We start from the raw sequence: 115,343 nt of genomic DNA, 5'->3' as shown, positions 1-115,343 counted from the left end.
AAATTTGTTGACGCCGTAATTTTTTCGATATTGAAACAGGAGCATATGGCAGGGGATTTAGATGGAATTTGAAGTAGAGCAAGTAACATTAACATCCTGACTTATTGGAATAATGGTACACATTTCAGAATCAAAGAAATCGAGAGAGAGTTTTGAAAATGTTTGAGGAAGAAAATCTAATTAAATTGATTATTAAAGACTGAGAGTATTCATAATGAAAAGAATTATGATTATTGGATCTGGCGGTGCAGGTAAATCCACACTTGCCAAGCAACTTGGAGAAGCTTTGCAGCTGCCAGTTCATCATTTAGATGCGTATTTCTGGAAACCAGGCTGGACTCCAACCCCTGATGAGGAGTGGGACTCCGTTCAAGAAAATCTGGTACTAGAAGAGCAATGGATTATTGATGGTAATTATGGGCGAACGCTCGACATAAGAATGAACCGAGCTGACGTTATTATTCTTTTAGATTTCCCGAGATGGATAACCGTCTATAGAGTGATTAAGAGAAGAATTATGTATCATGGCAAGACCAGACCTGACTTGAATGAAGGTTGTCCAGAAAGCTTGGACTTTGAATTTTTAAAATGGGTTTGGACGTTTCGAAAGACCAAAATTCCAGGCATTTTACAAAAGCTTGCGAATTACAATGATAAGCATATTATGATATTAAAGTCACCAAGGGAAGCGAGAAAATTTATAAACGAGGCTAAGGCACTAGGTAAAATAAGTACTATTTGAGGAAGAGAGAAATGTATCTTGCATTGTGCATATCCGTTCTATTAACGTTTTCGTATAAACTTGTGGATGTTCTTATTAAAAAGCGCCTAAAAGGGATGGAAAAACATACAGTATTAGTTTGGGCGGTGTTGATCATTGTCGTTACCCCGTTTTTTAAGGCGGGGTACGTATTTGAAATGCCAACTTCTTATGAAAAAGCCATTCCGATCTTCGGAGCTGTAGCTTTGGTTAATATCGCAGCAGCTCGCTTTTCCGGCTATAATCCTAAAGGGAAATATAATATAACCAATTTCATCGTAACTTATCCAATCATCGAGGAAATTATTTTTCGGGGATTACTATTACCGAACCTAAAGCTAGTTTTCACTTCAGTCGAAGTTATACAGCTCTTTTACATGCCTGTAACAGTTCCAGTTATCATTTCTGCACTTCTCTTCGCAATTTGTCATTTGCAGTATTATAAATTATCAGCTCAATGCATTAGATTTATAGTAATTGCTTTTTTCGGAGGGATTATATTAGGAGCCATCACTGAGTTGACTCAATCGATTTTGTTTGCACTCGTATTACACATAATATTTAATGGATTCTCTGTTATATTTGCAACGAGATATAAGAAGATCAAGCAAGAATGATGACGCGAAGCAGTAAAAGCAAAAAAAGCAAGGCTCACAACATAGACGCCCAACTTAAGAGTAGAGCTATCTTAAGGTGGGCGTCTATGTCAACAGCTTGTCCTCTTTTATGGACCGGGTGGTCGATGACGAGATTATTTGTAAAAATGTGGCTGAGAAATTGTTTAGATTCAAGGATTAATTCTGGATTCCTTAACTACGAAAAAAAGTAGGAGCTATTAACTATGAAACTAGAGAATGAAATGACGCGCGTTTTAGAGCAATTGCAACAAAAAGAGATACTTGGTAGTCATATTGTTGACATTAAACAATTAAGTGGTACGACAGAAGGACGCGTATATAGTCTTGTCGATCAACATAATGGCCAATATATTTTGAAATTCGACCGTTTAGACCAGATTCAACTGGTTCAGTCCTTCTATGAGACGTATAAGGAGATAGCATTATTCCCTAAAGTACTTTATGTCGATCATGAGCAATCATTTATTTTGTATTCCTACATAAGAGGAACAACACATTTTAATAGAGGAATCAAGAGAGCTTGGTTGTCGACGCTTATTAGTAACTTGATTAATCATTATGAGCTGTACCAAAGAGCTGATATTTGGGGCCGGATAGATTTTCCTTGCGAGTCATGGCATCAATTTAATGCTATCAGTATTGAGGAAGCTAAAGATAATATTCAGGATACGTTGCCGATTGAGGACTTTGAGCTAGTAAATTCGCTCGTTAACAAGCTGTTTCATGACGAGAGTACGATTAGCAAGTATTTATTGCATGGAGATACGGGTGTGCATAATTTCGTGTTTGAACAGTCTTCCTTTGCAGGTGTGATTGACCCATCGCCGATAGTTGGTCCGCTGCTATACGATTTTATGTACGCTTTCTGTTCATCACCAGATGATATTGATACAGACACGTTGTTTGCCGCCTATCATTTGTTGCATCATAAACCGGTAACTGATTCAAGGCTTATTGAGGAAGTAGCTGTTCAGCTTTATTGCCGTATTGGCATCTGCCTGCGGCATCATAAGGAAGATTTGCCGCAGTATTTGAAAGCGTGGCAATACTGGAAAGGGCTATTGTAGAGGAAAGCATTGCAGCTGTTGAACAACATAAAAACAAAGCGCCTGCTGCGAACAATAATTAGCTTAAACAGAAGGCAGTTAACCAAGGGGGTTTTAGCTTGAAAAAATCCATCTTGATCGTACTGATTTTATTTTTTCTTGCACCAAGTGCATTTGTATGGGCAGACTGGGCTTCTCGGTTTGTTGTGTACGCAGGAGATATGTATGAAGTAACGGACGAAACGGTTTCACCTGACGATATTGAGAATGAAATTGGTAAAGTAACACGTTATTCGGACAAAGAAGGAACGTATGCTGGGAATTTTTCCAATACATTTCCTAAAGGAACTGCATACTACTCGATCATCAATTTAGACGTGCAAGAAGCAATTGCCATTCTAACCAGTGATGGTACCTATATAAAGGCGGTCAATAAAGGTCACTACAACAATGACTTTGTTGAAATTCGAAGCTGGTTAATACTTATATTAGCTGGAGGCTTTGTAATTTTCGTTATTTCATTGGCAGCCATGAAAAAACGCATAACCTTAACAACTATAATTGTTTTAATCCTGGCTCTAATGCTTGTTGCCGTTTTAGTAGGTATCAAAAACCTGAACATCGGTCAAATTGATCTATTGAATAAGCTGCAGACGAGCATTTTTAAGCGTGTTGACGTAGATAAGCTGTATGAAGAAACGCCTTTTATATTTGAAGCAGGAAAAGAATTGAAGATGCATCATCCGCTACCTTCCGAGGACGATGAAACCAATATAGATGAATTGTACGCCAGTACCCCTTTTATAGAACAAGCACGTGAAGGTGATGGAGGAATTATTAAAAACAGAAACGCGGCCGTATTTCCTTACAGTTTTCAAATTAATTTGTATTCGCAACAGTATTCCTCTGACCTGCAAATTATGGCGAAGGACCGAATTAGAGTAGCGGCGCTTGGCGAGTACGAGTCTGCTTTAGATAAAACGGAATCCTTTTTCGATATTACCTTGCTCGTTGACGATGTCAGCTATGGCACGTACAGGTATAAGACAGGAAGCTGGGGCTTTTCGGACTGGGCGAGCATACCGGCAGGGAAGCTTAAATTAGTTATTACACATCCGAATGCTGAGGAAAATAGTGAAATTGTTGGGTTTGGTGCAATTATGGTTGACTGACCAGTGCCGTATACAAAAATATGAAAGTAGGAATAGTGATGCAAACAAGAAAAGTGCTTCATTACGATGCATTCTCATCAATACCGAACAAAGGCAATCCCGCCGGAATTGTGTTAGAAGCAGACGATTTAAGCGTAGACAGCATGCAGCGTATTGCAAAGACAGTAGGATTTAATGAGACTGTGTTTGTGCTGAAATCGGATATAGCGGACTATAAATTGCGCTATTTTACGCCAGGACATGAAATAAATCTTTGCGGGCATGCAACAGTAGGGTCGATGTATTGTCTTAAATCATTGGGGCTGATCGGGGAAACTCGCAATAATATAACGATTGAAACAAATGTAGGAGTATTGCCTATCCGATTTGAGCAAAGGCATGATGAGCTTTTCGTAACAATGAAACAGGATCAGCCTATGTTTGCTTCCTTTAATGGCTCTGTAAAAAAGCTCGCTGCCAGTCTTGGAATAAGCGAACAAGACATAGATGATTCGCTGCCAATTGTATATGGAAATACTGGCACATGGACTTTGCTGGTGCCTGTCAAGGAAGTAGAAAGCTTTTCAAGAATGAAGCCCCATAACTACCAGTTCCCGGATATTTTAATCGAGCAGCCGAAAACCTCTGTTCACCCGTTTACATTAAAGGCATTTGACAACAAAGCGATGATGCATGCTCGGCATTTTTCGTCTCCTTTTTCAGGAACAGTTGAAGATGCCGTTACAGGCACAGCTTCAGGCGTTATGGGTGCATATTACTTAACTTATTTGGATCATAAAGCGGAGCAAATTGAATTTATCGTTGAACAGGGATTGGAAATTGAGAAGGATGGTCGAGTTTACGTCAACGTAAATCGAACAGAGAGCGGTATGGACGTATACATTTCTGGAACTGGTGTATATGTTAAAGAGATGGATGTCTCATTTGAATAATTTAGCAAATTGAATGCGACAATGAGCATATGACTGAACATATCAACGAGCCTAAATGAAACGATTGATCTGGCATGGTCATTACAACGAAGGATTTTTTTATGAGTCTAAAAAGAGATTTGAAAAAGCTGGACAGCCAACAACCCAAAAGAACAGTAACATGGAATACTTCACAGATTGGGTTCATATACATTTTCTATAAATTGAAAAAAATGTAAAAATAAAAAATCAGTTAACAACCAAGAAGGGGATCATGGTTATGCTTGCAAGCAGAATAATAAGATCCCCCAATCAAATTATAGTTGGCTTCAATATTTTTGGTTATGGCGATGGACCTGTAACCCCTGTAGGGCCAGTATATGGCACATACGGATGAACCCATAACAAATTCATATCCATGTTAACCTTGGCATTGACACCATAATCACCAGACGCTCCAATAAGTCTGGCACTGTTAGTCTGGGCAGAGCCCGTTGCATTCAAAAACTGTATACTAAATGTTTTCGTACCGTCAGCGTGCAGACGGCCAATTCCGGTCACATGGGTACTTGGGATATGGTATTGTACTGATTCACCTGGAGGAATATACACATTTAATCCGATCATAACAGTAGGTAAGTCATTATCGAAAACGCCAACTGCCAGCATATCATAATTTTCTGGCTCGTTAAACCAGGAAATATTCATATTCATCGTAGTATGGTACACACCGGGATATTTTATTAAGAAGTCTGTTCCCCCATTTAGCAACTCGATGATATCACCTGTCTGGAATGAAATATAAGTCATAGTGAATTTTTCGTTATGTTGTATTTCTTCATCAGATTTAGTTGAGTGTAATGAGGCAAATGGCAGCATCTGTGGTCCAGTGGGTCCCGTAGCGCCGGTAGCGCCGGTAGCACCAGTCGGTCCAACAAGTCCAGTGGGTCCCGTAGCCCCCGTAGCACCGGTAGCACCAGTCGGTCCAACAGGTCCAGTGGGTCCCGTAGCGCCTGTAGCGCCTGTAGCACCAGTCGGCCCAACAGGTCCAGTGGGTCCCGTAGCGCCTGTAGCGCCTGTAGCACCAGTCGGCCCAACAGGTCCAGTGGGTCCAGTGGGTCCCGTAGCGCCGGTAGCACCGGTCGGCCCAACAGGTCCAGTGGGTCCCGTAGCGCCGGTAGCGCCTGTAGCACCCGTCGGCCCAACAGGTCCAGTGGGTCCCGTAGCGCCTGTAGCACCGGTAGCACCGGTCGGCCCAACAGGTCCAGTGGGTCCCGTAGCGCCGGTAGCGCCGGTAGCACCGGTCGGCCCAACAGGTCCAGTGGGTCCCGTAGCGCCTGTAGCGCCTGTAGCACCAGTCGGCCCAACAGGTCCAGTGGGTCCCGTAGCGCCTGTAGCGCCTGTAGCACCGGTCGGCCCAACAGGTCCAGTGGGTCCCGTAGCGCCGGTAGCGCCGGTAGCACCCGTCGGCCCAACAGGTCCAGTGGGTCCCGTAGCGCCGGTAGCACCAGTCGGTCCAACAGGTCCAGTGGGTCCCGTAGCGCCCGTAGCACCGGTAGCACCAGTCGGCCCAACAGGTCCAGTGGGTCCCGTAGCGCCGGTAGCACCAGTCGGTCCAACAGGTCCAGTGGGTCCAGTGGGTCCCGTAGCGCCGGTAGCACCAGTCGGCCCAACAGGTCCAGTGGGTCCAGTGGGTCCCGTAGCGCCGGTAGCACCAGTCGGCCCAACAGGTCCAGTGGGTCCCGTAGCGCCGGTAGCGCCGGTAACACCCGTCGGTCCAACAGGTCCAGTGGGTCCCGTAGCGCCGGTAGCGCCGGTAGCACCAGTAGGCCCGACCGGCCCTGTAGCTCCAACATCGCCTGTCACGCCCGTAGCGCCAGTAAGTCCGATTGGTCCAGTAGGCCCGACATTGCCCGTTGCCCCAGTAGGTCCAGTCGTTCCGGTAGGCCCGATAGGCCCAACATCGCCAGTCACCCCAGAAGGGCCTGTTGGTCCAACAAGTCCCATCGGCCCGGTTGGTCCACTGCTGCCTTCAGGTCCCATCGGCCCGATCGGTCCCCTATCCCCCTTGAGTCCCCTTGCTCCTCTTGGCCCTCTCGCGCCTCTTAATCCTCTTGTACCTCTTAATCCTCTTGTACCTCTTAATCCTCTTGCACCTCTTGGTCCCCGTGGTCCTGCTAATGTAATTATGCTTTGTGAAGCATGCACAGCTTTATTCTTATTGGGATGGTTACATTTATTGCTATCCACATATTTTTTTCTATGTGCGCCTTTTCGTAATCTGATAATAGGAGATTTGAACGGACATCGGAGCCTTGTGCTGCACGCAGATTTGCAGCGTGCATGCTTATACGGAGAGGCTAGACAGCATATAATATTTAATCTTTTATTGTTAGTTCTCTTTCGTGAAGAAGCTCGCTTGAAATCCCTCTTTTTCAACTTCACCATCCTCCCGTTTACAACCACTGTATAGATAGCCTATGATGATTAGCCCGTTTTTTCTTGTGCTTCTGCCCATTTGTGCTTCTGCCCATTTGTGCTTCTGACATTTAAACCGGTCTGTCTCTAAACCAAAAAATAATCGGAATGAGACAAATAGTTAGAGTAATATGCTGATCTAGGGTATGAGCTAATCGTCTTGGGTCACCCTTTTTTCAATAACATAAAACGGAATGGAGGCAGCAGAGGATCAGGCAGCAATACCAAGAGCAGGAAAGAAAAATAAATCAATATGATTGGAGGATTGTATATGTCTGATATTAATAATCCGTTCAGTCTGACGGATCCCGAACAAGATACAGGCCCAACCGGCCCAACTGGCCCAACTGGCCCAACCGGCCCGAATGGCCCAACCGGTCCGACAGGGAGTGCAGGTGGGCCGACGGGAGCTGTCGGCCCGACTGGCCCAACAGGAGAACAAGGAAGTAGAGGTGAACAGGGGCATGATGGTTTAAATGGAGACACAGGGCCTACAGGTGCGATAGGGGACACAGGAGACACAGGGCCGACAGGACCAGGGGGACTAAGAGGCCCTCAAGGATTGCAAGGGCCTCCAGGGGATACTGGTCCAGCTGGTTTGACTGGTCCGACAGGCCCTCAAGGTCCGACAGGAAGCCAGGGGAATAGTGGTCCAACAGGTCCTCAAGGTCCATCAGGTCTCCCAGGACAAAATGGAGATTCGGGTCCTCAAGGCCCAACGGGTCCAACCGGAATAGGAGCTACAGGAAGTAACGGCCCAACGGGGCCGTCCGGACTGCCTGGGGCAACGGGTCCAACCGGTCCTTCAGGAGCCAAGGGGGATACAGGGGGAACCGGACCGACAGGCCTGCAGGGGGTTACTGGTCCGACAGGAGCACAGGGTCCAACCGGATCGCCAGGCATTCTTACTACAGCGGCAGATTATGCAATTTTTATCTCCTCGTTTTCAGCTGGTCAATACCCTCACACGGCGATTCCGCTTAGTTCACAATTTAACGTCGGGGGCTTTGTGACCTGGACTAATCCAATTACAGTTGATCAAAATCAGTATTATCAGAATTTCCAATTAAAGAGTGGATATTACTACTTTGTTTCCTATCGTGCTTTGGTCGTAAAAGATGACGAAAATAGTAATGATCCAGGTATTGAAATATTGCAGTCAAGTCTTGATGGAGGCTATATGCCTGACAGTCAGGTTGCCTCTTCTGCTGATCCTGGCAGACCAGTGCTGTTGAGCAATTCCATCATCATTTATTCAGATAATGATAGTGATGCATACGGACTGGCTTTAACATCACCTAATACAACGGCAACATCAAACGGCTTGCATCTTTCCCAGGCATTGGATGCTGCATCAATATCCATTTATGTTGTCGGCAGTGAGCAGCTAAATCAAGACGAGCTAGCTGCAATGAGGCAGAATCTCATTCCGTGGAGGAAGTAAGTATAGTCGCTGCATTAGTCTTCACTTCTTGAAAGGAGGAAAAAATATGTCTGATATAAAAGGACTGACGGATTCTGAGTTTCCGGAAGGCCCAACTGGTCCAACGGGGCCTCCAGGAGCTAGCGGCCCGACTGGTATCACCGGTCCAACTGGTCCAACGGGTGCAACAGGGTTGACGGGACAACAAGGTCCTGCAGCTGCGACTACTGGTCAGACCGGTCCAACGGGTCCGACCGGCCCGACGGGTCCTAAGGGGCCCCAAGGTACAGTTGGCTTGACTGGTCGACATGGGAGTCCTGGGAGTACCGGCCCGATCGGTCCAAAAGGTGCTATCGGCTCGACCGGTCCAACGGGTTCAACCGGACCAACTGGATTTGCAGGTCTGACCGGTACAGTTGGTCCAACAGGTCCATCGGGTCCGGCTGGCTCCACAGGACCAATGGGCCTCAAAGGGGGTACAGGTATAACTGGCCCGACTGGTCCGACCGGCCCGATAGGTTTATCTGGACGTGCGGGTACCACAGGGGCAACCGGTCCGGCTGGGCATGGAGTTACAGGTAGCACCGGCTTGCCTGGCCCTACTGGAGAAAACGGCTTGCTTGGTCCCACTGGCTATGCGGGAGCTACGGGAAGCAGTGGAGATACGGGAAGTACAGGTCCTCAAGGAAGTGTTGGCCCAGCTGGACAGCAAGGGATTGTCGGTGTTTCGGGGCTTTATCATTTGTCTGGAACTTATGCGTATTTAACGGGAACGGTATCAGCTGACTTAGGTTCAGATCATACGATAATTCCACTTCTTCCATACTTTACTTTCGGCGATAAGATAACTTGGGTAAATCCAACAACGATTAATGGAAACCCAGATTATCGCCAGCACTTCAAATTAAAGAGCGGATATTATTATTGTGTAGCCTATAAAGCCATGGTGCGAAACGACTATTTGTCTCAAAATGGCGTGAATGTAAATGCAGATCCTGGTATAGAAATTTTGAACAGCGATCAGCAGAATCTCCCAATTATTGACAGTCAGGTCGCGAGCTCTGGCAAGCCTTACAGACCGGTGCTGTTGCATAACGCTATCATCATCAATTCATATAGTGATGATACGCTATATTCATTAGCGCTCATAAGAGGAGGGATCTCAGCTACAACACAAGGCTTGCAAGGAGTAGGCAATCTGGATCCTGCCTCAATTGTAATATTTGTAATTGGCAAAGATCCACAATCAGATTTCTACAAGGAATCTCAGTTGGGTCCAGTCATTCAGAAGTATTGATCAATCGACCATTCTCCTGCAGGGGAATGGTCTTTGTATTCCTTGGCTTGACAAGTATAGCCAGAGAATTCGCACATTTATGGCTGAGAGGTGCTTTTCCCCCACACACAATCCCCCTAACGCTCATATCGATAAAGAGTAACATATTATTAACAAAGCACTGAGAGGCTCTATTAATCGAGAGTTTCTACGGAGGTGATGTGCTCCGCATGCCGCATTGCGTTTCAACAGGACAAGTTCATCATACACAATGGAGTGCATTAGGATCGGAGCAGACAAATGGTAGTTTATTCGCCTCGGCAAAATCAAAGAGTAAATTTTGTAAAGGAGTTTGATGTTATGTCAACAGAAGATCAAGATCTACAGGTACAGCAGGATGCCGGCCCGACAGGTCCCACAGGGCCAACAGGTCCGAGAGGGTTTACTGGCTTGCAGGGAGGAAATGGAAATAACGGCCCGACCGGTCCAACCGGTCCATCAGGGAGGGGAGCAACAGGCGCAACTGGTCCAACCGGCCCGGCAGGGGGTGGGGGAACAGGAGATAGGGGAGCAACCGGCCCAACCGGAGCAACTGGCTCACCCGGCCCAACCGGAGCAACTGGCTCACCCGGCTCAACCGGAGCAACTGGCTCACCCGGCCCAACCGGAGCAACTGGCTCGCCCGGCCCAACCGGAGCAACTGGCTCACCCGGTCCAACCGGAGCAACTGGCTCACCCGGCCCAACCGGAGCAACTGGCTCACCCGGCCCAACCGGAGCAACTGGCTCATCCGGTCCAACAGGTCCGGCAGGTCCGACTGGATCGTCGAGCGGCTCTACTTCTGGCATGGAATATGCCATTTTAATAAATCCGTATCCAGGACAATCTACTACCGAAGATAGTACACCTATCCCGCTTGTCACTCAGAATAATCTGGGTGATTTCGTAACGTGGACGGATTCGATTACAGTTGAAAGTAATACGTACTACAAATATTTCCAGTTAAAAAGCGGGTATTACTACTCTATTTTCTACCGTGCCTTGGTACGCAATGATAGCACGGATCCTGGCATAGAAATCACACAAAACGATAGTCCACTGTTTGATAGCCAGATTTCATCTCCTGCCGTTGCCGGCAAACCAGTACTATTGAACAATACAATTGTTATACAATCATCAAATGATAATGACAAGTATGCATTGGCCATGTCATATACTGGAACAACAGCATCTTCACAAGGCTTGGGCTCTCGCACTCCACTAGACCCTGCTTCAATTACAATAGTTGTTCTCGGCAGCGCATAATCAGGTATCTTCATAATTTTTCCTTGGGGGAGTACATACTCCCCTCTTTTAATGCTTTTGAAAAGGTGCTGGCTTATGAAGCGGGCATTTAGGTGGATTTTTGCGCATATTTATAGTTCAGAGGTGCCATTCCTCACACATAATCTACGTACTACACATATCGATAAAGTGTAACATTCTATGACTGGCACAGACATTGTGGCTTCATCCGCCTTGGTGAGAACCGAGAGCCAATTCAAGTAAAGGAGTACGGTGTATATGACTATTGAAGACGGGGGTTTACTAGCCCAACAGGATGGCGGTCCGACTGGCCCGACCGGTCCGACGGGGCCGACCGGACATGCTGGAGTTCGTGGTCCGCAAGGAGAGAACGGTCAACTAGGAAGCACAGGAGCAACAGGAGCAACAGGCGATACAGGTCCGCAAGGTCCTACAGGTCCAATGGGACCGACAGGATCACCAGGGCATGAGGGGGCAACGGGAGCAACAGGTCCTACAGGTCAGCAAGGGCGTTCTGGTCCGACAGGCCCAACAGGAAGCATAGGAGATACCGGGCCGACTGGCCCGCAAGGCATGACTGGTAATCCTGGAGAAAATGGAGAGAGCGGTCCGACAGGTCCGACAGGACCGTCAGGAACAGGAGCAACAGGAAGTCCAGGTCCGACAGGACCAACAGGGTTGCCCGGAGCAACGGGTCCAACTGGCGCAGCAGGAGCAACAGGAGCAACAGGCGCACCAGGTCCAACTGGCCTGCCAGGTTTGACGGGTCCAACAGGCTCGCCTGGACAAACAGGCGCACCAGGTCTTCTTACTACTGCAGCAGACTATGCTATGTTAATCGATTCGTATCCAGCTAACCCTCCAACTACTATGGATCATACGCCAATCCCACTAGTTTCGATGTACGGATTTGGAGATTATGTAACGTGGACGGATCCGATTACTGTAGGAAATAATCATTATTATAAATATTTCCAACTAAAGGGTGGTTACTTCTATTATATTTCTTATCGAGCTTTGGTCCGCAGTTATACGAATGTAGATCCTGGCATTGAAATTGTACAAAATGATACAGAATTTTTGCCAGACAGTCAGATTGCCACTCCTGCCATTTCTGGAAAACCGGTGCTGCTGAGCAATTCTATCATTGTATTTTCAGACGATGATAGCATCAAGTTTTCTCTATGCTTGTCATATGGTGGTACCGCAGCAACCTCGCACGGTTTGAACGTTCATACTTCTCTGGATATTGCGACAGTATCGATATATGTTGTCGGAGACGAGTCACTGGTCAAGCATCCGATGAACGGCATGAGGCAAAATCTTTTTCCTGGGAAAATATAAGAATAAGACGTCTGCATCAGCTTTAACTACTTGAAAGGAGGATACAGCTATGTCTGAGAGAAAAAAACTGACAAACCGCGAATTTCCGCAAGATCCAATCGGCCCGACAAGCTCCTCAGGTGCTGACGATGCTATCGGCCCAACAGGCCCGGCAGGTCCAACAGGTCCAACAGGCCCGATAGGTCCAACTGGCTTTCACGGTAACACAGGCCCGACAGGCTTGACAGGCCCAACAGGCAGCCAAGGGGCTACAGGCTTAGTCGGTCTAACAGGTCCGACAGGTCAGCTTGGATTTACAGGAGCGGTCGGTTCAACCGGCCCAATGGGACCAACTGGTGAGATTGGCCCGACAGGAGCAACTGGAGCTAAAGGCATTGTAGGGGCAACGGGCCCAACCGGCCCGAGTGGTCCTACAGGTTTAAAGGGGAGGTCGGGCGATACGGGGCCGATGGGACCGGCTGGACAGGGAGGAACAGGGAGTACTGGATCAACCGGACCAATGGGATCCCCTGGTTCGACGGGTCCTAGTGGTTCCCCGGGTCCAACGGGCATTAGTGGGGCAATGGGAAGCACAGGGCCTTCTGGAATAGCCGGGCCGACGGGCCCGCAAGGACTTACAGGCTCATCAGGTATGATATATCTTTCCGGATCGTATGCCATATTAGTCGATCCAGTAAAAGCTGCGCAAGGCTCTGATCATACGCTCATTCCACTTAGTCCACAGTATAACTTTGGAGATAAGATTAACTGGGTGAATCCGATAACGATAGGCAATAACAGCTATATGCAGCAATTTACTTTAAAAAGCGGCTACTATTACTGCGTAGCTTATCGCGGCTTGGTACGAAATGATAGCGATACAGATCCTGGCTTGGAACTTTTATCTGGTATCCAATTTGGACAGAATACTCCAATATTAGACAGTCAAATCGTGACACCTGGAAGTCCAGGCAAACCGGTACTGTTAAGCAATGCGATCATCATTTATCCGGAAAGTGATGATATTTTATATTCGTTAGCGCTTATCTATGGCGGAACTTCAGTAACATCGGATGGTTTGAACGTTCATCAGGTGTTGGACCTAGCGACGGTTGCAATATTTGTAATTGGAAATGAACCAGCAAACTTTTTACTGGAATCACAGCTAGGCCCTGTCATTCAGGGGTAATAAAATATTACTGTTAATATTGGTAACACATTGAACCATATCTTTCGATGAAAGAATGGTTCTTTTCTATTATTAGGAAAATCATGCTAATATATAGCTGTGTCGATGTATTTTGATGAAGCGGCTCAAACCCGAATTGGCGCATTTGCCTGGTGGGACGTGATCGTATCAGCGATCGTATTGATCGGATTTATTCTGTACGAAGGAAAAAGGAAAAGCATCAAATATTTATTGGTTCCGATTGTTGGAACCTTCACGATAGGTGTTTCAATCGGATTACCTGCTTTTCACAAAGCAAAGGAAGTCTTTCGGCAACCCCTTACTCAACCGAATTTATAATAGGCGACTTAGAGGACGTTCGGCTAGGAATACTGCGAAAGCAGATGGTTTTGGTACAATAACCAGAGAGAGATAAATGTGAATAGTTAAAGGAGAGAATAACGATGGTAAAAGCATTTATATTTGATATGGATGGCGTCATTATTGACAGTGAGCCGCTGCATTTTGCAGTCGATTTGATGATATTGGAGCAATTCGGCCTTAATCTGGAAAAAGAAAAGCTGGAGCAGTATGTTGGAATGACAAACCCTGAAATGTGGAGACTGATCAAGGAACAATATGGTGTAACCAATACCGTTGAAGAGATGATCGAGGCTCAGCTAGCGAGAAAGCTGACGCATTTGGATGAAATTGAACTTGAACCAATCAGTGGAATAAGAGAGCTTCTACTCGAGCTTCGCAACAATAACATTTCAATTGGGCTTGCATCTTCATCGCCTAGAGTATTTATAGAAGCGGTATTGACGAAGTTTAATATTATCGATCAGTTCAGCTGTATTGTAAGCGGCGAGGAAGTGGATAGAGGGAAGCCTGCGCCAGATGTATATTTGGAAGCTGCACGGATGCTTAAGGTGAAGCCAGAGGACTGCGTTGTCCTCGAGGATGCAAAGCATGGGGTTAAAGCAGCCAAAAGTGCAGGCATGCAATGTATCGGATTTGTTAACCCCAACTCGGGTAATCAAGACTTATCGGAGGCTGACTTTGCTGTTACGTCTATCGGCGAGATTTCTGTACATCATTTGTTAAAGGGTGCATTCTAAATGATAGTTGCGCCAACGGAATTTACAGTGCGTGGCATAACCTATTCGATTAGAGTTGCTGTTGCAGAAGATGCAGCTGCGTTGTCTCATCTACGTGTACAGATCGATGGAGAGAGTGAAAATCTGGATAGGGAAAGCGGAGAAGACTATATTGATGCGGAACAATTTGCCCAAATAATCAAGAGGGACAATGATAGTCCGCGACATTTATTTTTAGTGGCGACTGTTGACAAGAGAATTGTTGGATTTTCACGATGCGCAGGAACTCAATTAAAACGGCTGTCCCATAAGGTAGAGTTTGGAGTGTGCGTGCTGAAACAATTTTGGGGCAACGGTATCGGGAAACATTTATTGCAGCAATCAATGTCCTGGGCGGATTCCAGCGGAATCAAAAAAATGGTGCTGTATGTGCTCGAAACAAATGAGAATGCAATTAAACTTTATAAGAAGCTAGGCTTTGAAGTCGAAGGAATATTAAAACAAGATAAGCTGCTGTCCGATGGGAACTATTACAACACTCTCGTCATGAGCAGAATTAACGAATCGTAATGGAGGCGTGTTAGATTTTGCTTGTTAAAATGACTGCTGAAAACATAAACGATTATAGTCAGCCCAATGAAGGCTTTGTCGTGTTCGGACGCATATTGCCGAAGTACGAAAACAGCCAATGGCAGTATACGGAAGAGCTGTTGGCAGAGCCCTACATTAAGCACTATGACGATGAAGAGCTTGATATAAGCTATGTGAACGATCCAGATAAAGCCGTTTATTTGTATTATGAGGGTCAGGCTTGCATCGGACGAATCAAACTGAGTACGAACTGGAACGGTTTTGCTTTGCTTGAGGATATAGCAGTAGCTAAAGATGGGAGACAAAAAGGAATCGGAACCCTATTGATGAACAAAGCGATCGCATGGGCCAAGCAGCAAAAATTGCTAGGGCTAATGCTGGAAACGCAAGATATCAATGTAGCGGCATGCCGATTTTACGCAAAAAATGGTTTTCAAATTGGCGGAGTAGATACGATGCTATATACAAAATTTTTTGCAAATGAGATGGCTGTTTTTTGGTATTACAAGTTTTAATAGAGCTCGCAAGGCTAGTGATGTTTCAGTCTGGAGACTGAGAGGAAGTTCAATCGTGCGACGCTGGGAGCGGCTTTCGTTTCCTTGTAAGATGGTTTACATAAGCAATCACGGTGGATGATTGAAAATTGATGTAACCAGGAGGCACGTCGCAATGGATTTCATTACGAATATTTTAGAGCAAATTAAGGATGCTCCCCCTATATTGCAGTTTGCAGGGATATGGCTTATTTCAGTTATTCCGTTTTTGGAAGCGTATATCGCAGTACCGATCGGGATTGCAGTCGGCTTGCCATTTTGGATGACAATTGCCGTAGCGATCATAGGGAATTGGTTATCAGTGGCTCTTGTAGTACTGGTAAGCGAAAGAGGACAGAAGTGGCTGCAGCGACGCCGCGCGGCCAAGCATAACAGCGGGGCATCGAGCAAGCGAATGCAGCGGGCCAGCGATCTATTCAATAAATATGGCGTACCAGGAGTTGCCTTCATCGGACCTCTGCTTATAGGCAACCACATTGGCGCTTTTATTTCCATCTTGTCTGGCGCGAGCAAGCGCTATGTACTGCTATGGCAAACGATCAGCATCATCGTATGGGCGCTTGGAACGGGAGTTCTTGTTGCGCTTGGCGTCGATTTGATTAACCGGTAGTAGCTGGCACTAAGCATAATTTTGGCATATGAGAGAAGCACGTAAATCGTACGTGTTTTCTCTCATATGCCATTTATTTTTTCCAAAGCTGGAATTGAAGTGTAAAATCCAAAAGGTTTTTGACCCGACTGCCGAGAATTAAAGAATATGCACTAAAGAAGCGGAGGGCGATTAGATGGAAAATATGCTTGAGAAAGAAATTGCGTTCTTGATTGAGATAGACAAGCTCAAAACAATTAATAGAAAGACCAGAATAATCCACGATTCCAGACTGGAAAATGATGCTGAACATTCTTGGCATCTTGCGATGATGGCAGTGGTGCTGCACAAACATGCGAATGAACCCGTTGACTTGTTCAAAGTTATAAAAATGCTGTTGATTCATGATTTAGTGGAGATTGATGCAGGCGATACCTTCGCCTATGATACCAATGGTCAAAGTGACAAATTCGAACGAGAAATACAAGCAGCCAAAAGATTGTTTGGCATGCTGCCTTCAGAGCTTGAACAACAGTTTTTAGAGCTGTGGTTGGAATTTGAGAAGAAGGAGACGAATGAGGCCAAATTTGCTGCCTCCTTAGATCGACTGCAGCCGTTAATTCATAACCATTTAAATCAAGGTGATACCTGGAAAAAATATAATATAAGCAAAGGCCAAGTAATGAATCGTAATAAAGAAATTGCAGAAGGCTCGAAGGCATTATGGGATTACGCGCAGCTTATTATTGAAAGCTCAGTGCAAAAAGGGAATTTGTCTGAATGAAACAATTGGTAATCCATGTTAAAATACTTAGTATCTAACAAGCAAGGCAACTGTAAATACAATGCCATCCAATGGAGAAAATCTACATGCTGAACTATTTTATCGTTATTTTTGTGCTCACCATGATTATACATACATCTGAAACATTATCTTACTCACTGAGATATGCCGGGGTGAAAATAAACAAGATTGCGGTTGCTTTATCGTTAACAGGAATTGTCGTGCTTATTTCAAGAACGGCAAATTTGATACAAGCGCCGCTTACAGGCAACATCGTCGACTACGGCATTGCTGATTCGTCCTTTAATGTGCTGGGCAATTTTAGGGTGCTACTTTTATCAGCAACGATTGGTACATTGCTGGCTATTTTGCTGTTTCCAACCTTCGTCAACATTTGGGGCAGAGTCATTTCAAGGCTGGAGCTTGCAGGCTCATTGCCAAAGCTTATTTCAAGTGTAACAATTGCCCAGCTCAAGAATACAAAATATTATGTCAAAAAGCCTACGTTTAATTTGTCCCAGTATAGATATTTGGGAATATCCAAAAGATTTATTGTGTTAAATATTTTGGTTACCGCCATTTATACAGTAGGTGTACTTTCTTCGCTGTACGCAGCGTATCTGGTGCCAGAATTAAGATTGACGGCCTCGCAATCATCCGGTCTAATAAACGGAATCGCGACAATATTATTAACGATCTTTATTGACCCGCAAATCGGCCTGATTACCGACAAAGCAATGAATAATGAAATATACCGCGATCAGCTTGGAAAAATATACAACGTGCTCATGCTGTCCCGCTTGCTCGGTACGTTGCTGGCACAGGCATTGTTGCTGCCTGCCTCAATGTTAATTGCAACCGTTATTAAATTTATGTGAGAAGGAGTAACAGTCGTTGCTGAACCTTGAGAAAGTTGAAACTATTGTCTTTCATGAGCTTAACGATTATGTATTAAGTGTAAAAAGGCTCATTGCTGCTACAGCAGCAGCAACCTGTATTATTCATAAAGGAGCCCCGTTCATTGACAGAATTAGGCGATAAACTCCCTATAGGCTCCTATCAGTCATTAGGCATAACTGGATGTGCTTGTCTAGTTATCCCGGAGCTTAATGTTGTAGCAGCGAGAATGTATAATCAGACGAAACCTAATCCTGCAGGATACGATTATCTTGCAGATATTAAGACGTTTGGCAATATGGTTTATCATTACGCTCGGCATTTATAAAGTAACGAAGGAAGGTTTTCGAAATGAATATTACGACAATCAACAGAAATGACGTAGAGCTTGCCCTTGTAAGCAGCAGTGAACTGCTTATAACAGATGTGCAGTCAGCGCTCGATCTGATCGCTACTGTAAGCTATGAAACTGGCTGCAATCGCATCATTATCAATAAATCGGCTATTATCGAGGACTTTTTTGACCTGAAAACAAAAATATTGGGAGAGATTACGCAAAAATTTATCAACTACCAAATCAAAATGGCAATCGTCGGCGATTTCTCAGCTTATACGAGTAAAAGCCTAAAGGATTATATTTACGAAAGCAACAGCGGTAAAAACTTTTTCTTTTTGGAAAGTGAAGAGCAGGCTATTGAAAAGCTAAGCTCCATTAGATAGTTGAAGGTTGAAGGAGGTCACAAGGTGACATATATAGTTGAAATTCTCGTAATCGTGTTTGCCGCAATTTCGATTCTTATAGGCAATAAAAAGAAAAGAAAGCTATGGCTGGGCATTGGAATTGGCGCGCTTATTGCAACGGTGGTATTAGGCTTGCCTGATTTTATTGAAGGGTTTCAAAAAGGGTTTAACGCTTAAAGCTTAATACTTGCTCGTTTTCACTTTTGTCACTGTATACGTAGAGCCGCCAGCTTCATTGTTCATAAAAATTTGTACCAGTTCATGATGATGTATTGCGGTTACTTGAACAATTAGGCTAAAAACTTTAGCCCCTCCCGCTGCCGATGCTTTGCGATCCTGTTCGCTAACCGAAGAGCTTGTACCTGTTACATAGGATTCAATATGAACGATTTTGATATCGACAAATTGAGGATATGTTTCATGATATAGATTTTGAAGCGATTGATAGATTACCGGGTGCAGCTGCTGGATTAGCGCCTGCTCTAACAGTTCAATTTTTTCGTCGTTTTGAGCAGCTTGTGCTGATTGTGAAGCTGCTTGGAAAAACAGTATTGTACCTAATGCGATTATTATTATTAGCTTTTTTCTCATTATGATCACCATCTATCATTGTTGCCAAGGTTGTTTTAATTATTCCGGAGGTGCATATTTATGGAAAATGGAAAAATATTGGGTATAGCCTATAATGTAATTCCTGTTGCTGATGTCGAAAAATCAGCAGCATGGTTTATAAAGCATTTCGGATTTAATGTAAGGCATCCGAGACCGGGTTATTTAAGCTTGTTTAGAGGCGATCGACCAATCCTTGATCTGATCCAAAGCGATAACGAAACAAGAGCAGTATTTGAAATAAATAATAAGAAAAGATGGGTAATTACCTTTTTTACAGATAATATTGAAGCGCTGCATGCCTACCTGCAATCGGAAAATGTGAAGGTTGGAAGCATTAGTGATGAAGGCCAATACGGAAAATTTTTCGTATTAGAGGACCCCGATGGCAATTTGTTTGATATCTGGGAGCATAAAGATTGCGAGCTCATTTTCTAGGACGTGTCTGAGAACGACACGCTCTAGAAAAGAAGGAAGGTGATCATGATGCAAATTGAGACGAACAGGCTTTTGATCAGAGAATTTGTACAGCAGGACTTGGAGCAGGTGCATGCATATGCCTCAGATCCTGTCGTAGCAACATATATGATATGGGGGCCAAATTCAATAGAGGAAACAGAAGCATTTATTAGCATGACTCTCAGCATGCAGCAAGAGTATCCACGTAAAAGCTTTGAATTGGCGGTTATTCATAAGCAAGCTAATACGCTTATTGGCGGCTGCGGGATTCATATTGTTCAGCCAGGACAAGGCGAAATTGGCTACTGCTTTCACAAAAATGCGTGGGGACAAGGCTTTGCTACAGAAGCTGCCGCTGCATTACTCGATTTCGGTTTTCATACGCTCGATTTGCATCGTATCTATGCGACTTGTCGACCTGCTAACATCGGCTCTGGACGAGTCATGCAAAAAATCGGAATGAAGTATGAAGGCCATTTGCGGGAGCATATGTGGCACAAAGGAAAGTGGCATGATTCCTATCAATATTCAATCTTGAAGCACGAATATTTAACATAACAAACTGGAGGAAAACATGAGTAAGCCTGAAATGAATGTAGCCGTTGTATGCGGCCCAAATTGTGACATGGAAGTGCAAGCGATTCGCTCCACGCTAGAGTATTTTGGAGCAAGAGTGTTTACGTATTGGGTAGGCAGACCTAATGATTTTATAGCTGTGCTGTCCGGTGATGATCTATATCCGAATACAGATTTGCTTCTGCTATCTTTTCATGGTGAAGACGGGAAGTTTATTATGCCCGAGCTAGGGGAAGAGGTCTACGAGGCTGAAGAGCCGCGCGGTGATTTTGGACCAGAGGAAATTAGACGATTTGCAGCGCTCAAAGGGAAGACGGTAATTGCCAACGGATGTACGCTGGGCACAGAAGAGATGGCTAGCGCATTTTTTGCTGCTGGCTGCAAGTCATTTATTGGACCGGACGATTATCCAGACGGCAATGCAGCGCTTATGTTTGCTATACGATTATGCTATGAGATGATTCAAAATAAGAAGAATATACAGGAAGCCTTTGCGCTCGCTCAGGCGATGGATGAGGAAATGCAGATGTATCGATTGTTTGAGTAAAAAGGCCTCTTACAGGAGTGAATATATGTACAGTCATTACGGAGAGCTCTGTACAGAGTTCTATGATCTAAGCAAGCCGCTTGGCTATTCAACTGGCGATGTCGATTATTATTTAGATAGGCTTTCCAATGTGAAAGGCAAGGTGCTTGAAGTTGGCTGCGGTTCTGGGCGAGTATTAATCCCGTTACTGCAGGCTGGCGTTCAAATTGATGGGATCGATAATTCCTGCGCAATGCTTGAAGCATGCAGAAAAAGATGTGAACAATTAAAGCTCAATCCACTGCTTATCGAAGGTGAGATGCACAGCTTCTCGCTGGATGCCCGATATGAAGCCATTATTATACCCGGAGGATCGTTTCAATTAATTGAGGAGCGGGAGAAGGCAGTTGCAGCGTTAAAGCAATTTAACAAGCATTTGGTTCCAGGCGGTAAATTGATCCTCGATCTTTTTCTTCCAACTGACTTCAATGCCAATGCGATCTCTACCCGAACGTTGGAAACTCCACAACAAGAGGTTCTTGTTCTGGAGGACAGACGAATAGAGGTTAATCTAATTGAGCAAAAAACAGTTTCTCTGCTGAAATATGAAAAGTGGAAGGATGGAGCGCTGCTTCAGTCTGAGCTTCAAAGATTTGCAGTTAGCTGGTACGGGCTTCAAGAGTTTGAACTATTGCTTGAAAAAGCAGGCTTTCATCAAATTAGTCAATCTGCCGATTATACATTTGGGCAGAAGGTAGTAAATGCGAATCAAATGATCACCTTTGAAGCAACAAGCTGAAGCATATTAGATTAGAATCGAGGGATCGTAATGAATAATCCTTTTACAAACAGCTTGTCCTCGGAAGAAGAGCTAAGAGCGATATTGGGCTATCCGAGCGAGGTTGTGAAAAATAAGACGATACATCATCTGGATCAGCACTGCCGTCACTTTATTTTGCTGTCGCCATTATTGTTTATTTCTACGTCGGATGATCAAGGGTTATGTGATGTGTCGCCGCGCGGAGATGCGCCAGGCTTCGTATTCGTAATTGATAATAAGCATTTAGTTATTCCAGAAAGACCCGGTAATCGCAGAATGGACTCGTTGCGCAATATATTGGCTAATCCACGGATCGGGATCATATTTATTATTCCTGGCCTCGAAGAAACATTGCGAATTAATGGAAAAGCCTGCGTAATCAAGGATGAGCATATGTTAGAGCAGATGAAAGTGAAGGATAAGAAGCCGCTTCTTGGAATCGGAGTTGAGGTTGAGGAGTGCTTCATTCATTGTGCCAAAGCCTTCAAGCGTTCTAAGCTATGGGATCATAGCTCCTGGATAGACGCAAATTCTTTACCATCGATCCCGAAAATAGTAGCTGCTCATGTCAATTCGCCCGAATTTACAGAAGAAGTGATCGAGAAGGGCTTACAGGAAAGCTACGAGAAACGGCTTTATTGAAAGTATATAATGAAAGGAGTGATGTGGGATGAAAACAAACCAATTTCTGCATATGTCGGTGATAGTAACGTAGAAAAATTCGGTTTCATATCGGATTTCTCTACAAAATTGAGGAGGACCCGAGATGATTAAATTAGAAAAGATTGATCAAAGTAATTGGGAAGCCTGCATTCGGCTCAAACCTAGAAAAGAACAGGAGCAATATATTGCTTCGAACTTATATTCAATTGCAGAAGTGCAGTTTTTACATGGTTTTGAGGTTAAGGCTATCTATTTGGAAAACGATATGATCGGTTTCGCCATGTATGGCATAGACCAGGATGATGGGAATTACTGGATTTATCGCTTTATGATTGATGCTCAATTTCAAGGGCGAGGCTACGGTTATCTTGCCATGCTGCAAATTATTGATGAGATAAGTAAACGTGCTGACCGTTCTAGCGTATTAAGGCTTGGTTATAACCCTAACAATGAACAAGCAAAAAAAATGTATGCTAAGCTTGGCTTTCAAGAGGAAGGAATTGCTCCATGGGGAGAAATGCTTGCTAGCTATCAGTGGGACTAACACATGATTGGATGGGGATTCAAATTGTCAGTATTTACTGACCTTCTGAATCCTCCTTTTTTGTATACGGAAGAACATTTTGGGCAATCAATGGATATACATGATGGTAAAACAGTACCGATGCATTCATTACCCTTATCTTTCAGATCCCGCATCATGAAAGGAGGAACATATGTCTAAGAAAAGGGCAGCCATTTATATTTGCATCGTTATCATTTTGCTGGTTACATTTCGATTGGAATATAAAACGGTATGGAATCAAGAGCTGTTTGATAGCTGGACTGAGGATCATACCGAGTTTTTATCTGATGAATATTTTAGCGGGCTTGACGAGCTGTATACTCAAGTAAAATTAAAGCATAAAAAGTGGCATTCGATTGATGGGCCGAATAAAATTGCAGCTAAAACGGTTCTAGCCAAAATGATGGAGGATTTAGAAAGTAATCCGGATGCAATCATCAATCATCAAAACTTTAATCGCTATTTCGAGACATTTGATCAGCATGTCAGAAGGCTAAGCGAGCTTACGGAGGAAATACATTTTTTTAGAAATACACTGAACAAGTACAGCGGTGCCCCATCCAGCCTGGACGAAATGATAACCTTGACAGCCCAGCATAAATGGCAGTTGTTTAGCGCAAAATTCCATCGCTATAATGTGGAAGGGATTAACGCTGCCTTAAATGTAAAATTCATTTCAGCAGATGGCAGGTTCGAGGTCGTTTACAATGCTGGTACTGGAGAAATGGTGGATGACCCCGTAAACATGGGGACTTACAATTATGCCCCTGGATCAATCAAGCCTCGGAAATATTTTAAACATTATCTTTTTGATGTTGTGCCTTGGAAGAAGTGGGGGAACGTTGAAGGTGTTTCCTATAAGGACATTACCCGTTTGCAGTCTAGGCATGGAACTGACGAGGAAAAGCATAACACGTTGAAAATAGAAAAGCTTATTGAGGAAAGAACCCTTGAATTAACTCAGAAGACCCATCTGTAGATAGCCCGCAGGCTATCTACAGATGGGTCTTTCTTTGATTCGTAAATTTAGGATATAATTAACAAAATTAGGAGGGAAAGATATGAAAGATGTCTACGGCTTACTCATGTTTGCAGTTGGATTCATCGGTTTAATTTTAACGTATTTTTTAAGCAGTATTGCTGGTCGTGTGGGGAGTCAATTCGGGCTGTATGATGATGAATGGGTGCCGATTGTATTTTATATCATATCAATTTTATTAATGGTATTTGGAGTTGTAAACGATCGCCGGAGGGATAGTTAGAGGGAATAGGCATATTTTACAAAAAATTAAAGGAATCTCTCCTAAAAGAAAGAACTTCTATAGAAACCAGATTCATTTGAGCGTGGACCATTCATTCAGGGAGGGATATTGATGAAGAAGAAAGAGTTTAAAGAGAAATTGTTTGAGCTGTTGAATGAAGGAATAGAGGAGCTGCCAACGGACGAGGTGATTCAGAAGACGAAGCTGCTGCTATTTGAATATGAGAAGAAGCAGAAGCACTCTATTGAAAATAAAGGGAAGCCATGGACAGATGAAGAGTTAAGAGTTGTCCTCTCGTTTGCCCCGACCAAAGAGAATATTTTAAAGCTGGCAAAAGGCTATAAGCGCAGCTATGGAAGCATTGAGCAGATTTTTCGGTGGGCTGTACTGCCAGATAAAGACATTTTCGAAAAAGGCAGAGAGAATGACAGCTTAATTAAGCAAGTAAAGCGAATCTATAAGGAAATGGGCTGGAAGGCATAGCTGAGCATGTAAGTAACATTTACAAGGAGGCTTGATCAGCTATGATCATTCGACAGTATCGCGCCGATGACTTGGACGCGATGTGCAGCCTGATGGCTGACTTGGGGTATCCAACAGAACAGGATGCAATGATGGCAAGGCTTGAGCGAATGCAACAGGATGCCAGTTACCATACCTTTATGGCGGAGCATGATGGTGAAGTAGTTGGAATGGCTGGAGTCCGACTCAGCTTGGCATACGAAATAGATGATATAGTCGTGCAAATTTCTGCATTAGTGATCAAACGGCAATATCAAAACCGAGGATTTGGCAAGCAAATCATTCGCCATGTGGAGCAATGGGCAAAACAGCAGGGCTCTACCCATATTGTGCTCACAAGTGGAATAAAAGCAGAAAGGCAGCAAGCGCATCAATTTTATAAAAATGCAGGCTTTCAAATCACAGGCTATCGCTTTGCCAAAGACTTAAATCATTAGCTTTTTGAACTCGTTTATAAAGGAGCAACAAGTATGTATACGCACAGAAATCTCGAACATATGGACCTGGAAGTCATCTGCACCTTTCCGCAAGCTGCAGATGAGCTTGTCTATATTAGCCCGAAGTTTCAATACCCGTTAACTCCAGATCAAATTTTAGCTTTGCTAAAGGATCGGTTTGAGCCGACAGTTATTTTGGATCGTGCGGCAGATGAAGTAGTCGCTTATGCCAATATTTATGGCTATGACGCAGAGGCACGTACTTGCTGGCTTGGTAATGTTGTTGTATCGCCCCAATATAGAGGACGAGGAGCGTCTCAGTTTCTTTTGGATGTTATGCTTAATAAGGCCAAATCGGTTCTGGGAGCCGAGACAATACGTCTTGCCTGTCATAATACGAATTCAAGAGGCCTGGCTTTCTATGTAAAGTACGGGTTTAAACCTTATGATATCCATATAACAGAACAAGCTGAACGGAAATTAATTGCGATACATATGAGCAAGCAGCTTGTGTAGATGCCATCTTAAATTGAAAGAAGGTCAAGTTGATGAAATTCGCATTAGTATTGTTTAACGGTGTTACCTTCCTTGATTTCGTAGGATTCTACGATGTCATATACCGGTTGAACTTATTTGAACCGTCTAAAGGGACAACCTGGGATATTTGCGGGCTGACAGATGAGGTTACTGATGAGCTGGGAATGAAGGTTAAGGTCAATGTAATTCGTCCTGATTTATCGCAGTACGATTTCGTTTTTATCCCGGGAGGAATGGGAACTAGAAAGCTGCGCGAGGATAAGGAATTCGTAGACTGGATTAAAACTGCCGAAGCTGTTCCTTATAAAGCATCGGTTTGTACAGGTTCGCTATTGTGGGGCGCAGCCGGCTTCCTGAAGAATAAGAAAGCAACGACGCATCCTAATGTTTATGATTTGCTGGAGCCTTACTGCGCAGAGGTCGTTAAAGCGCGCATCGTAAAGGATGGCAACGTGATTACAGCAGGTGGAGTTGCTACTTCAATTGACTTGGGCTTGTATATTATTGAGCTTTTTGCAGGCAAAGAAGCTGTGCCTGTAGTAAAACAGCAGCTCGATTATCCGTATACGACAACAGGAATTGTAGAGCTATGACGTGCAGCATTAAAGCAATTATTTTTGATATGGATAATACGTTGCTGCAGTCCTCTATAGATTTCAAGGCTATGAAGCAGGCAATCTATGCCTTTCTTGTGTCCGAGGGCGTACTTCCGGCACAATTAGATCTTGATCGTCATACATCGTCTACAATCATTAAAGAAGCCGTTCAGACAAAGCTAATGACAGAGCAGCAGCTATCGCAGATGTGGGACATTGCTGAGCAATTTGAAGTGATCGGCATGAAACAAGCCGATCTGGAGCCGGGAGTGCTCGAGCTGCTGGAGGAATTGCAGGGAAGGTATCGGATGGTCATTGTGACAAATAACTCGAATAAAACGGCACAAGCTGCGCTAAAGGACCATAACATCCTTCATTATTTCGATCATGTCGTTGGCAGAGAAAGCATGGGCTCGTTAAAGCCGTCGCCTGATGCCTTTCAATATGTTCTACGGCAGCATCAGGAGCTGTTGCCTGAGGCCTGGGTTTCAGTAGGGGATGCCTGGATAGATGGGGCAGCCTCTATAGCTGCCGGCATTCCATTTATCGCTTACCGGGCTGATCGCAATAAAATGAAGCAGCATCATGTTTTGCCCAAAGTATTTATCGAGGACATTAGAGAGCTAAAGCAATATATTGGATAGCTGGGAGGTTTGTCATGGAAGCCAAACGAATAGCCGCCGAACGAGCAGTGGATGATGTACGGGACGGAATGATAGTCGGCTTGGGCACTGGCTCAACCGCCTATTATGCGATACAAAGGCTCGGTAGGCTGGTTCAGCAAGGCTTGAGCATTCAAGCAATTGCGACATCGCTTCAATCTGAGCAGCTTGCAACGCAATTGGGCATTCCGTTGGTTTCCTTTTCTGAAATGACGGAGCTTGATCTAACGATTGACGGAGCAGATGAGGTTGACTCTGCATTTAATCTGATTAAAGGCGGCGGTGGCGCTTTATTGCGCGAGAAAATTGTAGCTGCTGCCAGCAAGCAGCTTACCATCGTCGTTGACGAGCATAAAGTAGTGCGTCAGCTTGGCAAATTTGCGCTGCCTGTAGAGATCGTAAAATTCGGCTATGAAGCCACGATTCGCAAGCTTTTTCAATTAGGCTGCGAGCCGATATTAAGAGCTCGAGACGGAGAGCTCTATGTAACGGACAATGGAAATTATATTGTAGATTGCAGCTTTAATCAGATTGCTGCACCGGTTGAGCTGCATCGAGAGCTTAATCTGATCCCGGGAGTTGTAGACAACGGGTTGTTTGTAGGAATGACAAAAAAAGTAATCGTGGGATATGACAACGGAGACGTTCAAGTGCTTGAAAGTTAAAGGCTTGGGCAATAAGCAGAACGTATGCCTCAACCTGAAGCTATAGGCTATCTGTGGTTGAGGCGTTTTATGTTCGCTGGATATGGAAATGACTTTGGAGGAGATAGCGTGATGCAGGAAGCAGTCGTGATTGAGCCATACAATGAGCAATGGCCGGTTTTATATGAAGAGCTTCGTCAACGGCTTGTCACGGAAATAGCAGATTCAATAGTGAGAATTGATCATATTGGTTCAACTGCGGTAGCTGGCTTAGCTGCAAAGCCGATTATCGATATTCAAATTTCGGTGCACGATCTGAAGCATACCGAGCAGCTTGAGCATGGCTTAAGCACACTTGGATTTGTATACAGACGAAATAATCCGGATCTTAGCAAAAAATACTTTAGAGAAGCTGCTGGCATGAGAAGAACCCATATTCATGTAAGAGAAGCGGGAAGCTGGTCCGAGCAATTTCATTTGTTATTTCGAGATTATTTGCGGGCTCACAAGGAGGCTTGCAGCGAGTATGAAGAGGTAAAGAAAGAGCTGGCAAAGCAATATACATATGAAAGAGAGCGCTATGTTGAAGGCAAATCAGCGGTTATTTGGCGCATTATGCAAAAGGCAAACAGCTGGAGTCAGGAAATCGGCTGGAAGCCAGAGCCATGCTGTTTATAGTCAAGAAAATGGAGGCTTTAACGATGGGGTACATTGAGGATATTAGAAAATTGGTAGGGAATCAGCCGCTTATTTTGGTAAGACCAAGTGCGGTTATCATTAATTCGCTTGGGCAAATTTTATTGATCCAATATCCGGATCATTCGTGGGGAATACCAGGCGGTTTAATGGAGCTTGGCGAATCGACAGAGGAGTGCCTAAGAAGAGAGGTAAAAGAGGAAATTAACCTTGAGCTTGGCGAGCTTCAGCTTTTTGGTGTGTTTTCTGGCAAGGAGCTTTATACGAAGCTGGTCAATGGGCACGAATATTATAACGTTATTGTCGCTTACATTTGCAACTCATTTGAAGGCGAGCTAGCGCCAGATGGTGTTGAAATAATAGAGGCTCAATTTTTTCATTTGCACGAGATTCCAGAAAGCACACAGCCGTTTATTAAAGACAAGCTAAAGCAGTTTGCCCCTCAGCTCAATCAAATATTGCGTGAATGAACTAATAGAAGTTGTTAAGCAGCAGAACAAGGGCTAGCAATTTTTGTGAAAAAAATTAACAAATGGTCTGCAACGTTTATTAACTATATTGCGTCAGATGATATATCAATTTACTAAGGGGATCATTTGAATGAGAATACTAGCCGCGCTGCTTATTCTTTCACTTTCCTTAGGTGGAATGACAGGATGCACACAAAAACCTGCTGTAACGGCTAATATGTTTGAAGCAGCTATTGAGCCGTTGAGCGAAGTTAAGGCAGGCAGTCCATTTCAAGTACAATCTAACGGTGAGGTTCATGAGATCCAATTGGAATCCGAGCCATACTCGTTTACTGTCGGGTGATTAGTTAATGAAATTAAGTGAAAGAAGGCGTAATGATGAAGGTAGCCAAGTTGTTTGCATGTGCCATATTGATAATGTCTTTATTGGCGGGATGCGCCAAAAGCACGCAGCCAGAGAAGGAGAACGCTGGGCAGGAGGAGCAAACAGGTACGAATACAAATGAGCCTTCTAATCCGCAGGTGCCTGAATCCACTGCTCCGCAGGAGCTTTCTGATTTTGCAGTACGTATTGGCAACAGCTCAATTGCATTGAAGGATAAGGAAAATGAAGTGAACTTGGAAGAGCTTCTCGGAGCTCCGAGCTCGGAAGAAACGACTGTGCTGGGAGAAACTGCAGATACGCTTGCGGGCACTCACGTGAAAACGCAGCAATACGACGGCCTTGAGCTGCAGTTGTTTTCTCCTAAGCAGGATCAAGAGCAGTTTTGGATTCAATCGATCACGATAACCAATGAAAGCTACTCAACCTCAAAAGAAGTAACAATAAACGATTCCTTGGAGCAGCTTATTGCTGCTTACCCTACTATAGAAATGGCCAAAGATGGAAGAACTGATCCAAACAATTGCGCGTATGTTATAGCTGAATCTGTACAGTTTTTAACCTTTGAAGTAGACGACGGTGTAATAAAGGAAATCAAGCTCTACTATGAACTTCAATAATGAAGGGATGGAGCTTGTGAGACTTGTACGAATTTGCACGAAGCCAGAGCTTACTTGCAAGCCTCGTTTGTTGGGAATAGAAATTCCTGACAGACGAGGCTTTTTCATGCATAAAATACGGGTTTGCAACGAAATCTGTCGGTTTTTATCAGAAAATATTGGGATTTTAACATTAAAGTCGTAGATTGCTGCTTGAATTCAAGTTATAATCGAATCACCATCAAGCGTACAGGAGAGATTTTATGGAACATGTTCATGGCTCTTATGACATCATTCTTGTGTTGTTTTCGTACATCGTAGCAGTCGTAGCCTCTTACACTGTACTGGATCTCGTAGAACGAATCAGCACCTCAGCGGGAAGGAGCCGCTGGCTGTGGCTGTTGTTTGGCGCGGTAGCGATGGGGATGGGGATTTGGTCGATGCACTTTGTAGGCATGCTTGCATTTTCTCTACCAGTTTCTGTTGCCTATGATTTGACCCTGGTATTCCTATCCGTATTAGTAGCCATTATAGCCTCATTTATTGCTTTGTATATGGTGGGCAGAAGACAGACCTCGCTCAGCCAAATATTCGGCGGGGGAATATTGCTGGCAGCAGGCATTTCCGCCATGCATTATATCGGAATGGCTGCCATGATTATTGATATTACATACGATCCATTCTGGTTTGCACTGTCGATTGTCATTGCTTTGGTTGCTTCCGTTGCAGCATTATGGCTTTCCTTCTATTTCAGGCAGGGGGCTGTTCGAGGTGGGCACTGGAAGAAAATTGGAAGCGGTTTAATTATGGGAGCCGCTGTAGTTGGCATGCATTATGTAGGAATGGCCGCAGCCCATTTTCATCTGGGTGAGAAAGCAAGATCCGCTTCAGGCATCATACTGGATCAGCAATGGCTGGCTTATCTCATAGCGGGCGGCACCTTGTTTACACTTGGCTTGTCGCTCATAGGAATTTATGTTTCCAACCGTTTTACGCACAAGGACTCAGAGCTAGAGGAAAAAGCGCTGGAAATCCAGCGGAAAAATGAGGAGCTGCGAGAGCTTAACGATCATTTGGAGGAGCTGGTAGAGGAGCGAACGGCCGAGCTTGAGCATGCAAAAAATGAAGCGATTAAAGCGAATATGATCAAGAGCCAGTTTTTGGCGAATATGAGCCATGAGCTGCGTACGCCGCTTAATGCCATAATCGGGTACAGCGAAATGCTGATCGAGGAGGTAGAGGAGCTTAATGAGCCAATCCTGGCCGAAGATTTAAACAAAATTCGCACGGCGGGCAATCATTTGCTGTCGTTAATAAATGATATTCTCGATATTTCAAAGATTGAAGCAGGAAAGATGGATATCTATGTTGAGGAATTTGAGCTGAATGATTTAGTACAAGATATTGAGACAACAGTTAGACCGCTTGTAGAGGGCAATGGAAATTCGTTGGAAATCTACTCTGTTCAAGGCGCAATCACAGCTGATTTGACCAAGCTGCGACAGATTATAATTAATTTGATCAGCAATGCCGGAAAGTTTACACACAATGGATCGGTGGTGCTTAAAGTAGCCAGGCAGTCCATGAATAACGTGGACGGTTATACCTTTTTTGTGCAGGATACCGGAATCGGGATGACGCCGGAACAAATAGAAAGATTGTTTCAGCCTTTTACACAAGCGGATAATTCAACGACTCGCAAATATGGCGGCACTGGCCTTGGACTGGCCATTAGCCAACGCTTCTGTCAGCTTATGGGCGGGGAGATTAAAGTAGAAAGCGAAACAGGCAAAGGCAGTCTATTCTCGTGCTGGATTCCAGCCTCGCCATTGGCTGCAAATGATGCATCAGCCGATCAACAGACGCTGGCGCAGCATGCAGAATATGTTGATCAAGCTGATTCTGTTCATATCCTGCTTATTGATGACGAGCCGTTTAACCATCAATTAATGCAGCGTTATCTTGCGAAGGAAGGCTGGACGCTAGCCTTTGCAGAAAGCGGAACGAAAGGAATTGAGCTCGCAGAGAAGCTCCAGCCGCATGTAATATTGCTTGATATTCTTATGCCTAGCATGGATGGCTGGAATGTGCTCTCTGCATTAAAAAGCAACCCGAAGCTGCAGGATATTCCCGTCGTAATATGGTCAATGACCATCGACAAGCAGCTTGGCTATACGCTAGGTGCATCCGAGTTTTTAACGAAGCCGTTGCAGAAGGATCGATTGCTGCAGGTTATGAACAAATACATCCCGAAGCATGTTGATCATACTGTGCTCGTCATTGAAGATGATGCTGCGACCAACGAGCTGATCGCACGGCTGCTGGAAAAGGAAGGCTATTCGGCAGTGCAGACAGGAAACGGCAAGCTTGCACTGGAATATATGGCAGCCGAAAAAAAGCCGGATCTAATTTTGCTCGATTTGATGATGCCGGAGATGGACGGATTTACCTTCGTGGAGGAGGTACGCAAAGAGGAGGAGTGGCACAATATTCCGATTGTTGTCATTACAGCCAAGTCGATTACGTCTGAGGACAGGGAGAAGCTGAATGGCAATGTTGAATCCATTATTCAAAAAGGCTCTACCGATTATTTAACAGTAATTAAGGAGATCGAGCAGCTAATAGCTACGGCAGTCGAACGGTCTGAATGATCAAGCTTATCTTTTATGCAAGTCCATTTCATTTAACAGGAGAGTGAGACGTTATGGAAGCCATTTTATTGGTCGAGGACAATGAAATGAATCGCGACATGCTATCTCGTCGCTTGTCTCGTAAAGGGTTTCGCGTTATTGCAGCAGAAGATGGTCAGCAAGGGATAGAGCTGGCAGTATCGGAGCGGCCCGATCTTGTATTAATGGATCTCAGTTTACCCGTTGTTGATGGCTGGGAAGCGACGCGCACTTTAAAGCAGTCAGCGGAGACAAAGCATATCCCGGTTATCGTGCTGACTGCACATGCAATGGCAGGAGATGAGCAAAAGGCCCGCGAAGCCGGTTGCGATGATTTTGATACTAAGCCGGTCGATTTCACTAGACTGCTTAACAAAATACAAGCTGCTCTAGCTGGCTGCAGTGAACATCAAGCGTAACGATAATGGAGAGAACAATAATGGACGACACAAGACAACAAGCCAATATTTTAATCGTAGACGATCAGGAATACAACATTAGTTTATTGGAACGCATATTGACGCGAGCAGGCTTTAAACATATTTATACAACGATGGATCCTTATCAAATTCTGCCGTTGCTTGCAGAGGTTAAGCCAGATATTGTTTTGTTGGATCTCCATATGCCTGGCATGGATGGCCTGGAGGTGCTGCAGCTAATTCGCGAGCATATTGGCGAGGAGCAATATTTGCCTGTTTTAATGCTCACCGCTGATGTAACGCATGAAGCCAAGCAGCAGGGCTTGCGGGCAGGTGTTAACGATTTTTTAACGAAGCCATACGACCGAACCGAGGTTATTTTGCGTATTAATAATTTATTGAAAACACGTGAGCTTCATATGCAGCTGCAGCACTATACTGCTACGCTGGAGGAAAAGGTGCGCGAGCGGACTGAGGAGCTAAAGCGTGCACAAATCGAAATTTTGCAGCTGCTTGGTCGGGCAGCGGAATATCGCGATGATATGACCGGACAGCACACGCTGCGGGTTGGCTGGATATCCCAATTGATCGCAAAGCGGCTCGGCTTTACAGAGCATGAATCAGAAATGATTCGCATGGCAGCAGCGCTGCACGATATCGGAAAAATTGGCATTCCTGATGAAATTTTGATGAAGCCGGGCCGGTTTCTGCCCGAGGAATTTGAACGGATGAAGACCCATACGACGATTGGCGCAAGCATTTTGGAGGGCAGCTCGTTTGCGATATTGAAGCTGGCTCAGGTTATTGCTGTTGCACATCATGAAAAATGGGATGGTACTGGCTATCCAGAGGGCTTAAAGGGAGAAGCGATACCGCTAGAGGCGCGAATTGTTGCTCTTGCTGATTTCTATGACGCGTTAACCCATGAACGGCCATATAAAAAAGCATGGAGCCCGGAGGAAACAATAGAAGAAATCAAGCGACAGCGCGGCTTGCATTTTGATCCTCACATTGTAGATGTTTTCATTGATATTTTCGAGCAGCAGGAGTTGACCCTTGCAATGAACTCGCCTGCAGAAAGCCTGCTATAAGCAGGACATGAATAATAGCCTTTAGTTCCAGCCTATGGAGCTAAAGGCTATTATGTTATAGAAAATGAAAAGAGATTCAACTAAATTGTGGGAAATGATGTTAAAATGGGATGAGAAATCGCGGAAGGTGATGATGATGAGCAATAAGCTAACGAAGGCACAGAGCCTTGCAATCGAATATATTACGAACTCTGCCAAAGCTCGAAAAGCAGAAGCTCAGCAAATAATCGAGGAAGTATTGTATATGTCCGATACAGCGCGAGCGCGATTTAATGAAGCGAGCCGGCAAATTTATGCTCACGCCAAAGTAGCTCTGCATTTTCATCCCGACCGACCTATAACAGCAACGAAAACGGTAGCAGATGATTTGCTTGCAGAGGGAATTTATAAAAATCAATTTCAAACGCGCATATCCAACGGCGGCTTGACCGCTTATCCGGGTGGCGCGAGGGATGAATGGGAGAAAGCTATATTTGGCGGCGCCTATCATCAAGCATCAACCGCTGCAAGCGAGCGGCCCAAGTACGGGGCACTTGAGCTTCTGGGCAGCTATGACGGACCAGCTCCCCGCTTTGGCTCTTGTTATGTTGTACTGCATTCAGCTGTATCCAAACGCTGTACCTTTACCTATCTGGACTCCTCGCAAAATCCTAAGGAAAAAGGAACGTTTGCTGAGTTTGACGATGTATTGGCGGCTTTGTGGAAGGATGTATTTTTCCACAATGAAGCACTTGGCAGAAAAGAGTTGACGCCGGAGCTGCTGCTTGAGCAGCTCACTAATCATTTGCCGCTCTCAAGAGCCGCTTGGCTGAATGGTAAACCGAGCCGAAACCTTGATTACTATATTGAAGCCCAGGTTCATGGCGATATTGTACTGCAAGACGACGCAGAGGCTTTAGTTGCCGATCCGTCGTTCCAAGGCACTGCAACAGGGCAAGTGCTGGAGCAGCTATGCTCCAAATATGGGCTCGATCTGTATTGGCACCGAGGCTTGGAATTGCATGTGGACGAGGTTCCTTCCAATTTCCGCGGACCGGCAATGCCAGAGCTAGCCAAAAGAGTTGCACAGAGTGGTAAAATTAATGCGCACTGCATTGGCCTGGCTGCTGCAAGCCTGATGCAATCTCCTGAGCTGTGGAAGGAATATGGAAGCTATGAACAGGTAGTACAGCAATTAAAGTATATGTGGCATATTCTGGTTCGCTTTGGTGAGCCAAAGGATACTATATTTGAAGTCGAAATCGAATAGAAGTAGAGCATGAAAGGAGAGCTCGAGTGAAGCAAAAGCTGATTTTATTTTTAGTTATGTCGATTTTATACGGTGCCGGCATGGCGCTGATGTTAGTGGATATTACAGAGTCATGGTTGAAGTATGCCATAATGTCAGGTCTATTTTTCGGATTAATGACTACAGCTATTCTTTCCTTCATTCAGTGGGCCAATCTCAAGCGAACAGGTCAGTCAACTAGCAGTGTTGTCAAGGTTCACAATACATTGCAGCTGGAAATTGCCGCATCCAAGCAGGAGGCCTTCGGGCTATGCACGCATGCGCTGCAGCAAATCAACAAATGCAGCATAGAGCAAAGCAACTTCAGTCTGGGAATACTGACCGCTTCAGCAGGAATGAACTGGCTCACTTGGGGAGACGAGATCGAGCTTCATATTTTAGAAACAGCTCATAATCGATGCACGATTAGTCTCTCAAGCCGTCCAAAGGTAAAAACTACGCTTATTGATTATGGGAAAAATAGAGAGAATATAAAGCGAATGGTAGACTTTATACTAGCAGCGCCATATCAGGTAATCATTACAGAGGATGAAGGTCATATTTTCAAATCCGTATAGCCTGCAATCGCGCGAAAGGACGCATCAGATGAACGAATATATTGAACGAATTCATCAAGTAACTACCTATATTGAAGCGCATATTTCCGAAAAATTAACATTAGATAAGCTAGCAGCAGTATCCAATTTCTCCAAGTACCATTTCTCGCGAGTGTTTACAGCGGTCGTCGGAATAACGCCAGCTGCTTACATTGTCAATGAGCGTTTAAAGCTGGCAGTTCGTTATTTGCGCGAAACAGATAAGTCTATGCTGGAAATCTCGCTGCTTTGCGGCTATGAAAGTGTCTCGCATTTTAATGCCAGCTTTAAAAAGCAATTCGATATGACGCCAGGAAAGCTTAGAAAAATATTGCATGAAGGTAGAGTTGTACAAGATAGCAAGATTTCGCAATTTATTCGCAATATTACTAAAGAACAATGGAATCCTCCGCGCTATGATCAAAAAGAAGGCAACCACTTTTTGAGGAGGATTTGGAATATGAATATTTCGGTTACACAATTGCCGCCGTTAGAGGTGGCCTATGTCAGGCATGTCGGAAGTTATTTGGAAACGTACCATGCCTGGCAAAAGCTTGGGCAATGGGCGCATGAGCACCAGCTATACCCGCCTGAGCAGTATTTTATCGGCATTTCGCTAGACGACCCTAACACGACAGAAGAGCTCGCCTGCCGCTATGATGCTTGTGTTACACTGCCGGCGCAATTTATCAAGCAAGCGGACGCTGTCGTTCAATTCAAGCAGCTGCCAGGCGGACTTTATGGCAAATACGTCTTCTATGATACACTGGACAAATTCGCTATCGCTTATCAAAGCGTGTTCGGTCAATGGCTGCCAAACAGCGAGTATGAGCCAGACGATCGCGATTGCCTGGAATTTTGCATGAACGATCCATCGATTGATCCTGAAGGAAAAGCGAAGGTTGACTTGTACATTCCGATTAGAAAAAGAGCTTGATCAGCAAGTAATACACAGCTGCGGGGCATAGCCATATTGATGTGGATATGCCCCAGCATTTTATTGCAGGAGGGGAACGCATTGGACATACAAGCAGTTATCTTCGATCTCGATAATACGTTAGTTAATCGGCAGGCCGCCTTCAAGGCGTATTCAGAGCAGTTTATTGACCGCTTTACCGTGAAGACACACCCGTCCGAACGAACCGAACTGATTGAGTATATGCGAGTGGCTGATCGTGATGGTTACCGCAACAAGCGAGAGCTGTACCAGGAGCTGCTCGAGAAGTTCAATATGAAAAGCGGGGTAACGGTAGATCAGCTGTTAAATTATTGGTTTGAGCAATTTTTCAGATGCACGGTTCTGATGGATGGTGCAGAGCATACCTTGCAAAGGCTGAAGGCAAAAGGAATCAAGCTTGGCGTTATTACTAACGGTTCTATCCGAGCACAGCATAGAAAAATTGATCAGACAGGTTTGCGCTCTTATTTTGATGATATTATCGTATCTGATGAGGTCGGCTGCAAAAAGCCCGATCAAGCAATCTTCAAGCTGGCTTTAGAGCGTTTAGGCGTCGAGGCGCAAGCCTGCTTATTTGTAGGCGATCATCCTGTTAATGATATTCAGGGAGCGAGTAAAGCAGGTTTAACGCCAGTTTGGCTGCAAGGCTTTCGTCAATGGGAGCCTTCAGTGGAGGCAGCCCCGCATACAATCAGCCGCTTGGAGGAATGTCTGCAGCTGGTAGAGCAGCTTATGGAGCAGCACCGCTCTGGAGCAAAACCATCTTGAAAAGCGAGCGCTGCCAGCAGCTCATACAGCATGTTTTTCAGCAAACGGGTGGCTTCCAAATAGACGGCTGGCGCTTGCGTTCACCTGTCCATGACGAACAGTCCTTGGCAAATATTAAGCGAAAGCTGGAGGAGCAACATGTATAAAGCTATTCTATTTGATTTAGACAATACGTTATTGAATTATTCATTAAGTGAGCTGCAATGCATGCAGAAAACAGTTGAAGCGCATCGCTTGGTCGAGCATCATGATTGGAGCTGGGAGCAGTTTTGGTCTACCTATTTGCAGCATAACGATCGACATTGGCTTAGCTTCGTTCACAAGCAAGGGCTGGATTCAATCGAGGAGGTGCTGATCAGCTCATTTCGCGATACATTGAACCGCGACGAGCGGCTGCACGGCAAGCTGGCGCAAACGTACTGGGAATATTTCTGCAGCACCTGTATATATGAAGACGGTGCCCCGGAGGTAATTCATGCAGCAAGCGCGAAATATAAATTAGGGATTGTTTCGAATGGAGTCGGCATAGCGCAGCGCGGACGTTTGGCTGCTGGCAGCATAGATCATCTGTTTGACTCGATTGTTGTGTCGGATGAAGCTGGCGTAAGAAAGCCAAGCAAGGATATTTTCACTATATCATTGCAGGAGCTGGGCTTGTCGCGTGATGAGGTGCTTTTTGTTGGCGATTCCCTTAAGGATGACTATGCTGGGGCCAAGAACATCGGAATCGACTTCTGCTACTACAATCGGAGCGGGCAAGCGATCGATGAGCAGCTTCAGCCGCGCTATATTGTCAATCGGATATCAGAGCTGCTGCCAATTATTGAAGCATAAAGGAGGCACAATGACTCCTATTGCAGCCTTTCATCAAGGCATTGATTATTTATTGCAGGGCAGCGCCACGCAGCAGCATGCCTATCACACCTTGCAGGAGCTGCGTATTTTCACGATTTTGCAAGAGTATTCGCCTGTTCTAGTTGGGACCGTTCCGATTGATATTAACATTGACGACAGCGATCTCGATATCATTTGCGAGGTTTACCATTTTACTGATTTTCAGGTTATAGTTGACCATTATTTTAGCAGGATGCGTGGCTACCGTTATACATATAAGCTTGTTGAAGGCGTACCAAGAGCGGTGTGCAGCTTCCATTATAACGATTGGCTTATTCAGCTGTTTGCGCAGCCAGTCGCAGCGGTCCAGCAATACGGGTACAAACATATGGTTGTTGAACACCGCATACTGCAACTGATTGATAGCAGCTTCAGGCAACAAATTAGAGCGCTAAAAGCTTCTGGTGTAAAAACAGAGCCGGCATTTGCCAAGCTGCTGCAGCTGGAGGGTGATCCATATGCAGCGCTGCTGGAATTGTTCGACTGGAGTGATGAGCAGCTTATGCAGCTGCTGGATAAGACGATAGGAAAAGGGGATGATTAGCATACAATTTATTGCGATATTGCTTGAAGTGTCGCTCATCGGGCTATGCATAGCCGGAAGCATGATTTGTCAGAAGCGAGCTTTTCGTGAGGGAGCAACTTTTTTTCGATTAATGCTTATATGGAAAGTCGTCCAAATGGCTATTCCATTGTTTGTGGATAATTGGCTGTACGACAACGTTTCACGAGATAGCGCAATCACAATTGGCCAATGGTTTGTGATCATCTCATGGCTGCAGAAGCTTATAATAATAGCTGCCTTTTACATATTGATCAAGGGAATTTACAAAAGGCTGTCACAGTCACCAGCAAGTGATAATAGTTAGAGATAAGGAGAATCGTTTAATGCTGAAGCAAGTTATTCCTATTCTACGCATATTTGATATTGCGAAAGCAAAAGAGTTCTATGTCGATTACTTAGGGTTTAATATTGACTGGGAGCATCGGTTTGAGCCTGAGCTTCCCTTGTACATGCAGCTTACACTAGGCACAGTCACCATCCATCTATCGGAGCATCATGGCGACTGCACGCCTGGAGCAGCAATCAGAATTGAGATGAGCGGATTACACCAACTGCATCAGCAGTTGACAGCAAAGTCATATCGCTATTTGCGGCCAGGTATAGAAAAGACGCCTTGGGAGCTGGAGGAGATGACGCTTACTGATCCTTTCGGAAACCGTCTTGTTTTTTATGAATCGAGCGCTTCTTAATGCAGACATTGCGTATTTCTGCCCGGCTACTGCGAGGCGTACCCGCGTGCGGCCAATCCAATCTGAGCCGCGATAACAAGCATGCTTGAATCTATATCTGCTATCATTCAGCAGAATAGGAGCAAGCATGCTTTTTTCTATATGAGAGCGACATAATACTTTAATTTCGAGATTTATTGCTCATTCTGTATAGCTTTTATGTTCATATACTGTATAATAATGGAAGTGGTAAAAACTGACTAAAAAAGAAAGAAAGGTTGAAGTATAATGAAACGCACTCTAGTTAAAGCGTTAATTTTTTCTGTTTGCTTAATGATTGTCTATTTTGGACTAAAGGTTGCAGCAGGTATAGTAGCAACCGATAGATATGCCCCCAATATACTTGAATCGTACAATTCTATTGATAAATTGCAGCAAACGGTTGAATTTGGAAGTACGTTAAATAATCCCGTTTATATGATTTCTGAAATTATTGCTGTATTGTTGGCTGGCATAGCCGTATATTTGCTTGTAGCTTTCCTCAAGGCCAAGCTTAAACAGCATTAACAGCTTGACTGGAAGAAAACCGCCTTCCATTGATGGCATTGCTCGAACGGAACTTGATAGAAAAAGAAGCCAGGTGAACTGCAGATGCATAAATATCAATCGGCAGCACTTCTATTATTGCTAGGCTATACGGCATTTCTCACTTATTTGATGCTATTCGGCTTTGGTCGATATCCATATACAGATTACAGCTACAATCTTGTTCCTTTTGCTACAATTAGACACTTTCTGAATATTGATCAATTTAATACGAATACATGGGTAATTAACCTGTTCGGCAATATTGGCGTATTTATTCCGTTTGGCATTTTGCTGCCTGCGGCCTGCTTGAAGCAGGGCTTGAAGGCCTACGGAATATTTTTAATCGCATTAATTGCCTTGGAGCTGGCCCAGCTTATAAGCAAAAGAGGAAGTCTCGATATTGATGATATTCTCCTTAATTCATTGGGATTTTTGATCGGCTATCTTATTTATTGCGCAGGGAGAGCATACATATTTGACAAGGGAGCGAAGCGTAATGATTCAAATTAAGCAGTTGAACGAATTGAGTGTTGATCAGGTTGCAAAAATGTCTGTAAAGCTGTGGCCCTATAATGATTTTCAAGAAATGAGGGAGGAATTCCAGCAGCTTATCTCCTCGGCGAAAGATATCGTTTATGCAGCGCTTGCTGACGATCGCTATATAGGCTTTATTCATATGTCTCTGCGCACCGATTATGTAGAAGGCTCGCAATCTTCACCAGTAGGCTACATTGAGGCGATTTACGTTGAAGAGTCCTTCAGAAAGCAGGGAGTGTCGAGAAGGCTCGTTGAAGCAGGAGAACGTTGGGCGGCCTCGCTCGGCTGCAGTGAAATAGGCTCGGATACAGAGCTCAGCAATGTGGCAAGCCAGCAGTTTCACCAGAAGCTGGGCTTTGCGGAAGCAAACAGAATTGTCTCCTTTATTAAGCCTATAGACAGCAAACAGATGTCAGAAGTAACGACAATATATGTGGTAAGGCATGGGCAGACAGAATGGAATGTCGAGCATAAATTGCAGGGGCATCAAGACTCTCCGCTCACTGCACTGGGCGTTAAGCAGGCCGAGTGGCTTGCAGAAGCGCTTGAGGATGTGCCAATCGATCATATTTATGCAAGCTCAAGCGACAGAGCGCTAAAAACGGCGCAAATCGTGAAGGGGGCACGAACGCTCCCCGTCATAGCAAGCGATGCCTTTAAGGAGATCAGCTTAGGTGTATGGGAAGGCAAAACGCAGGATGAGGCGAAGCAGCTGTTTCCTGAGCAATTTGCATACTTTTGGAATGATCCAGACAAATTTGCAGTGTCCGGCAGCGAAACCTTTCAAGCTGTATCACAACGAGCGATTGACGAGCTTCATCAGTTGATCGATAAGCATCGAGGCGAAACCATACTCATCGTCACCCATACCGTTGTTGTCAAGCTGATTATGGCTCATTTCGAGCAGCGACGGATGGAGGATTTATGGCAGCTTCCATATATTTATCCAGCCTGTCTGTGCAAAATCGAGCTGCGGGGCGATCAGCCGCAAATCGTGCTGCATGGAGACATTGCGCACTATAAAGAAGAAGCTTCTCCTAGCTAGGGCGTGTATGCCTGTTGGAGCAACGAGCTGACAAAGCAATGGCCAGGTGAGCTATAGCTGATAGAGAGGCGGGACTTTCATGTTCTTTTTGGGAATATTGATTGCATTCATTTGTTTCTTGTTTCTAGGCGGATATGCGATTCCTTTAATGATTTTGGTCGTATTTGCAATGGTTTTTGCTACCTACTTTAGAACAAAGAAAATACGCAACGACTTGCTGAGCATCAAGCTAAAGCTGGGGATCGACGATGAGGATACGCTAAACTACAAAATGATGATGGAAGAAAAAGAGTCGGAAAAACGGCAAAATCAGCTGCTGGACAACGAGCATTCCGATACTTCAGATGACGAAAGCGAGCAGCAGCAGCCGATCAAGAAAACTCCAATTGATGAAGAAATTGAAGCCGAGCTGGAGCAATATGCCAAGCAGCATCAAGCAGAGCTATCAAAGGATGAGCCTAAAAAAGTTGATTGAAGGAGGTAATACAATGGAGCAGAAGCCTAATAACGAACAGCTGCGACAGGACCTCGATGATATGAAGCAGCGTATCGAGCAGCTCGAACAGTCGGTAGCAGTATCATCAAGAAGCCGCCAAAAGAAGTTGTCACTTATTACGTTCCTGCTTACCTTTATTCTGACGTTGTGCGGTATTCTATTTCTTGTTGGAATTTGGAACTATCTCTCTGGCCATTAGTCGAGCTTTAAAACTAAAGGAGGATCGTGAAATGAATACAAAGCTAGTAAATTATGCTGCCTGGCTTAGTCTACTAACAATTTTGATCTTTCCAGGCAGACCGGGAGAGACCGGCATGGCAAGCTCTACGTATGGCTTTCCTTTTGCGTTTCTGACAGATTATCATCATGCTCCAAATGGCAAGCAAATTTGGTTCATTAAAGGGGTAAACCTTAACCTTCTTGGCTTTTTTCTGAACATCGTGTTTTTCTATGTTGTCTTGCTCGTCATTACGAGAATGGCTGCAGCTTATGCAGCTAAAAAGCAGCGCAAATCCAGTATCTAGCAGGTGTTATGGCCTAGGCTTGCAAAAACGGCTTCAGGTTTTCACACAACTTGACGGCATGATCCAAATATACAAAGCAGATTATATAAATTTCTTGAGAAAATAAGGCTGTTAATGGCATCAATGGTTTTAATTAGTATGTGAGCAATCTTTTTCATTCCCTTTATAGCCTAATGTTTGTTAAAATGAAATTATGAAGCTAGTTAAAAACATACCGTCACCTAGAAAACCCATCTGTCAAAGGCGAAAGCAAGCAGCAGATGGGTGTTTGCTTTCTGGGGGAAGGATGAAGAAGGAATGTAAAGGAAGTCATGCTATGATACAACGAAAACAAGCCATCATGTTTAGTTTGCTAGGATTGGTAATTGTCTCGGCCGTGGTCGTTCTCTATTGGCTGCCCGATAAAAATCGTTTGAGCCTGGATGATCTTAATCACAACCTCGATGTCGCGGATATAAAGTTTGGCATGCTTGAGGAGGAAGTAATTGAGCTTTGGGGTGCTGGGCAATATTTGCACGGCTTTGGCGGGCATGGTCGTGACTATAAGGAGCAGGGCGTGCAGATCAGCTTTCCAGGTGATGCTGACAATGATTTGTACGGCAGAGTAGGCGGACTTGAGCTGGTTTCAGCTGATCATTCGGTCTATGCGATTAGGGTTGGAGATGAGCAGGAGGCTGCCGCAAAGCAGCTGTTGTCCTACGGATTTGTAGAAAGTGATTTCTCAGAGGATATTTTTGTACAGGGTGAATTTATGATCGCCTTGCACGGCAGTCCTGTTATCGAATTTATCCAGGTCTGGTTTGACGACAAGGATCTTAAGGACAGAAATTATTAAGCACGGTAATTATATGAAGCGAGAAACGGGGGATGCTGATGCAAGCCTGTGAAAAATGCGGCATGCGTTTTAGCTATAAGCAAGTGCTAAAATCAATCTCTTGGTTGTATAAGCCGGTAACTTGCCAACAATGCGGCACAATGAGCCATGTTACAGCAGGATCAAGATTCATTACTGCACTTTCTGCCGTGTGGCCGATGGTGATGCTACAGTTTCTAACAATGGCGACTTGGATTAGACTGCTAATCTTTACAACTTTAGCAGTTCTAAGCTTATTAGCTGTGCCCTATGTAGCTCGGTACCGGAGGGAGCTTGCTCAAGCAGTAAAGGAATTGGAGCAACCGTAACAAGGAGCGAAGACATCATTTGCGAATGCGCTTACACTATGAAATCTAATCGGAGGTTGTTGCTGTGAATTTAGCAGGTAAGGAGCAGGAATATATTAAACGTCTTGCAAAATTTCAGCATGCATCGAATATTAAGCCTATTTTGAAAGGATACTCTGACGATCAGAAGTTTCTTGTGCAGCAAGCGGAGGGCAGCTATGTAGTAAAAATTTTCGATAGCGCGCAAGCTGGTGCCAAATATGCTGAGTTTCGTGCGCTGCAAGCGATGCAGCAATATGATGTAAGCTGCTCCAAAGCGATTGAGCTGGGCGAATGGCAAGATATCTCGAAGGGCTATATGATTTTAAGCTATATTGACGGCGAAGAAGCAACCGATGCCTTGCTGCATTATACGGAGGAGCAGCAGCTACAGATTGGGATAGAAGCGGGCAAAGAGCTGAAAAAGATTCATCGTCATCAAGCAGATCAAGCTATGCCCTCCTGGCATGAGCGCAAGCAAGCCAAGCATCAAGCCTATATGAGAAGCTATGAACAGCTCGGTATGCGGATACCGCATGATGAAAGCATGATCGCCTTTATCGACGAGCATATTCATCTTATGGAGGACAGGCCTAACCTTTTTCAGCATGATGACTATCACCCCGGCAATTTGGTCGTGAAGGACGGCAAGCTTGCAGGAGTAATTGATTTCAATCGATGCGACTGGGGAGATCCGTTTCACGAGTTTCTCAAGGTCGGTTTGTTTAGCGTTGAGGTCAGCGTTCCATTTGCAATTGGGCAAATTCGCGGCTATTTTAATGAGCAATCGCCGCCCGAGTATTTTTGGAGGCTGTACACCCTCTATATCGCGATGAGCTTGATTTCCTCTATTGTATGGATTCAAAAGGTAAAGCCTGAAGAAACCAACGAGATGCTGCAGCGGCTTGTACGAGTTATAGAGGATCATCATAACTTTGCCAGCATTGTACCGCGCTGGTATGTTCATGCTGCTGATGAACAGTAAGCCAGCATCCTGCTGCTGCAACAAAGATTAAACCAAAATATGTAAAACTATTATGATATATGCTAAAATAGTAGAAATGACTAGAAGATAATGCTAAGGAGCGGTTCAATGAAAAAGCTATCTCGCTCACAATTCGAGCAGGCACGCCAGTACTTATATACAGAGGCTCGAGCGCTGGAACGCGCTCTGTTCTGTTATGAATTTGAATCCGGTGGTGAGCAGCAGGTGTTAATGGAGCTAGCTGCTTACCAGAACAGCGATGGCGGCTTTGGCAACGCGCTCGAGCCCGATTTGAGATGCAAGGAATCATCTGCACTGGCGACAACTGTTGCCTTGCAGCATCTTTCACTGCTAACGACTTCTACTGAGAAAGAGGATATGCTGATTCGCAGCTTCGAATATTTCGCTAATAGCTACAAGCCAGACATAAATGGATGGGAAATTATCCCGCAAGAGGCTGATCAGAACCCGCGGGCGATTTGGTGGAATTACTCCCCGCAAACCGAAACCTGGGGGAATCCAAACGCTGAAATTGTTGCTTACTTGCTTCAATATCCACATCTGCTGCCAGAGCAGCTTAAGCAGAAAACGCAGACACTACTGCAGGATGCTATCGAATATTTGCGAACAAGCTGTGCATGCAACGAAATGCATGAGCTATTTTGCTATATTAGGCTATATTCTGTGCTTTCCGATGAGAAGCAGCAAATTATTTCCCGAGAAATGAATCGCTTTGTCGAAAGCTGTGTCGTAAAGGAGCCTGAGCAGCGCAACGGTTATTGTGCTGTGCCGCTTCAGGTCGTCACATCGCCAGACTCCAGCTTTTACAGCAAATATGAGGATGTAATTCCGCAGGATTTGGATCAACTTATCGATTCCATGAACGGGCAAGGCACCTGGGAGCCAAACTGGTCATGGGGAAGATATGAGGAGCAATGGGAAATAGCAAAAAAGGAATGGACAGGATCTATTACTTTGAATAATTTGCGAGTTTTAAAAGCTTTTGAGCGAATTGATTTCGAATAGGTTATTTCGAATGGTCTTAAGGAGGTATTGGTATGTCACAGCCAATTCAAAATAGAGTTCAAGGTGTATTTATTCCAGTAAGCGATATCGAGGCTGCACGCGATTGGTACTGCAAGCTGCTCAATTTGCCGAACGATGGAGAGATTCACTTCGGTCATATTTATGTGCTGCCTATGCAGAATGGAGCGGATATTGTGCTGGACAGTAAAATTTATGCGCCAGATCACGTATTTAAAGTTCCGTCCATGCAACTGAGAACGGATCATATCGAGCGGGCATATCAATATGCTAAAGAGAGCGGCATTGACATTTTAACTGACATTCAGAATAATCAATGGTTCAATATTAAGGATCCAGACGGCAATGTTCTGATGATTTGTCAATAAGATCCGCCTAACATTCTTGCATTTGAGTAGAAAAAGGATGCGATTGCAATTAATTCTATACTCTACTACCCTTATGTTCTTATTACCGGCTATTTGGCGGGTATGAATGTATATATGCTGACGCTCTGGCTCGTATATAATGAGCGTTTGACAGAGCTTAGCACAGTTTTGTGGTGGACAGCACCCATTTTTTTTCTATGCGGCTCAGTATGGTATTTTATTTGCGTCGTTTTTTTGCGAGCCTTCAACAAATACTGCTTTCTATCGCAAACGATTATGTTTATGCTGATTGGCCTGCTGCTCGTGTTTATTACACCACTCGTTGTCGGGGTTGGCAGCATTAATTTGCTCGCTTACTTTACATCTCCTGAGGCCATTCTATTTATGCTCTATTATACGAGCACAACAATTATTTGCTCCTACGGCATATGGCTGAGACAAAGCGGGCGGCGCTCAACAGTCTTTTATCTAATGTCGGCTGTAATTGTGCTGCTGTTTATTTTTTTGGCGAATTTTTAGCAACTATGCGAGTATAGTGCAAGATATGACAAAAAAAGCACCTTTCGTTAGTATTTCGACGGGTTTAAGCGTATTGGTGGTAAAATAGAACTATAGGAATGAGTTTGTTGACCTATGTGAAAGTAACAGGGATAGCGATCATTCCATATGTTTTTTACTTCCTCCAGAGCGTGTCTGAGAATCTGAGGATAGCTAATTATCCGAATTTTTGTTCAGACGCGCTCGAAATACCTTTCCATAACAGCAGGCAACCGCACTTCTTTACAATTCGAGCCTTATGGCTCGCGCCGTTCATAAAGGAGAGCATAAGCATCGCTTATTCATTTATAGCGTGCTTGTGGCTCTCCTTTATGCTATTTGCTAATAAACATAAAATTTCTCAAAATATGCGTTCATGCATAATAAATATGTTAATATTAGAATGATTGCTGTAATGTTTGGAAATTAAGAAGTTTAACTCTACATCATCGCGTTTCAAATTTATAATAAGTTTGTGATGGAGGTGTATCATGATCGTCATGATCAATGGAGCCTTTGGCTCTGGCAAAACATCAGTTGCTTACATGCTGCAGTCAGTACTGAGTAATAGCTTGATTTATGATCCGGAAGAACTAGGTTTTATGCTAAGGAAGCTCATTCCTGAATCCGTTAGGCTAGCTAATGAGCGAACAGATGATTTTCAAGATATGGAGCTATGGAGAATACTGACCGTACAGACCGCGCATGAGATTAAGAAGAAATATAAGATGCATCTGATCATCCCTATGACGATTTATAAGACGGAAAACTTCGAATATATTACAAATGGTTTACGAGAAATTGATGCCGAGCTGCATCATTTTTGTTTGCTCGCTACTGAAGAAACGATTCATAAGCGTCTGCAGAAGCGGGGCGATCCTCCAGGAGGCTGGTCCTATCAGCAAGCGCAAAAGTGTACGCAAGCGCTGCAGAACGGACGCTTTGAGCAGTTTATTGCAACGGATGAATATGCAGTAGATGAGGTCGTGACCCAAATTATGGACAAGCTGGCAATCTATCAGGACTGTTAAACATTTTGACGTTGATCCATCATACAGGAAAGCAGATGATGCTTATGCTGAATACAATTTTACTACTTATTGCTATTGTGCTGCTGTTACGTATTAACTTCAAGCTAGGGAAAGTAGAGCCAAGAGATTATGTTGCGGAGGCGTTGGAGCGAGACCGCCGCAACCGTGAACGGGAAACGACGACTCGCAAAGAGTCGTAGCAAATACATTTTGAGGTAAAAAAATGTAACGAAACTGGATCGCGCATGAGATGAGCAACATTCACATCTATGGCGATTACCAGTTTCGTTACAAAAGTGAATTATACTGGATTTAGCTCCAGTTCGTCTTCTTCTCCTCGATTAAAACTTTCTCGATCGAATTCCCCTTCAGAATCAGCAACCAACAGCGCAGTTACCGTGGTGCCTGTTGCATTTACTGCGGTGCGACCCATATCGATCAGCGCCTCGACAGCGACAACGAGTGCAATCCCTTCAAGCGGCAAGCCAACCGCGGTTAGCACGACCGTAGTAGAGATTGAGGCAGGCCCCGGAACACCGGCCACGCCAATGGAAGATATGATGCTGATTAGTACAATCAGTACATAATCCGTTATCGTTAGCGGAATGCTGTACACCTCGGCTACGAATACGGATACTACCGCCGGCCACACGCCGCCGCAGCCATTGAAGTTCATAGATGCGCCCAGTGGAGCGACGAAGCTGGCTATGGCGGGAGAGACGCGCAATCTTTTCGTAATAACCTCTAAATTTATCGGCAATGTCGCATAGCTGCTGCGTGTTGTGAACGCCACCGCTATTGTCGGATAAGCCTTCTTAAGAAATTTAAGCGGATTAACTTTCGCTACGAACGTAACCAAACCGCCGAATACGAATACGAAATGAAGGATGAGCGCGATATAGCTAACTAAAATAAGCAGCGCCAATGGCTCTAATGTTTCCCAGCCGTATTTGGAGGCCATTACTGCAATAAGCGCATAAACCCCGTAAGGTGTGAAGCGAAGCACGAATTTGACCACTTGGTGCAAAACCTCGGTAGCAGACTGGATGAAGGCTTTAACGGGCTGAACCGAGTCTGGATTTTTCGTGCCGACCTTGACGATGGCGACTGCCAAAAATAAGGCGAAGATCAGCACAGGCACTACTTTGCCCTGAGCTGCTTCATTAATTGGATTGGATGGGACTTGATCCAAAATAACCTGGAAGAAGCTAGGCACACTGCGGGCCTCGTAATTGCTCGGTGGCGATGCTTCAAAGTCTGCGCCCGGATTGAGAGCCAGTGCGACAAGAAGTCCGATAATTGCAGCAACACCGGTCGTACCAAGAAACCAGCCGATCGTTTTTACGCTTAGCTTGCGCAAATATCCGAGATTTGTAATGGAAATAATGCTGTTGATCACCAGCACGAACACGAGCGGGATGACGATCATGCGAATAAAGTTAATATAGATCGAGCCGATGAGGCTAACGCCTTCCGTCTCCAGCTGTAGCTGATTAAACAGCAGTCCTGCTCCCAGCCCAAGTCCAAGCGCCAGCAGCACGCGTGTGCCGAAGCCGATTCGTTTGCGTGCCAGCCAGTAAAGCAAGCCTAGCAAAACGGCTGATATTAGCAACGATAGCCAGTTTGTCTCTAGCGCAGACAATACGTTGTTTTCCATAGTTTTTGCACTCCTTCATAGGGTTGTGGCCAAGTGATTTGCTTAACGAGATAGCAGATTGTACAGCACCTGTGCTGCTTCTGCGCGACTTGTCGTCTCATGCGGCAGCAGCTTGCCATTCGCGCCAGCGAGAACTTCTGCCTCAACTAAATGCGCAATGGCATCCTTCGCATAGCCCGAAATAGTGCCGGCATCCGAAAAATCGGAAAGAGCAGCTGTTCCTGCATGCGTTTCTGGCAGTTCGTCAAGTACAGTTAGCGCACGGTAAAGAAGCGTAAACAGGTCCTGACGAGAAATAGAGCTTTCTGGAGCGAAGCGATTGTCTTCAAAGCCGTTGGCGATGCCCAGTCGCTTTGCTGCTGCAAGATAACCCGTATAATACGTATTGCCGGCATCCGCAAAATTATTTGCACTAGCTTCTTCAGGTGCAATGCCGTAGGCGTTGAGCAGCAGTACAAGGAACTGCCCGCGTGTGATGCTGGAATCAGGGCTGAAGCGATTGTCACCTGTGCCGTTAGCAAGGTCGCGCGCCGCTAGATAGGATATGGCCGAAGCATACCACGCATCCGGCTTGACATCCTCGAAGTCAATTTTGTTGTAGCCAATAATGTATTGTGAAAAATCCGCTGTGCTAAAGGTAACTGCTCCTTGATCAGGCTCATATTGGCCCTTGACGATGTGAAGCTCTCCTGCATCGGTTAAGTGATATACAATAATTGCATGTGAGTCTTCACCCTGCTGCAGCGTATACGGCAATGACACATGCACCTCCGAGCCGTTGAGCGAACTGATCGTTGTTTCTCCAGCATAAACTAGCACATCATATACCGGACGGTCGCCCAGCACATGCTTTCCTTCCTCGGTCAGCTCGGATTGAATCAGGATCAAGCTAATATCGCCCTTATCTTCGTTAGCACTGATAGATTTAAGCGCCACAGTGTTAAAGGTGACCGCGGCGAAGCTGGTACTAACGACCACATCCGCATTACTGCCAGATACCAGCTTATTGAAGGCGTCGCGCGGTATCGTCACTTGAATGCTGTCAGCGCGTTCAGCTTCCTCTACCTTGATTTCCAGCGTAGCCTTGCTTCCTGCAAGCTCTACTTTTTTAGCCTGCTCCAGCAAGCCTGCAACGGCTTTATCGTTGAGAAAGGCAATGGAAAGTCCACTTTCTGCGTCTGCCTTGGCGCTTATTTCGGCGCGTGCCCCATTATTCGTGAGCGTGATGCCGTCCGCAGGCTCGCTATTGCTATTGCCGTTCCCCGTATTGTTGCTGCCGGAGCCACCACCGCCGCCATTCCCGGTAGATGGATAGTATTGCGGCACTGTCACCTCAGTTGCTTCACTGGCAAGCGTAGCAGCAGTCGCCTTGTAGCGAACGAAGTAATTGCCAGGAGAAAGCTCGATAATTTCGTTGCCAGTAACCGAAATATACGAGGCTGCATTAGCCGGGCGATATTCCTGATCAGTGCTTACACCGATAATTTTGCCGTTGTTTTGCAAGCTGGACGTTGGCGCTATGCCCTGCAAACCAGCAGGAGCAGCTACATGTCCCTTTACGGTCAAGCTTACAGCAAGACTTGGATTAAGCATGCTATTCCCGGCTTTATAGGCTCCGTAACGAATTTCATACACACCTGCTTCAAGGCCGGACCATACGTCGTTTGCCAGAGCCGTCTCAGGAACAGGGGCAAACTCTCCTCCGTCCTTGCGATACTCCAAAGCATACTGCGGCTGCTGCTCATGAACGGCTTTCAAGCCAATAATTTTCCCATCATTGTTATCCAGTGAGCTTGCAGGCTCAACGCGAAGCTTGCTTTCGTCTGGCGGAGCTGCTTCCTGATAGCCGCTAATATATAGATTTACAGGCTCGCTGGCAGGATATGGTCTTGCAACAGCCGTGCCATCATTATTGTTGGAGGTGTCGAAGCCCGGCTTGGATGCGTATCGCATCTCATAAACGCCGCGCTCGAGATTGTCGATTGTGTTGCTATTGCTGGCAACGGCGATATATTCAGACGTGCCTTTTAAACGGTATTCCAGCGCTTTATTGGCTATGCCTGTAATTTGACCTTTGCCATCCGGTGTAGAGATAGAGCTGGCTTGCAGGCCCTCAGGCTTCCATTCCAGGCGTGACAATAGCGTGCGCAAGCTGTTTAATCTTAAGCTTTTCGCATTTTCATTATGGTGCGTATCTCGCCAATAGCCCATCAGCTCCACATGTCCCAGCACAGGCGCCCAATTGTTGTGCTCATCATAATTCCGTTTGTCGTAAACGAAAATATACGGCGCTTGCAGCCTGCTGGAGCTTACCTCAGCGTTAGTAATCGGGTTAATGCCGGTAATGCGATTGTTTCGATTCGTATCCTGAGATACAAGATTAGGCAAATAGGTATTGACCAAATCCGTGAAAATATGGGTGATCGCTACATTGCTCGTTCTTGTATGGAGCGCATTGCCGTTCAACGTTTCGCCCCAGGCATAACGAGGATTGCGAGGTATCGTATAGCTGGTTAAGCCGCCGACTCCGCCGTCCAGCTTGAAATCCCAGTTGTATACCTTCCCTACGCCATATTCGTTGGCTACCTGGTTCAAATATTTCACGATGCCCTGGCTGTCTCCGCACCAGGCGCAGCCAATAAAGACTACCGCAGCCTGATCCTGGCTCAAGGCATGCTTCAATTCATCGAGTGTAACAGAATCGATCACAGCTGGCGGATCTTCGGCAGTGAAAATGTCCGGTGCGATTGGATCCTCTGGGTTTCGCGGAGATGACTTAAACTCGTTGTATGATCCAGGAATATATTCCAGATTGCTTAGCACTTTGTGACGGGCGCGTTTTACATTGTCAGCGCCTGTATCAGAAATTTGATCGAACAATTTCTGCAATGCCGCTATGTAATCATTGACACCGCTGCCGCTCTGCAATCCTTCCAGTCCGCCGGCTGCATCAAGCCCTTCGAGAGAGGCAACGATCGGAGAGCCGATATTTCCTTTATTGTATATAAAGAGAAACGGGGCTTCGGCAATGTTGACTGTTTTCGTTCCTTCTCCTCCTGGCGGTGAAATTTGTTCGGTTTCATTTATCGCTGTGGAGGTATATTCTGCCGACAGTGTTCCTGATTTACCGGAAGTATGGTCGTTCAAATTGGTAAGATATCTGGCTCCGAGATCGACATATCGTCTAGTAAAGGACTCGCCGTATGGGCTGTTCGGATCGGCAATGTCAAATTCGAGCTCCGGGCCAGCCAGTTTGGTATCAAACACTCTAATTGAGGTTATGCCGTACGCCTGCGCAACTTCATTGATATAGCCGATTGCCGCTTGAGTTTCAGGCTGCCAGGAGCCGCCAAACAGAATAATGTAATTATCATCGGCAGCTGTTCCAGCATTGCGCAGCAAATAATCAAGCTCATAGTAGGTCAGTGTGTCAAATACATGCTCCTGTCCGGCCAGAGCGGGGAAGCGGGAGCCAAAATAATCGGCAGTGTCAGAGTTCGTCTGATTGCTTGCCGCGTCACTGACCCCACCTGGAATAATAACTGGAAATGCCAAGACGGTAGCCAGCAGCAAGGCGAGCCATGGTCGTAAAAGCTTGTTTCTCTTCATCATAAACACCTCTTCATTAGGATAGAGATAGTAGAATATGCACCTGTACCTGTCCTTGCACGATTGTCTACCCTCCCGGCTTTAGAATGACGTGAACAAAACAGACCAATTAGACAAAAAAAGATCCCATTACGGACAAAGCATTAAGCTTGCGCCGCAATCGGATCTCTGGACATCCAGTGGATCTATTTCATTTGCTTATTCAGGTTGAAATCTACTTCTCTTGCCCTCATCATAAAGCGCCGATTTTTTTCTGTCAACGACTTTTATAAATTTTCTTATTGGAATAGTCGGAATTAAAATAATTAAATAGTATCTAAATCCGATAAAGCCTATCGGAAAATAATAAAAAGCAATTGACTTTTGGAAATGAGCTGCTTTACAATCATGAAAAGGATTGAATCGAAAGCGTTCAAGCTCTGGCTAGAGCGAGTACGCTGTAGCGATTCTTTCTGTCGGACGATCAAGAATAACCAACCTAATCGACTGGATAACCAGAGATTCAATCGGAGCAGGCTCCCAGCAGCCGTTCCTGTTGGATCTTCTTTTTTTGTCTGCACAAATATGATCAATTAGGAGGCATACATTTATGAGCAAGCTTAAAGTTTCAAAGTTTTCATTTATTTTTATTGTTTCTGCGGCAGCGTTTATCGTATTAACCTATGCGGCGGTGTCTGCTAAGGAAGCAAAAATCGCTTCTTCCAATGAACAAGTGAACGCGTCGACTACGGCACAGTCAAATGACAGGCTGGAGGCAGAGGCTGACACACCAGAGGCTGGCGCTGTCGCACTGCAGGAAGAAGCGACAAAGACAGAGGTAGCAGTCGAGACAGCTTCTGATCGTTCGCCTGGAGAAATTGCGAGTCCGAACGATCAGAACGCAGCTGCAACTGAATCCGCGGCAAGCACTAACGATACGATCACACCAGCGGTAATCAGCCAAGCTTCGGCAACTGAGGAACAGAATGAAACAGAGGCTAAAAAAAGTACGAAAACAGCAGCGGGAAATACAGCTTTCTCTGCCTCCTCTGCTGATTCATCGCCAGCCTCCAAGAGCGCAGTACCAACAGCTGCACCAGACGTAAAACAGACTTCAGCTTCTGCGCCTGCTGCGGAAAAAGCAGTGAAGGAGGAAAAAGCGAAGAGCACTGTAACTGAAGAGAAGGCAGCAGTTAAAGAGCCAAAAGCTGACAATAAAGAGACAGGTTCCACTAAAGAAGCTTCCTCAGCGGCAGCTTCTGCCAACAACAAGTCAGAATCAACGGCAGTGCAAGCGCCAGTGAGCACGAAGGCATCTGATGCTGCTCTACCGGCAAGCGAGAGCACTAAATCAGTGGAAACTGCAAGCAGCAGCCAGTCGAAGACAATTAGCATAACAAAGCAGGAGACGGTGAAGCCAGGAACGACTCAATCCGAGACTACTGCTCCTTCTGCTTCTTCAAATCAATCTTCTGCTGGTAGTGGTGCCTCATCGCCAGCGACTTCGGCGCCATCAAGCCCGGCAACTGAGCCTGCTCCTTCTAATGGCGGCAGCTCGAGTGAAGAAAACTGCTAGTATAGGCTGCTGGAGCATATCGTTCTCTAAGCAAAATAGCATATCGCTCTCCCAACAATACGAGCAGCTAAAGGAGGCAACAGCATGTTGCGCAAGTTGAGAATATCGAAATTTACTACTACATTTATTGTTTTGGCGGTTGGATTTACGCTTCTGACCTACGCGGCTGTATCTGCCAAGCAGGGCCAGAAAGTATCTGAGGGTTTGGACTCTGCGAATGCTGAAACCGATTCATTCACGGAAGAGGCAGCTAGCGACAATAGGATTGCTGCTCCTTCTGCATACTCCGTAAGCGAGCGAAAGGAGCAAGAGCTTGTTGGGACGGTAGAGGTTGCCGAAACAAACACTAGCACTGCTGCTGCTCAAACGGCTTCTGCGCAATCCTCATCCTCTACCCTTGATCGTAATAGCGAGAAGGTGGCAGCCGAGACAGAGCCGGACTTGACTGCAACACCTTCTTCCCGATCGCAGGTTGAGAAAAAGAATGCGGCTGCTTCAGTTGATGATAAAGCTTTCTCAACCAAGCAGCAAGCTCAAGCAGTGACCCCTATTGACCAGTCGAACTTAAGCGAAGCCGTGAAGCAGGCAGCAGCTGCGCCGGATGCTGACCTACAGGCATCCTCGAGCTCCAAATCTACTGTTGTGGAAGCCAGCTCAACTCCCAAGTCGACAGCCAATAAGGAGCAGCAAAAAACGGGGGTGACGCTAGCACAGGAGCCGGCGAATAAGTCTCAGCCAGCAAGCTCAGCTACGTTGCAAGCGTCAGACAGACCGAAGGATGAACAAAGTAAAGCAGTGAATTATGTTAGTAGCAGTAAGTCGAAGCCAGTAGCCGTTGCTTCCCCGGAGCAGGCGCAACCACAATCACATCCAAATGAAACACCGGCATCCCCGTCAACCTCAACTCCAGGCTATACATCGCCAACAGCTCCGAGCCCTGCTCCGGAACCGACAGTGGAAGAGGAATTTTGCGAAGAGGAATGCTGACCTTATGTAACTCGTACGGATTGGGGAGAGCTTGTAAATGAACAAAAGCTATAGCCTAAAGCTAACAATCGGTGTTATGCTGCTGATCTTTTTGCTGGTTTATATCATAGACAGCAGAAATGCGGAGAGCATGCATAACCCTTCCCAGCCTGCTGTCGTTTACGGACTGGATGCAAATGGTGAAGAACGAGTGGCAGATTTTACGTTGCACGATTTGGCTGGCAAGCAGGTGTCGCTTTCCAATTATGAAGGACGCATTGTGTATCTGAACTTTTGGGCGACCTGGTGCAAATGGTGTAAAAAGGAGATGCCGGATATTCAAAAGATCCATGAGGAGTACGAGGATAAAGGGGTCACGGTTTTGGCGATAAGTGTAGGGGAGGAAAGCGTTAGAGTGAGCGAATATATTGCAGAGCATCAGTATTCGTTCAAGGTGCTGCTTGACCCCAATCATACATTAGCAGAAGCGTTCGCTATTAAGCCAATACCAGTCTCAATATTTTTGGACAGCAGCGGAGAAGTAGTTTACCGGAAGCTCGGCTATATGAAGGAAGAAGAGATGAAGGGAGTCATTGATGGGCTGCTGTCGTCAAGCGGCACCTGAATATCGCTGCAATAATTAGGGCGTAACTCAAGCGCGCTAAGTGTCTCATTTCACTTCCTTTCGCCCCCTGCTGCTGTGAAAATTTTAAATTAGCTGTGTCGCTGAACAAGCCAGCCCTTGCAATTTCGAGGGTCTGGCTTTTTTCATTTCATGAAGCTTATGCTTTAATGTTATGATAGAGTTGTTTGAAGCTAAGGAGTGAAAATGGAATGGAGAAAAAAATTGTTAAAACAGGAGTATACAGCTTTGTACTGGCATTGCTCGTCGGTCTACTGTTGTTCAAGGGATACGCTACGGAATATTTTGACGGTTCAAGCCACGTGACTACCTATGATGAGCTTTTGCCTTATCTTTTTAAGCTGCTGCGCTTCTCGGCAATTGCAGCCTTGTTAGGAATGCTAATAGCCGGGCTTGACCGTAATAACGAGCTGGTCACTACGAGCCAAAACAAGGTTAGCCCTGTAAAGCTGGGCTGTGTTGCGATATGTGTTGGCATTGCAGCTTACTGGATTGTAACGGGTTTATACACTGCATAATCAGGCTATTCTTGGAATGACAAGCTCTGACCTATTCTACTCAATAACGGCAAACATAAGATAACCAGCATAAAGGAGAACATATATGTTACTAGCTAATAAAAATATTGTGATCATGGGCGTTGCCAATGAACGGAGCATCGCTTGGGGAATAGCGAAAAGCTTGCATGAGCAAGGTGCTCGCCTTATTTTTACTTACCGCAAGGAGCGTTCATTGCAAAAGCTGCAGCAGCTTCTGCAGAAGGAGGACGTGGAAGCTAAAGCTATTGTATGCTGCGATGTGGATCAGGACGAAAGCATCACTGCCGCTTTTCGCCAGATCGAGGCTGAGGTAGGAGTCCTTCATGGACTTGTACACTCTATCGCATATGCAGAAAAGGAAGAGCTGCAGGGAGAATATGTAGATACGACGCGGACTGGCTACCTTATTGCACAAAATGCTAGCGCCTATTCCCTGGTTGCCGTAGCCAAAGAAGCCAAGCGCTTGATGCCAGAAGGCGGCAGCATAGTAACACAAAGCTATATTGGCGCTGAGCGTGTAATGAAAAATTACAATGTGATGGGCGTAGCCAAAGCTGCGCTGGAGGCGAGCGTTCGCTATTTGGCAGAGGATTTGGGCAAATATGAAATCCGCGTCAACGCTGTATCGGCAGGACCGATTCGCACGCTTGCCGCAAAAGGAGTATCAGGCTTTAACGACATTATGTCGGTCATAGAGGAGCGCGCTCCATTAAGAAGAAATGTCGATCAAGCCGAGGTAGGCGATGCCACGATGTTTCTGCTCAGCCATCTGTCGCGCGGAATCACAGGAGAAGTAATCCATGTCGATGCAGGCTACCATATTATCGGCATGTAGCACAAATCAATAACTAACAAGAAAAAACCGACCTTCACATCGCTGCAACAGCATTTCAACTGTAAGCAGCTTATGAATTAGTCGGTTTTTCATGTACATGGGGAGACGGCTCGATTATTTGTTGGTACGATCAATAAGCTTAAAGTCATCATAATGGAAGCCGGGAGCTACAACACAGGATACGAGCACAGGCTCCTCGCCAAGCGGCTTGGCCATTTGCCATTCATTGGCCGGTACTAGCGCCTGGGGCAGCTGACCTGCTGCAATGTCTGGTCCTACTATAATATCCTTGCGTACAGCTGGCTGCTCTGAAGTTCCACCTAGACTAAGCAGTAAAGGACTGCCCGAATGCCACATCCATAGCTCGTCCGAATAAACCTTGTGCCAATCGGAAAACTCATCCGCATGCAGTAAAAAGTAAATGGAGCTGGCTGCTGCTCGCGGACCAGAGTATGGTTCGCCCAACACATGCTGCGGGATTGTAAAATTAGCTTTCCAAAGCTCCTTGTACCAGCCTCCTTCAACATGAGGCTGCAGGCCAAGCTGCTCCACAAGCGGAGAGAGCTTCTTCACAGTTGTTTGCATTATCATTGCTCCTATCCCTAGCTTCTTTATATAGAAGCTTTCTAGTTTTTAATCCATTGACCGTTGCAGGCAATGAACATGCTATCTTTATATCGCATTTTCTTGCAATTGTACAGCGCTCCGGAGCAAAAGCATCCTCAGCGCTCCGGAACAAAAGCATCCTCAAGTCGCTTTTTAAATCGTAATGCTCTTATTTAATTTTTAAAGGTTGCATTACGATGTTAAAGGCGACCCACTTCGTTTTGCTGATGCTTTGCTCCTTCGCTGTAGCTTTTTCAGGGCAAGACCAAGAAGCTTGGACGCTAGTAGAGAACGAGGAGCGCAGCGTAGGCCATTAGCGTGAGCACCGCAGCCATCGGTAGCATGACATATTCGACGTCGACTACGCTACAGCGCAACACATCGCCATCAAAGTCCAGCATTTTGAACTACCACTCAAATAAAGGTTCAAAAAGCAGGGCTTTCAGGACCAAGAAGATGGCACGATACTAGAAGGCGAGGAGCGCAGCGTAGGCCAGCAGCTACGTGAGCACCGCAGCCATCGGTAGCGTGACATATTCGCCGTCGAATCCACTACAACGAAACAGCATCGTCATCAAAGCCAAGCATTTTGAACTACCCTTCAAATAAAGGTTCAAAAAGCTGGGCTTTCAGGACCAAGAAGCTTGGACGCTAGTAGAAAACGAGGAGCGCAGCGTAGGCCATTAGCTACGTGAGCACCGCAGTTTTCGCTAGCGTTCAAGATTCGACGTCGAATAAGCTACGAAGCAACACATCGTCATCAAAGTCAAGCATTTTGAACTACCTCTAAAAAGGAGTGAATTCGTTTGCCATTTACAGTATCCCACGCCCTCTACGCCTTGCCGCTTCGCTATATTCGACCGGCTTATTTTAGCGCGACAGGTCTTATATTGGGCAGTATGTCGCCAGATATGGAGTATTTTATTCGGCTGGAGCCTTATCGCAGCATTGGCCATACTTGGCAGGGCTTGTTGCTGCAAGCTTTGCCTCTATGCTTATTGTTCGGACTGTTGTTCCATAGGCTGGTGAAAATTCCGTTGGCAGCGCATTTGCCAACGGTTGGCGGCTTGAACAGCCGTTGTCTCGCATTGTTTGAAGCTGAGCAGCTTGCTTCCTGGCGGGCTCTGCTTACGTTTATCATTTCGGTCATTATCGGCTTTGGCAGCCATGTGTTCATTGATGAATTTACACATGCCCATAGCAGTTTTGAAGCCTTTGCGCCATGGATTTGGCAAACACAGCTGTTAGGTCTGCCCGTGTATAAGCTGCTGCAATATGGTTTTTCACTGCTCGGGCTATTGGGGCTGGTCAGCTTACTCGTTTTTCATTTGCTGCGCATACAGCCGCAGCAATCACCAGCGCTTGATCGCAGTGGTAAGCAAAAGCTTGCTTTCTGGGCTATCGTCGTCTGTGTAGCGCTTGTTACGACAGCTGCGAAGCTGATGCTGGCAACAAGCGGCAATACGATCGGCATACTCGTCGTTGCACCGATTTCTGGCATCGTGCTTGGCATAATCGTCGCATCGCTAATTGCTCAACTGATGATGCGGAAAAGCATTGGCAGAGTAGCTTAAGCGAAATAAGAGGTGAATATGAATTACGGAATAGTATATTTTGGTTGGATTTATAGTGAAAAGTACATGAAAAAGAAGTAGTAATCGTGTATATCCAATGCCGCCGAGCATGTTGCTTGCTCACTCATCATACATATTAAACAAGCAGGTATAAGCAGAGTAACGATATGTATACTAGCAGGCTAAGCTTCAGAGCAAGGGGCGTGTGGAAATGGTCTATGTCATTATCGTGTTGAATGTGATCATTATTTTTCAATTGATTGGTATAAGAATGAGTATTCCTGAACGCGATTATGTTGAGGAGGCGCTGAGCAGAGATGAAAAGCAGCGCAAGCAAAAGCAGTGGCAGCAGAAAAACCGATGGAAAAGCTGATTTTTTTATGTGCAAATTTGCTGCTGCCCTCTTAAGCTAACATGTTAGGCTAAAGTTATGAGCAAAAAAGATACGAATGGGAGTAATATGATGGCGTTGTCGAATTTTTTGTTATTATGGAAGTGATCAAAGCAAAAGATTAGGAAAGGCAGTTAGATGTTAAAATGAAGCTCATGCACAATGGAATATTAGAATGTATATTCACATTTACAGCTTTCTTTTACATATTGAACGTAAGGCCGACGCTAAAGCAAGTCCTTTTGTATATGGGCTTGGTTGCCGTTCCGAGCTGGATGCTGATGCTGCTTGACGCTAATGTTGCGGCGATCAGTTATTTTGCCGCTGCCTCGCTCATGATGCTGTATTACTTTAAAGCGTCCGTTTTTTCAATTATTTCATTGTGTGTAACGATCATTGGCACTATGATTTCAGGGCATTTTGTACAGCTGCTGCATTCGGGATGGCTGTACTCGCTTGGCAAGCTGGCGATTGCAGCTGAGGTGCTCGCATACGGATTTCTTTTTTCACTGCTGGTCTTTTTATATAAGCGTTATGTTTACGATAAATTTCATGATCTGGAGCTGCCTTGGTATGTACAGACCTTGCTTGTCGTTATTTTGCTGGGCACGATAGCAGTTGTCTATTTTAATATGTTCAACTCTCCAGAGGATGACTCGAATCGCGTCATTGCGATCAATTTACTGATGCAAATCGGTTACTTCTTTTCTATTATGGTGCTGTGCAGCCTGCTGTTTTTGTATATTAGTAAGCATAATGCAATGCGCCGCAAGCAATTTGAGCAGGAGCAATTTCTGCACTATATGAAGGAATTGGAAGCGGTCAATCATAATATGCATACGTTCCGCCACGATTATGTCAACATCTTGCTGACGATACGTGGCTTTCTCGATGATAACAACATGGAGGGCTTGCGCCGCTATTTTCATGACCATATTATGAAGGTGGAGCAGCAAACCTTGCAGCATAATTTAATGTTCATTCAGTTTAAAAACATAAAAATTCAAGAGCTGAAGGGTTTGATTGCAACGAAGCTGATTGCAGCGGAGAAAAATAAAATCGTAGTTAATGTGCAGGTGCCGGATCTGATTACGACGATAGATATGAATATTATCGATTTGGCCAGAGTTATTGGTATACTGCTGGATAATGCGATAGAAGCCAGCGAGTGCACAGATCAGCCATGTATTAATTTGGCGTTGCTGCATACAATCGAAGGCTCTATCGTGATCATTATCGAAAATCGTGCCGAGCAGCAGCCTGCTCCTGTTGAACAGCTTTTTGAGGAAAATTTTTCAACAAAGGGCAAGCATCGCGGCATTGGTCTTGCTACTGTCCGCAAAATTGTAAATCAGCATCCAAATGTCCATCTGGAAACGGTAATGGAGAAGCAATGGTTTACGCAAAAGCTTACAATTCGCAAGGCAGTCGCCACAGGCTCAGCTTAAATGCTGGTCAGCTAACTAAAAGCACTATTGCCGCCTTAACTAGATTGGTATAATATAGAAAGTAATGAAATTGAAGGGCACTGATTCGCTAGTATTGCTAGAGACAACCCCGCTACTTGTAGCTGGGTTGTTTTTTTATTTTATTAACTAATGACAAGGTGGAGATTCCAATTATGATTACGAAGGAAACAAGACCCATTCTAACTAAAGAAGATCTTATCGACCAATTCAAACAATGCGGACTAATGGAAGGACATACCGTCATGGTACATACCTCGTTAAGCAAACTCGGTTTTGTTATAGGCGGAGCTGAGACATACATTCGATCCCTACTTGAAATCGTCGGAGCAGAAGGAACCTTGATCATGCCCTCCCAAACGTGGAAGAACCTTGATCCAGCCACAGGCGTTCACTGGGAAGAGCCGGTAGAGTGGTGGCCTGCCATTAGAAAGCATTGGCCCGCTTATGATAAAGAGATTACCCCGTCAATCGGTATGGGAGTCGTTGCCGAAATGTTCCGCAAGTGGCCACAGGCCCAAAGGTCTGACCACCCGGCACGTTCCATAGCAGCAGTGGGCAAGCATGCGTCGTTTATAACGGAGAATCATGATTTGAGCAATATTTTTGGAGATGGCTCCCCGCTGGATAAGCTGTACCAGTTAAATGGTTACGTGCTTTTGGTTGGCGTCGGCTACGACAAAAATACGTCGCTGCACCTGGCGGAAACGCGAGCGAACTTCCCTGGCAAGAAGTTCTCCAACGAAAGCAGCGCGTTAATGATAAACGGAAAGCGCGAATGGGTTACTTACAAGACCCAGGCCGTGGACGATGAAGATTTTATTCGATTGGGAGAGGAATACGATCGCGAAAGGAATGTACAGATTCATAAAGTCGGAAATGCCGATGTCCGCTTTCTGGAGCAGCGACCGTTGGTTGATTGGGCCACGGCATGGATGGAGCGCAATCGGAAATGACGGCTTCGGCGTGTTTTTAATTTGTTCATGATTTTATATATGAACGGATGCGGAACTTATAAGGAAGACAGCATATCCGCGCGGGACCAGCATAATTGGAACGGGGTGTTCTGACGACTTGCAGTCCGCCTTCAATTTTGCAGCAAAATCGCCCGGCAGCAGCAAAAACAGCTCCTCACGAATGCTTGCAACGATTCCAGTCTTTGTCTATACTCTAGCTATTATGTTGTTGCAGAAAAAGGAGAAGCAGTCGATGATTTCAAAATTCTTCAGTTTTTATCGGCCTTATAAAAGGTTGTTTTTGCTTGATTTTGGTTGTGCAATTATTGCAGGCTTGCTGGAGCTTGCCTTTCCAATCGCGATGCAAATGTTTATTGACAAGCTGCTGCCAACCGGTCAATGGAGCAGCATTATCTCAGCCTCAATTGCGCTGCTGCTGCTTTATGTCGTCAACACCGTGCTGATGTATATCGTCAACTACTGGGGACATATGCTAGGCATTAGCATTGAAACGGATATGCGACGCAATCTGTTCGCGCATATCCAGAAGCTGAGCTTCCGCTTTTTCGACCAGTCCAAAACCGGGCATCTTATTGGCCGATTGACTAATGACATGAACATGATCGGTGAGATGGCGCATCATGGGCCAGAGGATTTATTTATTGCGATTATGACCTTGATTGGCGCCTTTGTGTTAATGCTGGCTATTAACTGGAAGCTGGCCGTGCTTACGTTTATTGTCGTACCGCTCATTATTTTGGTCGTGATTTACTTCAACAAGAAGATGACGGCGGCGATTCACCAGCTTTACAAGGATATTGGCGACTTTAACGCCAGAATTGAGGATAATGTAGGCGGTATTCGCGTCGTTAAAGCATTCACGAACGAGCAGTTCGAGGAAAAGCAATTTGAGCAAAACAATTTGCAATTCAAGAAAACGAAGCTGTCCTCCTATAAGCTGATTGCTAAAAATGGTTCAATCACTTATATGATGATGCGCTTTGTTACCTTGTTTGTTGTCGTGTGCGGCACCTGGTTCGTCATTAGCAAAGAGCTTAGCTATGGGGAATTTGTAAGCTTTATCCTGCTGACGAATGTGTTTTTCCGCCCAATTGAAAAGATAAATGCGGTTGTAGAAAGCTATCCGCAAGGCTTCGCAGGCTTTAAACGCTATGTCGAGCTGATGGAAACAGAGCCTGATATTCAGGATGAGCCTAATGCGAAAAAGCTGGTGCAATTTCGGGATAACATTCAGTTTGTAAATGTCAGCTTCGGCTACGAATCGCATAAGCAGGTGCTGCGCAATATTGATCTAACGATTAAGCAAGGACAGACAGTTGCTTTTGTCGGACCATCGGGCGCGGGCAAGACGACGATTTGCAGCTTGCTGCCTCGTTTCTATGAGGTGAGCGAAGGCTCGATCCGGATTGATGGAGTAGATATTCGCAGCTATACCCAGCAATCTCTGCGCCAGCAAATCGGGATTGTGCAGCAGGATGTATTTTTGTTCGCAGGCACGATCAGAGAAAATATTCAGTACGGCAAGCTCGATGCGACAGAGCAGGAGATTTGGGAAGCAGCTCGTCGTGCACGGCTCGAATCCTTTTTGCTGGACCAGCCGGACGGTCTGGATACGGTTATTGGCGAGCGAGGCGTGAAGCTGTCTGGCGGTCAAAAGCAACGGATTGCGATCGCGCGCATGTTTCTTAAAAATCCACCGATTCTTATTCTCGATGAGGCTACCTCCGCTCTCGATACGGAAACCGAGGTTGCGATTCAGCAGTCATTGTCCGAGCTGTCTCAAGGCAGAACAACTCTTGTGATTGCTCACAGGCTGGCTACGATTAAAAATGCCGATGTGATCGTTGTTGTAACGGAGGATGGCATTGCTGAGCAAGGCAGCCATGAGCAGCTGCTGGCGGCAAATGGCGTATACGCCAAGCTGTATGAAGCGCAATTCGGTCTGCAATTCAAATAGGTCTGCAATTCAAGTAACGAAGAAGGGCTAGTGAGCGGTTCCTGGCAAGCAAGCTTCAGCTTTTGAAGCATGCAAGCAGTCAGGTTGGCCGCACATAGCCCTTTTTTAGCGTGATGTAGTGTGATGTAATGAACTGGATGTAGCTGGCAAGCAATTTACATGCGGCAGTTAGGCAACTATAGCAGCCAGCAGTTGCATAGCAGCCACAGCAGTTTGCCGTAGCAGCCACAGCAGTTTTGCGATAACAGCTACAGCAGCCTTACAATATCCTGCTCTAGCTTTTCAGGTGCTGTTGTCGGCGCGAAGCGCTTGACGACCTGCCCCTGGCGATCGACTAAAAATTTCGTGAAGTTCCATTCAATTTTGCGAGAGAGCAGACCGCGCTTTTGCTCCTTCAAGTAGCTGAACAGCGGATCGGCATGCTCGCCGTTAACATCAATTTTGGCGAACATCGGAAACGTGACGCCATAGTTCATTTGGCAAAACTGAGTCGTTTCGTCGATAGTTTCAAACTCCTGATTGTTGAATTGACTGCACGGGAACCCAAGAATAACGAGGCCACGCTCGGCATATTTATTATACAGCTGCTGTAGACCTTCAAATTGAGGGGTAAAGCCGCATTTGCTCGCGGTATTAACAATCAGCACGACCTTTCCCTCATAATCCTTCAAGGAGCGAAGCTCTCCCTTAGTATCCTTCACTTCAAAATTATAAATGCTCATGCTCAACAACCTCCGTTCTTGGACTGGCTAATGCATGCGGCGATGCTTTTTCTGCAAAGCCGATCGGACGCAAGCGTCTATCCTGCCGCATTCGTTCAATGGCCTGGCTTTTATTGCGTACTCCTAATTTATCGTATAATTTGCGCAAATATTTTTCAACCGAGCTTTCACTGACATGTATTTTTTTCGCAATCAAAGCGTTTGTGTAGCGCTCATCAATCATTTCCAGCAGGCTTTGCTCGATTGGCGTCATCTCGATTTCCCAATAATGCTTGAGATGCTCGGAGCGGTGCAGCTTAATTTGCCGATATAAGGAGAGCGGAATAATCGTGTTGCCGCGCAGCACGTTGTAAAGCATCACATTGAGCTCCTCGGCAGAGGCCGTTTTGTAGAGCATGCCGCTAACGCCATTTTCGATCAGCTGATTAAAATAAGGTACATAGTCATAGCCCGTATAAATGATAATGTGGATGTGAGGGAACTGTTTTTTTATGCCGGCAGATATGTACATGCTTTGCTCCTCAAGCATATTCAACTCAAGCAAAACGATATCAGGCTGCTTTTTTTCGATTAGCTCGATGCTATGCTCATAGGAGGTAGCAACTCCACAAATGAGTATATGATCCAGTGGTTCTAATAAAGAGACAGCTTGCTGGGCATTGGGCAAATTTTTCTCAATTAGCAGCAGTTTAATAAGCATAGGCTAGTTCTCCTTACTTCAAACAATTTGCAACGTTTGAATAAAGTATGATGCAATTAATATATAAATGATAAAAAGTAAAAATTTACATATTGTATATGAGTAGTATATCATAAGGTGTGTAAAAATGTTTGCAATTACAGTTTGTAGAAATATAGAAAACAATGTAAATGATAATAGTCACATTCGTATAGGAGGAACGATTAATGATGAATCAAGCCTCTAAGTTAAAGCGGAATATGACCAGCAAATGGGAACGCTTGAGCTACAGCAGCTATTCCTTCGGGCAAAACCTGATGTATATGTTGCAGCTGCAATTTTTAACTTATTTTTATACAGAAGAGGTCGGCTTGTCACTAGGAGCTACAGCTACCTTATTATTTATCGCAAGGCTATGGGATGCGGTTAATGATCCGATTATGGGAGCAATTGTTGACCGCAGCAAGCTGAAAAGCGGCAAATATATTCCGTGGCTAAAAAGCATGAGTATTCTAATTCCGCTTACGCTTCTCTTTGCCTTTGTAAATATGCAGGCGGAATATTCATTGCAGCTTGCCTTTGCTTATGTTACCTATATTTTGTGGGGAATGGCCTATACGGTATCGGATTCTCCGATGTTTTCCTTGTCAACGGTCATGAGCGACCAAACGGTTGAGCGGGATCGCCTGCTTGCCTATGCGCGTATGGCTGGTGCGATTGCTGCAATTGCAACAGCGGCATTTATGATGCTGAAGGGAGAGCTGGGCTGGCTGGGGGCAGTTGCAATCTACTGTGTTGCAGCGTTTCTTGCTATGGTGCCGCTGCCTTTCATCGCCAAAGAAAGAGTCGTTTACAAGCAGCCGCAAGTCTCCTTCTGGGGAGTTTTCCGTACGATGCTGCGCAATAAATACTTTTTTATTTTTTATATCGGGTATTTGCTAATGAGCACGACCAATACGCTGCAAACGATCGCCGCTTACTTTGCCAATTCCAATCTGGGCAACGAACAGATGCTGACGGTGCTGCTCGGCGTGCTTGTGCTGCCAATTGTAATCGTGTCACCGCTGCTGCCCAAGCTCATTCAATGGCTTGGCAAAAAAAGATTGACGGTCTACTGCTGCGTGCTGACAATTGCTTTGTGCGTGGTGCAATACTTTGTAGGGTATGAGCAGTTTGCATTGTTTCTTGTTATCGCTGCTGCGCGAGTCCTTGTGATGCAAATTCCGCTGCTGCTGTACGGGATGTTTACAGCAGATTGCATCGAGTATGGCAACGCGATCACGGGTCAGCGTACAGCAGGTCTTGCTTTCTCGGTACAAACGATGTTTACGAAGCTTGCTGGTGCGCTGTCTTCAAGCTTATGTCTCGCTTTGCTTGCCATGTTTGGCTATGTGGAGCAGGCAGCCGTACAAACATCAGAGGCTTTGCACGGCATTTGGATTATCTTTTCACTCGTTCCGATCATCGGCTATAGCGCGATGCTGGTTACGATGGCTTTCTATCGCTTAAGCGAACGCGATGTCGAGCAATATATTCAACATAACAAACAATTGTCACAAACGATGTAGCAAAAATGTGAAATAGTAGTGTTTATAATGACTCCTATTTGATTATTAATGTAGAACTGCTATAATTTTAGTGAAACATGGCAATAAATCTATACATATTTGTCAAAGCCAAGGAGGAAAATCAATGTACGCTGGAATGTACCATACGCATGCTGCTTCATGGTTAATTCTCGTAATTTTGTTTGTGATTTGTTATTTTATCCCGAAAAACAAAGTGCTGCCAATGATTTTGCGTCTGTTTTACCTGGTCATGATCGTTACAGGCGGATATATGCTGTTTACTGGCGGTGTAAGTGGTGTATTCCATCTTAAAGCGCTATGTGCGATATTGCTGATCGGTATGATGGAAATGGTGCTTGCTCGCCGCAAAAAAGGCAAAAACGCCCTGCCGTTTTTGATCGCGCTTATTGTGTTGCTAGTAGTTGTTGTACTAATAGGATACGACGTAATCTCATTTTAGAGGAAGTTCAAAAATCCGACTTTGATGACGATGTAACGCGTTGAAGTGGATTCGACGGCGAATATGTCACGCTAGCGAAAATTCCGGTGCTCACGTAGCAGCTTGCCTACGCTGCGCTCCTCATTTTCTACTAGCATAAAATCTCCCTAGAGATGAATGAGAATAGCTACAGCGAAGGAGCAAGCATACCGAAAAACGAAGTGTGTCGCCTTTAAACCCTGATGCAACCTACGATTGAATCAAGAAGCATCAGGGTTTAAAAAGCGACTTGAGGATGCTTGCTCCTGAGCGCTGAATTTCATGTCTACTACCAAGTTAAAACAGCTTTGACAGGTTTTGCGACCTTGCAAAGCTGTTTTTTTATCTATATTTCGACAAATTTTTTAAGAATTACAAATGAAGTTTCATTCATAGCGCTAGTAATTGATGTATAATGCTGATAAGCATAGTTCAGAGACATGGGATACAGCACGATAGGGGTTGATGAATGTGGAACTGCCTGCTTTACATATGCAGAATAATGTCGAAATATGGAATCAAATTTTTTGGCTGGCTCAGCTTGATGAACAGCATCTTATCACTTCAATGAATGATTTGTTCAAAGCATCAGTTGGTGACCATGCCGATACTATGTCGGGCAAGCCACTTGAGCTTTTCTTCCAGCCATTTTCATTAAAAACAAAACGCATCATCAGCTGGCGCAGTATTTGGGAAAGCATAGAGCAGGAAGGGCAATGGGACGGCTACGTTTTTTATGCGTCGCCTGACAATAGCCGATTAACGTTATTTGTAACGATTAAGCCGTATGAAAGCGAAAGTAAAACTGTCTATTATTTCATTGCGCAGGATCGTACGCGGCAGGCTGCCGAATTTGTAGAGGATTTATCCAAGCTGCGCGATTTGGCATTTTTGAAGGAGGCGTTTGACGAGGCCTCCATTATTGCCATTACCGATAATAAAGGCGTTATTACCTATGTTAACGATAAATTTTGTAAAATTTCGAAATATGATCGCAGCGAGCTTATCGGCCGCACCCATCGCATCATTAACTCCAAGCATCATCCGAAGCATTTTTTTGCCGACATGTGGAATACGATTCAGCAGGGCAAAGTATGGCGCGGCGAGGTGAAAAATCGTGCTAAGGACGGCAGCTACTACTGGATGAACACAACGATTGTTCCATTTGTAGATGAAGACCGTAAGCCGTATCAATACGTGTCGATTCGTTCTGATATTACCGATCGAGTCAAAGCCGAGACGAAGCTTGCCGAGGCGATGCAGCATGATTTCAGGCGAACGATCAAAAGCTTGCAAAACTGTATTTACAAGGTTAAGCGAAATGAGCTTGGCGAGGTTGTGTTTACGCTTAGCGAGGGCAAAATTGCAGAAAAGCTTTCCATTACAACAGAGCAGGTCGAAGGCAAAACGCTGCGCGAGGTGTGGAAAGCGGATTTTGAGCAGGTTGAAAGGTATTATGAGCAAGCCTTTGCAGGCACAGGCAGCCAATTTGAAATGCACTATGAGGGCAGCTATTTCTTTGTTTCGCTTTCTCCTGTCGTCAATCAAGGCAAGGTGCATGAGGTTGTAGCCTCGATGGTTGAAATTACGGAGCGGAAAAAGGCGGAAGAGCTGATCCATTATATGGCTCATTACGATGCCTTAACGAATTTGCCTAATCGGACGCTGTTTACAAGCAAGCTGAAGCATGCGATTGCGCGTGCAGAGCAGGAATATTATCAGATTGCGGTGCTGTTCATTGACCTCGATCGATTTAAAACGGTGAATGACACGATGGGACATTCCAAGGGGGATGAGTTGCTGCGACAGGTTGCCCGCCGTCTGCAGACGAGCTTGCCGACACATGGCTATGCCTCGCGTCAGGGTGGCGATGAATTTACGCTGTTTCTCGATTATGCGGATCGCAGTCAAGCAGCAGAGCTCGCGCTGTCGATAATCGATCAATTGTCTGCGCCGTTTGTTCTTGATGAAGTCGAGGTATATGTGACGCCAAGCATCGGGATTAGCATGTACCCTGATGACGGGCTCGCTATTGAGCAGCTGCTGAAATGTGCCGACGCCGCGATGTATCATGCCAAGGAAGGGCGAAAGAGCAATTTCTGCTTCTTCAGTGAGGAGCTTCATCAAAAAATTACGAATCGTTTGGAGCTGGAACGTGATTTGCGCAGAGCAGTCGGACAAGGCGAGCTGGAGCTGTGGTATCAGCCCAAAATGAATTTGAGCAGCAGCCGCTTGATCGGCATGGAGGCGCTGCTGCGCTGGAAGCATCCTGTTTATGGCATCATCGCTCCTGGACAATTTATTCATATCGCGGAGGAAACGAACCTGATTACGCCTATCGGTGAATGGGTGCTGAAAGAGGCATGCCGCCAAATGAAAGTGTGGCTGGAGCATGGAATGGAAGGCCTGTCCGTAGCTGTCAACATCTCCTTCAGGCAGTTTGCCGATCACGAGTTTCCTGAGCTTGTAGCTAAAGCGCTGCACGAGGCTGGGCTGCCGCCGCAATATTTGGAGCTGGAGATAACTGAAAGCGTGGCACAAAATGCGATGCATGCAATAAGTGCCTTGACGAAAATTAAAGAGCTGGGCGTAGGTGTCAGCATCGATGATTTTGGTACCGGCTATAGCTCGCTCAGCTATTTGAGCCAGTTTCCGATCGATCGCTTGAAAATTGACCAAAGCTTTGTGCGCAACTTGAACGCCAGCAATCAAGCGATTATTCGCTCTATTCTCGATATCGCGAACCATATGAACATTACCGTTATAGCTGAAGGCGTAGAAACATTGGAGCAGGTGCACTTTTTGCAGCAGCATCGCTGTCAAGAGGCGCAGGGCTATTATTACAGCAAGCCGCTGCCAGCAGAGCAGGCCTTTGAATATATGGTTAAGCATAGCGGGAAGACGTAAGATATGACATAATAAATGGAAATAACTTAGAGAGGAAGTTCAAAAAGCGCAACTTTGATGACGATGTAATTGCGTTGTAGTGGATTCGACGTCGAATATGTCACGCTACCGAAAGCTGCGGTGCTCACGTAGCTTTTGCCTACGCTGCGCTCCTCGCTTTCTAGTATCGAGCCATCTTCTTGGTCCTGAAAGCCGCGTTTTTTGAACAATCATTTTAAGAGGAAGTTCAAAAAGCGCAACTTTGATGACGATGTAATTGCGGTGTAGCGTAGTCGACGGCGAATCTTGAACGCTAGCGAAAGGTTATGCTTCCGACGTATGTTTCCTTCGGAAACATTATAGGTGCTCACGTAGCTTTTGCCTACGCTGCGCTCCTCGCTTTCTAGTATCGAGCCATCTTCTTGGTCCTGAAAGCCGCGCTTTTTGAACACACTTTAAGAGGAAGTTCAAACACTCACTTATAGCTGGAGGTGCCAAATGAATCATTTAAAGCTTGTCGTTCCAACTGTTTGTCAGCTCGGAGAAGGACCGCAATGGCTGGCGGAAAGCAATCAGCTGCTTTGGGTTGACATTGAAGCGAAGGAAGTGCATCTTTTTACACCTGAAACAAATCAGCACGATACGATTCCGCTGCCGCAGCGCGTTGGGGCTGTTGTTCCTGCTTCGAATGGCAGCTTGCTTGCTGCGCTTGAGGATGGCATTTATGTGCTGGAGCGCTCAGGCAAGCTGACGCTGCTGGCAGAGCTGGAGGCGAATCATCCGCATCATCGCAGCAATGATGGCAAAGTCGACGCAGCAGGCCGTTTATGGATCGGCACGATGCCGATGAAGGGCTCCGAGTGGACGGGCTCGCTATACAGCTGCGATGGGACAGGCCTGGTTACGAAGCATGTTGGCGAGCTTGGCTGCTCTAACGGCATGGATTGGAGCAAGGATGGACGTACGATGTACTTTATCGATTCGCCAACGAGACGTGTTGATGCCTTTGATTTTGATGTCGAGCGAGGCACGATATCCAATCGCCGCACAGTGATTGAATTTGATGCTGCGCTTGGTGTTCCCGATGGAATGTGCACCGATGCAGAGGGCAGACTATGGGTGGCGCATTGGGGCGGCTATTGTGTTACCTGCTCCGATCCGGTAACCGGCAAGGAACTGAAGCGCATTGAGCTTCCAGTGTCTCAGGTAACCTCCTGCTGCTTCGGCGGACCGAATCTTAGCACGCTGTACATTACGACAGCACGCGCCTGGCTTAGCGAGGAGCGGCTAAAGGAAGAGCCGCTCGCTGGCTCGGTTTTTTCGATTGAGGTTGAAGAGAAGGGAAAACCAAATCCACTATTTTTGGAGAGGTAGTTTAAAAAGCCGGACTTTGATGACGATGTAATGCGCTGTAGTGGATTCGACGGCGAATCTTGAACGCTAGCGAAAATTCCGGTGCTCACGTAGCATTTTGCCTACGCTGCGCTCCTCATTTTCTACTAGCGTCCAAGCTTCTTGGTCCTGAAAGCCCAGCTTTTTAAACCTCATTGGAGAGGTAGTTTAAAATGTCCGGCTTTGATGACGATGTAATTGCGTTGTAGTGGATTCGGCGGCGAATCTTGAACGCTAGCGAAAATTCCGGTGCTCACGTAGCTTGTGCCGCAGCTAGCGCTCCTCGCCTTCTACTAGCGTCCAAGCTTCTTGGTCCTGCATTCAAAAAAACTACAGCGAAGGAGCAAAGCATCCGAAAAACGAAGTGTGTCGCCTTTAACATCGTAATGCAACCTTAAAATTTAAATAAGAGCATTACGATTTAAAAAGCGACTGGAGGATGCTTTGCTCCGTAGCGCTGATTACACAAAGGAGCAGTACAAATATGAGAGATCAATTATTACAGCGCTTTTTATCCTATGTTCAAATTGGCACTCAGTCCGATGCGGCCTCTCAATCCTGTCCTTCAACAGAAGGACAGTGGGTGCTTGCCAAGCAGCTGGTGGAGGAGCTTAAGCAGCTTGGGCTGGACGATGTTACGCTCGACGAGAATTGCTATGTGATGGCGACCTTGCCAGCTAATTGCGACGAGCAGCAGCCTGTGATCGGCTTTCTGGCGCATATGGATACGGCGACCGAGCTTACGGGAACGAATGTCAATCCGCAAATTGTTGAAGCGTATGATGGCGGCGACATCGTGCTGAACGCAACAAGACAAATCGTGCTTTCCCCGGAGCAGTTTCCTGAGCTGCGCGGCTATGTAGGGCAAACGCTTATTACTACCGATGGAACGACGCTGCTTGGCGCAGACGACAAGGCTGGGATCGCGGAAATTATGACCGCGATTGCCTATTTGCAGGAGCACCCGGAAATTAAGCATGGCACAATCAAGATCGCATTCACCCCCGATGAGGAGATTGGCCGTGGTGCAGATCGCTTTGATGTCGAGCGCTTTGGCGCAGATTTTGCTTATACGATGGATGGCGGACCGCTGGGCGAGCTGCAATATGAAAATTTCAATGCAGCGAGCGCAGTTGTAACCTGCTACGGTCGCAGTGTGCACCCAGGCACGGCAAAAGGCAAAATGGTCAATTCAACTCGCATAGCCCTTGACTTCCAAGCGGCGATGCCGCTGCTGGAAACTCCTGAGCATACTGAAGGCTATGAAGGCTTTTACCATCTCGGTCGAATTGAAGGCGGCGTAGAGGTGACGAAGCTGCACTATCTCATTCGTGAATTCGACAAGCAGAAATACGAGGAGCGCAAGCAGTTTATGCAGCAAACGGCGAAGCAGCTGCAGCAAAAATACGGCGAGCAAGCGATTGAGCTTGAAATTACCGACAGCTACTTCAATATGCGTGACATCATTGAGCAGAACATGGAGATTGTCAATCGCGCTCATGAAGCGATGACCAGCCTGGGCATTACACCAATTGTACAGCCAATCCGCGGTGGAACGGATGGCTCGAGACTGTCCTATATGGGGTTGCCAACGCCGAATATTTTTGCTGGCGGCGAAAATTTTCATGGCAAATACGAATATATTTCGCTGGATACGATGGAAAAAGCGGTACAGGTTATTGTCGAAATTGCCAAATGCAAGTAAGGTTAGGATAGTGCAAGATTTACTTAACTTGAACGGTAGGGGAGAACAATAAAGTGCAAAAAGTTAAAGTTGGGATCATAGGCTGTGGAAATATTAGCGAGGCGTATTTGAAAAATTGTGTGCATTACGAGCAGCTTGAAGTTGTAGCGCTGGCGGATCTAAATGCGGAGCTGGCACAAAGCAAGGCTGCTGCATATGGAATTGGCAAGGTGCTGACGACTGAGCAGCTGCTTGCTGATCCTGAGATTGAGGTTGTGCTCAATCTGACAATTCCGCAGGCGCATGCCAGCATTAGCCTCGCTGCACTCGAGGCAGGCAAGCATGTCTATTCCGAAAAGCCGCTTGCAGTAACCGTCGAGGATGGCCAGCGGATTATTGCCAAGGCAAAGGAACGCAATTTGCGGGTTGGCGTAGCGCCTGACACCGTGCTGGGCGGCGGCATCCAAACATGTCGCAAGCTTATTGACGACGGCATAATTGGCAAGCCGATCGCTGCTACAGGCTTTATGCTGTCGGGCGGCCCGGAAAGCTGGCATCCGAATCCTGGGTTTCTATATGCGACTGGAGCAGGACCAATGTTCGATATGGGACCGTACTACTTGTCTGCGTTTATTACGCTGCTTGGTCCGATCGAGCGCGTGACAGGCTCTGCGGTTATTTCGTATCCGCAGCGCATGATTACGAGTCAGCCGCGACACGGAGAAATGATCGAGGTTGAAACACCGACACATATTAACAGCGTGCTCGACTTTGCTTCCGGAGCAACGGCAACGTTGATTACCAGCTTTGACATTAAAGGCGGCAGCAGCTTGCCTAATATCGAGCTGTACGGCAGCGAAGGCACGTTGATCGTGCCTGATCCGAACACATTTGCTGGCCCTGTCAAGCTTAGACGAGCTGGCAGTGACCAATTCGAGGAAATTGCTTTGACGCATTCACATACAGAGCAGTCTCGTGGCATTGGCTTGCTGGATATGGCGATTGCGATTCGCGAAAATCGTCCTCATCGAGCAAGCGGAGAATTGGCGCTGCAGGTGCTCGAAGTGATGCATGGCGTTCACATTGCATCAGCGGGAGAACGTCACTACCAGGTTCAGCACAGCTGTACACGTCCAGAAGCAATGCCGGAAAAGCTTTAATTTTGACAGATCTATTGGACAGATCGCTGCTTAGCAAGTAGCTTAACCGGGTTATAGAACTCAAAGCACAAAGCCCCCGTACAAGGCACGGTTCCAACCACTACTGGACATGCCTGGTGCGGGGGCTGCTTTGTGTCTATATTTTGTGCCTATATATGGATTATGGCTGCTTATGGGAGCCTCTTATTGAGGGCAGCAGCTGCCTGCAAATTCGCCTAATATCACGCTCGAAGCTTTGAATTGTGAATGCCTCCGATAACGTTTCTCCCTGGAGCTTGCGTGCTGCGGCTGAAAGCATATGCTCATAGCGGTCGATGAAGGCATCGATCATCGGGCATTGCAGGCCAGCATCTTTGGCGATGCCCTGGATTATTTTGATTCGGTAATAATCCTCCTTCGGCATGCGCGGTATATCCCAAGCCCCCTCATGATTTATGAAAATATGCCGTATCGGCACAGCGGAAAAATCAAAGTATTTGCCCGCCTCGTCCGGCTCTGAAAAAGGGTCAATGAGCAGGGAAGCGTACCTCACAAATAGTAAATATTGCTGCTGCACAGGAGAAAGCTGAGGGAAGCGGTCGATTTCATGACGCGGCAAGCTTTCCGGTCTTACCGGGTAATTATCGTCAACCATGAACTGCAGCAGATTGACAGGTGCGCCTCCCAGCTTTCTGACAAGTGCCGATATTTCCTCCCACTGTCGAAGCAATTCCTTTATTAACTGCATCGTAATTGGTCCTTCAGGAAACAGCTTATATACGAATTTCGGAACAGCAGGCCGATCGAAAATAACGCCAAGCGAAATTTCATTCATAAATAGCGGCGGATGGACATACAACGAAATATTGCGAGTCTCTGCTTCCAGCGGTGAATTCACCACTTCCAAGCTGATGCCTGAATCCCTGTAAAGCTCTTGAAAGGCTTCTGCTGATTGGGCTGATTCAATAGCAGCTGTCTCACAGTCTGTAAACGCAGCTCCTGCGTAAACCTTACGTTTTACCGCTGTAGTAAGTACATAGTTGAACGGTTTATCGTCCAATCGACGCGTGTCACCAAGATAAGTAGAGAAGCTGAGCACCTCTGCCGTACAGCGATTTTCCTGCAAATATTCGGTGACCAGCGCATTAGAGCCGAATGTAGGCGAAATAAGCACAACACATTGCAGGCGGTGAAGCACTTGCCGTTGAAGCAGCTCCAATACGTGTACATAGGCGTCCGCCGTAACCGACAAGATCAGAACATCCCATTGTCCTGCGACGAGCTCATAGCTATCATACACACTATCGATTTGATATTCTCCTTCAAGTCCGTGATGCTGCGAGTTTTGCACCTCTGCGCGCACGGTGCTGTCACTTTGCCGCAGGGCGTCGAAAAATGGCGCAGAGCGAACAGACTGGCGTCCGGCGATACCGACTGTGCACTTCCAATATCGTTTGAGCATCACTGCAAGCTGTACAGCTACAGGACCTGTTCCTGCTATTAAAGCACGATGAAACAGCTTGCTCATATACGATCACCTCCTTGCATAACAGGTGCAAGCGCTTTGCTGTATAGGGCGACGTCAAAGATATGCGTTGGCCGTATCGCAGCTTCCACCAGCTTCCATTTGCGAGAATCAACTTCCTCCATAGGGAAGTTGAACAGCGACTTCAATCCGTCTCCATAGCGCATTGCAACTACGACTTCAGGATTGGCGGCATCAAAGAGCCAATCGAGCAAATGATATTTTAACGAAACCGTAGAGCTGAAAATAATATGGGTTGTTTCACCGATCCAATCAAGCTGCTCCAGTTCAGTGTGTTTTAGCTGGATAGGAAGATCGGCGCCTAGCAGCTTTACGATTTTTTCTCCTAAGCTGACGGCTTCCTCGTCAATATCGATTCCGGTTACAGCAGCTCCCGTACGCTTTGCAATAAGCAGTGGCGTCATCGGAAAGGCGCCAGAGCCAACCAGCACCACTTTAGAATCGGGTGTAATTTGAAAGCTTCCGAACTCTTTTTCAATTGAGGCTTCTATGTTGAAGAAATAATCATTTTTGTTATCGCCTTTTTCGAGCAGCTTAAGCGCTCGGTATTTTTCCATAATTGCCACACAGCGCGCAGATGAGGCTCTTAATTCCATAACAAGCGGATTCAGCATTGCGAGCTCCTGCTGTGACAGAGCGAGCCAGTCTCGCTGATAGTCTTCGTTAGTAATAAAAGCAGAAAAACAGTCAATTGTATTTTCCAGCTCCATCATGTAGCGTGAAGTACCGTCATAAAGTACGGCAGCATGTGCGAAGCTGTCTCGAAACTGCAGCATTTGCATTTGAAGCTTTTCCATTCTAGCATCTACCTCCTAAGTTTTGGATATTGTCGTCCACATAAGCCCTGCCTTGAGCGACGATGCTGACTGAGCTTTTAATTCGCAGGCTAGAAATTTGGCCGTTGCTGCAGGCTGCAATCACATGAATGCAGCCGCCAGGCTGGCGAATCGGAATGGCAATATTTTGTTGACGGCTCCATGCAAGGTAAGCGCCTAGTGAGGCGGTTCCCGAGCCGCAGCCCTGCTCCCAGATCATGCTGTTCAGGGCAGGCACATAAATAAGTGGCAGCAGCTCATTGCTGGCCGAACGATACAACATTATGCCGACCAGCGAACCTCCGGAAGCTATACCAAGCAGCCTGGCAAGTCGTTCTGACATGGCTCTGGCAAGATGATCAACATGCTCAACCTCGATAATCGCGTGGAAGCTATCGCGATAGCGGACAATGCCAAGTTCAATGTCACGGCCTTCAACTGAAACCGAGGCTCGTTCCAACCGCTCGGGAACAGGCATTTCCACCTCGCAGATATATGCTCCACCATCTTGCTTTACCTGGCAATGCACAGGCATAGCTGCTCCTGAAGCCTCTAAAGCAAATTCTGTTTTGCCGCCCTCCGGCAAATTTTGCTCCGCCGCGAGATAGGCTGCCAAGGACATACAAGCGTTGCCGCAAAATTCTCCTCCTGCCATTTGCAGCCTCGCAGCACAGTCGAGTCGGCTTGCCTTCTCAACAAAACCGACCTGCTCGGCATAGAGATGATGATAGGCCATCATCTGCGAGGCGATGTGGAGGTGCTGTTCGACAGGATATTCTGTTTTTACAAGGATCGTCATGTTGTGTACAGGATTGCATTTGACAAAATCAAGCTCCAGTTTCATGCGCTAACCCTCCAAGTGCAATTGAAATAGATGCGCTCGTGCCAATGTTGTTAATAGTAATGATTACTAATAAATCTGAGGAGATTATATCCAGATAATGGTACGGAGTCAATCGATTTTTTAGATCTAGAAAAAATAGTAAAAATGTTATTGACAACGATAATGGTTATCATTACAATTAATTGCGATTGAGTTATTTCGTAATATTTACGATTAAAAAGGAGTGCTTGGAGAATGAACATAAAAAAGGGAGTTGTATTGCTGACTGCGCTATTGGCGATTATATGGCTGTCTGCCTGCAGTGCTGGCAACAACGGTGAAGGAGCGCAGAGCAGCTCAGGCGCACAAAACGGCGCAGATGTGCAAAGCAGTGCAGAAGGGGATAGCAGCGTCAAAGAAATCATTTATGCAACGGCCAAAGATATTAACGACATGAACCCGCATCTATACCCTGGTTCGATGGCGGCGCAAGGAATCGTGTATGAATCGCTTGTCGAGAACACGAAGGATGGCATTAAGCCGCTGCTGGCGGAATCATGGGAAATTTCCAGCGATGGCAAGGTGTATACGTTCCAGCTGCGAAAAAATGTAACGTTCCATGACGGAGCTCCCTTCAATGCCGAGGCGGTTAAGCTCAACATTGAAGCGGTGCAGCGCAATGCAAGCAAGCATGCCTGGATCAAGCTGTCGACTATGCTTGAGGAAGTTAGCGTTATTGATGAGCATACCGTCCAAATGAAGCTGACGGAGCCCTATTACCCGGCTTTGCTGGAGCTGTCAATGACCCGTCCCTTTGTGTTTTTGTCTCCTAATGATTTTATTGATGGAGAAACGAAGGACGGCGTTAAGGGATACAACGGCACAGGGCCTTATAAACTGACGGAGCATGTAACCGAGCAGTATGCCCGTTTCACAGCGAATGAAAGCTACTGGGGCGGCGAGCCTAAGGTGAAGTCGATTACCGCTAAAGTACTGCCTGCCGGTGAAACGACATTGCTTGCCTTGCAAAAAGGTGAGGTTAATTTCGTATTTACCGATGATCGCGGTGCTGACAGCCTTGATGTGGAAGCGATGCAGCGCTTGGTCGATTCAGGCGATTATCAGATCGTGCGAAGTGAGCCGATGAACACGAAAATGATTGTAGCCAACAGCAGCAAGCAGGAAAGTCCAGCAAGCGATAAAGCAGTGCGCGAAGCGATCTGGCATGTCGTCGATCGCGAAATGATTAGCCGCACCATTTTCAGCGGCACAGAAACAGCGGCAGAGACGCTTTTTTCTGCAAATGTCAACTATGCGGATATAGGGCTCGAGGCTAGAAGCTACGATCCGGGAAAAGCGATGCAGCTGCTGGAGCAGGCAGGCTGGGTGCAGGAGGCAGGCAGCGACATTCGCACGAAGAACGGGAGTCCGCTGGTGTTGAAGCTATACTATGATGTCAACTCCTCCTCGCAAAAAACAGAAGCTGAGCTGCTGCAAAGTGAAGCACTCAAAATCGGCATGAAGCTTGAACTTATCGGCGAAGAATCAAGCTCCATTGCCAATCGTCGCTCGACCGGCGATTACGAGCTGCTGTTCAACCAGACATGGGGGCTGGCGTACGATCCGCAAAGCACGATTGCCGCCTTTGCTGCCGATTCCTCCTATCGCCATACGACAAGCGGCATTGCACAAGCGGAGCAGCTGTATCAGATGATTGATGAGGTAATGGTGTCGACAGATGAAGAGACGCGCAAGGCGCTCTATCGCGATATTTTAACAATTGTTCATGAAGAGGCAGTGTTTATTCCGCTGACGAACGGTAGTGTTACGGTGGTTGCACCAACCGGCTTGCAGAGCATTTCATTCAAGCAAACGCAATTTGAGCTGCCATTCGAGCTGATGTATTTCGAATAGAATAAGCTGAAAACCTGCGGATTAGCGCGTTAGAGGAGGAAAGGAAGCAATATGGGAGGATATATTTTGCGGCGCATTGCTGTCGCGCTGCCATTGCTCATTGTCATTTCATTTTTGGCATTTGTGCTGAATCAGCTTTCTCCGATGGATCCTGCCGAGGTTGTGCTGCATGCGCAAGGCGTGCCGACGATCACGGAGGAGCTGATTGCGGAGACGCGAGCCGAGCTTGGCATGGATCGCCCGTTTTTGATTCAATATTTCGATTGGCTCATTTCCAGCTTTCAGCTAGATTTTGGCAGCTCCTATGTGACTGGCAAACCGGTATGGTCGCTGCTCGGCCCGGCTTTGCTCAACACGCTCAAGCTGACGCTGGTATCATCTGCCTTTATTATTTTATTTTCAATCGTAATGGGCGTAGTCTGTGCCTTGCGAGAGGGAGGATGGCTTGATCTGTCAGTTCGCGGCTTCTCCTTCCTGCTGACCTCGCTGCCCGCTTACTGGCTGGCTGCCTTGATGGTGTGGTATTTTTCCGTCAAGCTTGATTTGCTGCCGACCAGCGGGATGGATTCGATCAGCAGCTACATACTGCCGGTTGCGGTCATTGTAATCGGCTATGCGGGCATTTATTTTCGGATGATCCGCAGCTCCATGCTCAGCAATCTTAACGAGGACTATGTGCTGTACGGCAGAGCATGCGGTTTGTCGGAGACAAGCGTGATCATGTATGTGCTGCGCAATTCCTTGCAGGTTGCCGTGTCGGTATTTGGGCTTGCGATCCCTGTCATACTGGGCAGCACGGTCGTTGTCGAAAATATTTTCGCATGGCCAGGTCTTGGCACGCTTACCGTCAATTCGATTCTGGGACGAGATTTCCCGATTATCCAGGCCTATGTTCTCGTGCTTGCAGCAGCCTTTGTTCTATTCAATACTGCCTCAGACATTATTAATGCAGCATTTAATCCTAAGCTAAGGAAGGAGTTCTAAATGAATCTGCTAAAGCGGTTGATGAAAGATAAAATGGCGGTTGCTTCACTTTCAGTTGTAGCAGCTACGCTGCTGGTTGGGCTATGCGCGCCGTTTATCGCCCCGCATAATCCGAATGAAGTGAATATGGAGCTGCGATTTGCCGGGGCTTCCTGGCAATATTGGCTTGGCAACGACCATCTCGGGCGCTGTGTGCTGTCGCGTCTCATTTATGGCATTCGTCCCAGTGTGCTGTATGTGCTCGCTGCGCTTGCCGCTTCCGCTTGTATCGGCGCGCTGCTAGGATTTGCAGCAGGGTATTTCAGAGGCAAAGTGGACGCGCTGCTCATGCGTATCTGCGACTGCATGCTGTCTTTTCCAGGCTACGTTATGACGCTGGCAGTGGTTGGCATGCTGGGAGCAGGGCTGGAAAATATATTGCTGGCCTTTGTACTGATGAAGTGGGCCTGGTTTGCCCGCGTTATTAGAACCGCAGTGATGCAGTTTGCCGATGCTGACTATGTGAAATTCGCTAAGGTGCTCGGCGCCGGTCATATGCGCATTATGGCCAGACATATTACTCCGGTTGCGCTGCCGGAAATCGCCGTCGTATCGAGCAGCTCCTTTGGCTCGATGATTTTGCAAATATCCGGCTTGTCCTTCCTCGGTCTCGGCATTCAGGCGCCTCATGCAGAGTGGGGAATGATGCTGAACGAAGCAAGATCAGTGATGTTCACCCGGCCAGAGCTGATGCTGGCTCCCGGAATAGCCATTATCGTTGTCGTCTCGGCGGTCAATTTTCTGTCGGATTCACTGCAAACGGCGCTTGATCCGAAGCTGATGACCTATGGTAAGCCGTCTAAGGCGGGCATGAACACGATTCTGCCGAAGCTGCGCCGCAAGGAGGTGGCATAAAGCTATGCATTCACTCGAAATTAGCCGCTTGAAAATATGGGACAGCCGCACAGGCAGCGTTATCGTCCCCGACAGCTCCTTTCGCGTTGAGCAAGGAAAGTGTCTGGCTATTGTTGGCGAAAGCGGCAGCGGAAAGTCGCTTACGTGCAGAGCGATTATGAGACTGAATCCGGCAAGCTTGCAGCAGTCCGGCCATATTGAGCTGAATGGGATCAATCTGGAGGAGCTTTCCGACAAGGAGATGCGTCAGTTTAGAGGAAAGCATCTTTGCATGATTATGCAGAACGGCATGCGTGCATTTGATCCGTCTCGCCCGGTCGGCGCTCATCTGCTTAAAACACTGGCTGTTCACTATCCATGGAGCCGCAGCGACGCTATCGCCAAGCTGAAAGCGGCACTGGCAAGCGTTGGCTTGAAGGATCCGGACAAAGTGTTAAAGAGCTACCCTTATCAGCTGTCGGGAGGGATGCTGCAGCGAACGATGATTGCGCTGGCGCTCGTACTTGAGCCGGATGTCATTATTGCCGACGAGCCAACGACGGCATTGGATGCGATTACGCAATATGAGGTGGTAGAGCAGTTCATCGCGCTGCGCAGCCGCTTGGGCGGCATGATGATTTTCGTATCTCATGATCTTGGCATCGTGAAGCGGATTGCAGACGATGTGCTGGTTATGAAGGATGGACATATTATTGAACGCGGCAAAACGAGCGATGTGCTGGCCGAGGCCAAGCATCCGTATACCCGGTATCTGGTATCGTCCAAGCTTGCGCTAAGCCGCCATTTTACGGAGCTGATGGGGGGCGAGGCTGTTGTTGAAGGTTGAAGGAGTATACAAATCGTATCGCCAAAATGGCTGGCTGCGCAAAGCTCGGCAGCAAGTGCTGCATAATATCAGCTTCGACTGGCAGCATGGCGAATGCCTCGGCATTATCGGTGAAAGCGGCAGCGGCAAATCAACGCTTGGCCGCTTGCTGCTAGGAATTGAAAAGCCGGATCAAGGCCGAATTGTCTTTAATGGGCGGCCTGTAACGGAACGAAGCGTCAGAAGAGATGCGATTAGCGCTGTCTTTCAGGATTATACCTCTTCGATCAATCCGTTTTATACGGTACGGCAAGCGCTTATGGAGCCGTTGACGATTGCACGTCAAGCCGCTCCGCCATCAGAGGATGAGATCGTCAAGCTGCTGGTGCAGGTAGGCTTGGATGGCTCCTATCTTGCCAAATATCCTCATCAGCTGTCAGGTGGAGAAGCGCAGCGGGTATGCATTGCCAGAGCTGTATCCACCAAGCCTTCATGCATTTTGCTTGACGAAGCGGTAAGCTCGCTTGACGGCTCCGTGCAAATGCAAGTGCTTGAATTGCTGAAAGAATTGAAGGATACGTTAGGCGTAGGCTATATTTTCATTACTCACGATATCGCAGCGGCAGCTTACTTATGCGACAGAATGTTGATTATTAAAGGCGGCATGATTGAAGAGCTTATTGAGACTAAGCATCTGAAGGAGGTTCAATCCTCTTATGCCAAGGAACTGCTGCAGAAAATTATTATGTAGCACCTCAACATAACACCACAAAACGGAGGGAGCGTAAGCGGGGTGAAGGGAGCATTATCCTGGCCGTTTTTGCGGCTGTATCTGCTGACGCTGTTATATTTCAGCGCGAATTCGATTTTGAATGTGATTATTCCCTTAAAAGGGGAGTCGCTTGGCGCGTCCAATTCGACAATTGGCATTATTATGGGAGCCTACCTGCTGACGACGATGGTCTTTCGGCCATGGGCTGGCCAGTTCATCCAACGCTACGGCCCGATTCGCATATTGCGCATCATTCTAACGATCAACGGGATTGCTTTGCTGCTTTATACGTTTACTGGCATAGGCGGGTACTTCTTTGCGCGCATGCTGCAAGGCGTATGCACGGCCTTCTTCTCAATGGCGCTGCAGCTTGGCATTATTGATGCGCTGCCTGAAAAAGACCGCTCGCAGGGCATCTCAATGTACTCGCTTTGCTCCTACTTGCCGGGCATAATAGGCCCTTTGCTGGCGATCGGCATATGGCAAACAGGGGAAATGAGTATATTTGCCATGACGATGATCGCCATTGCTGTGCTTACTGGCCTGGTTGGCTTTACAGCCACCATAGAGCAGCAGCCTGAAGCTGGCGAGGCCGCTGGAACCGCTGGGGCTGGCGGAGCAAATGCTGGCGCGGGAATGCTTAAAGCAGCAAGCCAGCTTGTACGCAATCCGCATTTGTTCAGAAGCAGTGCCTTAATGCTAAGCGCGTCGCTGGTGTTTGGCGCAGTAACCGCCTTTGTTCCACTTTATGCGCTGCAAATCCCGCAAGGCAGCGCAGCGATCTATTTGATGCTGCAGGCGGCAGTTGTTGTCGCGGCGCGCTTTTTGCTCAAAAGCAAAATTCCGTCCGATGGCAAATGGCGCTCGTCCTTTATGATCGGCACCATGCTGCTGATTGCTGCTGCTTCGCTTTGCATAAGCTTTGCCGCAACTGCAGGAGCTTATCTGTTCTACAGCGGCGCGCTATTGATGGGGGTTGCTCAAGCACTGCTTTACCCGACATTGACTACCTATTTAAGCTTTGTGCTGCCAAAAAGTGAGCGTAACGTATTAATCGGTTTATTTATTGCGATGGCCGATCTTGGCGTGTCACTCGGCGGCATCGTTATGGGGCCGATTGCTGACCTTACTTCGTACTCCACGATGTTCATTATTTGCGCAGTAATTGGTGCCGCTATGCTGCTGGTTGCTTACGACAGGAGAGGAACGCTGGCAAAGGAAAAGACAGCATAAAGCTACAGGATTGGTTATTATTGTCGCGACCAGCTCACTGAACGATCACACCATGAACGATCACACCATGAACGATCACACCATATGAATCGTAAAAAAGCCGCAAGGCACGAGCGCTTCTGCATCGTGCCCTGCGGCTTGTTGAGGTTTATTCAACATACGCTTGCGTGTAAAACGTTTGTAGTGCCAGTAGACATTTTAAGTGAGCGGTTATATGATAATGGCATATCATCCATCTTATAGAAGCTCGTTACACCGATGAATTCACATACGTATACACACAATTAATTATTAAAAATGTTTGGGGTGAATGGCATGTTAAGTGTACTGTTAGTAGATGATGAAATCTTTTTTCGCCAGGGCTTAAGGGCACTCGTCAATTGGGAGGCTTGCGGCTTTGAAGTTGTTGGAGAGCAGGATAACGGAGAGGATGCCTTTCATTTTATCGTAAATGAGCGGCCGGACGTTGTTATTACCGATATTCGCATGCCTGAATTTGATGGACTGGAGCTGATTCAGAAAGTTATTCAGGAGGAAAAGCTGACAACAAAGTTCATTATTGTAAGCGGTTACGATGAATTCAAGTATGCGCAGCAGGCAGTTAAATACGGTGTGTGCGATTTTCTGCTTAAGCCGATTGATGAAGGAACGCTGGAAACGACGCTCGTTCAGCTGGCAGAAACGATCAACCGCGAGTCACAAAAGAGCAGGCAATCCACTACGCAGCAAAATCAAGAGCTGCTTAATCAGTTGGCATTGGGAACAATTTCCGAGCAGCAGCTGCTTGAGGTATACCATACTATGGGGCTCAATTCAGACGAGGAGCATTACTATGTGCTCATCGAGCATCACTATCACTCAGCCCAAAATCAAGGGCAGCTCAGCCACACTCAAATGCAGCAAATGATGAACATCATTCAATCGCTGCTGCCGGACATGACGATTCATATGATGTTTCCGCAAAGAGGACAATTCGGCATCATTGTACCGCAGCGCTTTCTGCGGCAAAATGGTTCAATCCACAATTTTGTCAAGCAGCTTCATAATCGGCTGGCTGTCAATCAGCAGCTGCATATTTATTACAGCGAAAAATGTACGGGCGTACATTTTCTTGGCGAGGCATACCGTGGCGCACGGAATGCAGCACAATTCAAATACATCGATGATCGGCAGCTGTTCGATAATGCCGAGCTAAAGCAGCATGAGCTGCGCACCATTATGCTGCCTTCTGATGCCTACAAAGGACTGCTGCATGAAATCGAGCAGCACAACGAAGCGGGCGTCAAGCGTGAGCTGGATGGCTTGCTTGAGCAGTTCGGCAAGCAGCGCTGCTCTGTTGAAGCGATTAAAGCTACGATTCATAAGCTGGTCGCAGATTGTTTGCATATTGTGCAAACGATGCAAATCGACAAAAACCGTCTTACGCATTTGAATGAGCTGATCGGCTGGGAAGCAGCCTATATGAACCGTGCCACCTTGCGCGAGCTGCTGCTGTCCTTCGCCTATGATTGCAGCCGCTGCATTGCCGAGGAGCGCAAGGAAATCGCCAAGGGAGGCATTCAAAGAATAAAGAAATATATCGATATGCACTATGCCGAGCCGATCAGCCTCAAATCGATAGCTGCGCAGTTCTATATTAATCCCGTCTATTTGGGTCAATTGTTCAAGAAAAACTATCAATTGTACTTCAATGAGTATTTGCTGCAGCTTCGGATTCAGGAAGCGAAGAAGCTGCTGCGGCAAACCGATCTGAAAATTTATGAAGTAGCCGATAAGGTGGGCTTTAGCCATCCTGAATATTTTGTATCGCAATTTGAGAAGCTGGAGAAGCTTTCCCCAACTGCCTACCGCCAAACCTTTAAATCCAATGCAGCAGGTGAGACATAATGAAGCTCATCCACCGCATTAAACAAAATCTGCATTTGGACGATATTCGGCTGCGCAATAAATTTCTAATGATGTATTTTCTCTGTGTATTTATCCCGATTATTTTAACGAATGTCATCTTTTACAATATGATGAGCAGCAATGTACAGGAGCAGCGGATGGAGGATATTCAGATTTCTTTGGAGCAGGTTCATCTGGAGCTGGAGCGCATGATCGAAGCGGCAGTTAGCGTATCCTGGGTGTTTTATACCGATTACAACTTATATTTGCTACTGGATTCGCAATATCGCAACCCGGCCGATTTTGTAGCTGCTTATGACGGATATATGCGGCGTATTATTAGTAGCTACACGCCTGTCTATACGTCAGTGCAAAACATTAAAATTTATGTCGACAATCCGATGGTTCTACACTCTGGCGGCATCGCTTTTCTTTCCGATGCGATTCGCGAAAGCGATTGGTACAACATGCTTGACCAAACAACGTCCAGTGAGCCTATTTTTGTTCGAGCCAGCAAGGAGGATAGCATTTCCTCAGGCCGAGTAGCGGAGCATCCGGATACCTTCAACATTATTCGGGTGATGGATTATAACGATTCACTAAGCAATTGGGAAAAGGTACTGAAAATTGAGCTGAAAACAGAGTCCTTTGATATTATTCTTGGTAATTTGAACATTCCTGGCAGCGTATATTTGGTAGACCCGTACGGTGTCGTGCAATATACTACCGATCCAAATGTGAACTGGCGACAGGAGCAGCTGCAGCTGAATGACATCCAGGTTAGCAGCGATATTAATGTATTTGAAGTCCATCCTTTCGATATGAATCCTTTGCAGGACTGGTATATTGTCGCTCATGTAGCAGAGGATCAAATCGCTCATGAAGCGTTGGAAGCAAGGCAGTTTGTATTATGGTTTGCTTTAATCAACATTTTACTGGCAACCGTAATTATCGTAGTCATTTCCCGTTCCGTTACAAAACGTCTTGGATTTTTGCTAGGACAGATGAAGCGCGTCAAAAATGGAAACTTCGAACTGGTGAAGAATCGTGAAGCAGTAGATGAGATCGGTCAGGTTACGACCGAGTTCAATCGCATGACACGGCAAATCAGCTCACTCATTAATGACGTATACGTTGCGGATATTAAAGAGAAAAATATGGAGCTTGAGCATCGCCATGCCCAGCTTAATGCGCTGCAAAGCCAAATCAACCCCCACTTTCTATTCAATGCCCTGGAAACGATCCGAATGCGCAGCATGATGAAAAACGAGAAGGAAACAGCCAAAATTATTCACAATATGGCCAAGCTGTTTCGCAGCTCTTTAACATGGAAGCGTGACAAGATCAAATTAAAAGAAGAGGTAGAGTTCATCATCTGCTTCCTTGAAATTCAAAAATACCGCTTTGCCGATCGATTGGATTACAGTATTGAGATGGACCCTGAGGCGGAAGGCTGCCTTGTACCTAAAATGATCTACCTTCCCTTTGTAGAGAACGCGTGCATTCATGGCGTTGAAAAGGTTAAACGAGGTGGAAAAGTAACGATTTCGCTCAAGCTGGTAGAGGATAAGCTGCATGCTTATATCGAGGACAACGGAGCGGGGATGAACGAGGAGCAGGTTCAGAAGATATACTCCTATCTGGAGGAAAATAAAGATCTGGGCGAGCGCATAGGCATGCAAAATGTGCTCTACCGCTTAAAGCTGTTTTACGATGATCAATTTGAATTTTCGATAACGAGTCAGCAAGGAATAGGTACTACGATTTATCTAGTTATACCAGTCCAGCCATAAGAACTATAGTTTTTATATTAGAATCTAAAGTTCTCTCACTGATTATTCACCTACCCTCTTGTTACAATGTAAGTGCTTACAATAAAAGATTAAAGGGGATGAAATTGCATGAAGCGAAAAACACCAGTGTATATGGCAGCAATGCTAGTGCTCGTGCTTGCGCTCGTCATTACAGGCTGCGCAGGCAATAACGGTGGGAATACTCCTTCCAACACTTCCAATCCTGGGACAAATTCCGGGAACGAAGGCGGCAATGAAGAACAACCATTAGACAAAGTAACATTTACGTACTTCAATGGAGCAGGTGCAGCAAAGGATATTAACACGAATGAGACAACGATCGGTAAAATACTTGAAGACCAAACAGGTGTTAACTTTAAGATTGAAAACCTTGTAGGTGATCTTAATACCAAAATTGGTACGATGAACGCATCAAGAAAATATCCTGATGTCTTGATACCGGATGCTGCTATAGACGATGTGCTTGGCGCAGATGGCTTTATTGATCTCACTGATCTTATTGAAGAGCATGGTCCTAACATTAAAAAAGCGTATGGCAACGATTTGGAGCGCATCAAATCGGCTGACGGAAAAATCTACTTCCTGCCGATGTCTGCACAAGTCGGAGAGTTCCTGCCAGATCCAAATATTAACCAAGGTGCATTCTGGATACAGCGCCGAGTTTTGAAAGAAGCAGGCTATCCTCAAATTAAAACGATTGATGAATATTTCCAATTGATTCGTGATTATGTGAATAACCATCCAGAGGAAGATTTGACAGGCTTTATCTCATTGACTCATGACTGGAGATTCTTTGCAACAACGAACCCGCCAATGCATTTGGCTGGCTATCCAAACGATGGTGAAGTTATCGTCGATATGGAAACATTCGATGCTAAGGTATATGCAGGCAACGAAGATACTAAGCGTTATTTGAAAATTCTTAATGAGTTGAATGCCGAAGGATTATTTGATAAAGCTTCCTTTATTGATAACTACGATCAATATTTGGCGAAGCTGTCTAGCGGTAAAGTACTTGGTATGTTTGACTATGGCTGGCAAATTGCTAATGCGCAAAACGTGCTAAGAGATGCAGCTAAAGCCGATCCTTCTCAGGATGATTTTGTGTACTTCCCGCTGCCAATTACGTTTGATGGTGAAAAGGATCAGTACCTTGACCCTCCAGGCTTTGTTAAAAACCGTGGTATCGGTATTACAATCAGTGCACAAGACCCTGCGCGCATCATTCAATACTTCGATAACCTGCTTAAAGAGGAAAATCAAATTTTAAGAAGCTGGGGCATTGAAGGGGAAACGTTCGAAATTGACGAAAATGGACGCTACTATCGTACAGCTGAACAAATTGCTAAAATCGATGAGGCATTCCGCGAGTCATTCGGATTTAAATATTATGATTGGAACTGGCCGATTTATGGCGCTAACTCTACCTTCTCTAATGGCAATGCCGTTTCACCTGGTATGCAAGCAGAAGTATTCCAATTGGGCTTGACTGAAGCAGATAAAACGATTCTTGATGCTTATGGCGTAAAAACGTATGCCGAAATGTTTGCTGCTCCAGACGATCGTCCTTGGTTCCCTGCATGGGGGATTCCGAAGGAACAAGGTTCTCCAGAGCAAATTTATGAGACCAAGAAAACTGAGATTACGCGCAAGTACTTCCCTAAACTGGTTCTTGAGGATCCTAGCAAGTTCGAAAGCAACTGGGAGGAATATATTAGCGAATTTAATAAGCTGGACACTGCTGGATATGAGGCCTTTATGACTGCAGAAGTGAAAAAGCTTGTTGAAGAAGCGAAATAATTGAAAGCTTGAGCGGGACCATGCGATGGAGATGATTCTCCATCGTGGAGGTCCCTTCTTTCAACCATAGAATGCTTTACGAGTGAGAGGAGAGTTCATGATGGAACGAGTGGAGGTACCTAAAGTTGTTCAGCATCCTAAAAAATCATCGAATAAGCTCGTACACTTCTTTAAAACCTGCATACGGCAGCATGCGCTGCTAACGATGACGATACCATTTTTAATATGGTTGTTTATATTCAAGTACTTGCCGATTTGGGGCTGGACAATCGCTTTTCAAAATTATAGACCTAGCAAAAGCTTTGCAGAACAGGAATGGGTCGGCTTCCAGCATTTCGCGTTTTTGTTTGAGGACGACCGATTTTTAAGAGTACTGCGCAATACGCTTGCGATGAGTGGAATTAATCTAGTTCTTGGCTTTGTGACAGCTATTTTACTTGCCTTATTGCTCAATGAGGTGCGAGTAGTCGTATTTAAACGATTGGTACAAACGATTAGCTATTTGCCTCACTTTATTTCATGGGTTGTTGCTGCGGGAATTGTGCAGCAGACATTATCGCCAGAAGGCATCATTAACGACCTGTTATTGCGTGCAGGCATTATTAAGGAAAGTGTATTGTTTTTAGGTGTAGGTGAGTATTTCTGGGGAATTTTCGGAGCCTCTACTGTATGGAAGGATGTCGGCTGGAATACGATAGTTTATTTGGCAGCGATGACGATGATTGATCCCGCTCAGTATGAAGCAGCTGAAATCGATGGAGCTGGACGTTTTCAGCGTATGTGGCATATTACGCTGCCGGGCATTAAATCGGTTATTGTCGTGCTTCTCATTATGAATATCGGTTATTTGCTTGAATCAGGCTTTGAGCCGCAATACTTGCTCGGAAATGGTATGAACGTTGATTATTCAGAGAATATAGATATCTTTGTGCTGAAATACGGGATTGCACAAGGTAACTTCTCTTTATCGATAGCTGCAGGCATGTTCAAAACAGTTGTCAGCTTTATCCTGCTGTTTGCAGCCAATAATATAGCGAAACGCTTAGGCGAAGCGAGACTTTACTAGAAAGCAGGTGTAAGGATGCGTACGAATTTTTCAAAGAGCGATAAAATATTTGATTACGTAAACTATGCATTGTTGACGATGCTCATGATTGTAACGCTATATCCGTTTCTCAATACGCTTGCCATTTCCTTTAACGATGCGAAGGACTCCATTCGGGGCGGGATTTATTTATGGCCCAGAGAATGGTCATTGGACAATTATAAGTATGTGCTTTCCGAAAAAAGCATATATAATGCTACAATCATTTCCATCCTGAGAACGGTAATTGGCACAGTTGTCACCGTATTTTGTTCGGCAATGGTAGCGTATGCGATTAGCAGACAGGACTTTATACTGCGTAAATTTGTAACGATTGCATTTATATTAACGATGTATATCAACGGTGGTTTGATTCCGAACTTCCTGTTGATTCGTGATTTGAATCTGCTTGATTCGTTCTGGGTGTATATTTTGCCGGGGCTGATCGGGGTATTCAATCTCATCATAATTCGCTCCTTTATCGACGGACTTCCGGAAAGCATTCTGGAGTCAGCCCGAATAGATGGAGCGGGTGATTACCGAACCTTCTTCAGCATCGTACTGCCGCTTTGCGTGCCTGTATTGGCAACGGTGGCGCTATTCAGCGGCGTGTTTCAATGGAACTCCTGGTTTGATGTGTTCCTGTACAACTCCTCAACAATTGAGCTAAGCACGCTGCAATACGAGCTGCAAAAAATATTGCAAAACTCCAACGCATCAATGACGCAGCGAACAGCAGGAGATGTATTTGCAGGCGGAGGCTTGCAAAACCAAGGTACGGTCACACCAACCGCCATTCGTGCAACGATGACCATAGTAGCCTCAGTACCGATTATTATGGTTTATCCATTCTTGCAGAAGTATTTTGTAAAAGGGATGATGGTCGGCGGCGTTAAGGGGTAAGAGGTCGGTTCAAAAGCAGGACTTTGATGACGATGCTGGGCGTTGTAGCGTATTCGACGGCGAATCTTGAACGCTAGCGAAAATTGCGGTGCTCACGTAGCTTTTTGCCTACGCTGCGCTCCTCATTTTCTACTAGCGTCCAAGCTTCTTGGTCCTGAAAGCCCGGCTTTTGAACCCTCATTGGAAAGAGGAGGTTTAAAAAGTCCGACTTTGATGACGATGTAACGCGTTGTAGCTTATCGACGGCGAATATGTCACGCTACCGAGTGCTCCGGTGCTCACGTAGGTCTATCTACGCTGCGCTCCTCGCCCTCTAGTATCGTGCCATCTTCTTGGTCCTGAAAGCCGAACTTTTTAAACTTTATTTGAAGCGATCATCGTGTGGTCAATTTTCATGGTCGCCAACCTTGAGTTTACAGGGAAACATCTATAGTTTAGTAGGTTATGTAAGCGCTAAAGCTATTCTACAATATAGAGAGGAAAGTTCAAAAGACTAGACTTTGATGGCGATGTAATTGCTTCGGATCTTAGTCGGCGACGAATCTTGAACGCTAGCGAAAACTGCGGTGCTCACGTAGGTCTATCTACGCTGCGCTCCTTGTTTTCTACTAGCGTCCAAGCTTCTTGTTCTTGCACTCAAAAAAACTACAGCGGAGGAGCGAAGCATCCGGAAAAGGAGGCGGGTCGCCTTTAACATCGTAATGCAACCTTAAAAAATATAATAAGAGCATTGCGATTTAAAAAGCGACTTGAGGATGCATTGCTCCGGAGCGCTGACTAAACTTACAAACTTATAAGAAATGGATGATAGCGAATGACAGTATCAATGAACCAAGGGGCTTATTATACAGGGCATTACCGCAACTTGTTTGCAGAGTATGGCTACAATGAAGAGGAAATCGCGAAAAAGGTGCAGGACACATGGGATGCATTGTTTGGTGATCATGAAGCGACTAAAATCTACTATGAGCTGAGCGAAGACAAAGGCTATTTGCTGGATACGGGCAATTTAGATGTTCGTTCAGAGGGGATGTCCTACGGGATGATGATGGCGGTGCAGTACGATCGCCAGGACATTTTCGACAAGCTGTGGAATTGGACGTACAGCTTCATGTATATGACCGAAGGTCTTCATAAAGGCTATTTTGCCTGGTCGTGCCAGCCAGACGGCACGCGAAATGCGCAAGGACCTGCGCCTGATGGCGAAGAATATTTTGCGCTGGCATTGTTTTTTGCCAGCAAGCGTTGGGGAGACCGTGAAGCACCGTACAATTACAGCCAGCAAGCGAAAGATATTTTGCACACCTGCCTGCATCAGCAGCCTCCGGGCTTTCCTATGTGGAATCCCGACAACAAGCTGATTAAATTTGTGCCGGAGGTTGAGTTCTCCGATCCGTCGTACCATTTACCGCATTTTTATGAGCTGTTTGCATTATGGGCGTATGAGGAGGATCGAAATTTCTGGAAGGAAGCAGCTCAGGCAAGTCGCGATTATATCGATATTAGCTGTCATCCTGTTACAGGGCTGGCAGCAGAATATGCGCATTATGACGGAACGCCGAATCATATTCGCGGTTTTGGTCACTTCTTTAGCGACTCATACCGCGTGGCAGCAAATATTGGGCTCGATTATGCCTGGTTTGGCGTCGATCCGCGTCAGCGCGATATCGCTGACCGTATTCAAGCCTTCTTCGCTGACAAGCAGCCTGACGATTATAGCAGATATACAATTGAAGGAGAGCCGTTTGAGGAAAAATCGCTGCACCCAGTAGGCCTGCTTGCAACAAATGCACAGGCATCACTGGCGGCGAGCAATGAAGCGACAGCTAAAGCGGCAGTCGAGCTGCTGTGGAATACACCTGTAAGAACAGGCGAGCGCCGCTACTACGATAATTGCTTGTATATGTTTGCAATTCTAGCGCTAAGCGGCAACTATCGCATCTATTTATAGGTAAGTTCAAAAGCCGGACTTTGATGACGATGATCTGCTCTGTGGCGGATTCGGCGGCGAATCTTGAACGCTAGCGAAATTTCCGGTGCTCACGTAGCATTTTGCCTACGCTGCGCTCCTCATTTTCTACTAGCGTCCAAGCTTCTTGGTCCTGAAAGCCCAGCTTTTGAACTCTTATTGGAAGGGGAAGTTCAAAAGCTGGACTTTGATGACGATGCTGGGCGTTGTAGCGTATTCGACGTCGAATATGAAACTCAGCCGAAATTTCCGGTGCTCACGTAGCTTTTGCCTACGCTAAGCTCCTTGTTTTCTACTATCATCCAAGCTACTTGCTCCTGCCCTAAAAAAAGCTCCAGCGGAGGAGCAAAGCATCCGAAAAACGAAGTGTGTCGCCTTTAACATCGTAATGCTACCTATAAAAATAAAATAAGAGCATTACGATTTAAAAAGCGACTGGAGGATGCATTGCTCCGGAGCGCTGAAAAACGAAGTGTGTCGCCTTTAACATCGTAATGCTACCTATAAAAATAAAATAAGAGCATTACGATTTAAAAAGCGACTTGAGGATGTTTTGCTCCGGAGCGCTGAAAAACGAAGTGTGTCGCCTTTAACATCGTAATGCTACCTATAAAATTAAAATAAGAGCATTACGATTTAAAAAGCGACTGGAGGATGCTTTGCTCCGGAGCGCTGAGGATGCTTTGCTCCGGAGCGCTGAGGATGCATTGCTCCGGAGCGCTGAGGATGCTTTACTCCGTAGCGCTGATCAAGCAGCCGCGCCACTTAATTTCGATAATAATGCTTAGGAGTATACCCAGTAATACCCTTGAATGCTTTATAAAAAGTTGAGTAGTCGCTATAGCCAACGGCATGAGCTGTATCGAGCGCCGGCATGCCGGACATAAGGAGCTCTGATGCTCTCATAATTCTTTTATAGGTGATATATTCGAATACGGTAAAGCCGGTGCTTAGCTTAAAGATGTGGCAAAGGTAATATTTGTTGACGTAAAATTTTTGCTGCAGTATATCCAGTGAAATTTTTTCTTCGAGGTTTTTATTAATATACTCCAGTATCGCGACGATTTTATGATCATACTTGCGATGATCCACATGTGAATGATCGTATTTTGCGAAAATTTTATTAATTGTAATCAGCATTTGCACAAATATAGCCTTCATCATCATTCCACTTTCTGGAGAGGACTCCAGCGCAGCTTTTTCAATTTGCCCCCACAGCTCATCTATTTTGTATTCCATAACATCCTTTGCAGGGATTCGATTAAAATAGCCCAGCTTTCTATTTTCTAAATAATAGAGCGTATTGTACTCTCCCGTCTGGAAGGAGGAGATGTACTCCGGCTTAAAGTGGATAAATTTTCTTTCATAACGACACTTGGAGTTAAAGACAATGCGATGCAGCTCTCTTGAATTTGTCAGGATCAAATCATTGGGACAAAGCTTGTACGCTTGCCCTTCTATATAATAGGTAAGATCTCCGGAAATGAAATAAAACAATTCATAGCAGTCATGCAAATGCGTCGTAACATCGTTGGGAGCATCGGTTACTGTATGAAACAAAGAAAAATGATTGCTATGATAGCGCTGTATTTGGTTGTCCATAACTACCACCTCTATATTCATTCTATTGAATGTCACCAACTTCTTCAATCCGAAAAAAGCAATATTTGCAATGTATTGCGCAATAAATACAATGAACAAAAGCTTGAGTTGCTATAAAATTCAAATTAATTAAAGATATGCTAGGGCGTGTCTGAAAACCCGCTCAGCAAAATTCCAAAAAAGAGAGGTTGGCAGCTTATGACCAAATTTATGTTGTCGGCATTCGCAGATGAAATTGACGCTAATTTAAACACGCAGATGGATGTATTGGACCAGCATGGCATTAAGTATATTGAAATGAGGGGCGTGGACGGGAAAAATCTTGTCTATTACACGCTCGATGAAGTGAGAGGGATTAAGAGCCGGCTTGATGCAAGAGGATTTAAGCTTTCCGCAGTCGGTTCTCCGCTAGGCAAGATCGGCATTACCGACGATTTTGAACCGCACCTGGAGCTGTTCAAGCATACGTTAGAGGTTGCGAAAATTATGGAATGTCGCTACATCCGAATGTTTAGCTTCTTTATTCCAGATGGAGCGCAGCCAGAAGCGTATCGAGAGCAAGTTATTGACCGCTGGAAACAGTTTGTAAAAGCAGCAGAAGGAAGCGGCGTCATTCTTCTTCATGAAAATGAAAAAGGGATATACGGGGATACGCCGGAAAGATGCCTTGATCTGATTAAAAGCATGAATTCTGATCAAGTGAAAGCAATATTTGACTTTGCAAATTTTGTCCAATGCGATGTGAAAAATTATCCGGATGCGTACGAACTGCTTAAGGATTATGTTGCATATATCCATGTTAAGGATGCCGTTTATAGCGATCATCATGTAGTGCCCGCAGGAGAAGGTGACGGTGCTGTTGAAGAGATTTTAAGCCAGTTATATCGCAGTGGCTATGAAGGATTTTTATCGCTTGAGCCTCATTTGGGCAATTTCACAGGATTTGCAGCACTGGAGCCTCATTCTCCTGGCTTTGATTTGCCCGAAGGCGGCGCAAGAAGCTTCGCAATTGCAGTCCAGGCGTTGAAAAAGCTGTTAAATAAAATCGAGAACTAGTAGGAGGAGAGCTTGTATGGAAAAGGTACGGATTGGCATTATCGGGATCGGAGGCATGGGCACAAGCCATGCCAAAAATATTGTGGCAGGGAAGGTGCCCAATGCTGAGCTAACTGCGGTATGCGACATTAATGCGGAAAGATTGGAGTGGGCCAAGCAAAGCTTTGGCGATCGCGTTCAACGGTTTGATCAAGCAGATGCATTTTTTCAATCCCAAGCCTTTGATGCCGTGTTAGTCGCTACAACTCATTATGATCACCCTGGATTGGCGATTCAGGCGCTGAATTATGGCTACCATACCCTTATTGAGAAGCCTGCGGGAGTTTATACGAAGGCTGTCAGAGAAATGAATGAGGTTGCGCAGCAAAGCGATAAAGTATTTGCCATTATGTACAACCAGAGAACAAATCCAGTGTATCAAAAGCTTAAAGATCTTATCGATTCAGGAGAGCTTGGAGATCTGAAAAGATCGATCTGGATTATAACAAATTGGTATCGACCGCAAAGCTACTATGACGCAGGCGGATGGCGGGCTACCTGGTCTGGCGAAGGCGGCGGAGTGCTGCTTAATCAAGATCCGCATCAGCTCGACTTATGGCAATGGATGTACGGCATGCCCAAAAGAGTACGCGCTTTCATGTCCTTTGGCAAGTATCATAATATTGAAGTTGAAGACGATGTTACTGCTTATGTCGAATATGAAAACGGGGCTACAGGCTTATTTGTCACAACTACAGGAGAAGCACCGGGCACCAACAGATTGGAAGTTAGCGGTGACCGTGGAAAAGTAGTGATTGAGGATGATAAGCTAACGTTTTGGCGCCTGCGTGTTTCCGAAAGAGAATTTAATCGAGAGTTTAAAGGCGGCTTTGGCAGTCCTGAGTGCTGGAAATGTGAAATTCCTACGCCAGGCGACAACAGCCAGCATATTGGAATTATGAACGACTGGGTGAACGCGATCCTGCACGGCACCAAGCTGATTGCACCTGGCGTAGAAGGCATTAAGGGTCTAACGATATCCAATGCGATGCATCTCTCTGCCTGGACGGATAGCTGGGTTGATATTCCTTTTGATGAAGATTTGTTTTATGAAAAGCTTAAAGAAAGAATCGATCAATCTACATTTAAGAAAAATGTCCATAACGTTACACTCGATGTTTCTGGAACACATTAAAACTTGACGCAGCAAGCAGAAAACGTTCATAATATTGAGAAATAAAGTTATGACAGCATTTTCACAATTCCATGCTGCATGATTAATCCCATATTCTTGTCGCAACCATTAACTCAACCATATTAACTGAACAGCAAGAAAAAGGAGAGGAAATGATGAGCGGGCACCAGCTAAATCAGTCTGTCCTGCCAGCAGTAAGTAAAATCAAGGATGTTGAATCGGTCATTGCCTCACCGCTTCAGCACATGGTACTGCTCGGCGGACATATTGGACAACTGAAGAGCGTTGTCGATCTCGCTAAAGCACACAATAAGCAGGTTTTTTTGCATGCCGACTTAATTGATGGCTTGAAAAATGATGAGTATGCCGCAGACTTTTTGTGTCAGACCATCCAGCCTGCTGGCATCATCTCCACAAGAGCCAGTGTAGTTATGCGTACAAAGCAGCGCGGCTTGATTGCCATTCAGCGCATGTTTTTGATCGACAGTGATGCGATGGAGCGAAGCTACCGCATGATTGAAAAGTCTAGTCCTGATTTTATCGAGGTGCTGCCTGGCATCATTCCTGAAGCAATTCAGGAGGTTAAGCAGCAAACAGGCATTCCCGTTATTGCAGGAGGCTTGATCAAGACTCATCAGCATATTCACGAAGCGCTTGATGCTGGAGCGACAGCGATTACAACCTCTCGCAAGGAGCTATGGACGTATCGTTAATTTGGGAAAGCAGAAGGAGGAGTTCGTTTGACACAATATATGATGTCGATCGATCAGGGAACGACAAGCACAAGAGCTATACTAGTTAATCAACAGGGTGAAATTACTGCGATTGAGCAGGAGGAGCTTCCTCTTAAATATCCGCATCCAGGGCATGTTGAGGTAGATGCTGAGTTTATTTGGCGGTCCGTCTTGCGTGTTATGCGCCAGGTTCTGCAAAAGGCAGCGGTAAGTCCTGAAGCGATACAAGGGATCGGCATTACGAATCAACGCGAAACGACAGTAATTTGGCATAAAGAAACCGGGCAGCCCATATATAACGGATTAGTATGGCAGTCCAAACAAAGCGCTGGCATTTGCGAGCAGCTAAAGCAGCAGGGCTATGAAAGCGATTTCCAGGAAAAGACAGGACTGGTCATTGATCCATATTTCTCAGGTACGAAGGTAAAGTGGGTGCTGGATCATGTTGAAGGAGCACGCGAGCAGGCTGAGCAAGGCAAGCTGCTGTTTGGCACGATCGAAACATGGCTTATCTGGAAGCTGACAGGCGGCAAGGTGCATGTTACCGATGTATCCAATGCTTCCCGTACACTGATGTTTAATATTCATCAGCGTCGCTGGGATGAGCAGCTGCTGCAATGGCTTGGCGTTCCCGCGAGCCTGCTGCCAGAAGTGAAATCGTCCTCAGAAATTTACGGCTATACTGATGAAGCTATTTTAGGGCGTGCAATTGCTATTGCAGGCGCAGCTGGCGATCAGCAGGCAGCATTGTTTGGTCAGCAGGCCTTCCAAAAAGGCGATACGAAAAATACGTACGGCACAGGCTGCTTTATGCTGATGAATACCGGCGATAAGGCGATTGCCTCCAAGCACGGCTTGCTTACGACGGTTGCTTGGGAGGTTGACGGCAAGCTGGAGTATGCACTTGAAGGAAGCGTGTTTGTCGCTGGCGCTGCGATTCAATGGCTGCGCGACGGACTTCAAATTATTAAGTCTGCCAGTGAAACGGAAGAATTGGCAACAGCCGTTCAATCTTCGGAAGGGGTCTATGTCGTTCCAGCTTTCGTCGGCTTGGGCACGCCATACTGGAACAGCGATGTGCGCGGTTCAGTGTTCGGCATTACGCGCGGCACAACTAAAGCACATATTATCCGCGCAGTGCTGGAGTCGCTGGCGTATCAATCGCGCGAGCTTATCCAGGTGATGGAAGAGGATTCCGGCTACAAGCTGAACAAAATGTCCGTTGATGGCGGAGCAATTCAAAATAATTTCCTCATGCAATTCCAAAGCGATATTACAGGCAAGCAGATAGAACGACCGCTTATTCATGAATCTACAGCGATAGGCGCTGCTTATTTGGCTGGCCTGGCTGTTGGTTTCTGGAGCAGCAAGGAGGAGCTTGCTTCCCTTCGTCAAATCGACCGCGTATTCTTGCCGCAAATGGCGGAGGCGGAGCGCGAGCAATTATTTAAAGGCTGGCTGCGGGCTGTAAAAGCAGCGATGGCATTTTGTGAGTAAATATGTTATAATCGTGACAAGTTAATAATGGTTGGAGACACGGAGAAACCGCGAATGCCGTTCATGCGAGCTTTTAGCTCATGTGAACGGCTTCCAAGGTTTCTCTTTTTTGTTTTATATGGCTGCACAGATCAAGGAGATGAGAATATGGGAAAAACGAACAATTCACAGTCATTCAGTGTGTACCAGCGCGAGGCAACGCTGGAGCAAATGGCTAAACAGCAATTGGATATCCTTGTTATTGGCGGTGGCATTACCGGAGCGGGCATTGCGCTTGATGCTGCTACAAGAGGGCTAAAGCTTGGCTTAATTGAAATGCAGGATTTTGCTGGCGGAACCTCAAGCCGCTCAACGAAGCTTGTGCATGGCGGACTTCGCTATCTTAAGCAGCTCGAAATCGGAGTTGTCGCCGAGGTAGGCAAGGAGCGCGAAATCGTTTATGAAAATGGACCGCATGTAACGACTCCTGAATGGATGCTGCTTCCGCTTTATGCTGGCGGAACGTTTGGCAAGTTTTCGACTTCAATCGGCTTGCGCGTTTACGATTTTCTTGCAGGGGTTAAAAAGAGCGAGCGCCGCTCGATGCTGTCCACTGAGCAGACGCTGGCCAAGGAGCCATTGTTGAAGAAGGAAGGCATGAAGGGCGGCGGCTACTATGTAGAATACCGCACCGATGATGCTCGTTTGACGATAGAAGTGATGAAAAAAGCGCGTGAGCTGGGCTCGCTCGCCGTAAATTACACCAAGGCTGAGCAGCTGCTGTACGATCAAGCCGGCAAGCTGATTGGCGTAGAGGTGCGTGATCTGCTCAAGCAGAAAACGTATAAGCTATATGCGCAAAAAATTATTAATGCTGCTGGACCGTGGGTAGATACGATTCGCGAGCTGGATGGCTCGAAAAAAGGGAAAACGCTGCGTTTAACAAAAGGTGTGCACCTTGTATTCGACCAGTCGCGCTTCCCGCTTAGACAGGCGGTGTACTTTGATATTCCGGACGGTCGTATGGCATTCGCTATTCCGCGTGAAGGCAAAACTTATTTCGGAACAACCGATACTAATTACACAGGGGATACGAGCAACCCATTAACGACGGCTGAGGATCGCAGCTACCTGCTAAATGCGGCCAACAATATGTTCCCAAGCTTGAAGCTGACAGAGCAGGATATAGAATCAAGCTGGGCCGGCTTGCGTCCGCTGATTCATGAGGAAGGCAAGTCGCCTTCGGAAATTTCGCGTCGTGATGAAATTTTCGTCTCTGACTCAGGGTTGATTTCCATTGCTGGCGGCAAGCTGACCGGCTACCGCAAAATGGCAGAGGATGTCGTTAACAAGACAGTAGAGCTGCTGCAAAAGGAAGGCAAGCAGGTCAATTCGGCGCATACTTCAACCCGCAACATTCCGATTTCTGGCGGCGACTTTGGCGGCTCCAGCCGTATGCCCGCTTATATGGAAAAGAAAATTGCAGAAGGCATCAAGCTCGGCTTGGAGAAGGAAGTGGCTGCAGCGCTGGCGCATCGTTATGGCACCAACATCGAAATCATTTACAGCTTAATGCCGGAGGCGCTGGAATGGGGAGCGAAATTCAAGCTGTCCAGCTTGCAGGCGATCATGCTTAAGTACTCGCTTGAGTATGAAATGACGGCTAAGCCAGTCGACTATTTTATCCGCCGTACAGGCGATATGTTCTTCCGAATTGAGCAGGTTGAGACATGGAAGGAGCCTGTGCTTGCGGCGATGGCTGATACGCTGCAATGGTCTGATGAGCGGATTGCGCAGTGTCGCACAGAGCTAGAACAAAAAATAAGCGAAGCTAAAGCGGAGGTTTAAAAATCCGACTTTGATGACGATGTAATTGCGTTGTAGTGGATTCGACGGCGAATATGGCGCGCTACCGAAGGCTCCGGTGCTCACGTAGCTAGTGCCTACGCTGCGCTCCTCGCCTTCTAGTATCGCGCCATCTTCTTGGTCCTGAAAGCCGAATTTTTAAACTCTCAAATTTTTGAACTCTAAAGAGACGAAGCGAAAGCAGCTATGCTGCGCTTTTCGTATACGTCTCTTTTTTGTTTAAATGAACTGGCAGCTGCCGTAAGCTTCAAAATACATAATAATAAACCGATATTTATCTTTATAAATTGGTCAAATTGCTCTATAATTACTGAGGTCTACATCTTAAAAATTTGCCGTTTTCGACAATTTTGGCGTTATATGCGAAAAAATGTATTGACACTATCTGCTAAATCCGATAGGATTACTATGTATTAATACTTATATATATTAAAAGGGGAGAGTTGAATGAAAACCAGCAAGTTATATTCACTGTTTGTATTATTGCTAGCAGCAGTTCTGGTTGTGACAGCTTGCGGCGAAAGCAATAATAGCGGCGGTACTTCTTCCAACACGACGCCAAAGGTTGAAAACCTGCCTGCAGCGCTAGCTGAAAAGGGAGATATTAAAATTAAAGTCATCCGTAAAATCGGCGGAGATGACCATACAGCTCAATTTTTAGCAGGAGCTAAGCAAGAAGGGGAATCGCTTGGCTTTAAAGTGGACACGTTCTCGGCAAACGGCGACACGTTGAAATTCCACGATGCGCTTGAGCAAGCGGCTAACGAGGATCTTGATGCTGTTATCGTCTCACATGGCGACGATGCAACAACGGTTGAGCTTGTGAAAAAGCTGAGAGAAAAAGGAATTGAAGTTGTAGCTTTTGATTCCGTGGAAGAGCTTGAGCAAGTTGATGGCGTTACATCAACGTCGCAAAACGACCAATCGCTAGCTCAAATGGCATTGGATCATCTTGTACAGGAAACTGGCGGCGAAGCGAAAATTCTTTACCTATGGGTTGACGGTTTCCCGGCAATGGTGCGCCGCAATCAAGTGTATCAAGAGGTGCTGGCTGCAAACCCGGGTATCGTTGAGCTTGACCGCTACGGTGTAGCGAACGACAACACATCTGTTGATACGCAAAATGCAGTTGCAACACTGCTTAACAAGTATCCAGAAGGCGAGCTTGATGCGATCTTCGCGACTTGGGACGCATTTGCCATTGGTGCGCACCGCGCTTTGGTAGAGGCTGGTCGCACAGAGGTTAAAATCTTCGGTATCGACGTATCGAATCCTGATCTTGAAGCGATTCAAGCAGAAAACAGCCCTTGGGTATCTACTGCGGCAGTTGATCCAAAACTAATCGGCTCAGTTACGGTGCGTCTGGCTGCGAAAAAGCTTGCTGGCGAAGAAACACCTGTTACGTACAGCCTTGATGCAAGCCTGATCAAGCAAGAGGATCTAACTTCAGCGGCTGAAACAGTAAAAATGGATGATCTAAACGCGATCATTCCTGGTTGGGGAACAAGCGATGCGTTCCTTGAGGACTGGATGAAGGAACTGAAGGAAGCAAATAAGTAAAATTTATAAGTCTATCATAGAGCGCTTTCCCATCATCACGATGTGGAGGGCGCTCTATATCCTGTTTGAGGTAGGTGGAAGCAGTTGAAAGCAAATGGGCAAGTGAAGCTGGAAATGAAAGAAATATCGATTGCCTTCCCTGGCGTTCAGGCATTGTCAGGCGTTAATTTTCAAATGCAATCTGGTACATCGCATGCGTTGATCGGCGCTAATGGAGCAGGCAAATCAACGCTGATGAAGGTGCTAGCAGGCGCATACGACCATTACACAGGCACGATTGAACTGGATGGCGAGCCATTGCAAATCCGCAAGCCGAAGGATGCGAAGGACAGCGGCATTCAAATCGTATACCAAGAGGTCGATATGCTGCTTGTGCCGAACTTGAGCGTAGCCGAAAATATTTTGCTGGAGCGGCTCGTTCATGATTCGAAGGACAAGACCTGGGTCAAATGGAGAAAGATACACCGGGATGCCGCGGCCATTATGCAGCAAATTGGCTTTACGCTGCCGACAGGCAAGCTTGTACAGGAGCTGACATTGGCGGAAAAGCAGCTCGTCCTGATTGCTCGAGCTATTTCGAAGGAATGCAAATTCCTCATTCTCGATGAGCCTACCGCGCCGCTTAGCGACAGCGAAACATCTCGCTTGTTTGCTTTAATCGAACGGCTGAAGAAGGAAGGAGTCGGCATTATTTTCATTTCTCATCGCTTGCCGGAGCTGTTTCAAATTTGCGATGATATTACCATTTTGCGTGATGGAAAGCTGGTCATTTCCGCACCGATTAATACGATGGATCAGCATCAGGTTACGCAGCATATGCTTGGCACGCAGCTTGGTGGGCAGTTTCCACAGCGCACACCGTCAATTGGCGAGCTGGCTTTTGAAGCAGAGCAAATTGCTGATGATGATAAGGTTCATGGCGTATCGTTAAAGGTTCATAAAGGCGAGATCGTAGGTATTGCCGGACTGGTTGGTGCGGGTAAAACGGAGCTGTGTCGCATTTTGTTCGGTGCGGCGCCAAAAAAACGCGGAAGTGTGCGCATGCATGGCAAAGCGCTGCAATATCGCACACCGCATGAAGCGGTAGCTGGCGGGCTTGCAATGATTCCTGAGGAGCGTCGTCGCGAAGGAATATTTGTAGATGAAATCGTAGGCGTTAATCTTACGGTAGCCAACCTTACGCCTCATACATCAATGAAGCTGTGGCTGAACAAGACCAAGGAACGGATTGCAGCGAACTCAATGATTGTCAAGCTTGGCATTAAAACGCCGAGCGAAAAAACGATGGTGGCCAATTTGTCCGGCGGCAATCAGCAAAAGATCGCTATAGGCAAATGGCTACTTGCGGATGCCGAGCTATATATTTTTGATGAGCCTACCAAAGGCGTTGATGTCGGGGCGAAGCGGGATATTTACAACCTGATTGCAGAGCTGGCCGCCCAAGGCAAAAGCGTTATTTTCGCATCAAGCGAAACGAATGAAATGATTGGAATTACGGATCGCATGTATGTAATGTATGACGGCAAGGTAGCGAAGGAGCTCGTTACGGATCAAACGAATGAGGAAGAAATTATGTTTTACAGTACAGGAGGTCAAGCATAATGACAGCGAAGGTAAGCAAGAAAGGAATCAATTGGTTTGATTTCTTGTATAAATACGGAACATTAATTACGATTGTCATCCTGATTGTATTTTTTGGCGTCGCGACTGACAATTTCTTAACCTCCAACAATATTACAAGCATTTTGCGTTCCATCTCGATTACAACGATTATTGCAATTGGATTAACGCTATCGTTAGCTGTCGGCGGCTTCGACTTGTCTGTAGGCTCAACAGCTTCACTGGCCAATGCGGTGGTCATCTCCATGTTTGTCTGGCATAGTCAAAATATGCTCGTCAGCATCCTTGTTGTACTTGTATTATGCGCATTAGTCGGTATTATTAACGGCTTTCTCGTCACCAGCTTCAAGATTCAGGATATGCTGATGACGCTCGCTACTATGTTTGTTATTCAAGGTGTGGCACAAACCTATACGCGAGGCGCGACCATTTCACAAAATATGATTATGCCAAGCGGCGATTATGCGCCGGGCTCGATTCCAGCTCTGTTTGGCCAATTAGGCAAGGCGCCATGGATTATTATTATTATGTTTGTTGCTGTAATCCTTGTGCACTTATTGTTAACTCATACGAAATACGGACGCTATATGTATATGATCGGCGGCAATTCAGAAGCAGCCAAGCTTTCCGGCATCCCTGTTCGCAAGTATCGCTTTATTGCCTATGTGCTGGCTGCCTTGTTTGCCGGCATTGGCGGTATGATCCTTGCGGCGCGCGTTATGACGGCGGAAGTAAATGCAGGCGCTCCATATTTGATGGATGCGGTAGCAGCGGCATTTATCGGCTTCTCGGTGCTGGGCTCCGGCAAGCCGAATGCATTCGGAACCTTTGTTGGCGCAGTATTAATCGGGATACTGTCCAACGGCCTCATTATGATGTCCGTTCCATACTTTGCGATGGACATTGTAAAGGGTGCAGTGCTCGCGCTGGCGCTAGGCATTACGTACTACAAGCGCAAGCATTGATTGTTTCAATTCTGTTGACGATTATTCACCATAGTCTGTTTGATGAATATTAAGAATAATTTTGAAAAAACATGACGTCGGTATGCTGCCGGCGTCATGTTTTTCTTATCTTCTTACTTCTTTTTAACCGAACCTTCCCTTAACATAACTCATCGCTGCATCCATCAAACGACAAATTATGATTCTTTGGTTATGTCCGCTTTTCATAATTGTGAGAATAAATCAATTAGTTATGTGGATTCATCATTGTTTTGCAGGTTAGAGTCTATTACTCTTTACTGTAAGAGATTATGAAAGCGTTTGCCAGCTGCCGTAGAAGAATCAAGTAAAACAGATGCTGGTATAGAAGGGAGATTGCATGCTAAGAGAAGTGAAGGTTGAGAATGGAATCGTAAGAGGTCTTCCAGCTGCCGATCCTCGTATTACAAGCTTTAAAGGGATCCCTTTTGCTGCGCCGCCTGTCGGGGAAAATCGTTGGCGAGCACCACAGCCTGCCAGTGACTGGGAGGGCGTGTTAAAGGCGTACGAGTTTGCTCCGATCTCGCTGCAGGTCAGACAGGAGCTGGACGACAACAACATCTATACACGTGAATGGGCAGTAGAGCCAGATATCGCAATGAGCGAGGATTGTCTTTATTTGAATGTTTGGACACCTGCCAAGCATTCAGATGAGAAGCTGCCTGTCTATGTCTGGTATTTTGGCGGAGGGCTTCAAGTAGGTCACCCATCGGAAATGGAGTTTGACGGGGAACGCATTGCTAGACGAGGCATTGTAGTTGTAACGATTAATTATCGATTAAATGTGTTCGGATTTTTATGCCATCCGGACATTACAGCTGAAGCTCCAGAAGCTCCAGCAAACTTTGGCAATCTGGACCAGCAATTCGCAACTAGATGGGTGAAGCGCAATATCTCAGCATTCGGCGGTGATCCTGACAACATTACAATCGGGGGGCAATCTGCAGGTGGCGCTAGTGTCATGAGTCAGCTGACCTCCCCCCAAAATGAAGGGTTATGCAAACAAGCTATCGTTCAAAGTGGCGTATTTAGACATGCTTACCCGGGAACCTTTATGCCAATGGTAAGAATGCAGTTGTCTGAAGCAGAAAAGAAGGGCGAAGCGTTCTTCGACTATTTAGGTGTATCCTCGCTAAAGGAAGCGCGTGAGCTGGACGCTGTTTACCTGCGTGACAAGGCTGTAGCTTACAATAGCTTCTGGGGAACCGTGGTAGATCAGAAGTTCAGTGTAGGTGATCCGTTTGAGCTGTTCATGCAAAACAAGCGTTTAAAGGTTCCTGTTATGCTAGGACACACATCAACAGAGTTTATTAACACACCTAATGTGAACAGTATGGAGGAATTGAAGCAAATGGCCCAAGATGTATTTGGGAGCGGCGCACAACTCTTCCTTGAGCTATGTGAAGCAGAAGCTAATTCATTAGAGCTGTCCAAGAAAAAGGCTGCGATTAGCAGTATTGAATACGCGATACGAATTATGGCCAAGGCCAACGAGGATACTGGAGCGAATACGCCTTTATACTACTATAATTTTGATGCGGACATACCAGGATGGGATAATCCCGGAACATTCCATAGCGTTGATCTTTGGTTTTTCTTTGAAACGCTAGCCAAATGCTGGCGCCCATTCACAGGCAAGCATTATGATTTAGCTCGTCACATGTGCAACTACTGGGCCAACTTCATCAGGAATGGCGATCCGAACGGGCCAGACAGCACTGGTCAGCATATGCCGACTTGGGAGCCTTATACGTCGGAAGCGCCATATGGCATGCTGTTTGCTGATCAAGCCGTATGTGTAAGGAAGCAGCCAAGCAGTGTCATGAAGCTTGCTGTTGACCAATATTTTTTGAATAAAGCATCCTCAAAATAAATTAATATTCGAGCTTTTGATATTGTCGCGGCGTTTTTTGCGTTACTTTTTTGAATTGTCGACAGAAATGCTCGACGTTTTGATAGCCGCATTGCTCGGCGATTTCAGCAATACTTTGCGAACTATGGCTTAAATATTCCTTTGCTAATTTTATTCGGCTGTTGATCACTTCTTCCATGCAGGATACGCCAAACGTTTTTTTGTACAAGTTTTGCAGATAGCCAGGACTAATCATGACTTGTTTTGCCATTTTTTCCACTGTCCATTGTTCGCCTGGATTGCTTTGTATCGCATTGCGAAGACGCAGCAGCTTGTAATGCTTGGATGTAATGTTATCATGAAAATGTGATTCCAGCAGCTTGTTAAACAGGATGCGAAGCAAGCTGCTGATAGAGGAGGCTTTGTATAGCTGCTCATAATTGTGTTCAATCACGAGTAATTTGAAAAGCTTATCTATGTAGTCTGGATCGTTCAAGGAGAAGGGAACACCGAGAGCAAGCGGTGATTCTGTAATATAAGGCTCATTTGTTTCAAAACGAATCCAATCATTAACGAATTGATTCGTGCAAGCCGAGTAATATACCTTTTGATGAGGACGATAGAGTACAGCACTATGTGCTGGATATTCTTTCAGCTTGCCATTAACCCAAAATCGTGCAGGTGTTTTGGTTATGACAAGAAGCCAATGATAGCCAATAGGAACATCAATAATGAAGCTGCTGTCATGCCTTCTGTCACTTTCGACATAGTGGATATGTGTCATCCCGTAGCCCTCCAAAATCTAATAGCTATATTGTACCATAGCAGTAGCCTGTTTCTGTAACAGATCGTACTGACTTCCATGCATTCGATTTCCTCAATGCCTCCAAACCATCTGCTTTATATTTTCTTATCGAACCCCTAACTGTCCCATTTAAATTTTACTGCTAAGGAAGCAGGACTTCTTTTTGACATTAGAAAAACTCCCCTTATTGAGCAGTAGAAGTTTTTTTCTACTGTCTACTATGAGGGGAGTTTGCTGCTTATCAGCTGAGTAGAGTTAGATCAACAAAGTGCTCCTTATAACGCTCAAAGTCGATTTGGCTGCATTCCATTTCCAGTCTTGTGCCATTTTCCTCATATTCGGTTTGAAATACTTGCGCATGCTCATTAAAGTAGGAAACGATTCTGCCTTGATCATAAGGGATGAGGACGCTGCATTTCATATAGTGGCTGAATATGCGCTGGCGAATGCATTGCAGAAGCTCCTCCAATCCAGCTCCCTCACGCACTGACATATACAGCGAGTTGCCTTGCATCACAGGATATGGATGCTCTGTCAGATCGCATTTGTTGTACACGTAAAGCATGTCAATGCCTGAGGTTCCAAGCGCCTCCAGCGTTTCATTGGTAACATCAATCAGCTTGTTATAGTCCTCATGTGAAAAATCAACGACATGAATGAGCAAATCTGCCTCTGTAACCTCTTCTAATGTGGAGCGGAATGCTTTAACGAGATGATGCGGCAACTGGCTGACAAAGCCGACCGTATCTGTCAGCAGAAAGCTTTTGTTGTCGGGCAGTTCAATATGTCTGACCGACGTTTCCAGCGTGGCAAACAGCATATCCTTGACGAACACTTCCTTCGTCGTTTCAGGGTCGGTATGGCGCAGCAGCGCGTTCATGAGGCTGGATTTGCCTGTATTCGTATAGCCTACGAGACAGACAACAGGAACCTCGTTCTTTTTACGCTTCATGCGCTGCGTTTGGCGCGTTGCTACCAGCTTCTCCAGCTCATGCTGCAGCATGGAGATCCGCTCCTCGATGCGACGTCTGTCAAGCTCCAGCTTTGTCTCCCCAGCACCTCTGTTACGCAGACCTGCTCCGCCGCCCTGCCGTCCAAGCGAAGCGCGCAAGCCGACTAATCGCGGCAGCATATACTGCAGCCGTGCTACCTCCACCTGCAGCTGAGCTTCGCGCGTTTGCGCGCGCTCGGCAAAAATATCGAGAATTAAAATGGTGCGGTCAATGATCTTGCAGTCAAGATCAGCCTCCAAATTGCGAATTTGCGATGGAGACAGCTCATCATTAAATATGATCGTTTCGACTTGATGAGCATTAGCCATCGCCCGCAGCTCGTCAATTTTGCCCGTGCCTATATAGTGGGATGGATTAATGCGTTGCGCTTTTTGAGTTAATGAATCAACGACTTTAATGTGACAGGCATCAGCTAATGCCGCAAGCTCAGCCATGCTATAGTCAAAATCAGACTGAGAGCGGTCATTCAGGTGCAAGCCAACGATAATTGCTTGTTCTAGTTCAAGTTCTTCCATAATATTACCTCCATCCGAATTGGCAACAGTGTAGCACATGAGAAACGCGCAATCAACTATTGATGCAGCATATATCTAAAGTATGGCGAATACTGCTTAACCTATGCTTGAGGACGTCAAATCGCATACGGAAGCTATAATTCATTATTAGCTTGAAAATATTGTCATTGCCTGACCCTATAGGGTCGGATATACTTTGGAAAGAACATGCAGCATCTTTAGATAGAGAGAATGGGAGAGAGTGAAAATGTCCTACAAAATCGCTTTTTTTGACATTGACGGTACACTTGTAAACGAGGATAAGATTGTCCCGCAGGATACGATTGAAGCAATTCGTGAAATTAAGCAGCTGGGAGTCGAACCTGTTATTGCGACTGGCCGCGCTCCTTATTTTTTAAATTCGCTGCTGGAGGAGGTTGGCATCGAATCCTATGTATGCCTGAACGGTGCATTGGCTGTATACAAGGGTGAGGTCATTTACCGCAATCCAATTGCTCCCTCAACAGTTGAAGCGTTCGTTTCACTGGCTCGCCAGCAAGGACATGCGCTTTGCTTTGAAGGGGAAAGCCGTTACGCTACTGATCAATTGGACAATGAACGAGTTATTCGCTCAATCCAATCATTAAAAATCCAGTTTCCCGAGCAGGAGCATGACTTCTGGAGCAAGGAACCGATTTATCAAATGTTTTTGCATGTCGTGGAGGGTGAGGATCAACCATATGAAACTTTCCATGATCGCCTGACCTTTATTCGCTGGCATGAGGATGCCTTGGATGTACTGCCTTTTGGCGGCTCGAAAGCAAAAGGAATCGAAGCGATGCTATCGAGACTTGGGATTGACAAATCAGAGGCGCTCGCCTTCGGCGACGGCTTGAACGATAAAGAAATGCTGCAATATATTGGCTTCGGTATTGCAATGGGCAATGCTCATCCGGACGTTATTCCTTACGCGGATTATGTGACGACTCATGTGGATGAGCAAGGAATCCGTAAAGGGCTAATTGCAGCAGGCCTTTTGGAGAGGTAGTTTAAAAAGTCGGGCTTTGATGACGATGCAACTTCTCTGTAGCGTAGTCGGCGGCGAATCTTGCACGCTAGCGAAAACTGCGGTGCTCACGTAGCTTTGGCCTACGCTGCGCTCCTCGTTTTCTACTAGCGAGCAAGCTTCTTGGTCCTGAAAGCCCGACTTTTTAAACCTCATTTAAAGGGTAGTTTAAAAAGTCGGGCTTTGATGACGATGCAACTTCTATGAAGCTTATTCGACGGCGAATATGTCACGCTACCGAGGGCTCCGGTGCTCACGTAGGTTTATCTACGCTGCGCTCCTCGCCCTCTAGTATCGTGCCATATTCTTGGACCTGAAAGCCCGACTTTTTAAACCTCATTTAAAGGGTAGTTTAAAAAGTCGAACTTTGATGACGATGCAACTTCTTTGAAGCTTATTCGACGGCGAAGATGGCACGCTACCGAAGGCTCCGGTGCTCACGTAGCTATTGGCCTACGCTGCGGCTCCTTGCCCTCTACTAGCGAGCAAGCTCTTGCTTCCTGGAAGCCCAGCAAGCAAACTACAGCGGAGGAGCAATGCATCCGTAAAACGAAGTGTGCCGCCTTTAACATCGTAATGCAACCTTAAAAATTAAAATAAGAGCATTACGATTTAAAAAGCGGCTGTAGGATGCATTGCTCCAGAGCGCTGAGGATGCTTTGCTCCGGAGCACACTCAATGGTGAATCTTTGCGAAACTTTAATCACCAATCCGCTAATGCGGGCGTACAATAACCTAACGATGCAATAGGCATAGGAGGTTATTGATGTGATCGTACTTAATACAGGCTCGCTGGATGAACTAAATATGGACAGTTTATCAGAGGTCGAGCGCAATATCGTTCGCTGGAAAATTGCCAGTCGAGTTCGATATGATTATTCCTCGTTGGACGCCTTGAGATTTGAGCTGAGAATGAGAAAGAATACAGTGGACGCTTGTTATGCAATGTTTCATAGCGGTGCGCAATTCGCAGTTTTTAGCCGCTCCAGGTGCAATCCGCGTTTTTGGATAAGAACCCGCAATGGCGGCTTCCTGCTGCGCAAGGATGTCAGACCTTCTGATGCGATCCGGGATATTTATAACAATGGACAGCTTTATGCGTTTGAATGCTCTGGCGCCATTATTATTTTATACTATCGTGCCGTGCTTGAAACGATTGGAGATGCCACCTTCAATTATTATTTCCAGGATTTATTTCTGAGAGATTGGCAGAAGGACTATGACCTGCGACTCGTTGCCAGCTATGATCTGAATGATGCCTATCCAGGTGATTGCTGCTATTTCCGCAATCCGGATCATCATCCGCGTCATCCGGAATGGCAAGGGGAAAATGCGATTATGCTTGATCGAGACTTGTTTTTCGGCCACGGGGTAGGTGTGCAAACGTCGGCTGGAATTATTGCCAACCTGAATCGTGCGCGCAGACCGTTTGCTCGTCGCTCGGCTTATATGGAAAATTTGATTGTACGTCCTGATTTTGAAATGCTGCGTGCGCTCATTATTCATGAACAGCGCATAGGTATTGAAAGTGGAGAGCTTGTGCTTGAGGATCAGGAGACGGAGCTGCTGTCGATGCTTGCGTAAGACGTAAGCGGCAGCGAGCATAAGAGTATAAGAGTATAAGAGCATAAGAGCATATCTACACTAAACGATAAAACGGGCAGGCAGCCAAAGCTTTAAGCAAAGCAATGGCAGCTTGCCCGTTTTTTTTGTTAAATTATCTTGCGGAGTTACGCAGTGCTTTATACTTTTTATACTGAAAATAAATTGTGCAGCCTATGCAATAGCCTAACAGTGCGGCTAACGCAGCAAGTCCCATCATGCCTGCAATAATATATGCAGCCGTTTTCCATTGCAGCGATATACAAATCAGCGACAAGGTAAGAAAGGTAAATCCAAGGCTTAAATTGAATTTAGCAAGCTCTTTTGCTTCTGTTTGCTTTGTGCCGTAAATGCTTTTGGCAAGCGGCTCCAGCAAGGTGACAAACACATTGGCGCCTGGGCCAAGCAGCAGCGTCATCACTTGAATGAGCCATAGCACTGCAATAAGCCATTGGATATCTAATACGATGGCAATAACTAGCGTAATGACGATCCCGATCTGATTGCTTCTCATCTTTGCAATCGGGATTTCCTGCTTTGCTTGCTCCTCCATCTTAATCCCTCCTTCATATTTATCCAGCATAATGCGAAATTCAACCAGCCGCTGTTGTGCCTTGCAGCTGTATGCATTAATACCTACTGCACGATTTTTTCAAGCTCCGGAACTTCGCTGTCGCGCAAATCAACCGTCACCTTGTTCATAACGAGCGGATCAAGAGGCATGTTGCCTTGACCCGTTTTTTGGGCAGCGATTTCGTCCACGACTTCCATTCCTTCTGTTACTTCGCCAAATGCAGCATAGTCGCCATCAAGATGAGGAGAATCGGCCTGCATAATGAAAAATTGCGAGCCTGCACTATCGTTTAGACCATCAACCCTAGCCATTGAGATTACGCCGCGTGCGTGCACGATTGGGTTGTCAAAGCCATTGGATGAGAATTCGCCCTTGATGGTATAGCCGGGCCCTCCTCCACCAGTGCCAAGCGGATCGCCGCCTTGAATCATAAAGCCAGGAATGACGCGATGAAAGATCACCCCGTCGTAATAGCCTTCCTGGGCAAGCGTTACGAAATTGCTCACCGTATTTGGCGCGATTTCAGGGTACAGCTCAATTTTAATAATGCCCCCATTGCTCATTTCAATTGTTACCTCTGGATGCTTGCTGGAATCGAGCAGCTCCAGACCTTCGTTGGAGTATACCGGCTCCTCCGTCTGATTTTGCGATCCTTGTTGTTCGCCTTGCTTACCGTTAGAAGGCTTTTCATTACCGCAGCCGCTAAGGATTAGCAAGAAGATTGCAAGAAGTGTGAGATGTTTTAAACGCATGTGTGTCATACTCCTTTTTTTGGTGCTTATTTTTTTGCTTTTATTATTTTATCACAAATAAGATTGCGATCACTAATTCAGATATATGTCCATTGCGAACCTTGTTCGAATTACATATGTTGTAGAAGATGGTTTCGAAAGGAGAGTGAAAATCCGATGAACCAGCCTCGCGTATCTATATCAGCAAGGAGAAGGCAGCGTCGATCCAATAAGATGCTTAAAACGTCTATTTTAACGGGCAACAGCTTTATTCGCGCACATATTCCGACGACACGCCTCATGACACAGGCTTCTTTGCTGCGAATGCTTAATCTATATGGTATGGTCTACATTAAGCCTAAGCATGGCTCGCTGGGAAGAGGAGTTATTCGGATAAGCAAGCAGGGAACGCACTATACAAGCCATGCTGGCTTCAGAAAAACAACCTATACAAGCTTCAGGGCGCTTTATGCAGCAATATTAAGACGCACGAAGAGAGAGAGCTATATTGTACAAAGAGGAATACGCTCATTGCGTT

120 protein-coding genes (2 of these 120 running past the window's edge) are annotated in these 115,343 nt (G+C 45.9%); 105 read left to right on the top strand and 15 right to left on the bottom strand.

What is annotated here, in order from left to right:
* The 6 genes from KJS52_RS18585 to KJS52_RS18560 form a co-directional block, all read left to right on the top strand.
* On the top strand, positions 1–72 hold the final stretch of the coding sequence (locus tag KJS52_RS18585; RefSeq protein WP_213518114.1) for a GNAT family N-acetyltransferase. It extends 492 nt beyond the left edge of the window; only the last 72 of its 564 coding nucleotides appear in the window; the start codon falls outside the window, past its left edge; its stop codon occupies positions 70–72.
* 142 nt (positions 73–214) lie between these two features.
* Entirely contained in the window at positions 215–742 is a 528-nt protein-coding gene (locus KJS52_RS18580) for a DNA topology modulation protein (protein WP_213518112.1), read from the top strand.
* Between the two features lie 11 nt (positions 743–753).
* On the top strand, positions 754–1,377 hold the full coding sequence (locus KJS52_RS18575) for a CPBP family intramembrane glutamic endopeptidase (RefSeq protein WP_213518110.1): 624 nt from the start codon (positions 754–756) through the stop codon (positions 1,375–1,377).
* 224 nt (positions 1,378–1,601) lie between these two features.
* Complete coding sequence (locus KJS52_RS18570) at positions 1,602–2,465, top strand: phosphotransferase (RefSeq protein WP_213518109.1); 864 nt, start codon at positions 1,602–1,604, stop codon at positions 2,463–2,465.
* Between the two features lie 98 nt (positions 2,466–2,563).
* Positions 2,564–3,616 (top strand): hypothetical protein, encoded by a 1,053-nt coding sequence (locus KJS52_RS18565; protein WP_213518108.1) that lies wholly within the window; start codon positions 2,564–2,566, stop codon positions 3,614–3,616.
* 38 nt (positions 3,617–3,654) lie between these two features.
* The gene (locus KJS52_RS18560) at positions 3,655–4,548 is read left to right on the top strand and encodes a PhzF family phenazine biosynthesis isomerase (RefSeq protein WP_213518106.1); all 894 of its coding nucleotides are present in this window, start codon (positions 3,655–3,657) and stop codon (positions 4,546–4,548) included.
* 321 nt (positions 4,549–4,869) lie between these two features.
* Here the strand turns inward: KJS52_RS18560 and KJS52_RS27505 are convergent, their stop codons facing one another.
* A complete protein-coding gene (locus KJS52_RS27505) occupies positions 4,870–6,570 on the bottom strand; it encodes a hypothetical protein (protein ID WP_281425638.1) in 1,701 nt (566 codons plus the stop codon).
* Between the two features lie 706 nt (positions 6,571–7,276).
* Between KJS52_RS27505 and KJS52_RS27800 the strand changes: the two genes are divergently transcribed.
* The 15 genes from KJS52_RS27800 (at position 7,277) to KJS52_RS18480 (ending at position 18,933) form a co-directional block, all read left to right on the top strand.
* Complete coding sequence (locus tag KJS52_RS27800; protein ID WP_306433591.1) at positions 7,277–8,449, top strand: collagen-like domain-containing protein; 1,173 nt, start codon at positions 7,277–7,279, stop codon at positions 8,447–8,449.
* Between the two features lie 46 nt (positions 8,450–8,495).
* Complete coding sequence (locus tag KJS52_RS27795) at positions 8,496–9,725, top strand: collagen-like domain-containing protein (RefSeq protein WP_213518104.1); 1,230 nt, start codon at positions 8,496–8,498, stop codon at positions 9,723–9,725.
* A gap of 339 nt (positions 9,726–10,064) precedes the next feature.
* Complete coding sequence (locus KJS52_RS27790; protein WP_281425635.1) at positions 10,065–11,009, top strand: collagen-like protein; 945 nt, start codon at positions 10,065–10,067, stop codon at positions 11,007–11,009.
* Between the two features lie 258 nt (positions 11,010–11,267).
* Complete coding sequence (locus tag KJS52_RS27785) at positions 11,268–12,353, top strand: collagen-like domain-containing protein (protein WP_213518103.1); 1,086 nt, start codon at positions 11,268–11,270, stop codon at positions 12,351–12,353.
* Positions 12,354–12,402: 49 nt separating this feature from the next.
* Entirely contained in the window at positions 12,403–13,521 is a 1,119-nt protein-coding gene (locus KJS52_RS27780) for a collagen-like domain-containing protein (protein WP_213518101.1), read from the top strand.
* Positions 13,522–13,626: 105 nt separating this feature from the next.
* Positions 13,627–13,860: a DUF2834 domain-containing protein gene (locus KJS52_RS18525; RefSeq protein WP_213518100.1), complete on the top strand. Its 234-nt coding sequence runs from the start codon at positions 13,627–13,629 to the stop codon at positions 13,858–13,860.
* 104 nt (positions 13,861–13,964) lie between these two features.
* A complete protein-coding gene (locus KJS52_RS18520) occupies positions 13,965–14,621 on the top strand; it encodes an HAD family hydrolase (RefSeq protein WP_213518098.1) in 657 nt (218 codons plus the stop codon).
* The gene (locus KJS52_RS18515) at positions 14,622–15,170 is read left to right on the top strand and encodes a GNAT family N-acetyltransferase (protein WP_213518096.1); all 549 of its coding nucleotides are present in this window, start codon (positions 14,622–14,624) and stop codon (positions 15,168–15,170) included.
* A 17-nt stretch (positions 15,171–15,187) separates the two neighbouring features.
* Positions 15,188–15,706 (top strand): GNAT family N-acetyltransferase, encoded by a 519-nt coding sequence (locus tag KJS52_RS18510; RefSeq protein WP_213518094.1) that lies wholly within the window; start codon positions 15,188–15,190, stop codon positions 15,704–15,706.
* 154 nt (positions 15,707–15,860) lie between these two features.
* Positions 15,861–16,355, top strand: a complete 495-nt coding sequence (locus KJS52_RS18505) for a small multi-drug export protein (RefSeq protein ID WP_213518086.1) — start codon at positions 15,861–15,863, stop codon at positions 16,353–16,355.
* Positions 16,356–16,530: 175 nt separating this feature from the next.
* Positions 16,531–17,118 carry an HD domain-containing protein gene (locus tag KJS52_RS18500; RefSeq protein WP_213518084.1) on the top strand — a complete coding sequence of 196 codons (588 nt, stop codon included), beginning with the start codon at positions 16,531–16,533 and terminating at the stop codon, positions 17,116–17,118.
* A gap of 86 nt (positions 17,119–17,204) precedes the next feature.
* Positions 17,205–17,996 carry a lipid II flippase Amj family protein gene (locus KJS52_RS18495; protein ID WP_213518299.1) on the top strand — a complete coding sequence of 264 codons (792 nt, stop codon included), beginning with the start codon at positions 17,205–17,207 and terminating at the stop codon, positions 17,994–17,996.
* Positions 17,997–18,139: 143 nt separating this feature from the next.
* Complete coding sequence (locus KJS52_RS18490; RefSeq protein WP_246563721.1) at positions 18,140–18,343, top strand: hypothetical protein; 204 nt, start codon at positions 18,140–18,142, stop codon at positions 18,341–18,343.
* Positions 18,344–18,366: 23 nt separating this feature from the next.
* On the top strand, positions 18,367–18,735 hold the full coding sequence (locus KJS52_RS18485) for a DUF4180 domain-containing protein (protein ID WP_213518082.1): 369 nt from the start codon (positions 18,367–18,369) through the stop codon (positions 18,733–18,735).
* Positions 18,736–18,759: 24 nt separating this feature from the next.
* Positions 18,760–18,933 (top strand): hypothetical protein, encoded by a 174-nt coding sequence (locus KJS52_RS18480; protein ID WP_213518080.1) that lies wholly within the window; start codon positions 18,760–18,762, stop codon positions 18,931–18,933.
* Positions 18,934–18,936: 3 nt separating this feature from the next.
* Here KJS52_RS18480 and KJS52_RS18475 read toward each other — a convergent pair whose 3' ends face one another.
* The gene (locus tag KJS52_RS18475) at positions 18,937–19,347 is read right to left on the bottom strand and encodes a hypothetical protein (protein ID WP_213518078.1); all 411 of its coding nucleotides are present in this window, start codon (positions 19,345–19,347) and stop codon (positions 18,937–18,939) included.
* A gap of 60 nt (positions 19,348–19,407) precedes the next feature.
* Here KJS52_RS18475 and KJS52_RS18470 point away from each other — a divergent pair, with 60 nt between their 5' ends.
* From KJS52_RS18470 to KJS52_RS18250, 44 genes are all read left to right on the top strand, one after another.
* Positions 19,408–19,803, top strand: a complete 396-nt coding sequence (locus KJS52_RS18470) for a VOC family protein (RefSeq protein WP_213518076.1) — start codon at positions 19,408–19,410, stop codon at positions 19,801–19,803.
* Between the two features lie 45 nt (positions 19,804–19,848).
* Entirely contained in the window at positions 19,849–20,382 is a 534-nt protein-coding gene (locus tag KJS52_RS18465) for a GNAT family N-acetyltransferase (RefSeq protein WP_306433590.1), read from the top strand.
* A gap of 16 nt (positions 20,383–20,398) precedes the next feature.
* Positions 20,399–20,947, top strand: coding sequence for a delta-aminolevulinic acid dehydratase (locus tag KJS52_RS18460; protein WP_213518074.1), 549 nt, complete (start codon positions 20,399–20,401; stop codon positions 20,945–20,947).
* A 25-nt stretch (positions 20,948–20,972) separates the two neighbouring features.
* Positions 20,973–21,725, top strand: coding sequence for a class I SAM-dependent methyltransferase (locus tag KJS52_RS18455; protein ID WP_213518072.1), 753 nt, complete (start codon positions 20,973–20,975; stop codon positions 21,723–21,725).
* Between the two features lie 30 nt (positions 21,726–21,755).
* Entirely contained in the window at positions 21,756–22,388 is a 633-nt protein-coding gene (locus KJS52_RS18450) for a pyridoxamine 5'-phosphate oxidase family protein (protein ID WP_213518070.1), read from the top strand.
* A gap of 124 nt (positions 22,389–22,512) precedes the next feature.
* A complete protein-coding gene (locus tag KJS52_RS18445) occupies positions 22,513–22,953 on the top strand; it encodes a GNAT family N-acetyltransferase (protein ID WP_213518068.1) in 441 nt (146 codons plus the stop codon).
* A 172-nt stretch (positions 22,954–23,125) separates the two neighbouring features.
* Positions 23,126–23,953: a hypothetical protein gene (locus tag KJS52_RS18440; RefSeq protein WP_213518066.1), complete on the top strand. Its 828-nt coding sequence runs from the start codon at positions 23,126–23,128 to the stop codon at positions 23,951–23,953.
* A gap of 82 nt (positions 23,954–24,035) precedes the next feature.
* Positions 24,036–24,236 (top strand): hypothetical protein, encoded by a 201-nt coding sequence (locus tag KJS52_RS18435; RefSeq protein ID WP_213518064.1) that lies wholly within the window; start codon positions 24,036–24,038, stop codon positions 24,234–24,236.
* Positions 24,237–24,347: 111 nt separating this feature from the next.
* Positions 24,348–24,719, top strand: a complete 372-nt coding sequence (locus KJS52_RS18430; RefSeq protein WP_213518063.1) for a hypothetical protein — start codon at positions 24,348–24,350, stop codon at positions 24,717–24,719.
* A 41-nt stretch (positions 24,720–24,760) separates the two neighbouring features.
* Positions 24,761–25,195 carry a GNAT family N-acetyltransferase gene (locus KJS52_RS18425; RefSeq protein WP_213518061.1) on the top strand — a complete coding sequence of 145 codons (435 nt, stop codon included), beginning with the start codon at positions 24,761–24,763 and terminating at the stop codon, positions 25,193–25,195.
* Positions 25,196–25,228: 33 nt separating this feature from the next.
* Positions 25,229–25,711 carry a GNAT family N-acetyltransferase gene (locus tag KJS52_RS18420; protein ID WP_213518060.1) on the top strand — a complete coding sequence of 161 codons (483 nt, stop codon included), beginning with the start codon at positions 25,229–25,231 and terminating at the stop codon, positions 25,709–25,711.
* Between the two features lie 32 nt (positions 25,712–25,743).
* Positions 25,744–26,325 carry a DJ-1/PfpI family protein gene (locus tag KJS52_RS18415; RefSeq protein ID WP_213518058.1) on the top strand — a complete coding sequence of 194 codons (582 nt, stop codon included), beginning with the start codon at positions 25,744–25,746 and terminating at the stop codon, positions 26,323–26,325.
* Entirely contained in the window at positions 26,322–26,972 is a 651-nt protein-coding gene (locus tag KJS52_RS18410; protein WP_213518056.1) for an HAD family hydrolase, read from the top strand. The genes KJS52_RS18415 and KJS52_RS18410 overlap by 4 nt, the downstream gene beginning before the upstream one ends.
* A gap of 14 nt (positions 26,973–26,986) precedes the next feature.
* Complete coding sequence (gene rpiA, locus KJS52_RS18405) at positions 26,987–27,655, top strand: ribose-5-phosphate isomerase RpiA (protein ID WP_213518054.1); 669 nt, start codon at positions 26,987–26,989, stop codon at positions 27,653–27,655.
* Between the two features lie 111 nt (positions 27,656–27,766).
* Entirely contained in the window at positions 27,767–28,312 is a 546-nt protein-coding gene (locus tag KJS52_RS18400) for a GrpB family protein (RefSeq protein WP_213518052.1), read from the top strand.
* Positions 28,313–28,335: 23 nt separating this feature from the next.
* The gene (locus tag KJS52_RS18395) at positions 28,336–28,800 is read left to right on the top strand and encodes an NUDIX hydrolase (RefSeq protein WP_213518050.1); all 465 of its coding nucleotides are present in this window, start codon (positions 28,336–28,338) and stop codon (positions 28,798–28,800) included.
* Positions 28,801–28,930: 130 nt separating this feature from the next.
* Positions 28,931–29,143 (top strand): hypothetical protein, encoded by a 213-nt coding sequence (locus tag KJS52_RS18390; RefSeq protein ID WP_213518048.1) that lies wholly within the window; start codon positions 28,931–28,933, stop codon positions 29,141–29,143.
* A gap of 35 nt (positions 29,144–29,178) precedes the next feature.
* Positions 29,179–29,802 (top strand): hypothetical protein, encoded by a 624-nt coding sequence (locus KJS52_RS18385; RefSeq protein WP_213518046.1) that lies wholly within the window; start codon positions 29,179–29,181, stop codon positions 29,800–29,802.
* Positions 29,803–30,044: 242 nt separating this feature from the next.
* Entirely contained in the window at positions 30,045–32,432 is a 2,388-nt protein-coding gene (locus KJS52_RS18380) for a response regulator (protein WP_213518044.1), read from the top strand.
* Between the two features lie 53 nt (positions 32,433–32,485).
* Positions 32,486–32,869 (top strand): response regulator, encoded by a 384-nt coding sequence (locus KJS52_RS18375; RefSeq protein WP_213518042.1) that lies wholly within the window; start codon positions 32,486–32,488, stop codon positions 32,867–32,869.
* Positions 32,870–32,889: 20 nt separating this feature from the next.
* A complete protein-coding gene (locus KJS52_RS18370; protein WP_213518040.1) occupies positions 32,890–33,960 on the top strand; it encodes an HD domain-containing phosphohydrolase in 1,071 nt (356 codons plus the stop codon).
* Between the two features lie 97 nt (positions 33,961–34,057).
* Entirely contained in the window at positions 34,058–35,209 is a 1,152-nt protein-coding gene (locus KJS52_RS18365) for a DUF3626 domain-containing protein (protein ID WP_246563718.1), read from the top strand.
* 26 nt (positions 35,210–35,235) lie between these two features.
* A complete protein-coding gene (locus tag KJS52_RS18360) occupies positions 35,236–35,805 on the top strand; it encodes a hypothetical protein (RefSeq protein ID WP_213518038.1) in 570 nt (189 codons plus the stop codon).
* 28 nt (positions 35,806–35,833) lie between these two features.
* Positions 35,834–36,760, top strand: a complete 927-nt coding sequence (locus KJS52_RS18355; RefSeq protein WP_213518036.1) for an AraC family transcriptional regulator — start codon at positions 35,834–35,836, stop codon at positions 36,758–36,760.
* Positions 36,761–36,841: 81 nt separating this feature from the next.
* Positions 36,842–37,549 (top strand): HAD family hydrolase, encoded by a 708-nt coding sequence (locus KJS52_RS18350; protein ID WP_246563717.1) that lies wholly within the window; start codon positions 36,842–36,844, stop codon positions 37,547–37,549.
* Positions 37,546–37,695: a hypothetical protein gene (locus KJS52_RS18345; RefSeq protein ID WP_213518034.1), complete on the top strand. Its 150-nt coding sequence runs from the start codon at positions 37,546–37,548 to the stop codon at positions 37,693–37,695. Before KJS52_RS18350 ends, KJS52_RS18345 begins: the two co-directional genes overlap by 4 nt.
* On the top strand, positions 37,688–38,383 hold the full coding sequence (locus KJS52_RS18340; protein ID WP_213518032.1) for an HAD family hydrolase: 696 nt from the start codon (positions 37,688–37,690) through the stop codon (positions 38,381–38,383). The genes KJS52_RS18345 and KJS52_RS18340 overlap by 8 nt, the downstream gene beginning before the upstream one ends.
* Entirely contained in the window at positions 38,373–38,987 is a 615-nt protein-coding gene (locus KJS52_RS18335) for a DUF4269 domain-containing protein (RefSeq protein WP_246563714.1), read from the top strand. The genes KJS52_RS18340 and KJS52_RS18335 overlap by 11 nt, the downstream gene beginning before the upstream one ends.
* Before the next feature lie 136 nt (positions 38,988–39,123).
* Complete coding sequence (locus KJS52_RS18330; RefSeq protein ID WP_213518030.1) at positions 39,124–39,312, top strand: hypothetical protein; 189 nt, start codon at positions 39,124–39,126, stop codon at positions 39,310–39,312.
* 19 nt (positions 39,313–39,331) lie between these two features.
* Positions 39,332–39,697, top strand: coding sequence for a glyoxalase superfamily protein (locus tag KJS52_RS18325; RefSeq protein ID WP_213518028.1), 366 nt, complete (start codon positions 39,332–39,334; stop codon positions 39,695–39,697).
* A 267-nt stretch (positions 39,698–39,964) separates the two neighbouring features.
* Positions 39,965–40,243 carry a hypothetical protein gene (locus tag KJS52_RS18320; protein ID WP_213518027.1) on the top strand — a complete coding sequence of 93 codons (279 nt, stop codon included), beginning with the start codon at positions 39,965–39,967 and terminating at the stop codon, positions 40,241–40,243.
* An 84-nt stretch (positions 40,244–40,327) separates the two neighbouring features.
* On the top strand, positions 40,328–40,774 hold the full coding sequence (locus KJS52_RS18315) for a VanZ family protein (protein WP_213518025.1): 447 nt from the start codon (positions 40,328–40,330) through the stop codon (positions 40,772–40,774).
* Positions 40,761–41,846, top strand: coding sequence for an aminoglycoside 6'-N-acetyltransferase (gene aac(6') / locus KJS52_RS27850; RefSeq protein ID WP_306433589.1), 1,086 nt, complete (start codon positions 40,761–40,763; stop codon positions 41,844–41,846). The genes KJS52_RS18315 and aac(6') overlap by 14 nt, the downstream gene beginning before the upstream one ends.
* A gap of 79 nt (positions 41,847–41,925) precedes the next feature.
* The gene (locus tag KJS52_RS18300; RefSeq protein ID WP_213518023.1) at positions 41,926–42,321 is read left to right on the top strand and encodes a hypothetical protein; all 396 of its coding nucleotides are present in this window, start codon (positions 41,926–41,928) and stop codon (positions 42,319–42,321) included.
* Positions 42,322–42,334: 13 nt separating this feature from the next.
* A complete protein-coding gene (locus KJS52_RS18295; RefSeq protein WP_213518021.1) occupies positions 42,335–42,541 on the top strand; it encodes a hypothetical protein in 207 nt (68 codons plus the stop codon).
* Between the two features lie 31 nt (positions 42,542–42,572).
* Entirely contained in the window at positions 42,573–42,866 is a 294-nt protein-coding gene (locus tag KJS52_RS18290; RefSeq protein ID WP_213518019.1) for a hypothetical protein, read from the top strand.
* A gap of 316 nt (positions 42,867–43,182) precedes the next feature.
* Positions 43,183–43,701, top strand: coding sequence for a hypothetical protein (locus tag KJS52_RS18285; RefSeq protein WP_213518017.1), 519 nt, complete (start codon positions 43,183–43,185; stop codon positions 43,699–43,701).
* A 32-nt stretch (positions 43,702–43,733) separates the two neighbouring features.
* The gene (locus KJS52_RS27930) at positions 43,734–44,048 is read left to right on the top strand and encodes a TIGR04104 family putative zinc finger protein (protein ID WP_373871373.1); all 315 of its coding nucleotides are present in this window, start codon (positions 43,734–43,736) and stop codon (positions 44,046–44,048) included.
* Positions 44,049–44,112: 64 nt separating this feature from the next.
* Positions 44,113–45,051 (top strand): aminoglycoside phosphotransferase family protein, encoded by a 939-nt coding sequence (locus KJS52_RS18275; RefSeq protein ID WP_213518008.1) that lies wholly within the window; start codon positions 44,113–44,115, stop codon positions 45,049–45,051.
* A 108-nt stretch (positions 45,052–45,159) separates the two neighbouring features.
* A complete protein-coding gene (locus KJS52_RS18270; RefSeq protein WP_213518006.1) occupies positions 45,160–46,077 on the top strand; it encodes a hypothetical protein in 918 nt (305 codons plus the stop codon).
* A 32-nt stretch (positions 46,078–46,109) separates the two neighbouring features.
* Positions 46,110–46,463, top strand: a complete 354-nt coding sequence (locus KJS52_RS18265) for a VOC family protein (RefSeq protein ID WP_213518005.1) — start codon at positions 46,110–46,112, stop codon at positions 46,461–46,463.
* A 276-nt stretch (positions 46,464–46,739) separates the two neighbouring features.
* Complete coding sequence (locus KJS52_RS18260; RefSeq protein ID WP_213518003.1) at positions 46,740–46,982, top strand: hypothetical protein; 243 nt, start codon at positions 46,740–46,742, stop codon at positions 46,980–46,982.
* 509 nt (positions 46,983–47,491) lie between these two features.
* Positions 47,492–48,031, top strand: a complete 540-nt coding sequence (locus tag KJS52_RS18255) for an AAA family ATPase (protein WP_213518001.1) — start codon at positions 47,492–47,494, stop codon at positions 48,029–48,031.
* 44 nt (positions 48,032–48,075) lie between these two features.
* The gene (locus tag KJS52_RS18250; RefSeq protein WP_213518307.1) at positions 48,076–48,231 is read left to right on the top strand and encodes a hypothetical protein; all 156 of its coding nucleotides are present in this window, start codon (positions 48,076–48,078) and stop codon (positions 48,229–48,231) included.
* 101 nt (positions 48,232–48,332) lie between these two features.
* Here KJS52_RS18250 and KJS52_RS18245 read toward each other — a convergent pair whose 3' ends face one another.
* Both KJS52_RS18245 and KJS52_RS18240 read right to left on the bottom strand, forming a co-directional pair.
* Positions 48,333–49,688 (bottom strand): dicarboxylate/amino acid:cation symporter, encoded by a 1,356-nt coding sequence (locus tag KJS52_RS18245; RefSeq protein ID WP_213517999.1) that lies wholly within the window; start codon positions 49,686–49,688, stop codon positions 48,333–48,335.
* Between the two features lie 42 nt (positions 49,689–49,730).
* Complete coding sequence (locus KJS52_RS18240) at positions 49,731–53,297, bottom strand: S-layer homology domain-containing protein (protein WP_213517997.1); 3,567 nt, start codon at positions 53,295–53,297, stop codon at positions 49,731–49,733.
* 589 nt (positions 53,298–53,886) lie between these two features.
* Here KJS52_RS18240 and KJS52_RS18235 point away from each other — a divergent pair.
* The 5 genes from KJS52_RS18235 (at position 53,887) to fabI (ending at position 57,835) form a co-directional block, all read left to right on the top strand.
* Positions 53,887–54,852, top strand: a complete 966-nt coding sequence (locus KJS52_RS18235; protein ID WP_213517989.1) for a hypothetical protein — start codon at positions 53,887–53,889, stop codon at positions 54,850–54,852.
* Between the two features lie 84 nt (positions 54,853–54,936).
* Positions 54,937–55,839: a hypothetical protein gene (locus KJS52_RS18230; protein WP_213517987.1), complete on the top strand. Its 903-nt coding sequence runs from the start codon at positions 54,937–54,939 to the stop codon at positions 55,837–55,839.
* 37 nt (positions 55,840–55,876) lie between these two features.
* On the top strand, positions 55,877–56,443 hold the full coding sequence (locus tag KJS52_RS18225) for a TlpA family protein disulfide reductase (protein WP_213517985.1): 567 nt from the start codon (positions 55,877–55,879) through the stop codon (positions 56,441–56,443).
* A gap of 209 nt (positions 56,444–56,652) precedes the next feature.
* Positions 56,653–56,979, top strand: a complete 327-nt coding sequence (locus KJS52_RS18220; RefSeq protein ID WP_213517983.1) for a hypothetical protein — start codon at positions 56,653–56,655, stop codon at positions 56,977–56,979.
* 85 nt (positions 56,980–57,064) lie between these two features.
* Positions 57,065–57,835 (top strand): enoyl-ACP reductase FabI, encoded by a 771-nt coding sequence (gene fabI / locus KJS52_RS18215; RefSeq protein WP_213517981.1) that lies wholly within the window; start codon positions 57,065–57,067, stop codon positions 57,833–57,835.
* A gap of 114 nt (positions 57,836–57,949) precedes the next feature.
* Here fabI and KJS52_RS18210 read toward each other — a convergent pair whose 3' ends face one another.
* Positions 57,950–58,420 (bottom strand): cupin domain-containing protein, encoded by a 471-nt coding sequence (locus KJS52_RS18210; protein WP_246563712.1) that lies wholly within the window; start codon positions 58,418–58,420, stop codon positions 57,950–57,952.
* Positions 58,421–59,247: 827 nt separating this feature from the next.
* Between KJS52_RS18210 and KJS52_RS18205 the strand changes: the two genes are divergently transcribed.
* The 5 genes from KJS52_RS18205 (at position 59,248) to KJS52_RS18185 (ending at position 64,806) form a co-directional block, all read left to right on the top strand.
* Positions 59,248–60,015 carry a DUF4184 family protein gene (locus KJS52_RS18205; RefSeq protein WP_213517978.1) on the top strand — a complete coding sequence of 256 codons (768 nt, stop codon included), beginning with the start codon at positions 59,248–59,250 and terminating at the stop codon, positions 60,013–60,015.
* A 211-nt stretch (positions 60,016–60,226) separates the two neighbouring features.
* The gene (locus KJS52_RS18200; protein WP_213517976.1) at positions 60,227–60,388 is read left to right on the top strand and encodes a hypothetical protein; all 162 of its coding nucleotides are present in this window, start codon (positions 60,227–60,229) and stop codon (positions 60,386–60,388) included.
* Positions 60,389–60,654: 266 nt separating this feature from the next.
* Positions 60,655–61,854, top strand: a complete 1,200-nt coding sequence (locus KJS52_RS18195) for a sensor histidine kinase (RefSeq protein WP_213517974.1) — start codon at positions 60,655–60,657, stop codon at positions 61,852–61,854.
* Between the two features lie 173 nt (positions 61,855–62,027).
* The gene (locus KJS52_RS18190; RefSeq protein WP_246563711.1) at positions 62,028–62,828 is read left to right on the top strand and encodes an AAC(3) family N-acetyltransferase; all 801 of its coding nucleotides are present in this window, start codon (positions 62,028–62,030) and stop codon (positions 62,826–62,828) included.
* Positions 62,829–63,081: 253 nt separating this feature from the next.
* Complete coding sequence (locus KJS52_RS18185; RefSeq protein WP_213517972.1) at positions 63,082–64,806, top strand: ABC transporter ATP-binding protein; 1,725 nt, start codon at positions 63,082–63,084, stop codon at positions 64,804–64,806.
* A 248-nt stretch (positions 64,807–65,054) separates the two neighbouring features.
* Here KJS52_RS18185 and KJS52_RS18180 read toward each other — a convergent pair whose 3' ends face one another.
* Positions 65,055–65,528 (bottom strand): glutathione peroxidase, encoded by a 474-nt coding sequence (locus KJS52_RS18180; RefSeq protein ID WP_213517970.1) that lies wholly within the window; start codon positions 65,526–65,528, stop codon positions 65,055–65,057.
* Positions 65,515–66,228 (bottom strand): response regulator transcription factor, encoded by a 714-nt coding sequence (locus KJS52_RS18175; protein WP_213517968.1) that lies wholly within the window; start codon positions 66,226–66,228, stop codon positions 65,515–65,517. Before KJS52_RS18175 ends, KJS52_RS18180 begins: the two co-directional genes overlap by 14 nt.
* 209 nt (positions 66,229–66,437) lie before the next feature.
* On the opposite strand from KJS52_RS18175, the gene KJS52_RS18170 reads away from it, so the two are divergent.
* The 6 genes from KJS52_RS18170 (at position 66,438) to KJS52_RS18145 (ending at position 75,375) form a co-directional block, all read left to right on the top strand.
* Positions 66,438–67,775 (top strand): MFS transporter, encoded by a 1,338-nt coding sequence (locus KJS52_RS18170; RefSeq protein ID WP_213517966.1) that lies wholly within the window; start codon positions 66,438–66,440, stop codon positions 67,773–67,775.
* A gap of 124 nt (positions 67,776–67,899) precedes the next feature.
* Positions 67,900–68,235, top strand: a complete 336-nt coding sequence (locus tag KJS52_RS18165) for a DUF1516 family protein (RefSeq protein WP_213517964.1) — start codon at positions 67,900–67,902, stop codon at positions 68,233–68,235.
* A 510-nt stretch (positions 68,236–68,745) separates the two neighbouring features.
* Positions 68,746–71,160 carry a sensor domain-containing protein gene (locus tag KJS52_RS18160; RefSeq protein ID WP_213517962.1) on the top strand — a complete coding sequence of 805 codons (2,415 nt, stop codon included), beginning with the start codon at positions 68,746–68,748 and terminating at the stop codon, positions 71,158–71,160.
* Between the two features lie 477 nt (positions 71,161–71,637).
* Entirely contained in the window at positions 71,638–72,513 is an 876-nt protein-coding gene (locus KJS52_RS18155; protein WP_213517961.1) for an SMP-30/gluconolactonase/LRE family protein, read from the top strand.
* A gap of 502 nt (positions 72,514–73,015) precedes the next feature.
* Positions 73,016–74,236, top strand: a complete 1,221-nt coding sequence (gene pepT, locus KJS52_RS18150; protein WP_213517959.1) for a peptidase T — start codon at positions 73,016–73,018, stop codon at positions 74,234–74,236.
* A 53-nt stretch (positions 74,237–74,289) separates the two neighbouring features.
* The gene (locus KJS52_RS18145; protein ID WP_213517957.1) at positions 74,290–75,375 is read left to right on the top strand and encodes a Gfo/Idh/MocA family protein; all 1,086 of its coding nucleotides are present in this window, start codon (positions 74,290–74,292) and stop codon (positions 75,373–75,375) included.
* Between the two features lie 160 nt (positions 75,376–75,535).
* On the opposite strand, the gene KJS52_RS18140 is transcribed toward KJS52_RS18145, so the two are convergent.
* Genes KJS52_RS18140 through KJS52_RS18130 form a run of 3 tightly spaced genes read right to left on the bottom strand, consistent with a single transcriptional unit; the run spans position 75,536 to position 78,559 of the window.
* Positions 75,536–76,882 carry an opine metallophore biosynthesis dehydrogenase gene (locus KJS52_RS18140; protein ID WP_213517955.1) on the bottom strand — a complete coding sequence of 449 codons (1,347 nt, stop codon included), beginning with the start codon at positions 76,880–76,882 and terminating at the stop codon, positions 75,536–75,538.
* Positions 76,879–77,697: a class I SAM-dependent methyltransferase gene (locus KJS52_RS18135; RefSeq protein WP_213517947.1), complete on the bottom strand. Its 819-nt coding sequence runs from the start codon at positions 77,695–77,697 to the stop codon at positions 76,879–76,881. Before KJS52_RS18135 ends, KJS52_RS18140 begins: the two co-directional genes overlap by 4 nt.
* A 1-nt stretch (position 77,698) precedes the next feature.
* A complete protein-coding gene (locus KJS52_RS18130; RefSeq protein ID WP_213517945.1) occupies positions 77,699–78,559 on the bottom strand; it encodes a histidine racemase CntK family protein in 861 nt (286 codons plus the stop codon).
* 234 nt (positions 78,560–78,793) lie between these two features.
* Between KJS52_RS18130 and cntA the strand changes: the two genes are divergently transcribed.
* The 12 genes from cntA to KJS52_RS18070 all read left to right on the top strand — a co-directional run bounded on the left by cntA (position 78,794) and on the right by KJS52_RS18070 (position 94,579).
* The gene (cntA, locus tag KJS52_RS18125; RefSeq protein ID WP_213517943.1) at positions 78,794–80,452 is read left to right on the top strand and encodes a staphylopine-dependent metal ABC transporter substrate-binding lipoprotein; all 1,659 of its coding nucleotides are present in this window, start codon (positions 78,794–78,796) and stop codon (positions 80,450–80,452) included.
* A gap of 51 nt (positions 80,453–80,503) precedes the next feature.
* Entirely contained in the window at positions 80,504–81,436 is a 933-nt protein-coding gene (opp1B, locus tag KJS52_RS18120; RefSeq protein ID WP_213517941.1) for a nickel/cobalt ABC transporter permease, read from the top strand.
* Positions 81,437–82,330 (top strand): staphylopine uptake ABC transporter permease subunit CntC, encoded by an 894-nt coding sequence (gene cntC / locus KJS52_RS18115; protein ID WP_213517939.1) that lies wholly within the window; start codon positions 81,437–81,439, stop codon positions 82,328–82,330.
* 4 nt (positions 82,331–82,334) lie between these two features.
* The gene (cntD, locus tag KJS52_RS18110; protein ID WP_213517937.1) at positions 82,335–83,156 is read left to right on the top strand and encodes a staphylopine uptake ABC transporter ATP-binding protein CntD; all 822 of its coding nucleotides are present in this window, start codon (positions 82,335–82,337) and stop codon (positions 83,154–83,156) included.
* Complete coding sequence (locus KJS52_RS18105) at positions 83,143–83,886, top strand: ABC transporter ATP-binding protein (RefSeq protein WP_213517935.1); 744 nt, start codon at positions 83,143–83,145, stop codon at positions 83,884–83,886. Before cntD ends, KJS52_RS18105 begins: the two co-directional genes overlap by 14 nt.
* 42 nt (positions 83,887–83,928) lie before the next feature.
* Positions 83,929–85,140 carry a staphylopine family metallophore export MFS transporter CntE gene (gene cntE, locus KJS52_RS18100; protein WP_213517934.1) on the top strand — a complete coding sequence of 404 codons (1,212 nt, stop codon included), beginning with the start codon at positions 83,929–83,931 and terminating at the stop codon, positions 85,138–85,140.
* 315 nt (positions 85,141–85,455) lie between these two features.
* The gene (locus KJS52_RS18095) at positions 85,456–87,027 is read left to right on the top strand and encodes a response regulator transcription factor (protein ID WP_213517932.1); all 1,572 of its coding nucleotides are present in this window, start codon (positions 85,456–85,458) and stop codon (positions 87,025–87,027) included.
* On the top strand, positions 87,027–88,820 hold the full coding sequence (locus tag KJS52_RS18090) for a sensor histidine kinase (protein WP_213517931.1): 1,794 nt from the start codon (positions 87,027–87,029) through the stop codon (positions 88,818–88,820). Before KJS52_RS18095 ends, KJS52_RS18090 begins: the two co-directional genes overlap by 1 nt.
* Positions 88,821–88,928: 108 nt before the next feature.
* On the top strand, positions 88,929–90,641 hold the full coding sequence (locus KJS52_RS18085) for an extracellular solute-binding protein (protein ID WP_213517929.1): 1,713 nt from the start codon (positions 88,929–88,931) through the stop codon (positions 90,639–90,641).
* A gap of 100 nt (positions 90,642–90,741) precedes the next feature.
* The gene (locus tag KJS52_RS18080; RefSeq protein ID WP_213517922.1) at positions 90,742–91,707 is read left to right on the top strand and encodes an ABC transporter permease; all 966 of its coding nucleotides are present in this window, start codon (positions 90,742–90,744) and stop codon (positions 91,705–91,707) included.
* A 15-nt stretch (positions 91,708–91,722) separates the two neighbouring features.
* Positions 91,723–92,628 (top strand): carbohydrate ABC transporter permease, encoded by a 906-nt coding sequence (locus KJS52_RS18075; RefSeq protein WP_213517920.1) that lies wholly within the window; start codon positions 91,723–91,725, stop codon positions 92,626–92,628.
* A gap of 814 nt (positions 92,629–93,442) precedes the next feature.
* A complete protein-coding gene (locus KJS52_RS18070) occupies positions 93,443–94,579 on the top strand; it encodes a family 8 glycosyl hydrolase (protein WP_213517919.1) in 1,137 nt (378 codons plus the stop codon).
* Between the two features lie 783 nt (positions 94,580–95,362).
* Here the strand turns inward: KJS52_RS18070 and KJS52_RS18065 are convergent.
* Positions 95,363–96,199, bottom strand: a complete 837-nt coding sequence (locus KJS52_RS18065; RefSeq protein WP_213517917.1) for an AraC family transcriptional regulator — start codon at positions 96,197–96,199, stop codon at positions 95,363–95,365.
* A 198-nt stretch (positions 96,200–96,397) separates the two neighbouring features.
* Here KJS52_RS18065 and KJS52_RS18060 point away from each other — a divergent pair, with 198 nt between their 5' ends.
* The 9 genes from KJS52_RS18060 to KJS52_RS18020 all read left to right on the top strand — a co-directional run bounded on the left by KJS52_RS18060 (position 96,398) and on the right by KJS52_RS18020 (position 108,541).
* Complete coding sequence (locus KJS52_RS18060) at positions 96,398–97,255, top strand: sugar phosphate isomerase/epimerase family protein (RefSeq protein WP_213517915.1); 858 nt, start codon at positions 96,398–96,400, stop codon at positions 97,253–97,255.
* A 16-nt stretch (positions 97,256–97,271) separates the two neighbouring features.
* Positions 97,272–98,429 carry a Gfo/Idh/MocA family protein gene (locus KJS52_RS18055; protein ID WP_213517913.1) on the top strand — a complete coding sequence of 386 codons (1,158 nt, stop codon included), beginning with the start codon at positions 97,272–97,274 and terminating at the stop codon, positions 98,427–98,429.
* Positions 98,430–98,584: 155 nt separating this feature from the next.
* Complete coding sequence (locus KJS52_RS18050; protein WP_213517911.1) at positions 98,585–99,142, top strand: glycerol-3-phosphate responsive antiterminator; 558 nt, start codon at positions 98,585–98,587, stop codon at positions 99,140–99,142.
* Between the two features lie 27 nt (positions 99,143–99,169).
* Complete coding sequence (gene glpK / locus KJS52_RS18045; RefSeq protein ID WP_213517909.1) at positions 99,170–100,660, top strand: glycerol kinase GlpK; 1,491 nt, start codon at positions 99,170–99,172, stop codon at positions 100,658–100,660.
* 147 nt (positions 100,661–100,807) lie between these two features.
* Positions 100,808–102,487, top strand: coding sequence for a glycerol-3-phosphate dehydrogenase/oxidase (locus tag KJS52_RS18040; RefSeq protein ID WP_213517887.1), 1,680 nt, complete (start codon positions 100,808–100,810; stop codon positions 102,485–102,487).
* A 465-nt stretch (positions 102,488–102,952) separates the two neighbouring features.
* Complete coding sequence (locus KJS52_RS18035) at positions 102,953–104,065, top strand: sugar ABC transporter substrate-binding protein (RefSeq protein WP_213517885.1); 1,113 nt, start codon at positions 102,953–102,955, stop codon at positions 104,063–104,065.
* 84 nt (positions 104,066–104,149) lie between these two features.
* On the top strand, positions 104,150–105,667 hold the full coding sequence (locus tag KJS52_RS18030; RefSeq protein ID WP_306433588.1) for a sugar ABC transporter ATP-binding protein: 1,518 nt from the start codon (positions 104,150–104,152) through the stop codon (positions 105,665–105,667).
* Positions 105,667–106,650, top strand: coding sequence for an ABC transporter permease (locus tag KJS52_RS18025; protein ID WP_213517884.1), 984 nt, complete (start codon positions 105,667–105,669; stop codon positions 106,648–106,650). Before KJS52_RS18030 ends, KJS52_RS18025 begins: the two co-directional genes overlap by 1 nt.
* Positions 106,651–107,008: 358 nt before the next feature.
* Complete coding sequence (locus tag KJS52_RS18020; RefSeq protein ID WP_213517882.1) at positions 107,009–108,541, top strand: carboxylesterase/lipase family protein; 1,533 nt, start codon at positions 107,009–107,011, stop codon at positions 108,539–108,541.
* A gap of 1 nt (position 108,542) precedes the next feature.
* Here KJS52_RS18020 and KJS52_RS18015 read toward each other — a convergent pair whose 3' ends face one another.
* Both KJS52_RS18015 and hflX read right to left on the bottom strand, forming a co-directional pair.
* The gene (locus tag KJS52_RS18015) at positions 108,543–109,304 is read right to left on the bottom strand and encodes a helix-turn-helix domain-containing protein (protein ID WP_213517881.1); all 762 of its coding nucleotides are present in this window, start codon (positions 109,302–109,304) and stop codon (positions 108,543–108,545) included.
* Between the two features lie 262 nt (positions 109,305–109,566).
* Positions 109,567–110,853 (bottom strand): GTPase HflX, encoded by a 1,287-nt coding sequence (hflX, locus tag KJS52_RS18010; RefSeq protein WP_213517880.1) that lies wholly within the window; start codon positions 110,851–110,853, stop codon positions 109,567–109,569.
* Between the two features lie 247 nt (positions 110,854–111,100).
* Here hflX and KJS52_RS18005 point away from each other — a divergent pair, with 247 nt between their 5' ends.
* Together KJS52_RS18005 and KJS52_RS18000 are read left to right on the top strand one after the other, a co-directional pair.
* Positions 111,101–111,880, top strand: coding sequence for a Cof-type HAD-IIB family hydrolase (locus KJS52_RS18005; RefSeq protein ID WP_213517878.1), 780 nt, complete (start codon positions 111,101–111,103; stop codon positions 111,878–111,880).
* A gap of 786 nt (positions 111,881–112,666) precedes the next feature.
* Positions 112,667–113,482, top strand: a complete 816-nt coding sequence (locus tag KJS52_RS18000) for a protein-glutamine gamma-glutamyltransferase (protein WP_246563710.1) — start codon at positions 112,667–112,669, stop codon at positions 113,480–113,482.
* Between the two features lie 133 nt (positions 113,483–113,615).
* On the opposite strand, the gene KJS52_RS17995 is transcribed toward KJS52_RS18000, so the two are convergent.
* Positions 113,616–114,053, bottom strand: a complete 438-nt coding sequence (locus KJS52_RS17995; RefSeq protein WP_213517877.1) for a DUF4395 domain-containing protein — start codon at positions 114,051–114,053, stop codon at positions 113,616–113,618.
* Between the two features lie 83 nt (positions 114,054–114,136).
* Complete coding sequence (locus KJS52_RS17990) at positions 114,137–114,826, bottom strand: peptidylprolyl isomerase (RefSeq protein WP_213517875.1); 690 nt, start codon at positions 114,824–114,826, stop codon at positions 114,137–114,139.
* A gap of 156 nt (positions 114,827–114,982) precedes the next feature.
* Here KJS52_RS17990 and KJS52_RS17985 point away from each other — a divergent pair, with 156 nt between their 5' ends.
* Positions 114,983–115,343 carry the beginning of a YheC/YheD family protein gene (locus KJS52_RS17985; protein WP_213517874.1) on the top strand. 425 nt of this gene lie beyond the right edge of the window, so the window shows 361 of its 786 coding nt (coding positions 1–361); it begins with the start codon at positions 114,983–114,985; its stop codon lies off the right edge, out of view.

Origin of the sequence: Paenibacillus montaniterrae, assembly GCF_018403185.1 — a bacterium.
GTDB lineage: Bacteria > Bacillota > Bacilli > Paenibacillales > Paenibacillaceae > Pristimantibacillus > Pristimantibacillus montaniterrae.
The sequence above is the reverse complement of the archived record's forward strand: the minus strand, read 5'-3'. Positions and strand labels throughout refer to the sequence as shown.

Coding starts and splice junctions, on each gene's coding strand:
- KJS52_RS27780 (WP_213518101.1), top strand. CDS start 12,403: ATGTCTGAGAGAAAAAAACTGACAAACCGCGAATTTCCGCAAGATCCA.
- cntD (WP_213517937.1), top strand. CDS start 82,335: ATGCATTCACTCGAAATTAGCCGCTTGAAAATATGGGACAGCCGCACA.
- KJS52_RS18295 (WP_213518021.1), top strand. CDS start 42,335: ATGGAGCAGAAGCCTAATAACGAACAGCTGCGACAGGACCTCGATGAT.
- KJS52_RS17995 (WP_213517877.1), bottom strand. CDS start 114,053: ATGGAGGAGCAAGCAAAGCAGGAAATCCCGATTGCAAAGATGAGAAGC.
- KJS52_RS18085 (WP_213517929.1), top strand. CDS start 88,929: ATGAAGCGAAAAACACCAGTGTATATGGCAGCAATGCTAGTGCTCGTG.
- KJS52_RS18050 (WP_213517911.1), top strand. CDS start 98,585: ATGAGCGGGCACCAGCTAAATCAGTCTGTCCTGCCAGCAGTAAGTAAA.
- KJS52_RS27930 (WP_373871373.1), top strand. CDS start 43,734: ATGCTGATGCAAGCCTGTGAAAAATGCGGCATGCGTTTTAGCTATAAG.
- KJS52_RS27795 (WP_213518104.1), top strand. CDS start 8,496: ATGTCTGATATAAAAGGACTGACGGATTCTGAGTTTCCGGAAGGCCCA.
- KJS52_RS18240 (WP_213517997.1), bottom strand. CDS start 53,297: ATGAAGAGAAACAAGCTTTTACGACCATGGCTCGCCTTGCTGCTGGCT.
- KJS52_RS18180 (WP_213517970.1), bottom strand. CDS start 65,528: ATGAGCATTTATAATTTTGAAGTGAAGGATACTAAGGGAGAGCTTCGC.
- KJS52_RS18515 (WP_213518096.1), top strand. CDS start 14,622: ATGATAGTTGCGCCAACGGAATTTACAGTGCGTGGCATAACCTATTCG.
- KJS52_RS18300 (WP_213518023.1), top strand. CDS start 41,926: ATGTTCTTTTTGGGAATATTGATTGCATTCATTTGTTTCTTGTTTCTA.
- KJS52_RS18315 (WP_213518025.1), top strand. CDS start 40,328: ATGCATAAATATCAATCGGCAGCACTTCTATTATTGCTAGGCTATACG.
- KJS52_RS18035 (WP_213517885.1), top strand. CDS start 102,953: ATGAAAACCAGCAAGTTATATTCACTGTTTGTATTATTGCTAGCAGCA.
- KJS52_RS18495 (WP_213518299.1), top strand. CDS start 17,205: ATGCTGAACTATTTTATCGTTATTTTTGTGCTCACCATGATTATACAT.
- KJS52_RS18440 (WP_213518066.1), top strand. CDS start 23,126: ATGTCTAAGAAAAGGGCAGCCATTTATATTTGCATCGTTATCATTTTG.
- KJS52_RS18560 (WP_213518106.1), top strand. CDS start 3,655: ATGCAAACAAGAAAAGTGCTTCATTACGATGCATTCTCATCAATACCG.
- KJS52_RS18195 (WP_213517974.1), top strand. CDS start 60,655: ATGGGCTTGGTTGCCGTTCCGAGCTGGATGCTGATGCTGCTTGACGCT.
- hflX (WP_213517880.1), bottom strand. CDS start 110,853: ATGGAAGAACTTGAACTAGAACAAGCAATTATCGTTGGCTTGCACCTG.
- KJS52_RS18450 (WP_213518070.1), top strand. CDS start 21,756: ATGAATAATCCTTTTACAAACAGCTTGTCCTCGGAAGAAGAGCTAAGA.
- KJS52_RS18165 (WP_213517964.1), top strand. CDS start 67,900: ATGTACGCTGGAATGTACCATACGCATGCTGCTTCATGGTTAATTCTC.
- KJS52_RS18235 (WP_213517989.1), top strand. CDS start 53,887: ATGAGCAAGCTTAAAGTTTCAAAGTTTTCATTTATTTTTATTGTTTCT.
- KJS52_RS27800 (WP_306433591.1), top strand. CDS start 7,277: ATGTCTGATATTAATAATCCGTTCAGTCTGACGGATCCCGAACAAGAT.
- KJS52_RS18435 (WP_213518064.1), top strand. CDS start 24,036: ATGAAAGATGTCTACGGCTTACTCATGTTTGCAGTTGGATTCATCGGT.
- KJS52_RS18320 (WP_213518027.1), top strand. CDS start 39,965: ATGAAACGCACTCTAGTTAAAGCGTTAATTTTTTCTGTTTGCTTAATG.
- KJS52_RS18270 (WP_213518006.1), top strand. CDS start 45,160: ATGAAAAAGCTATCTCGCTCACAATTCGAGCAGGCACGCCAGTACTTA.
- KJS52_RS18160 (WP_213517962.1), top strand. CDS start 68,746: ATGCAGAATAATGTCGAAATATGGAATCAAATTTTTTGGCTGGCTCAG.
- KJS52_RS18460 (WP_213518074.1), top strand. CDS start 20,399: ATGAGTAAGCCTGAAATGAATGTAGCCGTTGTATGCGGCCCAAATTGT.
- KJS52_RS18130 (WP_213517945.1), bottom strand. CDS start 78,559: ATGAAACTGGAGCTTGATTTTGTCAAATGCAATCCTGTACACAACATG.
- rpiA (WP_213518054.1), top strand. CDS start 26,987: ATGGAAGCCAAACGAATAGCCGCCGAACGAGCAGTGGATGATGTACGG.
- KJS52_RS18425 (WP_213518061.1), top strand. CDS start 24,761: ATGATCATTCGACAGTATCGCGCCGATGACTTGGACGCGATGTGCAGC.
- KJS52_RS18155 (WP_213517961.1), top strand. CDS start 71,638: ATGAATCATTTAAAGCTTGTCGTTCCAACTGTTTGTCAGCTCGGAGAA.
- KJS52_RS18025 (WP_213517884.1), top strand. CDS start 105,667: ATGACAGCGAAGGTAAGCAAGAAAGGAATCAATTGGTTTGATTTCTTG.
- KJS52_RS18470 (WP_213518076.1), top strand. CDS start 19,408: ATGGAAAATGGAAAAATATTGGGTATAGCCTATAATGTAATTCCTGTT.
- KJS52_RS18380 (WP_213518044.1), top strand. CDS start 30,045: ATGGAACATGTTCATGGCTCTTATGACATCATTCTTGTGTTGTTTTCG.
- KJS52_RS18465 (WP_306433590.1), top strand. CDS start 19,849: ATGATGCAAATTGAGACGAACAGGCTTTTGATCAGAGAATTTGTACAG.
- fabI (WP_213517981.1), top strand. CDS start 57,065: ATGTTACTAGCTAATAAAAATATTGTGATCATGGGCGTTGCCAATGAA.
- KJS52_RS18445 (WP_213518068.1), top strand. CDS start 22,513: ATGATTAAATTAGAAAAGATTGATCAAAGTAATTGGGAAGCCTGCATT.
- KJS52_RS18415 (WP_213518058.1), top strand. CDS start 25,744: ATGAAATTCGCATTAGTATTGTTTAACGGTGTTACCTTCCTTGATTTC.
- KJS52_RS18095 (WP_213517932.1), top strand. CDS start 85,456: ATGTTAAGTGTACTGTTAGTAGATGATGAAATCTTTTTTCGCCAGGGC.
- KJS52_RS18170 (WP_213517966.1), top strand. CDS start 66,438: ATGAATCAAGCCTCTAAGTTAAAGCGGAATATGACCAGCAAATGGGAA.
- KJS52_RS17990 (WP_213517875.1), bottom strand. CDS start 114,826: ATGCGTTTAAAACATCTCACACTTCTTGCAATCTTCTTGCTAATCCTT.
- KJS52_RS18260 (WP_213518003.1), top strand. CDS start 46,740: ATGTTTATGCTGATTGGCCTGCTGCTCGTGTTTATTACACCACTCGTT.
- KJS52_RS18390 (WP_213518048.1), top strand. CDS start 28,931: ATGAGAATACTAGCCGCGCTGCTTATTCTTTCACTTTCCTTAGGTGGA.
- KJS52_RS18505 (WP_213518086.1), top strand. CDS start 15,861: ATGGATTTCATTACGAATATTTTAGAGCAAATTAAGGATGCTCCCCCT.
- KJS52_RS18075 (WP_213517920.1), top strand. CDS start 91,723: ATGCGTACGAATTTTTCAAAGAGCGATAAAATATTTGATTACGTAAAC.
- KJS52_RS18485 (WP_213518082.1), top strand. CDS start 18,367: ATGAATATTACGACAATCAACAGAAATGACGTAGAGCTTGCCCTTGTA.
- KJS52_RS18455 (WP_213518072.1), top strand. CDS start 20,973: ATGTACAGTCATTACGGAGAGCTCTGTACAGAGTTCTATGATCTAAGC.
- KJS52_RS18255 (WP_213518001.1), top strand. CDS start 47,492: ATGATCGTCATGATCAATGGAGCCTTTGGCTCTGGCAAAACATCAGTT.
- KJS52_RS18005 (WP_213517878.1), top strand. CDS start 111,101: ATGTCCTACAAAATCGCTTTTTTTGACATTGACGGTACACTTGTAAAC.
- KJS52_RS18225 (WP_213517985.1), top strand. CDS start 55,877: ATGAACAAAAGCTATAGCCTAAAGCTAACAATCGGTGTTATGCTGCTG.
- KJS52_RS18080 (WP_213517922.1), top strand. CDS start 90,742: ATGGAACGAGTGGAGGTACCTAAAGTTGTTCAGCATCCTAAAAAATCA.
- KJS52_RS18190 (WP_246563711.1), top strand. CDS start 62,028: ATGATTACGAAGGAAACAAGACCCATTCTAACTAAAGAAGATCTTATC.
- KJS52_RS18175 (WP_213517968.1), bottom strand. CDS start 66,228: ATGCTTATTAAACTGCTGCTAATTGAGAAAAATTTGCCCAATGCCCAG.
- KJS52_RS18430 (WP_213518063.1), top strand. CDS start 24,348: ATGAAGAAGAAAGAGTTTAAAGAGAAATTGTTTGAGCTGTTGAATGAA.
- KJS52_RS18475 (WP_213518078.1), bottom strand. CDS start 19,347: ATGAGAAAAAAGCTAATAATAATAATCGCATTAGGTACAATACTGTTT.
- KJS52_RS18185 (WP_213517972.1), top strand. CDS start 63,082: ATGATTTCAAAATTCTTCAGTTTTTATCGGCCTTATAAAAGGTTGTTT.
- KJS52_RS18285 (WP_213518017.1), top strand. CDS start 43,183: ATGATACAACGAAAACAAGCCATCATGTTTAGTTTGCTAGGATTGGTA.
- KJS52_RS18525 (WP_213518100.1), top strand. CDS start 13,627: ATGTATTTTGATGAAGCGGCTCAAACCCGAATTGGCGCATTTGCCTGG.
- KJS52_RS18410 (WP_213518056.1), top strand. CDS start 26,322: ATGACGTGCAGCATTAAAGCAATTATTTTTGATATGGATAATACGTTG.
- KJS52_RS18575 (WP_213518110.1), top strand. CDS start 754: ATGTATCTTGCATTGTGCATATCCGTTCTATTAACGTTTTCGTATAAA.
- cntC (WP_213517939.1), top strand. CDS start 81,437: ATGAATCTGCTAAAGCGGTTGATGAAAGATAAAATGGCGGTTGCTTCA.
- opp1B (WP_213517941.1), top strand. CDS start 80,504: ATGGGAGGATATATTTTGCGGCGCATTGCTGTCGCGCTGCCATTGCTC.
- KJS52_RS18385 (WP_213518046.1), top strand. CDS start 29,179: ATGAAGGTAGCCAAGTTGTTTGCATGTGCCATATTGATAATGTCTTTA.
- KJS52_RS18060 (WP_213517915.1), top strand. CDS start 96,398: ATGACCAAATTTATGTTGTCGGCATTCGCAGATGAAATTGACGCTAAT.
- KJS52_RS18370 (WP_213518040.1), top strand. CDS start 32,890: ATGGACGACACAAGACAACAAGCCAATATTTTAATCGTAGACGATCAG.
- KJS52_RS18065 (WP_213517917.1), bottom strand. CDS start 96,199: ATGGACAACCAAATACAGCGCTATCATAGCAATCATTTTTCTTTGTTT.
- cntA (WP_213517943.1), top strand. CDS start 78,794: ATGAACATAAAAAAGGGAGTTGTATTGCTGACTGCGCTATTGGCGATT.
- KJS52_RS18040 (WP_213517887.1), top strand. CDS start 100,808: ATGGGAAAAACGAACAATTCACAGTCATTCAGTGTGTACCAGCGCGAG.
- KJS52_RS18570 (WP_213518109.1), top strand. CDS start 1,602: ATGAAACTAGAGAATGAAATGACGCGCGTTTTAGAGCAATTGCAACAA.
- KJS52_RS18400 (WP_213518052.1), top strand. CDS start 27,767: ATGCAGGAAGCAGTCGTGATTGAGCCATACAATGAGCAATGGCCGGTT.
- KJS52_RS18265 (WP_213518005.1), top strand. CDS start 46,110: ATGTCACAGCCAATTCAAAATAGAGTTCAAGGTGTATTTATTCCAGTA.
- KJS52_RS18245 (WP_213517999.1), bottom strand. CDS start 49,688: ATGGAAAACAACGTATTGTCTGCGCTAGAGACAAACTGGCTATCGTTG.
- KJS52_RS18500 (WP_213518084.1), top strand. CDS start 16,531: ATGGAAAATATGCTTGAGAAAGAAATTGCGTTCTTGATTGAGATAGAC.
- KJS52_RS18210 (WP_246563712.1), bottom strand. CDS start 58,420: ATGCAAACAACTGTGAAGAAGCTCTCTCCGCTTGTGGAGCAGCTTGGC.
- KJS52_RS18200 (WP_213517976.1), top strand. CDS start 60,227: ATGGTCTATGTCATTATCGTGTTGAATGTGATCATTATTTTTCAATTG.
- KJS52_RS18090 (WP_213517931.1), top strand. CDS start 87,027: ATGAAGCTCATCCACCGCATTAAACAAAATCTGCATTTGGACGATATT.
- KJS52_RS18230 (WP_213517987.1), top strand. CDS start 54,937: ATGTTGCGCAAGTTGAGAATATCGAAATTTACTACTACATTTATTGTT.
- pepT (WP_213517959.1), top strand. CDS start 73,016: ATGAGAGATCAATTATTACAGCGCTTTTTATCCTATGTTCAAATTGGC.
- KJS52_RS18055 (WP_213517913.1), top strand. CDS start 97,272: ATGGAAAAGGTACGGATTGGCATTATCGGGATCGGAGGCATGGGCACA.
- KJS52_RS18375 (WP_213518042.1), top strand. CDS start 32,486: ATGGAAGCCATTTTATTGGTCGAGGACAATGAAATGAATCGCGACATG.
- KJS52_RS18220 (WP_213517983.1), top strand. CDS start 56,653: ATGGAGAAAAAAATTGTTAAAACAGGAGTATACAGCTTTGTACTGGCA.
- KJS52_RS18140 (WP_213517955.1), bottom strand. CDS start 76,882: ATGAGCAAGCTGTTTCATCGTGCTTTAATAGCAGGAACAGGTCCTGTA.
- KJS52_RS27785 (WP_213518103.1), top strand. CDS start 11,268: ATGACTATTGAAGACGGGGGTTTACTAGCCCAACAGGATGGCGGTCCG.
- KJS52_RS18325 (WP_213518028.1), top strand. CDS start 39,332: ATGCTGAAGCAAGTTATTCCTATTCTACGCATATTTGATATTGCGAAA.
- KJS52_RS18520 (WP_213518098.1), top strand. CDS start 13,965: ATGGTAAAAGCATTTATATTTGATATGGATGGCGTCATTATTGACAGT.
- KJS52_RS18135 (WP_213517947.1), bottom strand. CDS start 77,697: ATGGAAAAGCTTCAAATGCAAATGCTGCAGTTTCGAGACAGCTTCGCA.
- KJS52_RS27790 (WP_281425635.1), top strand. CDS start 10,065: ATGTCAACAGAAGATCAAGATCTACAGGTACAGCAGGATGCCGGCCCG.
- KJS52_RS18365 (WP_246563718.1), top strand. CDS start 34,058: ATGTTAAAATGGGATGAGAAATCGCGGAAGGTGATGATGATGAGCAAT.
- KJS52_RS18580 (WP_213518112.1), top strand. CDS start 215: ATGAAAAGAATTATGATTATTGGATCTGGCGGTGCAGGTAAATCCACA.
- KJS52_RS27505 (WP_281425638.1), bottom strand. CDS start 6,570: ATGGGACCTGAAGGCAGCAGTGGACCAACCGGGCCGATGGGACTTGTT.
- KJS52_RS18330 (WP_213518030.1), top strand. CDS start 39,124: ATGGCTATTCCATTGTTTGTGGATAATTGGCTGTACGACAACGTTTCA.
- KJS52_RS18250 (WP_213518307.1), top strand. CDS start 48,076: ATGCTGAATACAATTTTACTACTTATTGCTATTGTGCTGCTGTTACGT.
- KJS52_RS18070 (WP_213517919.1), top strand. CDS start 93,443: ATGACAGTATCAATGAACCAAGGGGCTTATTATACAGGGCATTACCGC.
- KJS52_RS18015 (WP_213517881.1), bottom strand. CDS start 109,304: ATGACACATATCCACTATGTCGAAAGTGACAGAAGGCATGACAGCAGC.
- KJS52_RS18290 (WP_213518019.1), top strand. CDS start 42,573: ATGAATACAAAGCTAGTAAATTATGCTGCCTGGCTTAGTCTACTAACA.
- KJS52_RS18340 (WP_213518032.1), top strand. CDS start 37,688: ATGTATAAAGCTATTCTATTTGATTTAGACAATACGTTATTGAATTAT.
- KJS52_RS18420 (WP_213518060.1), top strand. CDS start 25,229: ATGTATACGCACAGAAATCTCGAACATATGGACCTGGAAGTCATCTGC.
- KJS52_RS18355 (WP_213518036.1), top strand. CDS start 35,834: ATGAACGAATATATTGAACGAATTCATCAAGTAACTACCTATATTGAA.
- KJS52_RS18020 (WP_213517882.1), top strand. CDS start 107,009: ATGCTAAGAGAAGTGAAGGTTGAGAATGGAATCGTAAGAGGTCTTCCA.
- KJS52_RS18395 (WP_213518050.1), top strand. CDS start 28,336: ATGGGGTACATTGAGGATATTAGAAAATTGGTAGGGAATCAGCCGCTT.